This is a genomic window from Bacillus sp. 166amftsu (assembly GCF_900107445.1).
GTDB lineage: Bacteria > Bacillota > Bacilli > Bacillales > Bacillaceae_G > Bacillus_A > Bacillus_A arachidis.
In genome coordinates, this window is sequence record NZ_FNQA01000002.1 from 288,358 (window position 1) to 403,700 (window position 115,343).

Below are 115,343 nucleotides of genomic sequence, written 5' to 3' on the forward strand. Positions count from 1 at the left end.
AACCGTCTTTTACCTGAATATGAGTTAGTCCTTGTTAAGTTGAAAGATGAAGGGAAAGAATCTCTCCTCTCTTCTTTTCCACAATTAGAAGGCATTATTTCCAATATAGATGAAATTGGTAAGGAGATTTCAAAATGGACATCTGCATTAACATTGAAGAATGTGTAAATGAAAACACTATTAAGTTTGGGATTGGCGAATTGGAGGGAATTGGTAGTTTAACAGTTCAAAAACAGTTAGTTAAGATAGAAGAATTTCTACAAGATTTCTGTATGAATCAAAAACGATTGAGCGAACAATTAAAACAATTTAGCAAGCTGTCTATATCGTCAGTTTCAGCAGGAGCAAAGGTTCCGAGGAGTCAGATAAATTTAAATACCAACACTTTAAAGCTTTACATAGAAAACCGAATTATAGAAATTGAAAAGAAAGATATCTTCAACATAAAAAAACACGAAAGGCTTAAAGGTGAAAAGCGTGAACTTGAAACACACCTAGACGGTTTACGACAACAAATAGTGGATTCTTTTGAATTGAAGTTACGTCTTGAAATGTTAGAGTCTGAAAATAAACGACTTATCCTTCAAATGGAATCACGGCAAAAGGATGTTCAGAAACTTGAAGAAAAAAACAGCAAGCTACGCAAGGCTTTAAACGAACAGAACAAGAAAAAAATTGTGCCATTCAATTAAATCAATTGAAAAGGATTTGTTTTGAAAAAAGATACCCTATAAGAGACTATTTAAAAATGTCTACTTTATAGGGTATCTTTTTAGCAAGAAAGAAAGCTTAACTCTTTTTTCCTTATCTAGCTTGAAAGAATAATTTAATTAAGCCTGTGTAGCTTTATATAATTTGTTTACTTCATCCCAGTTAATGAGATTAAAGAAAGCAGAAATATAATCAGGACGTTTGTTTTGGTATTTTAGGTAATAAGCATGTTCCCAAACATCAAGACCAAGAATTGGTTTTTTACCTTCCATAAGAGGGCTATCTTGGTTAGGAGTGCTAGTAATAGCAAGTTGACCATTGTCAACAACTAGCCAAGCCCAACCTGAACCGAAGCGGCCAGTTGCGGCTTTTGTAAACTGATCTTTAAACTGATCATAGCTTCCAAAAGCTTTATTTATTGCCTCAGCTACTAGACCAGTAGGAGTACCACCACCGTTTGGAGAAAGGATTGCCCAGAATAAGCTATGATTAGCATGACCACCTCCATTATTACGCACAGCCGTACGGATATTTTCAGGAACAGAATCTAGTTTTGCAATTAATTCTTCAACACTTTTGGTAGAAAGATCATCATGACCTTCTAATGCAGCATTTAGATTATTCACATATGTAGCATGGTGACGATCATGATGAATCATCATTGTCTGTTCGTCAAAATGTGGTTCAAGAGCATCGAAAGTATATGACAAAGCTGGTAGTTCATATTTAGACATTTAAAATCCCACCTAATTATATTTTTTAAAATCTATGATAAGTTTAAAACACTTTTTATACTTTTTCAACCAATAAGTATAAAATGTTTTAAATTTTTTTTGTTTAATTAAAAATTCAACATCATAATGTTATTTTCAGTCATTTATAGAATCCTAAAATCCTTCCTATACAATACCTATTTTTTGAACCTCCTCTATAAATATAAATCTTGCTTATTTTTATTCCAATCAATGTGATAAATTGACAGTAGAACAGTTTACAAGCTACTTATTATTGTAAAAAACTTCAGGGATTTTCCCGATATTCCTTTGATGATATAACAAAGGTTCTTTATTTTCATATTGAATATCCATCACTTCACCAATTAAAATCGTATGGTCACCTGCTTCAATTGTCTTTGCGGTTTTACATTGCAAAACTCCCGCAGTTCCTGAAATAATTGGCAGATTTTGTTCTGATAGAGTCCATTCACAATTTTTAAATCGGTCAGTTCCTTTACTTGCAAATAAATTACAGATATCACCCTGATCACTAGATAATACATGTACTGCAAATTTATCAGTTTTAATAAAAGACTTATAAGAGGAAACCCTTTTATCAATAGACCATAAGATAATTATAGGATCTATTGATACTGATGCAAATGAGTTAACTGTAAGTCCTAGAGGAACTTGATGTTCATCGACTGTTGTTACGACTGTTACACCAGTGGGGTAATTTCCCATGACTTTTTTGAAAAGAGAGACATTCGTGCTGTTTTCCATATTAAAACACACCTTTCTAAAAATATAAAAATAGCTAATCTTCACCAACAATATTAACTTCTGTTTCCATATAATCAGTTGCTTACTGTCAGCATCATTTCACTAACAGAGTTGGACCATCTCTATATCAAAATTCATAATCGGTTTTCATATACTAGAGGGACCAAATGGAATGAGATTAAACACTAAAGTACTTTTTTGCCTTTTCAAGGAAATTTAGATCTTCGTCCAGCAATTCATCCTCATGATAAATTGCCTCAACTGGACAAGCTGTTTCACAGGCTCCACAATCAATACATAAAGCCGGATTAATAAAGTATTGATCACTGCCTAATTCAATACAATCTGCTGGACAAACATCAATACAATCTGCTGCTTTTTCCGAAATACAAGGTGATGTAATAACAAATGCCATTTTGATTCACTCCATTTATCTAAATTATTCATTAAAAACAAAATTAACTTCATAAAATGACTAAACTAGTTTACAAAATTAGGGGAATTCAAACGGTAAGTTGGCTTTTCAATTCTGTAATAGATCGATTCCAAAAACCTTCATCATGATTTATTAAAAAATGTCTTAGCAGATTTTTCGATTTTTCATCTATATGTGATAAAACAAACTTACCTTTTAACGCTTTATCCAAGTTATTAACATGCTCTGGCATAGACTTATATCCAAGTTTAATACGTCGTTCTTCTCTGGATACTAATACCTTACATGCAGCACAACCTGAGTAATATGGGCCAGCTTTTGTAGAATTGAGACTTACCCAAACAATCCAATATAGTTTTGGTTTATCTCCAGCATGAGTCTTATCTGGTCGAAACCTTACCTTTTTTTCCACAACACTTCGGCCATGTAAAGCTTCCATATCTACAAAAATTTTGTTTTCCTCTGGATCAATAATAATTGGTGTAACGTTATTTAAATCTATCGTACCAATACCATATCCACCATCTCCATCAGTAGAATCACTGCTTAGAATATTGAAAACGGCTTTTGTTTTTGCAATTCGTTCTTTCAAATGGGTTGCCTTCCTTTCTCGACACATTAAAATACAAAGAACTATTTATATTTTTTATACCTAAAAGTATAAATAGTTCTTTTAAAGAATATAACAAAATTTATCTAACTGCAATTTATTTCTAATCTGTTTGATTCTTTTTGGTAATTTCTTTCTAATATAATTAATACAAAATTCTTCAATGCCAAAAAAGTTTTAGAATTTTATACTATATAGTATAATTAGTTAATTAAATATGAAATACTGATAGTGTATAACGTATAAGCTCTGCTTTTTATTCTTGATACAGTTTTGCACTTAATTGAAAGTGAGGTGCTAGTGTTATGGATGTTACAAGAAAATCTACTAAAGATAGGATACTTGATTTTTTGAAAAAAGAAGTTTCATTAAAAGTCAATGACTTAACTGACCGGTTAGATATTACACATATGGCTGTGAGGAAACATCTTACTATATTAGAAAAAGATGGTTTGATTAAAAGTGATGAAATCAAGCAGTCCATGGGAAGACCCTTACAAGTCTATTCTTTAACAGAAAAAGGTGAAAGATTATTCCCTAAAAATTATGAGGGAATCAGTGTTGAATTCCTTCACGATATCAAAGATTTGCATGGAGAGGAATCGATCCATTATTTATTTAAGAAACGAGAGCAAAGGCTAACAAAGGAGTATTCATTAAGAACTGCTCACAAATCTACACATGAAAAGATGAATGAACTTGTTAAAATTCAAAACGAAAAAGGTTATATGGCAAATCTATCTCAAATAGACGAAAACACATATGAATTAGTTGAGTATAACTGTCCAATTCTAGCGGTGGCGAATGAATTCAAAACAGCTTGCAGCTGCGAAACACAAATGTTTAAAAATGTACTAGAAACAAACAAGGTAGATAGAATTTGTTGCAAAACTGAAGGGAATGCCTTTTGTAAATTTTTAGTTGAATTTTAATACTGGTACATGAACACCACCTGCTATAAATGAAATAACCATTGTTTTTTGTTATGAGGTAAATGAAAAAGTATGAATATTGAAATGTGGCTATTAAAGATTTTCTAGTTTATATTCGAGTGTATAACTCAACTACAAATTCATCTTTTTTTCTCCGCTCTTTTTTCCGTAAATAAGTCACTTTCTCAAACACCGATTTGAGAAAGTGATTTTTAATTCTGGGAACAGCAAGGGGGATATGATGAAAGAGGTTCAGTTTGATAATACAAAAGCTATTATTCACTCACTACTTGCATTAATGGAAAAAGAAGAACAAAAAGAATGGTTTCAACAAGAATGAGAAAAGAGAAATCCAGTATTAAAGTCGATAGTTGAAGCAGTAGTAAGTTTCCAAGAAGAGGAAAAGTAAAAAGAGCATTCTCTTTTCTTAAGAGATATGCTCTTCTTTTTTGGTCAAATCAATATCGTGGAGCAGTTATTAAAAAACGAATTTGCCCAATTATTGGATTAAGGTCTTACGGACTGCTAAATAAATTATTGCGGGGGAGAGGCTATGCATATGATCAAAAAAGGACAGACTCTCCCAAGGGAGAAGTCTGTCCAAAATCAAAAAGAATTCATTTATAAATTGTTAGCTTCATAAGCTAACAATTTAAAGGAAATTCAAAATCTATGTTTTTATCGAGTATTTTTTGCACCGGAATTAGATTTAATGTACTTATAATCTAGGAAATCTTCCTGCTCATCATACTCAACATGTAAATCATGTCCGTCGAAAAACCAAAGATCGCTTTCTTCCACAAAGAATTCAATTCCATCCACTTCGGTACTAACCACTTTATCAATTGGGTTATCTTTGGAAAAGGCAAGAGAATACATATTCTGAACAGGACTAGATCCGTAGAATTGAGCGTAGAATCTTATCTCATCGCCTTCCTTTACACCAATCTCATCCTTAAACCAATGTACAACTTGTTTACTAATCTTTAATTCCATGTTCTATTACCTCCCATATGATATCTTTTTTTAATACATCATTACCTTGCAAAGCTATTCACTAGTTTGTTCAATAAATTCAACCTTTGTCTCCATTTCAACTTCATACTTTAGCTTTATAGTTTCCTAAATGTGACGAATTAATTCTAAATAATCTGTGGATGTCGCACTGCTGGCATTGATGATGAAACCAGCATTCGTTGTTTACACCTCAGCTTCATCAGTCCTAGTAAAAGTATGGTTGGATAAAGATTCGAACTCCAGAATGGCATCTTCATTGACCAACTGTTTTAGATCACGAACTACCTTTTTTATATCAAATACAACAGTAAGTCCATTTTACTTTTTAAACTGTTAAGTATAAAAAGTGGTCAAAAAAAAGCAAATGCTTTGATTCGATCAAAGTATATTCCTTTTATCATACAAATTCAACTAATTATTTTATAGAAGACACTGTACACTTTCATTGAACTGAGTTTCTTCTCCAGTCTATTATTGGGTTACGAACTTTATAATTACTTTATTTCCATTATCATCTTTGCCTTTTATAAATTAAGTTTTAAATACGTAAATTAAGGCTGGGAAGATTTGTTGGAATATAAATTTTAACCATCGTAGCCTTATTAGAGTCAATTAAAACATTGGTTGTTCAAGGGTATCGGAATCCAAAATAAGGTGTTTAGTTAAAAAGTATGTACTAAATACCGCAGGAATTGATACGTCCTACGGTTTCAATTTGTTTATTGAATCATTTTTCAACTTTTTAAACTTAAAAGTTGAAAAAGTTGAAAGTGAGTATTATTATATAGTCAAGGAATGATTGTTGTGATCTTATTCTCACTTTTACTCTCCATGTATAAAAAGAACCAGTTTCCGTGGATCATTATCAATCATTCCAAAATATTAAAGTAGTATAAACGAATGGTACAATAGGTATATTAAGTATAAAAAATAGTTGAGGTGTGATTATTGAGATACTATTTAGAAGACTTTTGTGGATTTTCTATACATCGTACAGATTTAGGATTGAAAAATTATTATAAGGAGATATTAGCTCCTTTTGATATTACTCCAGATCAGTGGACAATTATGATGATTCTTTGGGAGAAAGATGGAATAACACAAAAAGAAATAGCGGAAAAGGCATATAGAGATGAAACAACCGTTGGCCGCATGATATACAATCTAGAGAAAAAAGGTTTTATTCAGCGCTTGCAAGATAAAAAAGATCGTCGATTTTTGCGTGTTTATGTAACAGAGAAAGGAATAGACATTAAATCTGAAGTATATTCAGTCAGTATAGAATCTGAAAAAAAGGTTACGCAAGGGTTATCAGAGGAAGAGATGATTTTTTTGAATGAAATTCTTTATAAAATTTTTAAAAATAGCATGTAACTTCAATAATAGATGCTACAGCATCTATTGTGGCTGTTGCTCAATAAATGAGTATTGGTAAGTAATACCTACTATCTCAGCTATACACTTACCTAAATACCTGCTATAGCAGGTATTTAATGCTTGAATAGAGGAATTAACAATGAATAAACACGTATTGCCTATTTTACCGTATGGATTTAATGGATTAACATCATTTATTGATGAAGAAACGATAATAGACGTCTTGAATGTATATCAAACTTCTTTAATGTAATTAATTGGAATGTTGTTTCAGAAAAGTATAATGAGGCGATTAAATAAAGTGAAATTTTAATCAGTGGGAAGTTCTTCATCCCTCACTGACTATTAGCCCTCACCAATCGGGATTTTACGGGCAATTTATTTTCCGCCTAACTTCTTTGTTTCTGCTGAATATTAAGGTGGGGGTATTACTGCCCGTTAATGCAAGATAAATAGATAAATAAGTTATAAAAGAGGTGTAACATCTATGGAAAAACAAGTATTTGATATTACAATTATTGGTGGTGGCCCCACTGGTTTATTTGCTACATTTTATGCAGGCATGCGGAATATGAAAGTGAAAATCATTGATAGTTTAAATCAATTAGGTGGACAACTGAGTGAGTTATATCCAGATAAATATATTTATGATGTAGGCGGTTTTCCTAAAGTATTAGCTAAAGATTTAGTTAAGAATTTAGTTAGTCAAGCAGAGTATGCTTCTCCAGAAATATGTTTAGAGGAGACCGTTTTAGAAATTAAACAAGATGAGGGATATTTTGTATTAATTACAAATAAAGGGGTTCACTACTCTAAAACTATCCTTATAACGTCCGGTATTGGTGCTTTTGAACCTAGAAAATTAAATACTAATAACGCAAAAGAGTATGAAGGTAAAAATTTATACTATCAGGTGAAAGATATAAATCATTTTAAAGATTCCAAAGTTCTTGTATGTGGCGGGGGCGATTCAGCAGTTGATTGGTCTTTAATGTTAAAGGATATTGCTACAGAAGTTACACTTTGTCACAGACGTTCAGATTTTAGAGCACATGAAAGTAGTGTTGATGCACTTTTCAACTCAAATGTAAAGATAAAAACACCTTACGCAATTAAAGAGCTGATAGGGGATAGAGAAAGCATTCATAAAGTAATAATTTTAGATAAAAATGGTATGGAAGAAGAGATTGAGGTAAATCATGTTATTGTGAATTATGGAAATGTATCTTCGCTGGGACCAATTAAAAATTGGAATTTAAATATGGACAAAAATTCTATAATTGTAAATACAAAAATGGAAACAAATATAAAGGGAATTTATGCAGCAGGTGATATTTGTACTTATGAAGGTAAAGTGAAACTGATTGCGGTTGGACTCGGCGAAGCACCTATTGCGGTTAATAATGCAAAATCATTTATTGATCCGTCATCACGTGTACAGCCTTTGCATAGTACGAGTGTGTTTAGATAGGGGGATAAGAATAGATAATCTAGTAAGTGAATTATTGTTCAGATAAAATAAATTAAAGGTGTAACAGTTAAGGAGAGGGAGAAAAATGATTCACAGGCTTCCTGAACTTTCATATGATTTCCATGAGTTAGCCGCCTTTATATCTCTAAAAGAATTTCAACTGAATTATTTTGAAATTCATAAATGGTATGTAGAGAATTTGAATAAGGCATTGAGTAAATATATCAATTATCAACAATATAGTGTGACAGAACTTATGATGAAGCTAAAATATTTGCCACAAGACTTAAGGCATGATGTGAAGAAGTATGGTGGGATGCATTTTAATTATTCTTTGTTTTGGAAAATATTAACCCCTAATAGTAGAGGACCTATAGGTACATTAAAAAATGCTATTAGAGATACTTATCATGATTTTGGGGTTTTTAAAAAAGAATTTACAAATATAGCATTAGATTTAAATGCTTCTGATGCTTGGTGTTGGTTACTTGTACAGAAGGGGAGCCTAAAAATAATAAAAACATATGGACATGATTGTCCAATTTCGAAAGATACTTATCCAGTTCTTTGTTTGAAATTGTGGCGGGTCAGTTCCTTATTTGTAAAACAAAAACAAAACTTGAAATATATTAATGATTTTTGGAACTTTATTAATTGGGAAGAAGCAGAAAATAGATATTTAGAAGCTATGTCTATGTATTAATTTTTGTATTTCCTTAAAAGATCATGATATTAGAAATAGAATTAATTGATTTAAAAATTATCACGTTGAATTTGTAGAAATAGAGAAAATAAAATCCTTTTAGGGTATGAAAGGGAATTCAGCCATTTATGTAGAAATTGTGCTTGTATTGAATTTCCTTAAAGGGAGATAGAAAAATGACAATAATTGAAAATGAGAATAAAAAGGCTTTTCATTGTACCCAAAGTGAACAAAAAACCTATCATTTTTTGGCTGAAAAAATAACAGTGATAGTATCAGGAGAACAAACAAACGGAGAATATTCCTTGGCACATGTTACTGAAGCACCAAAATTAGGACCACCACTTCATATTCACCATGAAGATGATGAATCATTTTATATCCTAAAAGGGCAGGTCACCTTCTATATAGGAGATGAGATTATTGAAGCATCAACTGGAGACTATGTATTTGCACCTAAAGGTATTCCTCATAGGTTAGTATCAGGTCCAGAGCAAGCAGAATTTCTTGTTACGTCAACCCCAGCAAAATTTGATGCATTTGTAAAAGAATTAGGTACTCCTGTGTTTAAAGATGCAGACCTTCCTGAAGTAAAAACGCCTTCTCCAGAAGAGCTTCAACACCTTGTAAAAGTTGCAGAAGCTTTTAATATGACAATCCTAGGTTAAGGATATAAATTAGTTCCGGTTTCTCTAGAAAAGACCCACTTATTTCATGGGATAAGTGGGTCTTTTTTATAGCTGTAAGTGTTATATCAAAAGAAGCACGTTGATGTAGCAATTAAAAGAGAAACTTCTAAATAAACGTTGCTCTTATTAGCAAAAATCGTTACAAAAATTATTTATAGTTGCATAATAGTTAGTGACAAATTCCTCATCTCATTTGATGTTAAGAAACTTTGTAATAGAACCACATCAATTGTTGATGAAAGAGCATATGAAAAAAGGAAAGAAATTGTTTCAACTACTATAATTAATCCAGAATATAAAGAAGGTCTAATTGGATTAGAAGAATATTCGCATGTCACGGTACTCTTTTTTTATGGATCAATTTAAAGAAGAAAAAATCAATATTGGATTAGAAAACCAAGAGGAATTGAAGCTTTAGTTGAGAAGGTTTGCTTTGTATGAAGAACAGAGTATCGTCCTAATCCTATTGGGATTTCCACAGTTGAGATATTATCAATTAATAATAACGTAATTACTGTAAAAGGATTAGATGCTATTAATAAGACACCAGTATTAGATATTAAACCTTTATATACCAAAGTTCAAGAAAAGATACTTGAGTCCCTGTATGGATGAAAGTATTAATGAGAAATTATTTCTAATTTCTTTATTTGATATCAATTATCATAAAAAGCTAGCTTTTTTACTGCTGATAAGTGGGGGTATGGTAACTGATAGGGTGCCCGCTTGTAGCAAAGTATCAAATGTTTTACTCAATAACTCCTGAATGTTCAATATTCACAATGTATTTCACTTTTATTGGTACTGTTTTATATATTTTTTCCCATTCTTTTAACTTAAATAATTTATATTGTTGTTTGAATTTGGAGCCTAAACCAAGTGGATCTGCATTTAGATTTTGTATTTTTTTTATTAGTTTTTTACTTTCTGCATTCAATTGTTTTTCTATGCTCTTTGTTACTGTCTCGAGATTGTTTTTACTTCCTACATTTATCATTTTTGATACATCTTGCAGACGAGCATCCATTTTAACTTGAATATAAAAAGATGGTTTTCCATTTTTAATTTGAACATGATAGGAAGGAATGGAACGGATATTGTTAATTAATACATAACCACCATGGGTTTTGAATTCTTTGGAATTTAATCTATGTTTTTCAAGTAATCCGCTAAAAATAAAAAAATCTTTTTGTTCCAATTTCCCTACATATTTGTCTTGCTTGAAAAGAGCCATGCTTGTAATTTCAATTTTGTCTTTTTGTTTTTTTAATATCGGCATAAAAGTATCTCTTCCTACTTCGTAGTAGCGATAAGAGTTAAGATGTAAATTATCATGTGGTAATGAACCCGTTTCCATGTTGTGTTCCAACAATTTTTTTATATAAATTGCAACATTATAGTTATTTTTGTATTTTCCAGAGAATAGCTCATTTCCATCACCTTCTAGTATTCCTACATATACTGTATGTCCTATGCTACTATCTCGTAGAATCTGATCATATGCTATTGATACATCTTTTTTCGCTAATTTTTCTGTGATATGAACCATAAGTTTGCCGGAACGGCAAGCTTATGGTTCTTTTTGTTTGCGGCAAACTTATGCTTCCAAAAATAAAAGATTTTAAACCGTATCTTTATTATTGTCTACTTGACAGGGAGATGACCACCTTACGTGTATATGATATTCATTGAATTTCCACAATTTAAAAGTACAATTTGTACCATTGATAAAATTACTAGATTTATACTAAAAACACGCATTTTGATTAAGTTTTTTCAAAATGCGTGTTTCATTTATTTTTATATTTTACAATGATGCAAACAAACCTTCTTAAATTATTTTTACCTATATTTGTTAATTGTGTTTTTGAAGAAAGGCTTTTACTTTTTCAAAAGCAAATTGCGTATTCAAGCTACCTGATTTTACATCAAAAACGTGATCAGCTCCTGGAAGAAGATAGAATTCATGTGAAACGCTATTTTCTCTCAGCTTCCTGTCTAAAATTTCACCTTGTTCATCTGGGACAACTCGGTCACTTGTTCCATAAAATGAAATAGTAGGAGGTGTATTTTCATTAATGTAACTGATTGGAGAGAGTATTTTGTAACGATCAGGGAATTGTGCAGGTGTACCCTTTATATACTTTTTCAATACATCTTCCGCGTAGTCAGGACTTCGTTTATTCTTGTAAAACTCTGTCATATCAGACGGACCGTATATATTAATCACAGAGTTAATAGGTACCGGTGAAACGCTAGTAGAAGGTGGTAACTGTTCATCCCCCATACTATAGGCGGCTAGCATAGCTAGATTCCCCCCTGCTGATTGCCCCATTACATTTATTTTTTTAGGATCAATTTTGTAAGTATCCGCATGTTCTACTACCCATCCTATTGCTGATTTTACATCACCTACTTCATCTTTCCATCCCGCATGAGGTGGCATACGATATTGTACATCAAAAACAGTATATCCTAATTCACTAAGTCTTTGATACCAATGAGGTGAACCACCTTTATCACCCTCAACCCAGCCGCCTCCATGTAACATGATAACAGCGGGGTGAAGTGATTTTTTTGAGTCTCCATGAGCTGGCCACACATCAAGCTTTAATTCCACACCATCAGAGGTTGTACCGTATACAACGTCCTGTGTGACTTTTGATGTTATCTCTGTCTTACCAAAAAAATGAGAACTAAGCGAAACGGAAACATTCTCGTTTTTAGCATAGTTTAACGTCTGAGTAATTGGCTCTATTATTAAAAATAATACTAGTAATAATTGAGGAATCAACAATGCTCGAGCGATTAAAGCTTTTTTCCATACAGCTAATAGTAATAGCACAATTATAAATAATGTTAGAATTACTAAAAACATTGGCATTTGCAATGCAAGCATTGCCAAAAGACTCATTATATTAGAAATTCTTAATGTGACATTAAAATCTGATGGATTCCAAATATAATATGCCAAACTACCAATAAAAGCTAATGCTAGTACTGTAAGAACTGTCAGAAACCATTGAATAAAACCTCTAGGACGCCAAGAGGTTGATTGTTTTTGTTGTTTCTTTTTCATTTTTTTATATTCCTCCATAACAAAAAAGCAATTTTAAAATGTTTAATATAAATTGTATCTGAATATCCCTCCCTATTTATAACTTGAAAAATGGCGGTAAATTTCCAATGGGAGACAAAGGAAATGGCACACATTGACAGCAATAATGTCCTTTTATATATTTACATAATTAGCGGAGGAAAATCTATACTTTCTCTAAAAAACCGCTTCTCTTTTATAGGGAAGCGGTTTTTTTATGAATACAACTATGAATTAAATTTAACGGTTCTGTTTATATATTTTTTCACTTTTGTTTTCTACGCGATGTATAATGCTTTCTCCTTCAACATCAATGTTAGGCAAAATTTTATCCAGCCATTTTGGCAAGTACCAGGCTGACTTACCCATGAGAATCATGACTGCAGGTACGATTGTCATTCTCACGATGAATGCGTCAAAGAAAACACCGAATGTAAGAGCCATGCCTATGGATTTAATGATGGTATCAGGCGCCAACATGAATCCAATAAATACAGACATCATAATTAATCCCGCTGCGACTACGACTCTCCCGCTCTCCCGCATTCCTTCTAAAATAGCTCTCTTCGGATCACCTGTATGCGTATATACTTCCCGCATTTTGCTCACTAGGAACACCTCATAGTCCATGGCGAGTCCGAACAAGATGCCAATCAGAATGACAGGCAAGAAGGCTAAAATCGGACCGACAGCCGGGAACCCAAATATATTTTGGAAATGTCCATCCTGCACGAAAAATACCACGGCTCCCAACGTAGCGCCAAGAGAAAGTAGAAACCCTAATACTGCTTTTAATGGAATGAGCAGAGATCTAAACACTAGAACTAAGAGTACATACGCAAGTCCCACAATAAGGGCAGCGAAAACTGGCAAGGCGTCACTCAGCTTTTGCACAATATCAATATTCATCGCTGCTGTGCCCGTTACCATTAGTTCAATTTCATTTTTTTTCTCGGTTTGGTTCGATTTGTCCCTGATTGCTTTTACCAAATCCTTCGTCTTTGTATCGTCAGGTCCAGTTTTTGGTGTGATAGAAATCATATAAATCTTTCCAGAAGGCCCCGGGATAGCTGGTGTCACACTTTTCACGTCAGGTAGGTTACCCAATTCTTTTGCGATGGTGTTCATAGCATTTTGCGTTTCAGCTGTTGCTTCTTCTGATTTTGCTACTACCATTAAAGAAGCATGAAATCCTTCCCCATACGCTTGCGTCAATAAATCATATGCTCTTCTTTCTGTCGTTTCTGTGGACTTTGTTGTTCCATCAGAAGGCAGGCCGAGGTTCATATGGAAAAACGGAATCGAAATCACTGCAAGTAGTCCGATTGCGAAAATCGTAACAATCAGAGGACGTCTTATGACAAATTCCCCCCATTTATTTGAGCCAGCATGGTTCTTACCTGCCCCAGTCATCTTTTGCAAGAATCGATTTTGTTTAGATGGGGCAATCTTATGGCCGACAAGCCCCAATATGGCTGGTAATATGACGAGGGACACCAACACTGCTGCGAGCACAGTAAAGGCAGCAGATACGCCCATCGCTATCAGGAATGGAATCTTTGTAACAGACAATCCCAAAAGACCAATAATAACAGTTAATCCTGCAAAAATTACGGCACTTCCCGCTGTACCAGTTGCGATGGCAACAGATTCTGGAACAGAATCTCCTTGTGCAAGCTGCTGTCTAAAACGATTGATAATGAAGAGCGCATAGTCAATGCCTACTGCGAGTCCCAGCATGGCAGCTAATGATAAGGAAACTGTTTGGATTTCCACATAATTGGTCCCAATCATGATTCCTAGCATTCCAATCGCTAATCCGATTATCGCAGTGAGAATCGGCAGTCCAGCTGCCAGAAAAGACACAAAGGTAAATGCCAGGACTACGAAGGCTACAAGTACTCCGACAATTTCAGTCATACCTGAAGTCTCTGAGTCGGAAAACTTGATATCGCCTCCTGATAACTCCGTTTGAATGCCGGCATCCCTTGTTGTTTTAATACTATCTAAAATCTTATTCTTAGAAGCTTCTGTGACCTTTTCCGCTTTCACTTTGTACGTAACGACTGCATATCCGATTGTCTTATCTTCACTGAGGTTCTGCAGTTGCATCGGTGCTGCCACAGAATCAACAGCTGAATCTTTTTTAATCTCATCTAGAACTTCTGCAATTTTCTGTTGTACTTCCGCTGACTCCAAGGTTTCGTTTTTTGGTGCTTGAAACACCACTTTTACTTGGGCACCTGCTGGTTGCATCGCTTTAAACTCTTTTTCAATTACTTTTCCTGCTTTATCTGCTGGTGTATTCGGAATGCTCAGCTCCTCCTTGAAAGAGGAACCCATGTTGACTGCAAAAAGCACTAATGCAATCAGAATTGCGAGTGCACTGAATACAACCTTTTTCCTATGATTTACTGCCCAATGTCCTAACTTATACAGATATTTTGCCAATTGAATCTCACCCTATTCTTGTCGAAAATTTGTTTTGTTCTTACGTTGTAATCTAGAAACGCACAAGCACTAAACCACATATTATTCATATAAAAAGATTTTAGAATTCGAATTATAAATTGTATCTGAATATCCCTCCCTATTTATAGCTTGCAGAATGACCGCAAATTGCCAATAGGAAACAAAGAAAATGGTACACATTGACAGCAATGATGTCCTCTTATACAATGGCGTTATCACTACGTTAACAATTGTGCTTACATGTGTAAGTATAACAGTGAATTTTCATCTTTCAAGCACTATGTGATGATTTGCACTTAAAACGAACAGAATGAAGGGATGTGTTAGCTTTGAGGAAGTCAAGAGAAGACAGTATACACTCTCAGAGATATATTATGGAGGCATTGAGCGCACTGTTGCATGAACATAAACTGCAAGATATAACCGTAACAGCTATTTGCAAAAAGGCTGGAGTTGCCAGAGTCACATTCTACAAATACTACCGCAACGTTTACGACGTCGTACAAGCATCTGTGGATGAAATTGTTCAACATTTCTTGAAAGAGGTTGATAGTTTGGATCCATATGAAAGTATGCAGCTAATTATTGAATATATCATAGAGGGATTTGTGTCTGCACAGAAACCGTCAGGAAAGTTAATTGATGCAAATATATCTAGTATGATGCTTGATTATTTGAATTACACAATGGAAAAGGTCTTTCAAGCGGATATTACGCGCAATCATGGCATGAGCAGAATGCAAATCCTGTTTTTAGCAGGCGGTATCTATAATATTGTTAACGATTGGATTAAAAGAGGGGCAAGGGAATCTCCCAAGGCACTTGCTGCAAAAATATATGAGATTCTTCCATATGGGACAACAGATACAAGGAATTTGGCAAATTCATGATGCAACTGTTCTACCTTTGATTACATCTAAAAAATGGGCATCACATAAATAGCTGTGTAAACGACCGTTTTTGGTTAAAAGAACAAAACTTTCTTTCATATAAAACTTTCTTAACGTTGTTGAAAGCGAAGGAATCGTCAGGAAAATGGACTTAGCGTTGTAAATCCGCATTTTCCTGACGGTACCCCTAAAAGCAATTATGCTTAGAAAGCAAAGGATATCATTACAAACACTTTTATCATTAAGCCTATATACTAAAACTCCGTTGTTAAAGTTATTGAACTTGTCGTATAAAAGCTCTAATGAATAAAATAGTAAGATTAAATGCCTGATACTGATAAAAGGTATTTTTATTTGTCCTGTTGTAACATTCACGGCAAGCTTATGGGTTAATAATTAATCCACGGCAAAGATATGCTTCCTTTTTCCTCGAACAATCAACTATATCTCCTCAAAAACATGTGATTTCCGGCAAAGATATGCTTCCTTTAGCGGCAATTTTATGGGTAAAGTCACATTTGTGTATGATATGAACCATAAGTTTGCCAAACGGCAAGCTTATGGTTCTTTTTATTTGCGGCAAAGTTATGCTTTCAGGATGTTTTTAATGTCGCTTTTAAATCAACGCATGGTATTTTAAAAAAACGCTAGGTTGATCCTTGTTTATAAATATTAAAGACTTAATAAATAATCTTGATAATTAAAACCCAATTCCTTATTAAGTTCATTCTGAATCTTGTTGAGATTTTCCACCATTTTTTTATAGTTAGGATTTAATCCTTTTAAAATTGTACTAAATTCAGAATCCATTGTTAAATCCGGTAAGCCTTTAGACATTTGATTTTGTTTTGAAATCATCTCTCTCAAATTCTCATCGTTTTTAATAGTATTTATTTGAGTTTTTATTTTTTCTTTATAATCATTAACGATACGCATGTCTTTTTGGATGATTCCATCATAAAATAATTGAGTACTTTCTTTAAATACTTCTATATCGTTTAAATTATTATTTAGGACTTGCTGAATTAAAGGGTGATCATTGGGAATTGAAGGGACATTATCTAATAGATTAATTAATTTCTTAATGTTATTTATCTCTTCAACAGTTTTAATTTTTATATCTAAAAATGGATGCATGGAAATTCCTATGAATTCTCCAAAGGGACCAGGAAAAATTTTTCGGAGAATTACATGTAATTGATCGATATATTGATGAGAAGAATCGATTAGTTTAGAAATATCTTTAAATGATTTTCCTAAATTCCAATTCTCCTTTACAACTTTAATCTGCTTTCTTTTTCGTTCAATAATCATGATATCATTATTTATTTTTTCTTCTTGAGTTTTTAATTCCTCTATAAAGTCTACATCACAATTCAAGATATTTTTGATTTGATTGATTGAAAAGTCTAATTCCCTTAAAAAAGCTATGGTGTGCAATTTCTCAACATCATTAACATCATAAATTCTGTATTGATTCTTTGGATCTTTATGTACTTCTATAAGCCCAATTTCCTCATAATATCTAACGGCTTTCTTTGTTAAACCTGTTTTTTCAGAAACTTCTTTGATGTTCACTATAATCATCTCCCTCTAAAATATTAAATGTATTTATAATTCTATTTTAAGGTTTCTTCTGAAGGTAAGACCAAGTAATATTTTAAAGGTTCCCCTAAGGGTAAGGTCAAATAATAAATTAAAGGTTACTCTTAGAGAAACCTTTAATTTTAATATATAGCCATATAAATTATTGCAGCGTGAAGAATCGCAAATAAATATATTGCATAGAAAGCTTGAATTGAAATTTTACTCAAGTAATAGGCAATAAGCATAAATACTGGAAAAATAAAAAGTCCGATATATTTTTTTACGATTAAATTAGGCTCATTCCATTCATTAAGGTGTACCGGAATTTCGTTATAACTAAACGGATAAGCTAAGATAGAAATTAAAAATGTTGATAAGATAATTGCTAAAAGAACTTTATTGTTGAATAACCAATGCATAGCTACCTCCTCCTTTTCTGAAAAATAAGATTGTTTTCGTTTTCCTTGCCACTTTAAAAATCGGAAAATTTGTTTACAATTATATGTTGTCATTAGCTTATTTGTAAAATATAAATCTATATTTTAGAGAGTAGAGCTCAAAAACAAAGAAAGGAGTAACAAAAATGTACCAAGATATTAATCACAAATCCGTAGCAATTTTTAGTATTATCATCATAATAATCGGGATTGTATTTATATTTTTAACTGTAATATCAGTCCTAAATGTCTCATGCTGATAATAGGTATTTTTATTTGTCTTGTTGTAAAATCCACGGCAAGTTTATGGGTTAATAAATAATTCACGGCAAAATTATGCTTCCTTTTCCCTCAAACAATCAACTAAATCTCCTCAAAAACATGTGATTTCCGGCAAAGTTATGCTTCCTTTAGCGGCAATTTTATGGGTAAAGTCACATTTTCTGTAAAAAGAGCAACACGTAATTGTCCAGTGGCAAACAGTTGTGCAGATTTGAAAGAGGCTTTTTCTCTTCCTTGTGTTACTGTGCCTGCAATGTTTTCAAATACTAAGACTTGATGCCCTTTTTTTTGAATAGGACAGACAATTGTTGTTTTTATTTTATCCTTTGTTGTATCGAATACAATTCCTTGAATTAAGTGAACATCATCAATAACATACTTTTGTAAGCACCCTGTCATAAATACTAATGAAATACAAAATAGTATAATTTTTTTCATATTTTCTCCATTCAGTAAAAAACAAAATTGAAAAATAACTCACTCTAAGTTAGATTTCATATCGCATCAATTGTTGCATTTTGGATTTTAATCATTTGTTGTATTTTTCCAATATGATCATCATCATATACATGTTTTTATTAAAGGTTCTGTCGCAAAAATGTTAGTTAGAAACGTAGAGTAGCAATTCGGTTCTACTGCAAAGTTTTTTAACAAATAGAAAGTTTGGGTACAGCTGAATTTTATGCAATTGTGAGTAATTACTGTAATTCATTGTACGTTGAAAAAACGAAGTAAATATAGATGGTAAACCATTTCGTATTGTTAAAATGCCTGTTCCAGAGTTAATTTATTTAACAATACGTGCAGGCGATTTTGTTTATGATATGTGGCAAGAGAGTAAAGATGATTTAAAAGGGGAGTTATTTGATGGTAGTCCTTTTCCTGAAGAAGAAATGGTAGTACTACCAGCGCTAAGTTATTGCAATTTTTTAATTACAAATAATATAGTAATTGCACAAAAGTATTATTCAGAAGGGCTACCACTAGAAGTTAAAAAGAAGGATGAAGAAGCATTAAATATCTTAAAAAGTGTATTTCCTGACAGAAAAGTAGTAGCAATTAATGCACTCGCTTTGAATTTATATGGTGGTGGTATTCATTGCAATACAAGAAATATTCCAGCAAAATCATTGTTGTAATAAATTGCTTGGATATAGTTTCTTAAAATATGAGCCGTAGTCTTAATAAAAAAATAGGAATTCTCTTTGCAAGGGGTCAGGAAGATGATGATCGGAAAGAGGTTCCGTTGTAAAGTTTCTTAACACATAAAAAGGTGTTTTCAAGTATGGAAAGCACCTTTTTAGTCTACAACTATTTTTTAATGTAGTGTAGTGCCATCCTAAGGAAAAATAAAAAATTCCTCTTAGTAATAGCACTATTTTTATACTGTAAACAGTTGTTTTCTATCTTTTAAAACACTTACAGGAAATTAGTATTTTTTTATGTCTTAGTGTAGCTTTGAAATAATACTATTAATATTGATAAATCAACTAAAGAAAAGAGCTTGTTTTGAGCGTATTTTTTCATTAAGAGAATGAATGTATCGTAGCAAAACTAGATAGAACCAAAGAAGATAAAAATAGATTTTTCAGATTTAAGTTTTAATGGATAACGTCAAGAATTGAAAAATATACGGGTAGTGTAATCCCTTCTTTTAATGGTGTTAAGAAGGGATTTTTCATGGAGTAATCATCAAGTAAATTCGGTATACAAATGTATACATATAAAAGATCTTGATAATTTGAGGTATATGCAAGTTGAATGATGTTTATAATTCATTTTTAAGGTCAAATTCAATAATAAGTTCGTTTATTATAAAGTCTAAACATTGAGCTTGGCCTAAGAGACTCTCTCTTATACAAGAGAATTCATTTTGTGTCATTTGACTTGAGATTATCTCTTTACGGGAAATAAGGCGTTTAGTATGTTCGATTATTTTGCCTCTTCTAAATGTTTCTGCCATCTATACCACTCCGTTTATTGCATACATTTGTATACAAAATCAAGGTTGAAAAATAAGGTTTTTAAGGAACCTTTTGTAAGAAGAATTCCCTAAAACTATTTTAAATATGTAAAAAAGGTAAAAAGTAAAATAGAAAATATTTTCCTTCGAAGACATGTATTCAAAGGAAAAAGCGCAATATAAAGATGTTTTTCTTATGCTACTTTTGATAAGACCCACGTTTTATGTAAGAAGATGTTTAGCTTTTTAATTGATGATATGTTGAACTGATTGCTCATACAACAAAGCTTAAACTAATGCACACATAATTAGAATACGATTCATTTTAGGTGAAGGATCCAAATTAATAATTGCAATGATAGAAACAAGTAATATGTAATATGGTCTATTGTCTGCGAATAATAAAGTTGTTTAATACGTAATAAAGTCCTATATAAAACAAAATAGTTGTTAAAAAAGTGGTGTGAAATTGGGGTTTTATACCACTTTTTATTTTTTCTTTGTATAATATAAATAATAGACTCCTCTGTACAAAGCAGAAAGAGCCATTTATCAAAATGATTATCGAAAAAGTTAAGGACAAACAATAGTTATAAATCATCATTAAAGGGAGCTTAATTTCAATGTATATTTCAAATATCAATATAATTAATTATAAAAACTTCCGTACCAACTCTATAGATTTTAATAATGGTATAAACGTTATTTTAGGACATAATAATGCTGGTAAATCAAATTTATTACGAGCATTAGCATTAATTTTTAATTCTAATAGTAAAAAGCATTTATCAATTGATGATTTTAATAAAAACATACCAATAGAAGAATTAAAAGAATATCCACCTAGTATTAAAATAACTGTTACATTAAAACAAGACGACTGTGAAGAATTAATGAGTGATGACTTAGTGACTGTAAGTAACTGGCTAACTAGGTTAGAAGAACCTTATGAAGCTAAACTGCAATATGAATTTTATCTCCCAACTAAGTTTCATGAAAAGTATCAGAGCGTAATAAATGAAGCGAAAAATATATTTGAAGTATGGCAAGTTATTCAAGATGAATTTCTGAGACTGTATACATATAAAATTTGGGGTGGAGAATCTACTAATCAAATAACTGCTGATAGTGAATCATTAAATAAATTTGATTTTCAATTTTTAGATGCAATAAGAGATGTCGAAAGAGATATGTTTAGCGGAAAAAACACGCTATTAAAAAATGTGTTAGATTTCTTCATGGACTATAACATAAAATCTGATAATTCTTTAGAAAAGGAACAAAAAGAAGCTGCTATTAAAGAGAAAAAGAAAGAATTCGGAGATTTTGCGGGGAATTTAATTACACTATTGAATGAGCGAATGACAGAAGGTAAAAAACACATTTTATCATATGCAAATGATATAGGTGCTTCATTTGACAAGTCTACTCCTAACTTTGACGGTAGTATAACAGATATCGAACTTTATTCTGCTTTAAAATTAATTGTTGAATATGAAACAGGTATTAAGATGCCTATTATTAATAATGGACTTGGCTACAATAATTTAATATTTATGTCGCTCTTACTTTCAAAAATGCAGGTTGATGCAAATGAAGAATATTTAGGTAGTAATGCTAAAGTATATCCGATGTTAATAATTGAAGAGCCTGAAGCACATTTACATCCTACAATGCAAAGGCAATTACTAAATTTTCTTAAAAAAAATTTAAAGAACAAAAAAGTGAGACAAATTTTCGTTACTACACATTCTACTCATATAACAGGTGCTGTGAATTTGGATGAAATAATTTGTATCTATAAAAATGGCAGCGAAACTTTAATTGGTTATCCAGGAAAGTCTTTCGGTGAAAATGAAGAGAGTAAAAAATATGTTCAAAGATTTTTAGATGCTACTAAATCAAATATGCTATTTGCTGAAAAAATCATCTTAGTAGAAGGGTTAGCAGAACAGTTATTAATGTCGATATTCGCTGAATATCTGGATACTTCTTTAGAAGATTGTCATATTGCTGTGATTAACGTAGGAGGTAAATATTTCAATCATTTTTTAAACCTATTTAATGCTTCTAATCCATACTCTATTAAAAGAAAAGTAGTATGTATTACAGATAGAGATCCTGAGCGAAAACAGTTAACTTCTAGCGATAAGACTGCAAAAAAATCATTTAAAAAATGTTATCCATTTGAAATGTATATAGAGGAAACTGGGTATGAGTATAAAAGAAATGAAGAGATAAATAGTTATCCTGATAATATTAGATTCCTTCTGCAAGATAAAAAATATGGAAAAACTTTAGAGTACGATTTAATTCGTTTTAATCCAAACTTTAAGGGGTTGGTTACAGAGTCTACAGCCAATAAAGACGAGATTTTTAAACTAATGGATCAATATAGTAATGGTGAATCATTGGATTTAATGCTTAAAAATTTAAATACTTCAAAAGAAAATGAACGAATTGGACAAGCATTAATAGACGAACGGTTAAAATGGGCAGACGAAGATAAGAAAATAGCATTAATCGCTGCAAGATATTTAAATTCAGTAGGAAAAGGGGTTAACGCATTAGAGTTAGCTTATGTACTAGAGGAAAACTTATTGAAAAAGAAAATTGCTGAAGAAAAAGAAAGCACTGAATTTAAAGAGTTTATCGTACCAGATTATATTAAAGAAGCAATAGAATGGATGTGTGAAGAATGATTCTTATTTCTTCTGAAGATACAATAGATATTGAGCAACATTTTAAAGTTACTGCGGGGCCAGGCGCCGGTAAAACTCACTGGCTAATAAATCATATTAAAAACACATTGAAAAATTCAGGGAGACTAGAGAAGACACGGAAAATAGCATGTATAACATATACCAATGTAGCTGTAGAAACCATTTTGAACAGGCTAGGAACGCAATCCGTCAATCAAGTAGAAGTTTCAACTATTCATAGTTTTTTATATAGTCATGTTGTTAAACCATACCTTATTCATATAGCAGAATTATTTGACATAGCATTTCAAAAAATAAAGGGTCATGATAACATCGAACCTAAATATAATAAAGTTCAATTTTGGTTAGAAAATCATCCTATGACTGAAAAGTTAAGGCATCCTTATACAATAAATCAATTGCTAAAACTACCAGAAAACAAAGATGCGCTATTCAATTGGTTATCTAGTGTTAAATATTGTTTTAATAGTGAACTAACATTATATTTAAGGGGTGAGGAAAGTAAGGCTAAACAGTTACGTAAGGTAGTTAAAATCTTAGAAACAGACTTATTTAGTTATAAAAAATTATATTGGCAGGATGGTAAAATTGATCATGACGATGTGTTGTATTTTAGTTATGAATTGATTACAAGATATCCATTTATTTTAAATGTTTTACGTGCTAAATTTCCCTATTTTTTTATAGATGAATTTCAAGATACTAATCCGATTCAAGCTAAGATAGTATCCTTATTAGCAGAAGAAGAAACTATTGTAGGGGTAATTGGAGATCCTGCACAATCAATATATTCATTTCAAGGTGCTAGTATAGAAGATTATCTTGAATTCAAAATTGATAATCTAAGTGAATATACTATTACTGAAAATAGACGAAGTTCTAATCAAATAATTGATTTATTAAATGAAATTAGAACAGATATTGATCAAACTAAATTTAGAAATGTAGACCATGATAGACCTATCTTATTTGTAGGGAATAGTATAGAGGCATATAATGAAATCCAAGAGATATATGGTAATGATATGTTCATTCAAACCTTAGCTAGAGATAATCCAACCGCAAATGCAATGAAATTTGAGGTAGACAATAGTAAGTTAAATACTAAACTGTTGGCTGAATTAGCTTCAAAAGATAATCCAAAACGATATAGTATTATAAAAAGTTCAATGGAAGCTCTAGAGTTCGCTAAACATAGTGATTATAAAAATGCTATTAAAATAATGAGTACTTACTTATGCTGATCATTTAGAACATAAATGTAAATTTTATATCAGGGTAAAATCACCAGATATATATTATTTTTTATTAATTCCTTCCTATACGACATCCAATTTCTTGTTAAGCATATCTTTAATATCAGTTTCCTTCGGATGTAATAACGATTGAGACATGAGTGTATAAAAATAGACACTCATAATTGTGGAAGTAATGGTACTTGTATTCCAGTTGCTTTTTAGTTTCTCCGTCTGCTTTGCTTGCTCGATAATAGAATGCAAACTTTCTTGTAGTTTTTGAATACTTTTCAGTTCATTTACTGTAGGTCAAAAGATATTGGTTCAAAAAGTCTACTGAAACGTGTCCCAGTATTGTTCGAGTGTTCAGTTGTTGGAATTACAGGTCGTATTCATACGAGTAATTATGAGAATGAACAGGGAAAGAGAGTGTATAACACAGAAGTTGTGATTGAAAGAATTAAGTTTTTGAAGAGGAAGAGCGCCCTACAGTAAATCTGGTTTTGTGTACCAAAAAGAAAAAATATTTTATCCTGTTATTTGTAGAGATTTCAGTTTGTGGGAATAAAAAATGTTACTAATAAGAGTTTTTATTTTATTAAAAATAGGCGAGAGCACTCCATCTTCAAGGAATCTTAGTAGAATAGAGTGTTCTCATCTTCAGATAAGGAAAGTCTTAGTTGCCGTTTTGAATGTCTGACTGTTTCAGAGACTATATAGTCTCTGAAAGTAAATTAACATAGGGCTGAACGATAAGAGATATATCACTAAATGGTTTTTCGTTTCTTATAACTAAAATTTTGCTGTTTAAAGCCAGTTTTTTTGCTTATTAATAAAATAGAACTTGTAATTAGAGCTTTGAATTGAAGAAGTATGGCCACAGACATGACTTATACAGAATTAAGTATTACAGGCATAATCAATAATTCTTATATATATATCAATTTGAAAAATAATAGATTTTATATAGTTTGGAAACTGTTTTTATTAATTTTAAAATGAGGAAATAGTTATTCTTCTTATTTATCTAGAATTAATAGTATAATTTTCATCATTAGATATTGCAAGATCACTTTCTGTTTCTGCAGGTTTTTTACTGAGTACAATGACGACTACAATAATACATATTGCTCCAATTATTTGGAAAAATAAGAAAGGAATATGCAAAATTATTACAGATGAAAGAATAGAGGCAAGAGGTTCTGTACATCCCAGTAAAGTAGTTTCCTTAGGAGAAATGTATCTTATACTATCTAAAAATAGATAGAACGAGATTAATGTTCCGAATATTACTACAAATGCGATTAACAACAATGTATAAACATCTAAATTTGGGATGTTTGCTAAAAAAACTACCTCTCTTTTTGTAGCAAACTGTAATATAGTTACTCCCAATCCCCCAATAATCATCCCCCAACCGACTAATACTGCAGAGGACCAATTTTCCAATAGCCCCTTTGAATAAAGGGTATAGAATGCTAAAGATAGCCCAGATAATACACCCCATATAATAGCTGGGATAGATACAGTTAAGTTATTAATTGATCCATTGGTTAGTAATAAAAAAGTACCAAGGATAGCTAAAGTTATGGCTAAGACCTCGCCTTTAGTAGGCAACGATTTATACTTCATAATGAGATAGATAGTAATAAAAAGAGGTGCTAAATACTGCAAAATGGTTGCTACAGCAGCATTCCCTTCATTTATAGATGCAAAGTATGTGTATTGTACACCTAACATGCCTATTGTTCCAAAAATCACCAGTTTTATTGCTTCAGTTTTGTTTTTCCAAATACCTAGAATTTCTTTTTTATTTTGACCAAATATTGAAATGGTTATAAGGGTTATTCCTGATAGCAGAAGACGAATTGTAACCAACCATTCAGTTGAAATTCCTTCTTTTTGAAAAAGTTGTTGTGCAACAGTTCCTGATAGCCCCCATAGACTAGCACCAATCACAACCATAATCATCCCTTTAATTCGATTCTTTTTATTAATGTTCAAACGAAGCACCTCACATTATTTTTAGAATATTACTGTCATTGGAATATATTATGCAATATATCACGAATGACAAAAAAGTTGAATTGAAATATTTTGAATTTTTTATATAAAGGGTACTAAGATTAACTACTAAAATAACCTCATATTATTTATGGTGATGTTATTTTAGTAGTTTTAATTAATATGTATAATGCTAGTATTTTTAGATATAAAATTTTTTTTGTAGCATCATAGTTGAAAAGGATTTTACAAATGTGTATTTCTGAAAAATCACACTTAGATTAAAATGTTTAATAAACTTTAAATCACATAACAGAAAGAATTCTTTGGATATCCCTCATTGGTCTTAACCAATTTATTGACATAGCGTGTTCTAGTAACATAGGATCACCACTTTCTAATGCCGTAATAATGTCTATATGCTCATTAATGGAATGTTCAGCAGGAACAAAGTTTTGGAAGAAAAGGTATTCAAGGCGTAATGCATGGAGGTGTAAATTGTCTAATAAAGGCTCTATATATTTATTATTAGCTAGCGAAACTATCATATTGTGAAATTCAAAATCTAAGCTCATTGCCTTTTCTGAATCTTTCATAGTAATTGCGTGTTTAAAGTTTTCATTTATTCGTTTAAGTCGTTTTATGTCTTTTTGTTTAATATTGTTAATTGCTTGTTTACCTACAATGACGTGCATACCGGCTATTGTTTCATAAATTACAGGTACATCTTCCAATTTCACAGGAGAAATTTTTGTTTTCTGTCCCCTAACCATTTCTACAAGACCAGAAAGTTCAAGAACTTGAAGTGCTTCTCTTACTGGAGTTCTACTAACACCTAAAGCATCGGCAAGATCATTATCATTAATTTTTTCATCAGGCTTCAAAACACCTTTAATAATCCAATCTTGCAACTGATTAAGAACAATTGTTTTTGCAGAAAATCGTTCTTGTTTAGTATAGTTTTCAGGAATTGGCATGATTTAATACTCCCTTTCATTCACTTTTCTATAGGTAATATATTATATACAGAATAACAAAGCTATAACGATAAAGTAAAGAAGATTTTTAAAATTTAAATTTATCACAAAAAACGACCGTTCGTTCTGTAATCGGCGCATAGTTTTTCGAAAATTTAAAAAACTATTTCTAAAGTGATATTAATTTCAAAGTATTGTAAAAAATTGAAGTATCCGTTAGCATCTAGGCATGGAGGTGAATGGAGAAAAAAGATTTTTTTGGTAATTCATATTTTTGAGGAGTTGAAAAATAAAAGTATTAAATTTTATTACTTATTTCTTTTTTATTTTAGAATAGTATCCGCTCTATAAATGTTGCTGGAGGTATCAAAAAAAGGATGAACATTAATTATTCATTTTTATAATAAATTATAATAGTTATATTAAAATTTATTTATATATTAGTATATTTTTGTTAAAGAAGCTTACTCTTATTAATTCGAATTTGAGAAATCCCCAAAAGTGTTTAGTGTTATTACTAAAAATGCTTTCCTGTATTCAAGATGAAAGTGATGGCAGATTTTTGTGCCTTATTTAGATCGACAGGTGGGAGAAAACATTAGGTGGCTTATGAAACATAACGGGGATTTTTTATTGCTAATTATTTTTTCTATGTAATCCGATGAAAAAAAGATAAAAAATAAGGGTATTTATCGTATATATTTTGGAAATATTTCATTTCTTAATTTCAGTTATCTTTATGTGCTCGAATAAAAAATAAATATTTTTTAAAGTATGGAAGATGTATTTAGAACGATCGTTTAAAGTTCCAAATATAAGTATCATTCTCTTGAATGTGTATTTTATTTTTAAAAATATGTAGGTATTAATATGTGTTGCATTCAGAATATAATGTTATGCAAAATATAAAACTTATGTTATTCAAATTTTAGGGAGGAAGACGCATGTTATCTGAATTAAGAGTGGTGCCAACAGATCAAGTATTTTTACACGAAGAATATGAAATAGAAAGGTTATACAAGCTAAGTCATAAAATTAAGAGTGAACAAAAATTAAAAAACCCTCCTATTGCTTTGCAACTTGATAACAATAAATATTTAATTCTGGATGGTGCTCATCGTACTTTATCTTTACAAAAATTGAACTGTAAAAGAATGGTGGTTCAGGTGGTTACGGCAGAGTATTTATCAATTAATGCTTGGGCACATCACATTCTAAATGGAAAAAAACTAATAGAAGAATTGAAAGTTAACCAGAAGATATGCTTGAGTGATGAGCGACAAAATGATATACCAATGGCAACATTATATTATGAGGGAAAGGAGCAATATTTATATATTGTACCGGAGCATCAACTAACTTTAGAAAACAAAGTTAATGTTTGGAAGGAAGTTGTTAATTCCTATACAAACAAATATGAATTTAATAGAATTATGAGCAATCAAACAATACAAGATGCTGGATTAGTGTTTAACTATACAACTCTAGATTTATATCAAATAAAACAAATAGTAGATTCAAATTTATTACTTCCAGCGGGTGTGACGAAATTCACCTTGAATTGTGGCCGCATATTAAATTTAAATATTCCATTGAGTTTTCTAATTAGAGAGGATTTTGTGCAAGAAGATTGGGAAGAATTATTAGAATTATGGGAATCTTCAATTAGACTATATACTGATCCAGTCCTATTATGCGAAATATAGTGTTTGAGGAGACAATAGCTACTTATTAAAAAATGAACTTACTAATGAGTAATGTGCACCTTTCTTATATTACGGTTTCACAATTAAATTGCTAGTACTAGTATATTAACTCTAATTGAAAAGGAGAAAGACTATGATACATGATAGCGTTCTTTCACTAATAGGTAATACCCCAGTAGTTAAAATTAATAATTTAGTACAAAATGATGATGCTGAACTATATGTGAAATTAGAAGGTTTCAATCCTGGTGGAAGTTCAAAAGATAGAGTAGCAAAACGAGTGATAGAATATGCTGAAAAACATGGGAAATTAAAACCAGGGGGAACAATTGTAGAATCATCTTCTGGAAATCTTGCTATAGGTCTTTCAATTGTAGCGCAAATGAAGGGATACAAGATGATCTGTGTAGTAGATCCTAAAATAAGTAAGGTAAATTTAAACATTATTAAAGCATTTGGTGCACAGATTCATATGGTAGATGATGCTGATGAATATGGAAATTATTTAAAAACAAGGTTAGCTACAGCACAAAACTTAGCAAAATCTATTAAAGGTGCCTACTGGCCGAATCAGTATAATAATCCTGAAAATCCTGAGGCTTACATCCGGTCTTTAGTTCGTGAAATTTATGAGGATTTTGGTGATGCCTTAGATTGGATTGTATGCCCAGTCGGAACAGCAGGTCTGATAACAGGAGTCGCAAAAGAAATGAAAATATTAAATCCAGCTGTGAAAATTATGGCTGTTGATGCTGTAGGTTCCGTTATATTTGGAGGAACACCAGGGACTCGCAGACTACTTGGAATCGGAAATGCAATTGTTCCAGGAAATTTAAATACTAGTTTATATGATGATTTGAGCTATGTAAATGATGCAGATGGATTTTTTATAACGAGACAGCTTGCTTTAAAAGAAGGGCTCTTAGTAGGAGGCTCTTCTGGGGCAACAGTTTGTGCAGCTTTAAGATTATTAGAAAAATTACCAAAAGACAAAAAAGTATTAGCTGTATTACCAGATAGAGGCGATCGATATTATAGTACAATTTTTTCGGACGATTGGCTGAATCAGAATGAAATTCAGTTGCCTGAGGGTAATAATGAATCTGTTTTAATTTAATTAAAAATTAACTTTCAATTAAAAGGAGTGCTATTTATGTTATTAGAAACTAAACCAGAATTAATTTACCTTAGCAAACAGGATATTATTAACCTAGGTGGTTATGAATCAGAAATCTATGTGAAAGCTATAAAACAAGCTTTGACTATACATTCTAAAAAGAATTTTAGTCAACCTTTAAAACCATATTTAAAGACAAATAAAGAAGGAGAGCATATTGCTGATAGAATTATTGCTATGCCAGCATACTTGGGTGAACCTAATATTTCTGGGATTAAATGGATAGGCAGTAAGTTTGATAATCCTATAAAAAAGAATATGGAAAGAGCAAGTGCATTAATTATTTTAAACGATCCTGAAACTAATTTTCCAATTGCTATTTTAGAAGGTAGTGTTATTAGTTCAATGAGAACTGCGGCGGTGACAGTAGTAGCAACTGAATATCTAGCTAAGAATGGATTTGAAAGAGTTTCTATCATGGGTTGTGGATTGATTTCTAGAATGCATATAAATTCTTTATTAGAACAGTTTAATAGTATCAAACAAATTAATTTGTTTGATTTAGATAATGAAAAAGCACAAGTATTGGCTCAGGATATGAAGAAACGTTTTAATAATGTAGAGTTTCAAATTCATAGTTCAGCTCAAAGAGCAGTGGAAGTAGCTGAAGTACTTGTAACATGCACGGTAGCAGATAAACCTTATATTAAGTCAGAATGGATTCAAAAGGGAACTTTTGTAAGTAACATCTCAATTATGGATATAGAAAAAGATGCATTTTTAAAAGCAGATAAAGTGATTGTTGATGATTGGGATCAAGCAAACAGAGAAAAGAAAATAATAAATCAACTCGTATTAGAAGGGAAATTTTCAAAAGATATGCTACATGCAGAACTGGGAGATATTATTACTGGTAAGTGTGCAGGAAGAACAACAGATGAAGAAATTATAATATTAAATCCTATGGGAATGGCAATAGAGGATATCTCATGTGCACATGAAATATATGAGAAAGCCCGAGAGAATGGAGCTGGAACGGTATTAAGTTTATATTAATGAATAATTGATTTAAACAAAGAAACTGTATAATTTACAGTTTCTTTGTTTAAAAAAGGACATTCTTATTAAAATATTTAAAAATATCCTTTTTTATTTAATGAAATAGTAGAAAAGATTTTAATAATTGATTTGCATACTGTAATGTATTTGACTGGTATTTACACTTATCATTAACTATACTTCTTGAAGGGAAATGGATAAATTATAAAAAGTTATTTGTGAAGTTAAAAGAGAAGGAATACAGATATGATAGAGAATGTCCAATTGATTCCCTTTAATCAAGTGATTTTTTATGAACAATATGATAAAGAAAGAGTAACTATGATTGAAAATAGTATTGCAGATGAGAAAATTCTTATAGATTTACCAGCTGCACTGAAAATCAGTTCAAATCAATATCTTATATTGGATGGTACACATCGTACTTTAGCTTTAAGGAATGAATATTCCAACTCAAATAGTGGATGAAAATAGCCTGCAGGTTAGTTCTTGGAGCCATCAAATTTCTAAGAGTGGGGATTTACTAAAGAGAATTTTCGATAATTCTCATATTTACTGTTCAGAAAAAATCTTAGACGGAAACAGGTATGTAACTAATATGTGTATGGATGATAAAATGTATTATTTATATAGCAGTAATACGTGTAATAACCCAATAGAATATGTTACTAATATGTTAAATTCGATCATAACAATGTATACAAATAATTCTAGCTTTAAAAGGTTAAAAAAAGAAGAATATAACCCAACTTTTTCTAGTATTACATTTGAGTTTCCGATATTTTCAATACAAGAAATATTAAAGATTATTAGTAATAAAGATTTATTTCTACAAAATGTAGTAAGATTTGTTATTGCATGTGGAAAGTTAAGGGATTTGAAGATTCCAATCAATATTATACGAAGCCCTGAAGTATTTGAATTTGATTGGAAAGAGCTTCTAAAAATAAACTAAAAATCTTATTCTAGCAAGAGTATAGGATAAGATTGGAGGATACGGATTTTTGAAGTAATCTAACGTATATGTGATCATTTCAAATGATTAATGGTTAAAATTCACTTAAGTTAAGACAGCTTATTCTGTTAAAAAAGCTGTTTTTTTATGGTATGCGAGGATTATATCTCGGTAATAACGTGATTTATTTAAGGAGGAGCTAAATTGAGTGATACTACATATGCAACATGGGCAGAAATACATTTAGATTCACTGGCGCATAATTATCAATGGTTTCGTAAAAATATTTCGCCTAACACAAAAATTTTTGCGGTGGTAAAAGCAAATGCATATGGACATGGTCTAGTTCCTATTGCAAATTGCTTAATGAAAGAGGGAGTTGATGGTTTTACTGTTGTTTTCCCATATGAAGGAATTGAATTAAGAAGAAAGGGAATTGATTTGCCTATTATTATTTTGTCACCTTTTTTTTCGGAGCAAGCCAAAGAAATTGTAAGGTGGAATTTAACACCTAGTATAACACATAAAAAACAATTGCTTGATTTAGCTAAGTGGACAAAACTATTTAACGTAAATATTAAAGTCCATATAAAAGTAGATACAGGTCTTGCACGTAGTGGATCTCGTAATCGAAATGAACTTTTAGAATTGTTAAAAATGGCGAATGAATTACCGGGTATAGAGATAGAGGGAGTATTCACTCATTTTGCATCAGCAGATCATCCCAATGCTTTATATTTAAAAGAAGAAAATGAGCGGTTTCTAAAAATGATACACAATATTACAGATCATTACGATATCCCATTAGTTCATGCTGCAGCTACAGCAGCGACAATCAGATCTATAGATACGCATTTTGATATGGTTAGGATAGGGCTAGGGTTGTATGGATATGACCCATTGCCGGATTATTTAGAACGAGATTGCCCACTTAGGCCAGTAATGACCCTGAATACCAGGATTGCATATCTAAAATGGATTGAGGAGGGTGAAAGTATTGGATACAATCGGAAATATACAGCAGATAAACCTATGCATATTGCAACTGTTCCAATTGGATATGCAGATGGAATGAATCGAAGAATAGCTAATCGTTATTCTTTTCATGTAGATGACCAGTGTTGTAAAATACGTGGGAATTTATGTATGGATCAAATTATGATTGATGTTACCAAAGTCGAAAATGTTGGTATAGGACAAAAAGTTACCGTTATGGGAAGGGATCAACTTACAGCTAGATCATTGGCAGAATGTTTAGGTACAGCAATTGATGAGGTTTTATGTTCAATATCTACAAGAGTTCCTCGTTTATACCTAAAACAAGAGGAATTCTTATTAACACTATAAAAAAGGAAAAACGTCGTTTTTTATGCTTGTCTAATTTTAAGATGTCATTTTGAAAGAGTAAAATAAATAAGGTTTCTTATGTGATAGTGAGAGAATAGGAACTGTAAAGAAAGTGTTTTAATAGAGTTAATATGGTGAAGATGATGAACTTGAAATATTGGAGAAACAATAAAGTGAAAATTCCATCAATGATTCTTCATCCCCACTGATGGAAAGCCCTCACCAACCAGGCTTTTACTGCATGCGAATAGCTGGATAAAAAACATAATAGTGTAAGGTTTAAAAAGGAGTTTTTAAAAAGCAGAAAAAATATAATTTAAGAAAATTCTATATTAAGCATATCAGCAATGAATAGTAATTTACATCTTTTAAGGGGGACATAGAATACAATTGAGATTTATAAAAGCAAGCGTCTCAGTAGGAGTATAGCGATAGAACATGTTACAATACAGCTAAGAACAAGCAATAAAGGAGAGTTTATTTACGTGAAGATTAAAGCAATAGAACCGACGCCAAGTCCGAATACGATGAAAGTCATTTTAAATGAAGTGTTACCATCAGGAGCACGTAATAATTACACAAATGAGAATGTAGAACAAGCACCAGAGCAAGTACAGCAAATTTTAAAAATTGAAGGTATTAAAGGTGTATACCATGTTGCTGACTTTTTAGCAGTAGAGAGAAATGCGAAGTATGACTGGAAAGTACTTTTACAACAAGTTCGTGCTATGTTTGGAGAAGAAGTAACTGAAGAAGATGAGAGGGAGCAACTTTCGCATTTTGGCGAAGTGAAAGTATTCATTCAAATGTTCTTTACAATTCCGATGCAAGTGAAATTAACAGATGGAACAACGGAAGAACGAGTGGGTTTACCAGATCGTTTTAAAGAAGCGATTATGAAAGTACAAATGTCTGCACCTAATGTTGTCAAAGAGCGTAAATGGGTGGAACAAAGTACACGTTATGGCAATTTTGAAGAAATCGGAAAGGAAGTTGTGGAAGAAATTATAGCTGCTTATCCAGAGGGGCGCGTTGAAAAAACTGTAAAAGAATTATTAGATCAAGCAGGTGCTAAAGAAGTAACGATTGCAAAGCGTGAACCATATAAAGTAACAGAGGAAATGATGGCGGATCTTGATTGGAAAAGTCGTTATGCAGCGCTTGAACAAATGGATCCTACAGAAGAAGATATTCCTGTATTGAAGAAAGCACTAGAAGATGAGAAAGTATCTATCCGCCGCCTAGCAACAGCGTACTTAGGTATGGTAAAAGGTGATGAAGTCTTGCCATTATTGTATAAGGCTTTACTAGATCGCTCTGTAAGTGTACGCCGTACTGCGGGCGATTGCTTATCAGATGTAGGAGATCCAGCAGCGATGTTTGTTATGATTAAAGCACTTAAAGATCCAAGTAAATTGGTGCGCTGGCGCGCGGCAATGTTCTTATTTGAACTTGGTGATGAAAGTGCAATTCCAGCGCTACGTATAGCGCAAGATGATCCAGAGTTCGAAGTAGCAATGCAAGCTCGTTTAGCATTAGAACGTATTGAAGGCGGAGAAGAAGCGAAAGGATCGGTTTGGAAACAAATGACGGAGTCTCGCAAAGGAGAATAATCATATGCTCGTTTTCTACGATAGTTGGTGTCCGATGTGCAGGGCAGTGGCAGAGCGTACGAAGAAGCTTGATAAAATAGGCGCAGTGAAGTTTGTTTCTTTTCGTGATAAAGATGTAGTGGAACAGTATCAGCTTTCTTTAGCATTACAAAGTAAGATGGGACAAAGACTTTACATTTTAAAAAATAATAAATGGTATGACGGTATTGGTAGTGTATATGTATTAGCCAAGGCTGTGCCATCATACTGGTTTGCAGTACCATTTATTAAGTTATCTATTTTACTTGGATTTGGAAATAAAGTGTATGATTATATTGCCAATAATAGAAAGCTTGTTCCAATTGGCCATTGCCGCGTGGGGGCTTGTGAAATTCCCTCAAAAAAATGAAAGCATTACTATCTTTCTTTTGCACCTATTATAAGAGCGTGATATGATGAATTTGGAATGAAAGTTGAAGGAGAGATTACAAGATGTCAAATGCATACGAAGAATACATGCGTCAAATGGTAATTCCGATGCGCCAAGAGTTAGTGCGTGCGGGATTCGAAGAATTAACTACTGAAGAAACTGTAAAAGAATATATGGAAAATGCGACAGGTACAACATTAGTTGTCGTAAACTCTGTTTGTGGATGTGCAGCTGGTTTAGCTCGTCCATCAGCTGGGCAAGCGGTTGTACGTTCTGAAAAACAACCAGACCACCTTGTAACTGTATTTGCAGGGCAAGATAAAGACGCAACAGCTACAATGCGTGAATACTTCGGAGATATTCCACCGTCTTCACCATCTATGGCGTTATTAAAAGGAAAAGAAGTTGTTCACTTCATTCATCGTCATGAAATTGAAGGAGCAACAATGGAAGAAATCATTAATAATTTAGAACAGGCTTTTGAAAAGCATTGCTAAAAAGGGGGAGAATGATTCTCCCTTTTTTCTTTATATATGAGGTGAAAAGATGATTGTAACAACAGCAGGACGAACGAATAAGGAAATGACAACTTATGCAAAAGAGGTAGCGGAAGAATTACAAAGCTCTTTTGTCATGCGGAATGATATATCTGTATCCAAGCTACATGAGCAGTTTAAGCAAGATATACTCGTTGTAGGAAAAAATCGATTAGCGATTTATCCAAAAGGTACCGAAGAATCGTTCTTTTTCCATCCTAACTCTGCAATGTTTCGTGTGAAAAGATTAATGCGGGGAGAACATGATCCATTTGTACAGGCTGCAAAATTAGAAAAAGGAATGACGGTGTTAGATTGTACGCTCGGTATGGCATCAGATAGTATTGTTGCAAGCTATGTTGTAGGAGAAGAAGGGGCTATAACGGGACTTGAGGGGAATCGTTACATGGCTTATATAATGAATAAAGGTTTAAAGCAGTGGTGTGCAGGTATTTCAGAAATCGATAAAGCAATGCGTAGAATTAGAGTGAAGAAAAACGAGCATTTTGATTTCTTAAAGCGCTGCGAAGACAACAGTTATGATGTTGTTTATCTGGATCCAATGTTTGAAGAAACTGTAATTGAATCAGATGGGATTCGTGGCTTAAAACACTTTGCTTTGTATAACGATGTCACAGATGAAACTATTGCAGAGGCAAAGCGTGTTGCTAGGAAACGTGTTGTCTTAAAAGATCATTTCCGTAGTACACGATTTGAGAGACATAACTTTTTAGTATATAAGCGGAAAAGCGCGAAATTTCATTTTGGTGTAATTGAACCTTGCTAATTATTTGAAAAGATGTATAATAAGCAATAATCAATTATTATATTATGTCGTAGATGAAGAGAGTAGTCTGGTTCAGAAGTAAAGCGAGCTAGGGATGGTGAGAGCCTAGTACGGAGAAACGGATGAAGCGCACTTCGGAGACGCTGCTTGAAATGAATAGTAGAGTAAGCCGGGGCCCCCTGTCCTCGTTATAAACGGGAAAGTGGTTCGTAGTGGACAACAAGGGTGGTACCACGGGTGATAACTCGTCTCTTTTTTAGAGACGAGTTTTTTGTGTTTAAAAAATAAGGAGGGAGCAACATGGAATATAAAATTAAATTTGCAAAAAGTTTATTTGAAGTAATTGAATCAGAATTATCATTGGAACAGATTACAGATCTAATTGAAACGCCGAAGCAAGATGAATTCGGAGACGCAGCATTCCCTTGCTTCATGCTCGCCAAACGATATAAAAAAGCACCAGCAATTATCGCGAAAGAAATCGCTGAGAACTTAAATGATTCATTTTTTACAAAAGTGGAGGCAGTTGGACCATATGTGAACGTGTTTTTCAACCGTCATATAGTAAGTGGTGATGTATTAAAAACGATTTTAGTTGAAAAAGAAGAATATGGACAGGGGTATTTTGGGCGAGAAAAAACAGTAGTAATCGATTACTCTTCACCAAATATCGCGAAACCGTTCTCCATGGGACATTTACGTTCAACGATGATCGGGAATTCTTTAAAACATATCGCTGAAAAGTGTGGATATGAGGTTGTAGGAATTAATTATATTGGCGATTGGGGAACACAGTTCGGGAAATTAATTACCGCATATAAAAAATGGGGAAGTGAAGAACTTGTAAAAGAAGATCCAATTCGTGAATTATTCAAATTATATGTTCAATTCCACGAAGAAGTCAAAGAGAAGCCAGAGCTAGAAGAAGAAGGGCGTGCATGGTTTAAGAAATTAGAAGATGGTGATGAAGAAGCAGTCTTTCTATGGAACTGGTTCCGTCATGAATCTTTAAAAGAGTTCTCCCGTATTTATGAATTGCTTGGTGTTGAATTTACGAACTTCCAAGGAGAAGCTTTTTATAATGATAAAATGGATGATTTTGTTGAGATTTTAGAAGAAAAAGGGCTATTAGAAGAATCCGATGGTGCGCAAGTTGTCAATTTAGAAAAAGAAAATATGCCACCATGTTTAATTAAAAAATCAGATGGAGCGACACTTTATGCAACGCGCGATTTAACAGCAGCACTATATCGTCAAAACACATATGCATTTGATAAAGCACTGTATGTAGTAGGAGCAGAACAAAGTTTGCACTTTACACAATTTTTCACGGTATTAAAGAAATTAGATTATAACTGGGTAGATGGGATGGCTCATGTACCATTTGGACTCATTTTAAAAGATGGTAAAAAGATGTCCACACGTAAGGGGAAAGTAGTATTACTAGAGGAAGTATTAGAAGAAGCGATTACGCTTGCAGAGCAAAATATTGAAGAGAAAAATCCAAACCTAAAGCAAAAAGAGGAGGTTGCTAAGCAAGTTGGTGTCGGAGCAGTCATTTTCCATGATTTGAAAAATGAACGTATGCACAATATTGAGTTCTCCTTAGAAAAAATGCTGAAATTCGAAGGAGAAACAGGACCGTATGTTCAATATACACATGCACGTGCTTGCTCTATTTTAAGAAAAGAAAATGCTGAATTTGAAATAGAGTCGTTTGAGTTAAGCGATGATTATAGTTGGAGTACGATAAAATTATTAAATAGATTTCCTGAGGTCATTGAAACAGCTTTTTCTAAAAATGAACCTTCGCATATTGCGAAATATTTGTTAGATGTAGCGCAGGCATTTAATAAATACTATGGAAATGTTCGAATTTTAGAAGATAATGAAGAGAAAGAAAGTAGACTTGCACTTGCTTATACTGTAACGATTGTATTAAAAGAAGGATTACGTTTACTTGGCATGGGCGCTCCAGAAGAGATGTAGGTAAAGCAATTTTATGATTCAAAATATCTCCGCACATTAATACAATATAAGTATTGAATTTTTATTAGGGAAATACTGTGGAGCTGCCTGTAAGCACAGGCAGCTTTTTTATATATAAGTAAGCGTTAAATATTTCCCACCTACTATTTGTAAATAACTCATGAGAGAATCTCCTTACATACTACATGTGGAGGTTTTTTGTAAAAAACTGGATGATCTCAAATGCACCGCGAAGTACTAGAGAAAGTGCCATCATGTATAGTGTGGTTGAAACTGCAAAAGAGAACAATTTAAGTCTTTATCATCATCTTCGTTATTTGTTTGAAACGCACCCCATACCAATTTAAACAACAAAGGGGAAATTGATATAGTCTTGCCGTGGTCAATTGATTTACAGTCTAGTTGCAGAGTGCCGAAAAAAAAGCGAAGGAAACAAAAAATAACTCCAAAATCAACTTGTATTGTATATTTTAGAGTTACTTTAGTTTAGAACATGTTAAAATAACCATGTATGCAAACTATAAAAAGAGAATAAGGGAGTCATGAGTTTGAAGAAGGCAGTGAAAGGTTTATTATGGGGTACAGGCTCGATATTTGGTGCTGTCGCGGCATTTATTACGTATGTGGTAATTACGGATGTGAAGCATAAGGATATTGAGAAGTTGAAGGTGGCAAATAATAACGAGCGTGTTCTTAAAGTCGGGGAAGAGTTTAAGGCGACAACGTTTAATATTGGCTACGGCGGTTTAGATAAGGATCAAGATTTCTTCTTAGACGGAGGAACGGGTTCGCGCTCTAGTAGTAAAGAGCAAACAAAAAAGAATGTCAGCAATATGCTGTCTTTCTTACAAAATGAAGATTCTGATTTTATTTTAGTGCAAGAGATGGATGAGAAGTCACTTCGTTCATTTGATGTGAATCAGTATAAGGCGTTTCAAGATGGATTGAAAGATCATGCGTCTACGTTTGGTTATAACTTTAATGCGCAGTGGGTGCCGGTGCCAATTAAGAAGCCGCACGGATATACGAACAGTGGCCTTGGTTCGTTCTCAAAATATAAAGTAGAAGAAGTGACGAGATATCAGCTTCCTGGAAGAGAAATGTGGCTTCGTCAATTATTCGAATTAGATCGAGCGATTGTTGAGCATAAGGTTCCAGTTGATAACGGGAAATATTTACGAATGGTGAACGTTCATTTATCTGCATATGACAAGGGCGGAAACATTCGAAAGCAACAAGTTGAGTTTTTGAAAGAGTATATGAATAAGCATTACAAAAATGGCGATTATATTGTGCTTGGCGGAGACTGGAATCAGCTATTATCTGATGTGCAGTTAAAAGATCCGAAGTTTAAAGAAGAATGGCCAGAGTGGTTAGTACAGCTGCCAGAAGATTTCACTGATGGTGGGTTCCAGTGGGCTGTTGATGATACTGTTTGGACAGTTCGTGATAATGCGAAGAGCTATGTCGAAGATGAGAACTTCGTTACGATTATCGATGGATTTTTAGTGTCTCCAAATGTGGAGATTGTGAGCGTACAAGGGCATGATTTGAAGTTTGAAAACAGTGATCATAACCCGGTAAGCGCAGTGTTGAAGTTAAAATAGTAGGGGAATTGCTCTATTGAAACGTTTGATACTTCAAGCAGTTAGAGGGAATTTTAAGAAAGTAAAAGTGAAATGCTACCCTTTAAAAAAGGTAGCATTTTTTTTATTTTTGACTTTTAAAGTTCCGTTCCATCTTTTCTAGTATGTTGCTAGAAATGTACTCGACTATTTTTCACAGGTTCATACGTCTTATCTAGTAGTAAATTATAAGTAAGTCCAAGTAATACTAAAAAACCACCAATAACTTTACCAATAGACACATCTCCCGAGTTGAAAAAATCAATCAAAACTCCCATAAACAATTGCCCTACAAAAATCAATAACGTTAAATAGAAAGAAGATATCTTAGGAGTAATATAGTTTGATAATACAATTACAATAACACCTACTAACCCACCTAAATACACTACAAATGGTATAGATTGCAATATTGGAGTTGATACGTGAAGAGATTCATTGCTAAAGATTAAAAATAAAAATGAAAAAAACAGTCCCGTAATATAATTAACAAATGTCCCTTGGAAAATTCCAATTTTTGTTGCTAAGTTAGCATTAATAATTCTTGCAACTACAATGGAAATTCCAGCTAAAATGGCAATACAGACATATAACATGGTTCCACCCTCCATTAAAAAATAGTCATTACAACGATTCCCGAAGAAATAAGTAGTAATCCAAACATTTTTTTCTTTTCAAATTTCACAACCCTCATACCCAATAAGCCGAAATGATCGATAATAATAGATGAAACAGATTGCCCAAGTAGACTTAAAGCGATAGTAATAGAGACACCAAGTGCTGAGAAGCTAATATTACTAAACAATACAGTAAATACACCGATAGCTCCCGCGCTATAGAGGTAAAGCGGTATCCCTTTTTGCATGTGAAATTTGGACTTGCTAACAAGCAAAACAATGACAATGGCAACTAATCCAACGATATGAATTATCACACTAGACGTATAGTTACCTGTCATTTCAGATAAGATTCCATTTAAAGGAATCATAATGGCGATGAAAGCACCTATAATAATTGAGAGTAAATTATACAATGATGTTCCCCCTTTATAAATTTACATGTAATGTATCACGATTAAATCGTGAGCTACTATGACATATGTCATAGTGAAAGAAAGAAATTTTCTTTATAATTATAATGAATTACAAAGGTGGGGGATGTATGAAGAAAATATGTAATTCTCATAAGTTAGACGATTATGTGAAAAAGAATAAAATTGCATCATTTTTCAGTAATGACATGAAATCATATATGGAACTATTACTCTTTAAAAAGAATGAGTATATTTGTAAGGAGAATGAAGATATTCACTATCTGTATTTCTTTGTTGAAGGAAAAGCAAAGGCCTATAACACATTAAGTAATGGTAAATCTGTATTATTATGTTTTTATGATACCTTACAAATGTTAGGGGATGTTGAATTAATCCACTCTCAAAAAATTACTTCTAATGTACAAGTGATAGCTGATTCATATTGTATTGGTCTACCTTTAGAAAAAGTTAGAGAACAATTGCTGAGTGATGCAACTTTTTTAAGGTGTATCTGCGGTTCTTTAGCTCATAAGTTAAATAGACTTTCAAAAAATAGTACAATTAATTTACTGTATCCTCTTGAAAATAGATTAGCGAGTTACATTCTTGCGACAGGAGAATGTACTACACATACTAAACAAAGAATTATATTTAATGGAAATTTAACGGAAACATCGGAATTATTAGGAACAAGCTATAGGCACTTACTACGAACATTGAATACTCTCTGCGATAAAAGTGTAATAAGAAAGAATAATGGATACTTTGAAGTGATAAACATAGGTCTTTTAAAACAGCTCGCGGCAGATGTTTATAAATAAACAGAGTCTAAGTGTAGACATTTATAGAGTTTCGAAAGATTAGAATTTTGGAATGGCAGGTGCCCTTATGAAACAAAAAACAGCTATTATTTCAGATATTCATGGAAATAGTTTTGCGCTAGAAGCGGTGTTAAAAGATATCTCACATCGTAATGTGGATTTGATTTTTAATTTAGGAGATAGTATATACGGTCCTTTAGATCCTGTAGGAACAATCAAGATTTTAAAGGAGCATAAGATGAATCACGTTAGAGGTAACTGTGATCGAATGTTGTGGGAGCCTGTGCAAGATTCATCATCCACTCTAAATGAAGTGAAAAGGTTATTAACAAATGAGCATTTAAATTGGCTAAAGGAGCATCCTTCTCAATATATTATGGAAGATATCTTTTTCTGTCATGGAACACCAGATTCGGATGAAATATATTTACTAGAAAAAATGACAGAAGATGGCGGGGTATTGAAGACTACAGATGAAATTATGAAACACCTTCAAAACATAAAGCAACAAATAATTGTATGTGGACATACTCATATTCCTAGAGTTGTATATTTGCCAGATGGGAAAATCGTTGTAAATCCAGGGAGTATAGGTCTTCCAGCGTACAAAGATGACTTGCCGATTTCTCATAAAATGGAATCAGGATCACCGCTCGCTAATTATGCAGTACTGGAAAAGGAATCAACACGGTGGATTATCGAACAAATTTCAGTACCGTATGATTGGGAGAAAGCTGCAGAGAGTGCAGAGAAGAACGGGCGAGAGGATTGGGCGGTGGCATTACGAACTGGTCGCGTGGAAATATAGTGCTGGAAATCTTTATAGTCCATAGGTTCAGAAAGTAAAGTGAGTTTCTAAGTGTGGAAAGGAATTTGGGCGACATGGTTGAGAAGAAGTGGATAACAATCATAAGATTAAAACAAACCGAAGATCAGGAGTAGTGTCAGTGTTTTCTAACATAAAGTTTGTGGATGTTGTAGCATAGACTGCTTATCTTTTAAATTTCAAAAGCGCCATCTTAGTGATAAGAAACTTTTCCTTATCACTAAGTTAGTGCTTTTTTATGTTTACTTTAAAACTCCATCTACTAAAAAGAATAGGATTGAAAAAAGTGTGATTACGACTGTGAAAATAAAAATTCTGGAAATTCATCTGAATTTCTAGCATGTTTTTGTATAGAACCAACTGCTTTAAGAAAATAGTAATCTGCGCTTTCAACTTTAGCTGGTTCTAGCTCCACAGATCTTTTTTCTAGTTTATTAAATTGAATTTTTCCTGATTTTTCTTCCTCTTCACAAGGAAAAAAACGATAAACAACGATAAACAACTTCCTCTTCATTTTCATATTCTTTAAACAAATCTACACATAATCCCATATTTATTACTTCCTTTCTAAATAAGGAATGTTACCTTGATTTTACATGTATATCAACTTGAAAGTCTTCAAAATGCAAAAAAGAAAGATGTGTTATTAGACAAAGAAGCGCTGAAAAATATGAATGCTGTAATTACATTAAAATATAAAAGTGGGGATAAACAAGATTTCTTTGTACGGTTAGAAGGAAACAATAGGCAGATTATGCTTGTAGAGAGTACCAGTGAACAGCACGGAGTGGGTTATGAAGTAAACGCCAAAAATATCATTAAGTTGTTTAAATAAAGGCCGAATTTTGATATCGGAGGAATCAAGAAAGTGGCACAAATATTTAGTAATCCGATGTTCTTAGTTTTGATTCTTTTTTCAGCTCTTACGATTATGTTAGGTGCAATTGTTTATTTGAAACTCAAAAAATTATGAGTTATACCAATAATCGTTTGCATACTCTTCTTATTACTTGTGTTGAAATATGCAAATGAGACTTTTCTTTCTTGGGTTTTATATATACAATAGTATCTCTATTAGTTGGACTTTTCATTAAATCCATTTTGTCTAAATGAGTTTACCAGATTTCTAGATACATTAAATACTTATGGATATGCAAAAATGTTTATATATCTATAAAATATTTTACCATCTGCTCAAAGAAGCAAATGGAATCAATGCTTTCAATATAAATAAAAGGGGATGACTAAATTGAAAGAGTATGAATGGGATAATCAGTTAGAATATTTGAGAAATACAAGAGATCTATATTACAACGATGATTATATAAGTTTTTTGGTAAATGCAGTTTGGAAAATTTCTAAACCAGTTCATATAGTTGACTACGGTTGTGGATATGGATATTTAGGGCTGACCCTATTGCCTCTGTTACCAATAGGGTCTAGATATACAGGAGTTGATAAGGGTAAGAAACTAATTAATGAAGCAAGAGAGTTATTCCGAAGTCTTCCATATGAAGTAGAGTTTATTGAAGCAGATGCTACTGAAATCGAATTAGAAAGAAATTATGATATAGCAGTTTGTCATGCTTTTTTACTACATATGAACGATTCGAAGACAATGTTACAAAAGATGGTAGATTCGGTTGTTAATGGAGGCAGTATCATATGTTTTGAACCACACTGGATTTCTAATATGTCTTCGTATTACCTGAATAATCTGGAGCAATCTGAAATAATTCAGCTTGGTGTTCTGCAAAAATTGTTTGAAAAAGATGCAAAGCGAAATGGCGCGGATGGTAACATTGGAATGAAATTACCGATATATTTAAGTGAACTAGGTGTAGAAAAGATTGAGTGCAGGGTTAGCGATAAGGTGAATTTTCTTAATACGAATGAGATGCAAAGAGAGAAACAACAATTGTATCACGCACTTAAGGAAGAGGGAATCGGTAATACACCTGCTGAAAAGGATGGTTTTATTGAACGTTTAATAAGCCGAGGACTGACGTATAATGAAGCGATAGCACAGTACCAGGCAGAATTAAACTTCTCTAAAGAATTTACTTTAGAATCTTCTTTCGTCTATGCCCCAAGTATGAAAATCACTTTTGGAATCGTGAAGAATAAGTAAATATGTCGAAATAGTGTACGAATTTGGATAGAATCGATATTAATTTTGAAAACTTTGCTCAAATCATCCATATCCTATAGAAAAACAGAGATAGTCTTGTTATGATAACAAACATAGTCCTTTTCATAACTCAAATAGATAGAATAGTGAGATAAGTTTCAGGAAAGGATGTATACAAGGGAGGAACAGCATGAAGCGAGTTGCTTGGTTTACTGATAGTACAACTGCAAGCTGTACAACAAGTGAAGATAATTTTGTTATACCAATTGAAATTGTTATTAATGGAACTGCCTATAAAGACTGTGAAGAAGGTGTTCGTGAACGTGTCTACGATGCGTTAAAAGAAGGTGTAACCGTAACTACATCACAACCGAATTTAGGCGAGATGGTTGCTCTTTTCTCGAAGTGTAAAGAGGAATATGAAGAAGGATTTGCTTTCACAATTAGCGGGAAGGTAAGTGGTACCTATCAAAATATGATACTCGCAGCAGAAATGGCAGGATTTCCTCTAATCGTAATAGATAGTGAAACAGCAAGTTATCCAATGGATGAACTTTTAACAAAAGCACAAACGTTATACCGTGAAGGTATGACTTTACAAGATATACAAAAAACAATACAACACATTGAACGTAGTCCTTATTATGTATTTCCGAAAGATCTAAAAGGTTTATATGCAAGTGGACGTGTGAAGGGAGTGCAGTTTATACTAGGTAGCCTACTAAGCGTGAATCCAATTTTAGAAGTACAAAACGGAGAAGTTGTGATGACAAAAAAAGTTCGTAAAATACAAAAGTGTAAAGAGTATATGCAAACTGAACTTGAAAAAGACACTCCGAAAGTGGTACATGTTTTTCACGCTAATGATGAAGCAGGGGCGAAAGAATGGATTGCCGATTTTAGAGAAGTATTTCCTGAAATGAAGTTTCAAATTTACCCACTTCCTATATCTTTTGCTGTTCATGCAGGCGCTGGAACAATTGCGATTAGCTTTTCGAAAGGGGAAAACCGTGAATAATTCACGGTTTTTTTATGTTTTTGTTCTCAGTTTTATGTAAATGGAAATAATTCGGAAATTTAGTAATAAGTATAGGACAAGTTTGTATTCATATAACGAAAAATACGCTATTCTTTTTATAATTAATTTTTTAAAAGAAACAGTATTTTTGACGGGAAAATATAAGGGGAATGAAAAAGCCTAGGAATTTTGTTTCTGGGTTTTTTAACATGTTTGTTTATTAAGGCGTTGTACCTTTTCATGGCTATAATCTAATTTTGTTTTTCCACAAAAACAAGAAAAGATAACATAAAAGAAGAACACTAAATATGTAGAGAAAGCATTTGTTAATCTGAATTTTATTTCGATTCTTCAGATTTGTTAGTTCGATACAACAGAACATGCTATTTAGCTGTTTTAAATCGAAACGAAGAGGCAAAGGCAGAACTTGAAACAGTTCTTCATGAAGATAAAACTGGATTTTTTGCAGAACTTGGAGAAGAAGATGAAGATTTAGAGGAAGTATGGGCACGATAAAGTAATAGAAACTTTTCACGATGTATAAAATACGAAATTAGGATGAAAATGAAAATATATTTTTGAATTGATTGACAATTATCTGTTTCATGGAATAAAATAACTTTTAATAAAAGTATACAAATCTGAAGACGAGAAAGAGTAAAATATCGTACTGTTCCCCAGAGAGCCGGCGTTATGCTGAAAGCCGGTGTACAGACTTTATTTGAAAATCATCTCCGAGGAGCCGTGGCTGAATAGAGTAAGCTCGGACGGATGTCTACCGTTACAAAGAACGCGTATGCTAGTACGTTGCTAAGTGCTATTGGTTAAAATACTAATAGAATTAGGGTGGTAACGCGGGTAAACCCGTCCCTACTTATAGGGACGGGTTTTTTGTGTGCTTTTACAAAATTTCAAAGGAGTGATTGTAAATGGAGAAGGTAGATGTAAAAGAATTAGCTGTAGGAAGAGAAACACGAATTCGTAAGCAGTGGAACAAGCAGAATATCTTTGAGCAATCCATTCGGAATCGTGAAGGCGCACAATCTTTCGTTTTTTATGAAGGACCACCAACTGCAAATGGATTACCGCACGTTGGACATGCGCTTGGGCGGACGATTAAAGATGTAGTAGCAAGATATAAAACAATGACTGGATACAAAGTACTTCGAAAAGCTGGCTGGGATACACATGGATTACCGGTAGAACTAGGAGTGGAAAAGCAACTTGGTATTTCTGGTAAACATGAAATTGAAGAATACGGAATTGAACCATTTATCCAAAAGTGTAAAGAAAGTGTATTTACGTATGAAAAGCAGTGGCGTGAATTTACTGAGAGCATCGGATATTGGGTTGATATGGATGATCCGTATGTAACTTTGCAGAACCCTTATATTGAGAGTGTATGGCATATTCTTGGAACAATTCATGAAAAAGGGCTGCTATATAAAGGGCATCGAGTTTCACCGTACTGTCCAAGTTGTCAAACACCACTTAGTTCGCATGAAGTAGCGCAAGGTTATAAAACAGTAAAAGATTTAAGTGCGACTGTGAAATTTAAAGTATTGAATAGTGAAAATGAATATTTTCTTGGGTGGACGACAACCCCGTGGACGTTGCCTGCCAATGTAGCTCTTGCTGTACATCTGGATATGGAATATGTGAAAGCAGAGAAAGATGGAACCGTTTATATTGTTGCAAAAGAGCGTGCAAATGATGTGTTAAAAGAAGGCTATCAAGTATTATCTACTCATAAAGGAGCAGAATTAGTAGGTATTTCATATACAGCACCATTTCCTATGGACGAAGTTACGAATGGATACCGTGTTATTTCAGCAGACTTTGTTACGGGAGATAGCGGGACGGGACTTGTTCATATCGCACCAGCTTATGGAGAAGATGATTATAAAGTGGTGCAACATGAAGGATTATCGTTCCTTCATGTTGTGGATGAGCAAGGTAAATATACAGAAGTTGTTCCGTTTTTAAAAGGGAAGTTTGTGAAAGAGTGTGATGTGGATATTGTTCGTTATTTAGTTGGGGAAGGATTGCTCTATCATAAAGAGAAATATGAACATAGTTATCCGCATTGCTGGCGCTGTGATTCACCACTTCTCTATTATGCTGGAGAGAGCTGGTTTATTCGGACAACTGAAATTAAAGAGACGTTCTTACAGAATAATGATGCAGTTACATGGTATCCAGACCATATGAAGCATGGGCGATTTGGAAAGTTTTTAGAGAATATGGTGGACTGGAATATTAGCCGAAAACGCTACTGGGGAACATCGTTAAATGTATGGGAATGTGAAAACTGTGATCATCAATTTGCGCCGAAGAGCATCGAGGGATTAAGAAAGCATAGCAGAGGGCAGGTAGAAGAAAATTTAGAACTGCATAAACCGTATGTAGATGAAGTGAAGGTATGCTGTGAAAAATGCGGTGGCTTAATGAATCGTACGCCAGAAGTAATTGATGTTTGGTTTGATAGTGGTTCGATGCCATTTGCACAGTATCATTATCCATTTGAAAATAAAGAGCTTTTTGAGGAACAATTCCCAGCGGATGTAATCGCTGAAGGTGTCGATCAAACGCGCGGTTGGTTTTATAGCTTATTAGCAGTAGCGGCTTTATACACTGGAAAAGTACCATACAAACGTGTATTATCTCTCGGGCATGTGCTAGATGAACAAGGACAGAAAATGTCTAAAAGTAAAGGAAATGCATTAGATCCAGTAGACTTAATTGAAAAATTTGGTGCAGACGCATTAAGATGGGCTCTTCTTGTTGATAGTGCATCTTGGAATGCAAAACGATTTTCTGAAAGAACTGTCCAAGAGGCGAAGTCGAAACTTGTAGATACACTTGTAAATGTATATAGTTTTTATGTTTTATATGCAAACTTAGATGAATATGATTCAAAAGAGAAGTATGAGGTAAAGCGAACGAAATTAGATGAGTGGGTATTATCACGTCTTCATAGTACAACGAAAAAAGTAAGAAGTGCATTAGATGAGTATCAATTTACAAATGCAGCTCGTGAAATTGCGACTCTTGTAGATGAGGTAAGTAACTGGTATGTAAGACGTTCACGCAGTCGTTTTTGGGAGTCTGGCATGAATCCTGAAAAGACCGCGGCGTATGAAACACTTCATGAGGTACTTGTTACACTTAGCAAGTTACTTGCTCCATTTACTCCTTTTGTAGCAGAAGATATTCATCTTAACTTGGAAGGAAGTAGTGTTCATTTGACGGATTATCCAGTAGCAGATGAAACACTTATTCAATCAAAGCTAGAACAAGAAATGGATGCTGTTTTACAAGTTGTAGAACTCGGACGTAGCAATCGAAATCAATATGCATTAAAAGTGAAACAGCCATTAGCAGAGCTTGTATTACTAGAGCATCATGAGCAGAAAGTAGACTGGAAATCCTACCGTGATATTGTTATGGAGGAATTGAACGTAAAAGCATTTCATGTAGAATTAGATGAAACAAAGTATACATCGTATCAATTAAAGCTGAATTTTAAGACGGCAGGACCGAAATTCGGGAAGAACGTCAATGTTGTAAATCAATGGTTAAAACAATTACCGCAAGAAGAAGTACAAAAATTTGTTGTAGAGGAAAAGGCAATGTTTAAGCTTATCTCAGGAGAAGAAATTACAGTATCAGTTGAAGATGTATTGGTAGAACAAGTGCCAAAAGCAGGATTTTCTAATACGACAAACGGACAATATACGGTAATGTTAGATACAAATGTTACAGAGGAATTGTTACAAGAAGGAGTGGCACGTGAATTTATTCGCGCTGTTCAAGAGTATCGAAAACAGTTAAATTTACCCGTTAACTTGCGAGTAGATGTAATCCTTGATACAGAAGATGAATTACAGAGAACATTAACGAAACATCAAGGTTTATTAGAAGAAAACTTGTTAGTAAAGCAATTTACATTCCAAACGTTAACACAAGAGGAAGATGAAATTTCTTTAGGTGAGAAAACGGTTCGAATCAAGTTGAGTCCAGCTAGCTAAATCACAAAAAGTAGTATGTAATCGAAGACACAGTTACAAAATCCTGTATGAATCATGCAGGATTTTGTTTTTATTCTGCGAAAGAGACAGGGATTATTAGCTGTTTGTAGTTGAAAATGCTAGAACAACATAAGTGATATCAAAACATCAGTATTCTTTTTGTTTAGAATAAATGTAGGAGTAGTAATTATGAACGATCTGGTGCAGGACATGATTGAATAAATTGAAGATCATCTTAAAAATCTTTTTCAAGTTTGGTTAATCTCTATAGCGAATAATATCTTTCGAAAGTATTTATTACTTTGATACACAAATATTGAGAAAATATTACTTTATATTTAATGAGAAAAAGAGAAAGGTAATATAATTGTTTTTATAGAATTACTCGTACATTCAAAATTTATGAAGAGAGTGGAGAGTGGTTCTAATGTTCAAAAAAAGAGTAGTGGCAATTGCTACAGCAATACCGTTAGTGCTCGGTACAGTATCTACTGCTTCAGCGGTAGAAGAGAAACAAGTAAAGATAGACAGATATTCTCCTCAGGAAAAAGCAGCCGAATATTTAAAAGCGAATGCTTCGCAATATGTATTAAAGTCAGATTTATCAGACCTACAGTATATTTCAACAACAGATACACAGGTAGCTTCATATGTTAGATTTCAACAAGTAGTAAATGGTGCACCTGTATTTTCAAGACAAATAACGGTGACCCTTAATGGAAAAGGTCAAGGGTTACTTGCAGTTTCTGATTATCAGCCTGTGCAGAGTGTGAAAGACATAAAGCAAAAGATTAGTGAAAAAGAGGCAGAACAAAAATCAAAGGCATATGTTGGAGGAGAAAGTGAACAAAATTTATGGGCTCCAACAATGAAAGAATTTGGGTATGTCATTGAAGAAGGTGTTGCTATTCCAGTATACCGAGTTGTAGTCCACTCCAATCAACCATTTGGTGCGTGGGAAACAGTCATTGATGCTGAGAGTGGAAAGTTAATTAAAAAGGTTGATATAAACCGGAAGGCGGAAGGGACAGGGAAAGTGTTTATGCCTAATCCTGTCGTATCAAGTGGCAGCTTAACTGGTTTAAAGGATAATAATGATGCAGATTCCACAGCATTAAATAATCAATTAAAAACAGTTACTTTAAAAGGTTTAAATGGGACGGGATTTTTAGTTGGAGATTACGTCACTATTTCTTCAAAGGCAAAAACAAAATCTTCAACCCTTCAATTTAATTACACACGTTCAAATGATAGTTTTGAAGATGTAATGGCGTATTATCATATCGATACTTTACAACGTTACATCCAACAAATAGGTTTTAATAATATTAATAATCGTTCTATTAAAGTAAATGTGAACGGAACGAGAGATGATAATTCTTTCTACTCTCCGTCAACAAAAGCTTTAACATTCGGAACTGGTGGGGTAGATGATGCAGAGGATGCAGGAATTATTGCACATGAGTATGGGCATTCGATTCAAGATAATCAAGTTCCAGGGTTCGGAAATTCTGCAGAAGGCGGGGCAATGGGAGAAGGATTTGGAGATTTCTTAGGTGCAACTTATGAGAATGCTACATCAACTACAGGATATGGAAAAGCATGTGTAGGAGAATGGGATGGGACTTCTTATTCCAGCTCTAATCCAACATGTTTACGACGGTTAGACAATAATAAAGTGTATCCAAGGGATATTGAGAACGAAGTACATGCGGATGGAGAAATTTGGGCACAAGGTGAATATGAAATGGCGCAAGCTTTTGGTCGTGATGTAACAACAAAAATCATTTTGCAGTCCCATTGGTCACTTACTCCAAATGCGACATTCCGTGATGGTGCCAAAGCAATAAAGCAAGCAGATGCACTACTTTACGGAGGACAACATGCAGCGGAAATTGATCGGATTTGGGCAGCGCGAGGAATTAGTACGAATTAATAGTGATAATAAGAAAAGAGCCGCGATTCTTCATTTAATCGCGGCTCTTTTCTTAAGAATACATAGTTATTTTGTAGATTCCTTAAAAACAAAATGCTCTTTAAACTTTCTCCCTTCCACTTTCTGGCCACTTCGCATTGCACGGAAAGGATGCTCTTGCCATGTAATCATGACATCTACTTTATCTGCTTTTACGGAAACAGGAAAATTCGCATGTTCAAATCCTGTTTTCCCACTTGCTAATCGAGCTTCTTTTAAAGAAAACAGTTCATATTTTGTCTCTGTTTTTGGTTCATTTCGAAATACTTCTACTCGAACGTTATAAACTTCAGTTTTTCCGATGTTTTGTACGGAGAAGTGATAGGTGTGAAAAACACCTTTTTTAGATTGTAACATGCCTTTGTCGGTTTTCTTTACTTCATCAATATTGACTTTCCATTGTTTTGAATTCTGTGAGCTGGGTAGTGATTGTGGGGAATAGGCGTACACTTGATTTGTAGTAATCATGCATAATAGCAAGAGTAAGGAACTGACTGTTTTTTTCATGTATAGACCTCCAGGAGAAATTTACTAATAATATGTGTGAAAAACAAATTGTTATGTAGTGAAATAAGAGTTTTTTGAGAAGAATGGGATTCATGATCTAAAAAAATTACAAGAATTTGAATGAATGTATCCAAAAGATCAAGTACGGATATTTTTTCATAAAAGGGAATATAGTAAAAGGATCACGGGGAATGAATTTAGAATTAAATTCAGAAAATAATAAAAAAACACCTTGCATTTTCTCTTTTAAAGGAATAGAATACTCTGTAAATATAAAAAGCGATGAACAGGAAAAGTACATGATGCAAGGGTCTCCAGAGAGCAATCGATTGCTGGGAAGATTGCGATACCGCATGATGGAAAGACATCTGTGAGCGTTGTTTTGAACGTGATGATTAGTAAAAACAAACGGTACCTACCGTTATCAGGTTTAAGATGGTCAGTATGACAATTTGGGTGGTACCGCGGAAAAATCCGTCCCTATTTATAGGGGCGGATTTTTGTGTTTTTTGAAAGGAGGTGAGTGGCTGTGGATGATGACGATGACAACAATAATGTAAATAAATATGAGAATATAGGAGGGGAAAGTAATGGGTCAAACAATGAAGCGGTCACTCGTTCGTGAATGCAAAATATGTAGTAAAAAGGTAGTTTTACTACAAGGTTGGGTGAAAAAAATTCGTCATTTAGGGAATATCAGTTTTTTATTGTTACGTGATCGAACAGGTGTTATTCAATGTGTATTAGAAAAAGACTTGGCCGGATATAAAGTAGATGTAGAAAGTGTTGTTCAAATTATTGGCGAACTTGTGGAAACTACAAAAACAGAATTAGGTGTCGAATTGCTTGTAGAAGAAGTAACGGTGTTAAATACTTCTGAACCACTTCCTTTTGAAGTGAATAAAAGAAAACTGCAAGTTGGTTTAGATCAAATGTTGAATGAGCGCGTTATATCGCTTCGGCATGAACGGATACAGGCTATTTTTACGATTCAATCTACGCTCGTACAGGCATTTAGTGAATTTTTACTAGAGAACGATTTCACACGTATATTTACGCCGAAAATCGTTTCACAAGGAGCGGAAGGGGGAGCGAATGTTTTTAAACTCCCTTATTTTCAAAAAGAAGCGTATTTAGCTCAATCTCCACAGTTTTATAAACAAATGATGGTAGCAGGTGGTTTGGAACGTGTTTTTGAAATCGCTCCTGTTTATCGAGCAGAGCATCACAACTCTTCCCGTCATTTGAATGAATATATTTCTTTAGACGTAGAACTTGGGTTTATTCATGATTTTCATGAGGTAATGGCATTAGAGGCAGATGTTTTACGCTATATGTTTGAACAAGTAGGCCGGAAATGTGAAAAGGAATTATCGCTCTTACAAGTTACGGTTCCAATCATTACAGAGATTCCAAAGATTACACTTACAGAAGCGCGGCGTATGTTAAAAACAAAGTATCGAAAAGACTCACCAGCAGCTGATTTAGATACAGAAGGGGAAAAACTACTTGGAAAATATGTGAAAGAAAGGTACGGAAGTGATTTTGTCTTTATTACACAGTATCCGAAAGAAGCGAGACCGATGTACACGATGCCGAATAAAGAAAATCAGGCTGTTACGGATTCTTTTGACTTATTGTATAAAGGATTAGAAATTACATCAGGTGCGCAGCGAATTCATGAGTATGATATGTTACTTGCTTCATTTAAAGAAAAAGGATTACATCATGAAAAATTCCAGTCATATATCGATACATTCCGGTATGGCTGTCCGCCGCATGGTGGATTTGGAATTGGATTAGAAAGGCTTGTATATAAACTTTTAGAATTATCGAATGTGCGAGAAGCGAGTGCATTTCCGAGAGATTGTACGCGTCTTGTGCCATAACTATAATAAAAACTCTTCATATAATGGAGAGTTTTTATTGTATTTGAGAAAGAAGTTGAGAATGAAAAATAACATTTGTCCGTGGAAGATGTATTCTTTTAATCATAAATTATTATATTGATAAATAATAGGAAAAAAATTCTATTATGCATTGAGAAATAGAAAATTCATACGTTATAATAAACTATGAATATAGAGAATACTTGTACAATTTTTGTGAGAAAGGGTATGGAAAATGTTATATCAAACACAAGCAACACAGCAAACACCAGCGTATATTATTTACCTACTTGATGTGAGTGCATCAATGAATCAGATGATGGATGCAGGAGGAGAGGAGAAGCGACGTATTGATATTGTGACAGATGCTCTTTCTTTAGCAATTCGCCAAATGGTGTTTCGTTCTACGAAAGGTAGTCGATTGTTGCCGAGATATCGTCTATCTATTTTAGCGTATAGCGATCATGTCTTTGATTTATTAGGAGGCGTAAAAACAATTGATGAAGTCGCGAGATTACGTCCGTTAGAAAAAATCCAAACACATCGTTTAACAGATACAGCAAAAGCTTTTTCAGTAGTAGAAAAATTATTGCAAAATGAATTGCCAAACTTGCAAGAGGGGCCAGCTCCCGTTGTTTGTCATATGACAGATGGAGCATCAACAGGTGAAGATCCAGAATCAATCGTACAACGTATTATGAATATGTCAGTACCAGATGGGAAGGTACTCGTTGAAAATATATTTATTTCAGATGAAATGATACAAGAGCCGATTTCAAATATTAAACAATGGAAAGGCATTATGCCAGATACAAACATTTCGGACGAATATGGTGCAAAGCTCCAGCGTCTTTCCTCACCTATTCCTGAAAGTTATCGTGAAATGATGATTGAACATGGATTTCATATTGCGGATGGAGCACTTATGATGCTGCCTGGTACGAATGCTGATTTAGTATCACTTGGCTTTCAAATGTCCGCTGCTACGCCAGTTCGATAGGAGGTGGAAGGGAAGGTGATACATACTTTGCCGCAAGTGAAAGAAACGCTGTTGCAGAAGCAGAGCACGGAATATTTTACATATCGTTATAGCTATTTTAGAGCGAAGGAAACACAAGAATTAAATGAAACCGGACAGGATTTTTTAGCGTTCCAAGTAAGTGGAAATCGTTTTATATTTGTACTATGTGACGGTGTTGGAATGTCTTTTCATGGAGAAATCGCAGCCGAATTTCTTGGGACAAGATTATTAGAGTTATTTGAAACTTGTTTGGATAAGAAACAAGATTTTTCCACTATTTTGGACAAGAGTTTACAAGAGTGGGAGAAAGAAGCGATAGAAAAAGTGGAAGCGTTTCAGTTGCCACAAGATACCCCTTGGTTACTCCGGGATGTATTGGAAGAAAAACGAAACCACGGCAGTGAATCCATGTTTATTGGTGGAACAATTGAAGTAATTCCAAATCGAAATGAAGTGAATATCATGGTAGTTGCGCATGGGGATTCATTCTTGCAGTTATTTCAAGAGGATAAGAAGTGTCTTGATTTGATAGAGTATGAGAGAAATACAGAAAATAGATGGTCTACTCATCGCGGAATACTTGGTGGGGAGTTGAAAGTTATTTCGAAAACCTTAGCCAGAAAAGAAGCAAATCGGCTTGTCATACATTCAGATGGTTTGATGCCACTCCTTCATTATGATTTTGAAGAAGTAACAGAGGAAATCAAACGGGCACAGAGCTCTCCGACAAGCGATGATATTTCATTCCTTGATATTTCTTGGTAAGAACATGAGGAAAAAGGTGAATAAAGTTGGAAGAAATTATTGTGACGTACATAAAGCAGTCAAATGAAGAAATAGATATTGCGATTCCCAATGATGTAAAGGCGGAACAAATTATTGAAGCGATTTTACATCATGAAAAGATAGATGAAACATTAAGTGGAATCTATGAAATTCGAGCAGCAAAGGATAAAGAAGAGTGGCATTCTATTCGTAATGATGAGACTTTGCGAGATAATGATGTCTGGGATGGTCAATATATTATGTTGCATAAAAAAGGAGCAATCATTCCTTCTTTTGAGATGTTACCAGCAAAAGAGCAACATAACGAATCTGTCATACCTGATGTGCCTTCTGATGAAGGTGAAGGTTATGTATGGAAAATGATTGAATAGAATGTTTTGTGAAAGAGGAAGGAGAAATGTTTTGTGCAGAAATCACCATATTTTCAGCGCTCTCCGCGTATGAAAGTAGATATACCAACTGGAAATATCGTCATTCATGATCCGCCAAATATACCGGAAGAACCGAAGTTTTCAATTGAAACAATCATATTGCCAGCGGCGATGACACTTTTAACATTTATATTATACTTTGTGATGATGAAAGTGATGAAAATGAATTCAAGCTACTTGCCGCTTATGTTGGTTTCTAGTATCCCGATGTTAGGGTCCTATATATTTACAGGAATGGGGTATATACGCAATAGGAAAGAACATCGTCAAATGGTTGAACAATTGAAAACAAGATACTTAGAACAAATTCAAAAACACCGAGTAGAGTTAGATACATTAAAGGTTGAACAAGCGAAGTATTTGATTACTCAAAATCCAAGCCCGTTAAAAAGTGTGCAACGAATTGAAAATCGAGAAAGTAATTTATGGGAAAGAACCCCGGAAAGTCCTGACTTTTTAGATATTCGTATTGGAACAGGATCAAGACCATTTTTAGTTGAATTAAAAGTTCCCGAACAAAGGGGTTATGAAGAAAATACATTAGTTACAGAAGCTCAAAATGTGAAAAGGGACTTTACAACAATTCCCAATGGGCATATTTCAATCTCTCTGAAGAAAAATGATGTAATTGGTGTAGTTGGGAATAAAGAAGATAGATTGAACTTTATTCGAACTGTAACAACACAAATTATGACGCATCATGCTCCAAATGAAGTGAAAATAGCAGCTTTTTATCATGAGAGAGAGAAAAAACAATGGGATTGGATGAGGTGGCTTCCGCATGTATGGGACGAGCAACGAAGCATGCGTTTTTTAGCGGAAAATGAACAGAATGCTCAAAAGTTAGCAGAATCGTTGTTTACACCGCTTAATATGCGTCGAATCTATAATTCTTCAGCACAAGCAGATGAGAAAGTACCATTAATTCCAATGTATATTTTCTTCTTATCTGCAAGAGAATTTTTAGAAGATGATCCTCTTATTCCTATGTTGCTCAGAGAAGGAGAAAGTGTGGGCGCTTCTACATTCATATTTGCAGAACAAAAAGAACGATTGCCAATGGAATGTGATATTGTTATTAGCTTAAATGGAGAAAACGGTGAATTAGTTGAAACATTTTCGAACTCGGCTGAAAATAGTGGAACGACACGTGCTAGTTTTAAAGTGGATCGTCTTTCGTTTGAACGTTGTGAATTAGGCGCTCGTAGTATTGCACCGATTCGAATGAAAAGCTCTACAGCAGCCAACATACCGAAAGTATTAACGTTTTTAGATTTATTCCAAGTGAAAAAAATGGAAGAATTACAAGTTTTAGATCGATGGAATGAAAATCGCTATCCAACTTCATTGCCGGTACCAATTGGAGTAAGGGAAGGAAGTAAACCTGTATTTTTAAATATCCATGACAAAATTGAGAAAAAAGGACACGGACCACATGGACTAATGGCTGGTACGACAGGATCAGGGAAAAGTGAAGTTATTCAGTCTATCATCGCAGCCTTAGCTGTTACTTATCACCCTCATGAAATGGCATTTATGCTAATTGACTATAAAGGTGGAGGAATGTCCAATACATTTTCGGGGTTACCGCATATCATTGCATCGATTACAAACTTAGAAGATCCAAATTTAATAGAGCGTGCAAGGATTTCATTGAAAGCGGAGTTAGAAAGAAGACAAAAACTGTTCATTCAAGCTGGAAATGTCCAACATCTTGACGAATACTATGAAACAACTTGGCGTGAGAAAGAGCCATTGCCGCATTTATTTATTGTTATTGATGAGTTTGCCCAAATGAAAAAGGAACAACCAGAATTTATGGATGAACTGATTAGTGTCGCTGCAATTGGTAGAACGTTAGGGGTACATTTATTACTGGCAACGCAGAAACCATCTGGAGTTGTCAACGATAAAATTTGGAGTAACTCTCGTTTTCGTATTTGTTTGCGCGTACAAGATGACGCAGATAGTCGTGAAATGCTAAAAATTCCAGATGCATCTAAAATTAATGTTCCTGGACGTGGATATTTACAAGTTGGTAGTAATGAGATACTAGAACTCTTCCAATCAGCTTGGAGTGGAGCACCATATAGTCCAGATGAAGAGAAGGTTGTAGAGATCGTTGATTTCACAGAAGTAAAGCTTTCGGGTAAACGAATAAAAGTGAAAAAGCGACCGAAACCTATGACGAATAGTCCAAAGCAATTACAAGCATTTATTCGATATATACAAACAATATCTGAGAAAGAAAATATTAAACCATTGCCAGGACCTTGGTTAGCGCCTTTACCAGAGAAATTATTATTAAATCGATTCTATGAAATAGAGAATTGGAACATGGATTTATGGAAACAAAGAGAAGAAGATTTGCAGGTAACGGTAGGATTGATTGATGATGTCGCAAATCAAGCGCAATATCCTTTGAAATTGGATTTACAAGAGGGCCATTTAAATATTTATGGCATGCCAGGAACAGGGAAAACCACTCTATTACAAACAATTATTATGTCTCTAGCGTTGTCTCATACACCAGAGGAAGTAAACTTCTATGTGGTTGATTTTGGTCGCATGTTTTTAGACTTTAGAGATTTACCACATGTGGGTGGAATTGTACAAGAAGACGAAATTGAAAAAATGAAACGGTTGTTCAGCTTTTTGAGGAAGGAAGTCACATATCGAAAAGAATGTTTTTCTGATATGGGAGCAAAATCTTTCGCGATGTATAACCGGATGGTAGAAACAAAGATTCCAGCTATTGTCGTCATGATAGATGGTTATATTAGATTACGAAGTGAGTATGAGAAGGAAAATGAAATTTTAGAGCAATTATTACGTGAATCAAGTACGTATGGTATTTATTTTTATTTTTCGCTCAACCAAACAACCGACATGTTTGACCGTGTTCGTAACAACATTCCGATGGCAATTTCGTTTGAATTACAAGATAGAACAGAATATTATAGCTTAATTGGAAGACCGAACTTCCCATTAATTGATGTGCCATCTGGTCGTGGTTTAACAAAAGGACAACCGCCAGAATTATTCCAAGCAGCATTACCTTTCATTGGGGAGAATGAATTAGAATATTCTCAGCAGTTAAAAACAATTATTCAAAAAATGGATAGAGCTTGGAATGGAGAGAAAGCAAAGGCAATTCCAATGGTTCCAAAAGAGTTGTTCGTTGAAGAAGTGCTAGAGCAATCAGAACCTTCACAAATTTGTGCTGGTATTGAAACAGAAGATATTCGTTTACAAAGCTTTTCATTAGAAGAAATGACAAATATTTTTATTGGTGGAAGAATTGAAGGTGGTAAGACATCATTATTACAAACACTGATTTTTTCTCTTACCTATCAATATGCACCTGAAGAAATTGAATTAATAATGATTGATTTAAGCGAAAGAACAACAGGTATTTTGGCTTTAGGAGAATTACCTCATGTTAAAAAGCGCATAACTGATGACATGCAATTAAAAGAACTGTTAGATGAGTTACTTGAAATAATAAATAGCAGAGAAGTCGTAACACCACCTTTGAATCCAAATGAAAAAATAGAACTTCCATACTCGAGGATTATGATTGTTATTGATGATATTGATCAAATATTGGCGTTATTATCTGCTGATTTTGATGCGAAAAATAAAATGGAGCAAATTGTCCAAAATGGAAGAAATAAAGGAATTCATTTTATTACAGCTGCTACGACTTCAAGTGTAAATAGTTACTCTCATGAAAAATGGTTTGCAGAAATTAGAAAACGAAGCTTTAGCTACTTATTAGGTACTACGCAAAATAACGACTTGTATTTCTTTAATATAAAACTACCACATGTAGAAATGGACCGAGAGCTAAGTAGCGGTGAAGGGTATTTTGTACGCAGGAAGCAGATTAAAATAAAATGTGCTTTTACGCCTTTACATTTGCTTCAAGATTTAAAGCAAAAGATTGCTAGAAAATGGATAGAATCGACAAGAAGGGTGTAAAACTGGGGTAATTTACAAAAAAATAGTATTTTTTTGTAAATTACCCCTTTAAATATTGTGTGAATATAGTTTATAATCTAATTGTTACAATATTAATTGATTGAAAGGGGAAATACAGGATGGAAATTAAAATTACGCCTGAAGAACTTGATCGAATTGCTGGTAACTTTATAAAAGCAGCAGGTGAAGCACAACAACAAATCAATAACCTTGGAAATGACATTGGTAATTTAAATGGTCAATGGTCAGGGTCAACACAAGCAAAATTCAATGCGAATTTTAATGAAGCTAAACAAGAAATGAACAAATACATTCCAATTCTACAACACATTTCTGATGAATTGAAAAAGATTGCTACTAACTTCCGTAACGTGGATAACTCATATTAATAGTAGAACAATTGCAAAAGGCCAGGAGCTATTGTTCCTGGTCTTTTCTTTAAAAATCGTCATATGAGAGTAAGGGGATAAAATGGGATTTCGACCAGAAGTAGGAGAAAAAATATCTTTTCATACAGATGTTTATAGCTTTACAAAACATCCAGCAGTTATTGGTATTGAAATGCCATATGGACAAGAAGGTAGACAAGGGATTGTATACCAGCTTCAGCATGAAAATAGTCCAGAAAGAATTGCATTAAAAGTTTTTAAAGAACGCTATCGTGATGAAAAACATCAGCTGGCATTTTTAAAGCCGCTTTCTCATCTAGTAGGGCTTAAAGTATGTTCACGTTACATTGTTACGAAAGAGGAACACACAGCAGCTATTGAGAAGTCAGAAGAACTTGCTAATAGTATTGTGATGCCGTGGATCGAAGGACCAACCTGGGCAGATATTTTACAAGAACAAAAATTCTTATCAAAGCAACAATGTTTTTCGATTGCCGAGGCGTTTCTTACAACGTTAAAAACAATGGAAGAGAATGAAATTGCACATAATGATTTATCATCTAGTAACATATTAATTCCTTATTTAAGTGAGAATCCAATTGAAGGTCAACATCATATTGAACTTGTTGACGTTGAGCAAATGTATGGCCCAAAAAGCAAAAGGCCTTCTCTGTTACCAGCAGGTTCAGCAGGCTATGCGCCACAATTTTTAAAGGGTGGTGTATGGCAAAAAGAAGCAGATCGCTTTGCTGGAGCCGTTTTACTAAGTGAAATATTAGGTTGGTGTAGTGAAGAGGTACGAAATAAGAAATGGACAGATGCTAGCTATTTTAAAACGGAAGAAATGCAGACAGAATGTGAACGATATACATTGATTAAACAGGTATTACGTAATCAATGGAATGAGCAACTTGCGCAGTTATTTGATCAAGCATGGAATAGTAAGAATTTCATAGGATGTCCGAGTTTTGCACAATGGTACGATGCATTTAATAGTGTTAGAGATATGATTAAAATTGATGCGGAGAGAAAACTAGAAGAAGAGCAGTCTCTTTTTGTATCGAAATGTTTGGAAATTGCAAGATTACTAGAAGAGAAAGGCTTTAAACAAGCAGCGTTATTTGAGTATAAAACGATTTTCAATTCATCACATCCATCAACTGCTCTAAAACAAGAACTAGCTTATATCATTCGGACGATAGAGAGTCAAGAACCTGAAATGAATCACAAACGGGTGCTACATGGTTATTTGGAATTAGCTACTGAATTGGAGAGAGAAAACAATGCACATTTTGCTTGTTTCGTCTATTCACGAATCGTACAATTTCCAAACATTGATCAAGCGCTAAAACAGGAAATTGAGAGTATCATTGAAGAGATAACAGAACAACAAGAGGCAAATGTAACTGAAGAAGTAGCTGCTACAACAGTTCCAAATAGCATTTTGCAAAACCGTAAACAGACAAAGAAACAAGTTGAATATGATATAGATGATGAAATTTTAAATGCCAAAGCATCGAATCAACCGCTCACATTAACACATGAACAAAGAGAACCATCTGCATTCTCAAAATGGTGGGGTAAAAATAAAAAGCGTATACTCATTGTTGGGTCCATTGTAATTGTAGTTGTTGGGGGGACATTGTCGTATTATTTCTACACAAAGAACTCAAAATACCAACAATTTATGGAACAAGCACAGCAAGCGTATCACGATAAAAAATATAAATTAGCAGAAGAAGCTGTAACTCATGCTATCGCAGTAAAAGGGAAAGATGAAGCACATCTTCAATTAGCGACAGTTTATGTTGCGGAAGGAAAAAATAAAATCGCTATCGACTATCTTACTAAATTAATAAAAGATAGGGAAATTGATAAAGACAATAAAGAAGCAGCATATTTATTAGCCACAGCAAACTTTCGGATTGGAAAATACCAAGAAGCAGTACCGAATTTTGAGCAGGCACTTGCAAACAATGCAAAAGGAATTGAAATGTATAAAAAAGATGCGATGCGTGACTTAGCCGTTAGTCACATGAAAATGAAAGAGTTTGAAAAGGCGGAAAATGTAATCGTTAAAATGAGTACAAATACAGATGAAGATAAGGCAATCGTTTCTTATTTAAAAGGACAGTTAGCAACTGTAACCGTCCAATTAGATAAAGCTGAAGCATTCTTTAAAGAAGCTATTAAGCAAGACGATAAAAATACTACATATGTAGTTGAACTTTCCAATCTATATGTACTTTGGAATAAGACGAATTTAATTGATAGTGCAAAAAAAGAAGGCAACTACCAGCAAGCATCACAAGTATTGCAAAATGCAATCCAAAAGAATCCCCAAAATATTGAGTTATTAAATCAATTAGGAATCGTTTACTACGAGGCGGGGCAGTTTTATGAAACACGTGATGGTGGCAAGAGTAATGCTGCATATCAGGAGGCCTTAAAGGCATATAACGGGGTTGTAACTAGCGGTATGCGCGATATAAATACACTTGTTAATATAGGGATTTTATACGACAAAATAGGACAAGGAAATGAAGCAGAACGTTTTTTCTCTGAAGCATATTCGCAAAATGATGAAGACCCACATGTGAATTTTGCGTACGGAATGTTTAAAATTAAGCAAAAGAAATATGAAGAAGCAAGTCGATTCTTAAGAAAAACTGTACAAGCTAATGAAAACCAAGCTGAAGTACAAACGGCACAAGAAAAGTTAGCAGAAATGAAAACAAATGGCTGGATCCAATAAAGATGGGGAATGGGGAGAAAAGCGATATGGAAGAAAATAATAATTTAGGTAAGAAAGTAGCAATATCTATTATGTCAGCAGCTTTATTAGGTACATCCGGATATCTTATTTATGATAAAGGTTTCAATAAAGCTGACAAAGAAGCAGTAAAATTAGCAAGTAATACAGAAGAGAAAAAGGATGATCGTATTACCGGTGGAAACGGTTTACAATCTATGTTTCCTAATTTAATTAGTGACCCAGCAAAAAAAGATGAAAAGCCAGGAGAAAAACCAAACTTTAACTTAGCAGACCTAATTGGAAATAATAAATCACCGATTACACCAGTAACCTATAATCCAAACGAAGTGGCAGTTGATAAGAAAGAGCCGGAATTTAAATTATCTGATGCACCAGCACCACCAAAGGTTGACTTACCAACTAATATGGGGGGGCCGGTGGTAGATCCGAATAAGCCAGTAGATCTGAGTAAGCCAGTAGATCCCGGTACACCAGTGGATCCGGGTAAGCCAGTGGATCCGGGTAAGCCAGTAGATCCACCAGTGGTACCAGATCCACCAGTGGTACCAGATCCGCCAGTGGTACCAGATCCACCAGTGGTACCACCAAAGCCGCCAGAGCCGCCAGTGGTACCACCAAAGCCGCCAGAGCCGCCAGTGCCGGATCCTACACGCCCAACGATAACAGTATCGCCAAAAACGGGTGATATTTTAGTGGAATGGTATACGACAAATGGAGATAAATATAGTACTGTGTTCTTTGGCGAGTTTTATAAAGCACAAGGTCATATAAAATTAGTTGATGGCATGACGAATACAGATGATCGTGATCAACTACAACTTCTTTCTCAAGTTGGTGCCTTACCAAATGATGCAAAAAAAGCATCTTTACTATTGGGTATTTCAGATTCCGCTCAACTTGAGAAGGCGGGAAGTTCAAATAATGAAAAGTTATTCTATATAAGAAACCAACTTGCCTTATTACAAGATCCTGCTTTTAAAGATCAAGAATTTGACCGTTTTAAAGAAAATAAGAAATATGTAATAGAAAAGTTGTCTAAAGATATTTACGACGTAGCGATTCAGGAAGAAAAGGAAGATTTAAATGCAGCTTTGAGTAAATATTATTTATTAACCTCTGTATTGCAAGGAGTAAACGAAGACTTGCAAAGAGATGCTTACAATAGAGTTCAAGTTATTTTTAATCAGATGCTTGAAGATGAATTAAAGAACATGGTGCAAGATAAAGTTGATATTCCAACTGTACCAGATTTAAACCAAGATCAAGAACAAAAAACAGTATCTGAAAATGAAAAGAAACAAGAAGAAAAGTCAGGTAGTCAAGAAGGTAAGAAACAAGAAGAAAATCCAGATAGTCAAGAAGGTAAGAAACAAGAAAAAAATCCAGGTAGTCAAGAAGGTAAGAAACAAGAAGAAAATCCAGGTGGTCAAGAAGACAAGAAGCAAGAAGATAAACAAACTCCTGGACAATGGGCTATTGAACAAGTTGCACAGTATATCAATGAAGGAAAATGGAAAGAAGCAATTACACTAGCAGATTATTATATTGATCAAACAAAAGAAGCAGAGAAAAAATTATTACAAGATCAGCAGAAGGATGCAGTAGAGAAATTGTTAGCGCAATCTAATTCTGAAGAAACTTCCCCAGAAATAGCGATACAAAACTATCATTTTATCTTAAATGTGAAAAATGTAGTTGCTGAGCAAAAAGAGCAAGCAAAACAACTTTCATTACCTGCGATGTTAGAAGTAAAAGCTGATGAAGCATTAGTAAAGAAAAATTATTATGATGCAGTATCATATATGGCAAATTCTATTCGTAACGGAAATAAATATGTTCGTGCATTTGAGAAGTTACAAAATAGTACGAATTTACTTTGGGACCAAGCAAATGGAGAATGGACACGTTTAAAAGGAAAGACAGGTTGGCAAAGTGAAGCGAAAAAATCTGTTCAACCATCTTTAGAATTGATATCGTATTTGAAAGACATTTCTCCAGCAATTGTTGAGGATGGAAGAGTCAATGAAGTTATTAAAAATGCAAATCGAAAACTAGAAGGAATTCAGCTCCTAAGCTTAGCGGTTTACGAGGACAGTAAGAATGATGAAGCAAGTCAATTAAATGCTTTATACTATTATGGACAAGCTTATGAACGTGGTACTGCTGATGCGGGAGATATGAGTAATATTTTAAATAAATTGATTAATAAGGTACGGAATATTGAAATATCAGATCCAACAAAAGCTACTAAATTATACCAAATTATCTATACAACTCCTGGAGCAAAAGATCTTGGTTTCCAAGATGCAATCCGAACTGCTATTAATTATTTGAGTGACTTCAATGTTGCTAATCAGTCTTTCAAAAATTATGCTAAATCGTCAAATGTTAAAGATATAGCAACAGCTGTTTTTTATGCAAATGAGGCTATAAAAAATGGTTATTCAAATGATCAAAGTAAAGAGACAATGAGAATAATTGCTCAGACAATGATTAAGGCGGGGCAACATGCACTAACAGGAAATGACTTAAACACTGCATATATGTACTTTGAGTTTTTAACACGTACAGAGTATGAGTTCATTCCTCAGGATATTCGTAATCAAGCGGATGAAGGAATAAAAGCTATAAAAAGTGCTACAAAATAATAAGGAAATAGAGTTCGCCATCTTATCTCAAGTAAGATGGCGAATCTATTCTCATTAAGGGGTGAAAGAGGATGAGTTTACTAGAAATTTGTCCGTTAGATGAGGTGCTAGTAGAAGCATTGCAGAATGAAGAAAAAAGAGGGCATTTTTACGATGTTTTACAAAAATCAAATCTATACGTTGTCGCTTCTGTAGAAGGGGATACAAATACAGATGAAGACGGCAATTTGATTTCTACAGATAATACACAATTACAAATTCATTATTTTGAAACGGAAGAAGGATTAATGTTACCGCTTTATTCAGATTTAAAGCATTTAGAAACAGTGATTCCAGAAGAATGTCCGTATGTTTGTATGAATGCTGTTGAATTATTACAGACAGTAGATTTAGAGGCGAATGTGATTTTAAATCTAGGGACACCATTTCAAAAGTTATTTGTAAAGGAAGAAATCGAAGCCATTTGTGATGGTAGTATCTTTGATATTTTTTCTAAAGAAGTATAAGTAATAATGGATGCAGTTCCTGCTCTTTTTGGTATAAAATAGAGGAAGGTGGGAGAAGGTTTGGAGATTAAAGTCAAACCCGAACAACTCGAACAAATTGCCAAAAATATCTCAGAAATGCGGAGACACAGCCAGAATGTACAACAAGATCTTAATCAAGCGATGTTCAGTATTCAAATGCAGTGGCAAGGAGCAACGAGTCAGCGTTTTTACGGGGAGTATGTGCGATCGACGAAACTAATGGAAAGGTATATACATAACTTACAAGAAACAGAAAAAGATTTACGGCGCATTGCCCAAAAGTTTCGTCAAGCAGATGAAGAATATAAAAAGAAACAAGCAGAAAAGGTAAAAGAAACACCGAAAAAGAAAAAGAAAGAAGAAAAATCGTGGTGGGAAAAAGGATTAGATGAAGCAGCAGAATTTTTTGGTGTAAACGATGCGATTAGAGCAGTTACAGGAAAAGACCCTATCACTGGTAAAGAGCTATCTACAAAAGAAAGACTCATTGCGGCAGGCTGGACGATTTTGAACGTTATTCCGGTTGGAAAAGTCCTTAGTATTGCTGGAAAAGGAATTAAGTATGGCGGGAAAATAGTTGTAGAGGCAATAGAAAAAGGCGGAAAAGCCCTTCTTGATGTAGCGAAGAAAGTACCAAGTAAAGTAAAAGAAGGCGTATCTTTCGTTGCTTCTAAAACGAAAAGTCTGGTTGATAAAGTAGGAGACCTATGGAATAAAGGAAAAACGAAAGTTAAAAACGATTTTCTAGAAGCTGGTAAGGCATTCCGTTATGGGCTGAAAAAAATGGGAGAATATGTGCCGAAATTTGGTGGAGGCCCTATCCCTGTAATGGAAGGTGCAGGCAAGATTCCTAGTGGAGGAAAGAACCTGCTGAAAGATGCTTATCAGTATGTGAAAGAGACTGGTGAGAAGGTTTTTGGTAGTGGTGAGAAGGATGTTGTTAAGGGAGCTAACGGTTTAAAAATTCCTCAGGGATTAACAGAAGAACAGTTTTCCAATATGAGTAACTTATTAAAGAGCGAATTAGGAAACATAAGTGATGATATTTTTGTACAAGGTAGTAGAGCGGGAGGAACTGCAAAATTAACATCAGATATTGATATAGGTGTCCGTGTAAGTGAAGAGCAATTTGAAGGACTTGTAAAAAAATATTTTGGAACTCCAAATCCAGGATCCGCAAAAGAAAGAACTATGCTTCATGCTTTAGAGACTGGAAAAATTCAAGCGGGTGAAGCTAAATTGAGAGGACTCCGAAAAGAAATAGAAAATTTATTAGGGATAGAGGCTGATGTCTCTATAATTTTAGAGCGTGGAAAATTTGATAACCCACCATATATACCTATTAAATAAGGAGGAGTATAGGTTGGAAGATTTATATTGTAAAGTTTTTATAAATACTATTCAATCAATTGAAGAGTTAACTGAAAAAATTTCTGTTTGTTTACATTTGGAACATGATAAATTTTTTTCTATAGAAGGTGATTATTTCAGTGTTGATGTTATAAAAAATAAAGAATTTGATGAAGAAAAATCGAAAGAGTTTCCAGATGGCTTTCTTTACTTTCCATATTTTTTAGATATTGATACATCTGATTATAATAAAAGCAGCGATTATAAAAAAGAAATCAAAAAATTGCTTGTGTTTTTGTGGGAAGAGGGTTATCAAGTAGTTGCCTCATGTGATTTTGAAAATGAGCTACCGTATAAAGGTGGATATAACCAAAGAATAAATTATTGAAATTTATAATTGGAATTGCTAATTTTGCTAGAGTCTGAGGAAATAGAAATGTAGAGATGATTTAAATCTTTTTATAGTGTTATTTATAGGAGAATTTATCTATACGATTTGAACTGGAGGATGTGAATAATCTTCCAGTTTTTTTATTGAAGTGGAAAAAATCTAATTAATAGAAAGAGATTTAAGCCATCTATGACAACTAAGAAACATTGTTAAAAGCTTCTATTAAGCAGCGGGATTTATCAGTGTAAATGATGATATCAGAGCAGTTACAGGTACATATCCATGTACAGGTAAAGAGCTATCCACAAAAGAAAGACTCATTGCGGCAGGCTGGACGCTACTAAACTTTGTACCAATTGGAAAAGCCGCAAGCCTTGCTGGAAAAGGAATTAAGTATGGCGGAAAAATGGCCATAGGAGCAATAGAAAAAGGCGGAAAAGCCCTTCTTGATGTAGCGAAGAAAGTACCAAGTAAAGTAAAAGAAGGCGTATCTTTCGTTGCTTCTAAAACGAAAAGTCTGGTTGATAAAGTAGGAGACCTGTGGAATAAAGGAAAAACGAAAGTTAAAAACGATTTTATAGAAGCTGGTAAGGCATTCCGTTATGCGATGAAAAAAATGGGAGAATATGTGCCGAAATTTGGTGAAGGCCCTATTCCTGTAATGGAAGGTGCAGGCAAGATTCCTAGTGGAGGAAAGAACCTGCTGAAAGATGTGTATCAGTATGTGAAAGATACTGGGGAGAAGGTTTTTTGTAGTGGTGAGAAGGATGGTGTTAAGGAAGCTAACGTACCTAGAATAAAAAATACTATACCCGAAACTACAATTAAACATGCCGATTTAGGAGATTTTAACTCAAATAATAGATTAATTAATGGGGGACATGGTCAAAGAAATATAGAATATTTAAATAAAAATAATATAGAGTATCATATTGTAAGAGAATACCCTAATGGTGTTAGAATTGGTAACATTCCTAGTCATAAGAATAAATTTAAAAAGAGTGGTACTGGGCAAGCTTGGTTTCCAGAAAGTTGGAGTGAATCTAAAATCATAGAAGCTGGAAATCATGTAAGTAGGCTACATGAAAATAAAAGTCTACCAGATGGGAAATGGGCGTTTGCTGAATATGATGGAGTTCGTGTAGGCATTATAAAAAATGACGGGAAAGTGGCTACTATCATTCCCGATAATTCAAAACAACCATAAAATTAGAAGGATAGTGATACTAATGATTGATAATAAAAAAGTAAAAAAAATAATTTCGGAAAGAAAAAAATTACACCCAGATGATCCAGCGGTAGAAAAAAAATGGAGTGAGTTAACAGACATATTCAAGGAAAATGAAAAAGAAACTATTAAATATTTAGAGAATTGTGAGGGGGAGGAACTGGAATGGATAAGTGAAATATTTGAGGACATATCTGAAAAACTACAAAGTAAGAAATTTATTGATACTTTGGAATTACTAGAAAAAAAATATCCTGAATTAGATTTGAAAATGGATGTTGAGTTTGCCAAAAAGGCTATAAATTAATTATTTAAAGGTTTTAAGGGTAAAATACTGAATACTTGAATAATATACAGATGATTAAAGACACTTTTACAAAGGATTTAGATATCATTAAAGATAAAAAATAATATTTGAATTGTTATTTTTCTATATATTGGAAACTAAGAAAGGATTTATAAAAAACAAGATTGAATGTTTAAGGGAACGGTGGGCATGTTAAACTGAAAAGTGTTCGAGGAATTAGCTATTTTGTGAGTTCCTCGGGCACAGACAAAGCTACATGTCTAATAAAAGAAGTCAACAGCAACGTTAGGAGAACGTAGTGGTCTGTTGACTTCTTTTATATTGTTATTATGCTAAAAATGTACAAGTCTATTTGTTTAAAGAATTCATTTAATTATATTTTTCCATTAACTTTTGAGCAGAGTAATATTTATATAGCTCTATCAATTCATCAATAGAAGAAAAATATAAAAAACCAGAAAAAATAACGAAATATCGTTCAAAAGATTCATCAAACAGCTGAATTTTTAGTATGGATGCTAGAGAAAAATCTTTGTACAGGCAAAGAGCTATCCACAAAAGAAAGACCCATTGCGGCAGGCTGGATACTACTAAACTTTGTACCAATTAGAAAAGCCCGAGCCTTGCTGGAAAAGCAATTAAGTATGGCGGAAAAATGGTCGTAGGGGCAATAGAGAAAAGCGACAAAGCCCTTCTTGATGGAGCGAAGAAAGTATCAAGTAAGCTAAAAGAAGGCGTATCCGTCGTTGCTTCTAAAACTAAAAGTCTGGTTGATAAAGTAAGAGACTTGTGGAATAAAGGAAAAACAGCCGTTAAAAATGCCTTTGTTCAAGCAGATAAAAAAATCCAACATGTAATTAAAACATTGTTGGAGTATGAATGGATTCCTGGAGAAGGCGCTTCCATTTCGCTAGCAAGTGGAAGGAAAGGCCGAGGTGTCCATCGAGGTTCATATTATGGATATTCAACAGGCCCAACTGGAAAAGTTAAAGTTATAAAAAGTACAGATGGATATATTGCTACAACAAATGATAAAGCAACAGTAATACAAATTGATTAGAGAGGAAAGTATTATGCAAACAATACCTATAGGAAAGTCCTTTGAATTGATCTTAGATACACTATCTCAATGTGGGAGTGATATTCTGAAATTATCAGATGAAATGATTGGGTACTATGTTTTAGAAGAGTGTATTATTGGAGCAACTTCATTTTTTAATAAATTTACTTTAGAAAGGTTAGAAAGTGCAGGGATTATTGATTCAGAGATATCAGAAAAAACCACATCGTTGCAAAGAAAATTAATGAATTTGGACAATAGTGATTTATGGAATGTACAGTCGATAAAAAACAATCCTAAATGGAAAGAAATAATGGATTTATCTGATGAAATAAAAGAGCTTATTTATAGAAAATGGAATGATGAAGAGATTGTTTATTTAGTCGCATTGTAATTGCTTTTATTGTTAGATTTCGAAGTTAAAGAGAAATATGTCAAAAGAACTAACCAGCTAGAAATGATTATAGTTTGAAAACGTAGTCTCATTGAAAAGCGAGTCTCTTTTTAGTATATTTTTGTTAGTTTAATAGGTTGGAGGTTCGTTCAATTAGAAGACGGCTTTTATAGTCAGATGAAAGGAAAAACAGAATATAATTTAAAATAATTATGAAAAAGCTCCAGTAATCTTATGAATCATCACTGGGATCTTTTTTTATCCAAATATCTATATTCAGAGCGCTACCTTCAATAATATCCAACTCATTCCTAGCCAAATCATTAATATATTGTCTTATAGCATTGTTTGTAATTTTATCAATCTGTTTAGTTTATTGGGATGAATGACGCCATAAGAAACAAGAAAAGATTCTCGTACAGGGAAAAGGACGAAATTCTTTGAAAGATGCGTATCAGTGTATGAAGGAGACTGGGGAGAAGGTTTTTGGTAGTGGTGAGAAGAATGTTGGTAGAGAAGTAAGAATAGTGTAAGAAAAACTGGCATAGGTAAAACCGGTGAAGGGATACCTTTAGAAGAGGTAAAGCCAGATGTACTTAAACAGATACATGCTGATGATAAGGGAGTATATGGATATTTACCAAATGGAGGTACTGCATACCATAAACCGGAATATGATTTTACAAATGTTGAATGGACAAAAGAAATGCAAAATATAAGAAAAGATTATCTTGATGCATCTAAGCAATTAGAAAGTAATATAGAAAGAATGATATCTGAAGGGTTTTCTAAAGAAGATATAGCTAGACATGTTGTAGAATCACGTAATCAGCAAAAAATTGCAGCAAGGGGAGATATGACCGCTACGGAGAGAGTTGGTTTAGGGGAAAGAAATATTAAAAAATACGGTAAGGTAATCCAATAGGACCAACAGCTGAGAGTATGTTTAATAAGATAAAAGATTCATACATTGATAAAGGGATTTATGAGCCAGATGAACAAGTGTGGGGAATTATTATTCAAAAATCTATGCAAAAAGATGATGTAATAAATACACTATTAGGATTAGTACATTAGGAGGGGGAACTTATGATAATACTGAATAATTATTCTAAGGCTGGGACATATATTATATTAGAGCATAGCGGATATTCAATAGTTGAAAAAAATAAAATACAGTTATTAAGACAAGGTGTAGGAGGATTTAGTGAAGATGGACAATTGTTAGGCATTTATGTTGATTCAGATAAATTCTTTTTTATACATAATGAGAAGAAATATGAGGCAATTCCTGATGAGGTAATCTGTATAAATGAGAGAATAGATGATGGAAAACGTAACTTTAAAGTTAAAATAATGAATAAGATTGTATGTAATATTACATATAAATCTTATATAAGTCCATTTGTTTTAACTTTTGGCGATGATGAGGATGAATTTGATTTTTTACTATACCTAAGCAATTTGATGTTAAGTAAAGATTCCATTTTAAGCTTTATTAAAGGAATGAGGAAATTAAAAAAATCTTAAGAAGTTATAACATAAGGAGTATAATTTTACCGTAAAACTACAAATTATCTGAATTTATAAATTAAAACGGAAAATAATTAAATCACAACATAAAGAAGATTATTTACTCTATTATATTAATAATGCAGTATGGAGTAACCAAAAGGAATAGAAGAAACTAATTTTGTTTTTAGTAATTTATATTAGGTGGATTTTGGTAATTCGACGTTAAAAAATATAGATTTTGATTCTACAATTATAAGATATTTGTAGTAGTGACTTGTATTATTAGTTTGCTAGATTATGAGAGTAAACTAGCAAGATAAGATGTAAAGGCAAACGGTAGCAAGGTTAATCTAGAAAATGGCTGAGAATTTAAACTGGAAGATGTAGATAATCTTCCAGTTTTTTTATTTAAATGAAAAAATAGATATAATTAAAAGAAGGGAATATAAGAAAAATGAGAAAAACTATGAAAAATTGTTTAAAAGTTTTAACTAGTAACTGAATTTTTCAATGTAAACGACAGTATGAGGGTATTTACAGGTAAAAAGATCCCGTCACTGGAAAAGAACGATCCACAAAAGAAAGACTCATTGCGGCAGGGTGGACGCTACTAAACTTTGTACCAATTGGAAAAGCCGCGAGCCTTGCTGGAAAAGCAATTAAGTATGGTGGAAAAATGGTCATAGGAGCAATAGAAAAAGGAGGAAAAGCTCTTCTTGATGGGGCGAAAAAAGTATCAAGTAAGCTACATGAAGGCGTATCTTTCTTGGCATCAAAAGCAAAAGGGCTAAGTAATAAAATAGGGGATCTGTGGAATAAAGGAAAAACGAAAGTTAAAAACGATTTTATAGAAGCAGATAAGGCATTCCGTTATGGGCTGAAAAAATTGGGAGAGTATGTGCCGAAATTTGGTGGAGCCCTATTCCTGTAATGGAAGGTGCAGGCAAGATTCCTAGTGGAGGAAAGAACCTGCTGAAAGATGCTTATCAGTATGTGAAAGATACTGGGGAGAGGTTTTTTGGTTCTGGTGGAAGTAAAAAAACAAATGTGGATGACTTTAATGCGGAAACAGCTACAGCTAAACAAAAAGGTAATTTTGGTGAAATAAAATCAGGTGATAATTTATTAAACAATCAAAGTATAAAAGATGCTGGATATGACTTAAAGGTAATAGGCAGGGATTTACCATCAACCATAGATGATAAAATAGTAAAAGGGATTGATGGATTATACGAAAATACAAGTGCAGAATCAAAGATCAAATATGTTATTGATGAATCTAAGTTTGGTAGTTCACAATTAGGAAAAACTAAAGATGGATTACAAATGTCAAATGATTGGTTGAGAGGTACGAAAACTAAAAAAAGTAGAATATTGAAAGCTGTTGATGGAGATAAGCGATTAGCAGATAAGATTACGAAAGCGTTGGAAAAAGATCAAGTAGAAAGAGTACTATCAAAAGTCGATAGTAGTGGAAATGTGAAAACATATAGAATAGATGCAGATGGTAATATAATTGGAGAATGGCCTTGATTTAGAAGCTAGGAGGAATCAGATGTAATGAGAGATCATTTATGTATAGAAGAGAAATGTAGGGAAGGAATTGAATATAATAAAGAATTTATTGAAGAAAATAGAGAGGATATTAAAAGTTTAGAAGAAGATACTGAAAATGGAATTCAAAGATATTCTAAAGATAATAAAAGTATTATAGAAGGAAGATATCTATCAAATTTTATTTATGAGTTGGAGGATATTAATGCAAAATACTCTTTAGGGGAAGCTATCAATACAATGGAAGTAGATTTTGAGAATGCCGTTATTGATTTAGAGCATATAGGGAAAAGAGAAGTTGGATATATAAATCTGATTTGGATGATATCTTTAGGAATTTTATTAGAAACGGATAAAAAGAATATTGTAAGTTTAGCCAAGATAGTTGAGAAGGAAAATATTAATGATTCAGTGATTGATTTTTTATTATGTGCTAGTGATATCGGATACACAAAAATCACCAATGTTTATTTTAAAGAAAATCCATATGCAAAAACAAGAGAGATTATAGAACTTGCGCAATCAGATAAGAAAGAAGCATCTAAAAGATTGAAAACGTATATGGAAAAAGAATGGTTTAAGGGACATTATGATTATGAATGGAAAAATGCACATAAAGAACCTGGATATGTAGGGTTTTGGAGCTTCGAGACAGCAGCACTAGCAAAGATATTAGAACTTGACGATACAAGCCTAGTAAATAATAATCACTATCCATATGAATTGGCGCATTACAAGAATTCAATGAAATTCAAACACATCTCCTTAAGTGAATATAACAATGAGGATGAGATGGAAGAGATAGATGAAATAATAGAAGGAATTGAAAATAATCCTTTATTGGAAAAAATTATTCCTTCAAGATGGCATTCGTTTGTCAATGAATTGATACATGATTATGAGATTCTAGATGATAGTGAGTTTTATGAAAAATACAAAAAACTGATAGGACTAGATCAAATTTGGTTTTTATTACAAGAGTATAAAAAAGAAAATGAGCAAAAAAATCTCTTAGGAAGTTTAATTGTTTTTGCAATGACCGAAAAAGGATATATATTGCAATTGGATTATAAAGAAGATGTCGAAGAATATGATTCAAGTATGAAAAATGACTGGAATGATTCAAAAACAAAGTTAGTTCAATTTATATTAAATAATGATCAGAATTATTATGCATTGGTACCGATAGATGGAAATATTGGGAATATGTATGAGGTTATTGTTAAAGATGTAAAGTAAATGTATTTAAAAATCAGTAAAAAATCTATTTTGTTGGTTTTAATGAGTAACTTTTCAATCAATCGAGTACTGTTAAGGGATATATTAATAAATGTGTGTAAACTAAGTTAAATTGAATGAATGATAAAATGGAGGTAGTTGGAAAATCCGACTGCCACTATTTTTTTAGTGGGCTTGACTTTATAATTTAGGGTACGGGTAACCTTATTGGAAAAGTTTTAGAAGATAGGTCTAGAGTCGTAAGAACTAAACTATCTGATTTATATGCCAATAAAATAAATTAACAGTAGTGTTAGAACAGTGAAGTGACTGTTAGCAGTTTTATTGTGTTACTCGTTGGTTTATCTTTATAATTTGAACCGGAAGATTGGTTATATCTTCCGGTTTTTTATTTGAATGAAAAGATAGATATAATTAATAGAAGAAAAATATAAAAAGCTAGAAAAAATAACGAAATATCGTTTAAAAGCTACATCAAACAGCTGAATCTTTAGTGTGGATGATGAAATCAGAGGAATTATGGGGAAAATCCTTGTACAGGTAAAGAGCTATCCATAAAAGAAATGCTCATTGCGACAGGCTAGACGCTTTTGAACGTTATTCTGGTTAGAAAAGGCCTTCTTGATAGAGCGAAGAAAGTATCAAGTAAGCTACATGAAGGCGTATCTTTCTTGGCATCAAAAGCAAAAGGACTAAATAATAAAATAGGGGATCTGTGGAATAAAGGAAAAACAAAAGTTAAAAACGATTTTATAGAAGCAGGTAAGGCATTCCGTTATGCGATGAAAAAAATGGGAGAGTATGTGCCGAAATTTGGTGGAGGCCCTATTCCTGTAATGGAAGGTGCAGGCAAGATTCCTAGTGGAGGAAAGAACCTGCTGAAAGATGCTTATCAGTATGTGAAAGATACTGGGGAGAGTCTCTTGGGTAGTGGTGCTAAGATTACAAGTAATTCGATTGAAACTTTAACAAGGGACCAAGCCAGACAAGTGGCAGAAAATTTATTGGAGAGGGGAGAAATTAGTCTATCTGATTTAAAATCAATGATTCCTTCAGGCATTCCAGACTCAATTGTACCCACAGGTACAATTGTAGATGGAGCGAAGTATCAGTTTACACTTGCCGATGGACAAAAGGCAATAATACGATGGCATGCACCAGACCCTGTAGCTGCCAGTAAGTATCCAGGATCAGCATCAGGTACTCGCTGGACAGCGCAAGTAAAAATAGGTAACAAACAATTAAAAATAGATGGGACTTGGACGAAAAATCAATCTTTAAATGAAGTTCATATTCCAATAAGGGGGGAAATGATAATGAATCTAGAAGAGTACGAAAATTTACCTGATGTATTACCAGTTGAAACATTAGTGTCAATGTTTCAAGGGGTATTGAATGATTTTGAACAAAAGAAAATAGATACAAAAAACTTTTTGCTCATTCTTAGTGAATTGATGGATAGGCAAGTTATGACCTATGAGCTATTAGAAAGTGAAGTAAGAAACCATATAGACATGGTTCTTAGTGAATTATGGAATACAGATTCTTATGATGATGTGGATATAATTCTTTCACTTGTTGTAAATCTAGGATTGAAGAATTGTTTTCAAAAAATTAAGGATTGTATAAATCAAGATAAAAATATAGATAATCTAATATTAAAAGAAATATTAGAAACGATTGATGAGGTTGGAGATAATATATCGAATCCATATTATAATCTAGAAAGGTATAAATAAAGATCTCAAAGGATTTTGTATAAAATTAGGCGATAAGATATAAGTTATAGATCTTTACAAGTAGAGTTCTTGTATGATTTTTGTAAGATTATTTTATGGTATAATTTGAAAAACAATCCTTCCCTAGGAAACTAGCAGAATTATTTTACACAGAACGTTTTCCTACGAGTTAGGCTTTTGAGAGTTTTAGAGGTTGAATGGTTGCTCAATTTGAAGATGTATTTTGTATTTAGATAAAAAAGAGGAAAATAAAATCAGTTGGAAGGCTTATTTAGTCTTCTTTTTTTATTGACATGAAAAAAGAATAGCAGGAGATTTAAATCTGTTAGGAAAGCTATGAAATATTATCAAAAGCCTTATCAAATAGTTGGAGTTTTAGTGTATATGGTAGTGTCAGAGCAGTTACAGGAAAAGACCCTAGCACTGGAAAAGAGCTATCGACAAAAGAAAGACTCATTGCGGCAGGTTGTACGCTTTTGGACATTATTCCGGTTGGAAAAGCCCTTCTTGATGGAGCGAAGAAAGTATTAAGTAAAGCTACATGAAGGCATATCTTTCTTGGCATCAAAAGCAAAAGGGCTAAGTAATAAAATAGGGGACCTGTGGAATAAAGGAAAAACAAAAGTTAAAAACGATTTTATAGAAGCAGATAAGGCATTCCGTTATGCGATGAAAAAATGGGAAAGTATGTGCCGAAATTTAGTGGAGGCCCTATCCTGTAATGGAAGGTGCAGGCAAGATTCCTAATGGAGGAAAGAACCTGTTGAAAGATGCTTATCAGTATATGAAGGATACTGGTGAGAAGATTTTTGGTAGTGGTGAGAAGGATGTTGTTAAGGGAGCTAGCGGACTTAATAGTATTGTTAAGAATGTTAATCCTTCAGAAATTAGATGCAGTCAAACTTCTGTAAATGGTTCAGAAGAGATTATCGCTAGTATGAAAGTTAATGGCTGGAAAGGAGACCCGATTGATGTTGTTAGAATGACAGATGGAAATCTTACGACTATTGATAATACTAGGGTTGCTGCGGCTAGAGAAGCTGGAATAGAAGTTCAAGCAACGATTAGAAATTATAATGATCCACTTCCAGCAAACATGGTTGATAGACTTACAACCCAAAAAGGTGTTCCTAAAACATGGGGAGAAGCATTAGATTTAAGAATTCAAAAACAAAAGTCAAGTTTTAGAAATAACAATCCAATGGGATCATATGACTTAGAAAAAATGAAATAGAAAGAAGTGATGACTACCATGAAAACTTTTTATATTGATGAATCTATTTATAAATATCCTGAATCTTATGAAAAGTTAATTGAGTTAAACTTAGTTGACTTTGATGTATGGTATTTAATTGAATCAGGACAAGCTACTAGAAGATACTATGATTTGAAGGAAAGATATCCTAATCGAAGTTTGATTCCTTTCGCTAGAAGAGATGATAGTGATGATATTGCTTGTTTTGAAATTGGTAAAGGAAGCAAGGTTCAACTTATTCACGATTTTACTTCTGAAGGTTTTGAACAAAGAAAAGAATTTAGTGATTTTTGGGAGTGGGTTGAAGTTGCTATGAAAGAAATGATTGATTATAATCGGAGTGAAGAAATTGAATGAAGAAAAATTCTATACAAATTTGAGCAAAGAAATTTCATACGCTCTACGTCATGCACCATGGGAATATGAATTAGAGTTAGACGAAAATGGTTGGGTATCTGTAGACCAGTTACTACATGCACTGCATCAATCAATTAAATGGAAAGGTGTAAGTGTAGAGGATTTAAAGACGATGATAGATAAATCAGAGAAAAAAAGACATAAGATAGAAGGAAATAAAATCTGTGCGATGTATGGACATTCTATTCCTATGAAAATAGTAAAAGAAGAAGCTATACCGCCTAGATTTCTTTATCATGGAACTTCTTCTCAATTTATAAATTCTATTGAATTGAATGGGTTATCTCCCATGTCTCGGCAGTATGTTCATCTTTCCGAGGATGTTGAAACTGCAAACTTGGTAGGAAAAAGGAAAGATAATCATCCTGTTATTCTGGTAGTAGATACTGAAAAAGCTAGAGAGAAAGATATTAAGTTTTACTTAGGAAATGAAAAAGTTTGGTTAGCAGACAGAATTCCTAGTGAATTTATCAAAATTTACAAGAATTGATTTAGCCTATTTTGCTAGATTCTGGGGATGAAGAAAGTAATTTTTAGAAGAGTAAGATAAATCGTTAAAGCAAACGGTGAACATGTTAAGCTGAAAGTGTTTGAGGAACCAGCCAAGGTGTGAGCTATTTGGTGAGTTTCTCAATCACCGGTAAGAAAACATATCCACTTTATAACGTTATTTAATGAAGCTTTTGTCTATACGATCTGAACTGGAAGATGTAACTGGTCTTCCAGTTTTTTATTGAACTAAAAAAATAGATATAATTAAAAAGAAATATAAGATAGTTAGAAAAATGATGAAAATTTGTTTAGAAGTTTTAAATAGCAAATAATTTTTCACATGTAAACACCAATATCAGGGGATATACAGGTAAAAGAACCCGCCACCAAAGAAAGACTCATTGCGGCAGGCTGTAGGCTTTTGGACATTATTCCGGTTGGAAAAGCCCTTCTTGATGTAGCGAAGAAAGTACCAAGTAAAGTAAAAGAAGGTGTATCTTTCGTTGCTTCTAAAACGAAAAGTCTTGCTGATAAAGTAGGAGACCTGTGGAATAAAGGAAAAACGAAAGTTAAAAACGATTTTCTAGAAGCAGATAAAGCATTCCGTTATGTTATGAAAAAATTGGGAGAGTATGTGCCGAAATTTGGTGGAGGCCCTACTCCTGTAATGGAAGGTGCAGGCAAGATTCCTAGTGGAGGAAAGAACCTGCTGAAAGATGCGTATCAGTATGTGAAGGAGACTAGGGAGAAGGTTTTTGGTAAGGGTACGGGTAAACTTTCAAAAACGGATTTTGATAGGGAAGTAGATAAAGCAATGGAAGGGGCTGGACGAAATCAACCAGAGTATAATAGAAAGCCCATCCAACCAAGAGACTATAAAAAATGGAAATTAATGAAGATGGAACGACAACTTATACCGTAGTTTCTAAAAGTAACGGTAAAGAATACAAAGTTACGTATGACAAAAATGGACATCCGATATTTAATGCTCAATTCGATACAACGTTTCCTGAATCAAAATATTTATCCAGTGATTCAGAACAATTTACTTTCTGTAATAAAGACCTGTTCGATAAGGCGATGAAGGATCCTAAGTTAAAATCAAAATTTACAGAGGAAGAGTTAGAGTGATTCAAGGAAGGTAAAAAAGCCAAGTAACTTATACATGGCATCATCAAGATATAGGTAAAATGCAATTAGCGACTACTTTGAGCATGAAGCAGCGAAACATACTGTAGGTAGAGCATATTGGGGTGGAGGAAAGAATGGAAGAAGCGGTAAAATAAAGAGAGACATAGCAAATCGAATTAGGGAGTTGTTTTCATGAGAAGAATAAAATGGGAGCGTACACATGACCCTATTACTGAGCAGATAATTTCAGAAGTTGAAGAGAAGTTTAATGTGATTTTTCCTCAAGATTACAAAAATTGTGTAATGAAATATAACGGTAGTCATCCAGTACCGAATATATTCTTCTTTGAAGATGGAGGAGAAGGAGTTTTTGATTGCCTACTAAGTTACACGAATGAATATATTAGCATAACAGTTACTTATGATATTATCTCGCCATACATCCCAAAGGGAATAATACCCTTTGCTACGGATCCATTCGGTAATAAAATATGTTTTGATTTTAGAAATGATAAACACTCACCAACAATAGTTTTTTATGATAGCGATGAGTGTGATGAACAAGCAATTGAATATATTTGCAGTACTTTTACAAATTTAATAGATTCGTTGCATTTTAGTGAAAACGAATGAGTCGGAGGTCGATGAATTATGAATCTTAATTTTGAATATACTTTCAAACAAATTAAAGCCGAAGATATAGAAATCTTTGAAAGACTTAATGGATTAGAACTACCAGAGGGCTATAAGAGTTTCTTATTAAGAGATAATGGTGGTAAATCTAATAGAAGAAGATTTACTACGAAAGATGATGTAGTTACGTCATCAATTATGATGTTCTTTCCACTATCAGAGGAAACAGAAAATAATCTACAAAATTATTTGAATTATTATATTAAGGGAAATAAATTGCCTTCTAGACTTATTCCAATAGGAAAAGATCCAGCTGATAACATTATATGTATGTCAATCCAAGGTAGCGATATAGGTAGTGTTTATCACTGTCATACCTATCAGATAAAAAATGAAGAGGAATTAGAAGCAAAGTTTATTAGGGAAATAGCTTCTAGCTTTACGGAATTTATTAATAAACTTTCTGAGAAATAGAATTGTATTGTCAGAGGGCGAATTTCTAAAATACCGACATTAGGTACCCTTGGTTGAGTAGGTAGAAAAAGAACAGTGACGGATTGTACAATCCATTATTTGAATCAAAGTTAAACAACATTATTGGTATCGAATGAACCCATCACTCAACCAATAACACATATAACCTCTTTGTAAAGTACAGAAAAAATAGACCGGATTTACATCATGACAACAAGAACATACAATCAGCAAATCAAACTCTTTATAATTTGATAAATACGCTTGCTAAGCTTTCAAAGGCTTATTCCAACTGAACGATGAGGAGGAATGAGCTTTTTTTCATGGCTAAAAACAAAGGAGGAAAATTTGACTGTTACAATGGAATACAACAAAATGACCAATCATGGGAAACAACTAAGTATGGCATATGACATGAACTTATGAATAGCGGAAAAAACCCACAAGTTCACGTGGATTCCAACAGGTTACAAGGGGGATAATAGGAAATGAAAAACATTGAAAGAGAACTATAGTTTTATAAGTGCGCTCAGTGTTGAATTGTTATTACTGTTTTAATAGATTGTAATGGTGATAGTAGAGAAACAATTGTAAAAAAGAGCAGAATAACAACAAACCTCGGATTATTAGTAAAAAGATGAGATAGAGAAACTATTTTTCATTCAAGTTTAGTATAATCATTGCGAGACAGCAAAAATATTATGCTCGACTGTATGAGACTAGCAAGCCTAAAAGTAGAAAAATACGGAAATGAAAAAATGTATCAGCTCGGCGGAAAAATGGCCGAGGGTGCAGATGACGTAATAGCTACCTTCAAAGGTGTTGAAGTAGCTGGAGACGGTACAGTGATAGGGAAGCAAGTTGGCCCAGGGAAAATTACTGAGTGGGTTAATAAGCATCATGCAGGTAGCAGTAACAAAATCAATGATGAGATTCAGGGGATTGAGGCTTCGCTTGCTAAGGGTACGGGTAATAGAGATGCTGATATTCCACCTGTAGCAAAAGCGCAAATTGAGATTGAATACATGTTAGCAAGACCGGTAAGAACGGAACAAAAGCTAGAACTATTAATTTTAAACAAGCAGATCAAAAGTTGGCTGAACAACTTAACAATTCACCAGAGTTGGTAAGCAAGTTTGGAATGACTTCTGGGAAAATTAAAGCAGGAGACATTGCAGATTATCGAGAAGAATACAGGTTTACGTGGCATGAATTAAATGATGTGAAGACTATCCAACTTGTACCATCAGAAATAAATGGCAAATTTGGGCATCTTGGCGGCGTAGGAGAGATAAATGCAGGAGCGTTTAAGTTAGGAGGATTTGTCAATAAATAGAAAGGGGGAAATTCAAAATGAAAATAAATGATACAGTTTTTGGTGAGCTTGAATATGATTATGTCTGGAGTAGAGATACTACCCTTGAGTTTTGTGGAAAAGAAGCCGATATTGCTTTGATGATAGATGGTGAAGAAGATGGAGAATTTAGTGAAAAACAGTATGCTTCGTATAATTCTTTAATACAAAATTGGGGACATCTTCAACAAAGTATTTTGCAACCAATTCTATATTATTACAAACAAAAACGACATGAGCTTGGGTATGATGTTTCATATAATGAAAATTATCCTTTAATTGAAACGATTGATCAACTTCTTGAAAAGATCAGGCTTGTGGGGATTTATGTCCTATCTGCTAGACGCTTTGAAGGCAGATATATTGGACTAACATTTGACTGTACATGGGACATGGAAAATGGGGTAGGCATTCGTCTAATAAATGAAGAAGTAGCTAGGGTAGGATACCAAGACGCTGCAATTTAAATATCACTATTACACATAAAAGATTAGTTCGTTTTGGAAGTTAACGGAAAAAAACAGTAGAGATAAATACTAGAAATCTCTGCTATTTTTTTATATGCAAACGGAAAAATTAATCTTGAAGGTTATTTCTATCGTACATACTATTTAATTGATTTAAAAATGCAATTTGTTTCAATATATGGAAAATACAAGATATATCAGCTTGGCGGAAAAATGGCCGAGGGTGGGAGCCGTGTATTACCTTCCTTTAAGGGGTATGAACCAGCTGGAAACGATATATTAGTAGTGGTTCAGCGTAGGTCAGTAAGCATCATACATAAAAGAACTGTTCATCTAAATTATTTAGAAGAATTTTAATGGAAAGGAGAATAATAGATGAGTAAAATAGCAATTAAAATAAGCCCTAATGGTCCATCTAATAAATATGCAGTATCCTTAAGGAAGTATACTGGTTTAGGAGTTACAGAAATAAAAAATAAAATTGAAAACAAAGATTTTTTTGCCGAAACGGATGCGAATGATATTGATGATATGGAGAATTTAAAAGGGTTAGTTGATAATTTGTTGAAGTTAGGTGCAGAGTAAAAATATTTGCCAGTGATGAATATGGCGAAGGGATTTTTAATTATCAAGAAATTTCTTACGACGAATTTATTAATAATATTGACCGATTAAAAGAAATTATGGGAGAATTACAGGATTATGATGATGCTTTGTCTAACGAAGTTTAATTTAAAAAAATTAAATGCTATGAATTGGGTTTAATAATTATTATTGTGAAAATATATGTTAGGAGCTTGTGTTAGTAAAGTAACATAAGCGGGTGATAAAGCTCATGGTTCTAAAACTGAAAATACAAAAGCACATAAGACAAATGAATGAAAAAGAATGTATTTTTGAGGTGGAAAGAAAAAGAAGTAGTTTAATAAGGTTTTACATGGTTTGCTTTTTTATTGTGAGGGTTTAAGATTACAACATAGGGTACGAGTAAAGGTGGCCCTGGCAGTAATATTTCAGACAGTATCTCAAAAGAAATTAAAAAGTTAGATAAAGAAATAAATAGATTGAAAAAAGAGGAAAATGACAAAGAAGTCAAAAGATTAACGAGAGAAAGAAATAAATTGGACAACAAGTTGGATACGAAAGATGTTATTAGTCATCATTATGACTTGGAGGTTGCAAAGGAGTATGAAGGAAAATCTATAATTCTAAATATTTCTCTTATGATAAAGGTGATTTTGGGGAAGAAGTGACAAAAATCTTAGCTAAACAAAATAATTTAGGTAAAGACGTTTCCGATCTATTCCAGGTGGGGAGAAACGGCATAGATGCAGCGTTTCTATCGGAAGGGCCGCCGCCAAAGTTAACGATTATTGAATCGAAGGCATCAGATTCCGCTAGTTTTAGTTACTCGGATAAACAGAAAGAGGGCGGAGATACGTACTTCCAAAGCATGGTTAACAGCGATGATCCTAGGTATGCCAGTTTTAAAGGCAACTTAGAGGAACTGATGGAGGAGAATCCTGGTCTACAATTCGATTTTATTAGAGTTGAAACAGATATCAAGATCACTGATATTGGATTCGGTGTTGATGAGTTACAGGTAAAGGAATGGAAGGAAATAGATTAATTCATAGGGAGGATACAATGATAAACCAAAAAAAGTTAGAAATGGCTTTTAAAAGATATAGCAAAAATTTTGTGGATGGAATCAAATTTGAAGATGTGAAAGATAAATATAATGTCAGTAGAAGAAAGATTGAGAAAATCGTTGAGCAAAATGAAACAGAGAAAGATCACATACTATTAATAAATCTAAGCAAAATTTCCTCATATCACTTGTCATTATGGAAAAACGATGTATTGATCAGCGGTGGAAACAATGCAGAAGGATTAAAGAACATGCAGAAGGTCTTATTTTACCAGTGCATGGGACAGGATCTCTATACAAGCAGGTATCCAGGGATGATCTTGGGATATACGTTTAGAGAAGTCGTCCTCACATTAGTTCATTTTGCAATGTATGGATGGGAGAAAGAAGAAAATATATTATATGATTTTATGACTCATCACTTCGGTGAACATTTAATAGATGCCAATGAAAAGGATAGACATATTTGGTTTTTGCTAGAGCTGTACTTGCAGTATAGAAATAAAACCATCATGGGAACGAATAAAAAATTGCATCTAGCCGTGATAAATAAGTTTAAGGAAGCTGAACTGCGATGCGGCTCAATCCCTGAAGACCTGAACATTTATGATGAAGTGCTGGGACGTTGGTCGACTGGTGATTTAGAAGAAATAGAACATCTAATTTCAATAATGTCACAGTATCATTCTGCATTAGCTTCTGAAATCGGACAGTTCGGTGAATTTGGTGATTTCAGATACGGATTTTATCCTTTTGAAATCTTATTCTTGATCCATGTAAGGAAACAACTAGGGTTGCCAGTACCTACTCAATTCGATAATTTTCTGATGAATACTCCAGAAGCGAAAATGGTATTTGGAGAACGTGAGCCATACCCTGAGTGGGATCCCGTACTTCAGATGATCGATCAATTTTATCGTAAAAACTACCCAGAATATATTCCTAACAAGCATGGAGAATTATTTCAATAAAAGGGAGGAAGCTAACATGCCTGATCAAGGGATAGCGCAGATTATATTTCCTGATAGCAAGGATTTAGAAACGTTTTTGAAAGAGCAAGGAAGTTATGACTTACATGAAGACCTATTAAAATATGGATTGACGACGAAACAGTTTTTATACGTTGACTATAAAGGTGAGCAATACCAAGAAATTGTCAATTTTATTCTTGATTACGAATTTGCCCACCAAATTGAATTAGCAACACAAGAAGAACTCGAGAAACTAGAAGCATTTAATTATGAATTTTTACCTGAAAAGATCAAGGAGGCCAACAAAATACTGTCACCAAAGGGGTATGGACTATTTTCATATCCAAATTCGGGCGACTTCTTCGCACTATTCATTGTAAAAATAGAGAATATAACAAAATTGCTGCAAGAAGAAGTGCTGCTCGATGATAGAATCCCTTTTCAAGAAAGGTGTATCAAGTATTATAGATAGACCTAAGATTGTACGTCTTTAACCTTGACTCCGGTCAAGGTTTCCTTATAAGTTATTATCAAGATTGCATAGCTATCTAGAATGTGCTATTTTTGGCCATGTACAATTGTAAAAAACCAATGTGTTACGGTGATCGTTCATGTTCTTGCAAATTTATTTAAAACTTTTCGCATGAACATTAGTCAAAATAATAAAGATGTTTTGAATTTGGAAGGCTTGATACTAGAAATAGAAAAATAAGTTGAGAAATGTGCCTATTTTGTGGGTTACCTAAACACTGGCAAAGGTATATGCTCAATAAAGGAAGTCAATAGCGACGTTAGGAGAACGTAGTGGCTATTGACTTTTTTATTTTTACAACTGGGCTAGAAAGAAAAGTGTGAGAATTAGGCGAGATGATATTTTATTGAAAAGACATGGAATGGACTTAAAACCAATGAATTCGTACAAGCTTGTAAGTTTTAACGTAGTAGTTGTCATGGCATAAAGGTGTCATACTGTTACAATAAAACTTACAAATTTAATGCTACTTAAAAACAGATGAACTTAAAGCACTTCATTATCTATTAGATAACGAGTGCTTTTTTGCGTTTAAGCATAGCATTTAAAGGGTTCATTACAATTTTATAAATGCACCAAGTGTTAAATTTTTATAGTAATTTTTATGGCTTGTAACAGCTATGTACAGTGTATGACGGCCGTAGAGCAGAATTGTAAACAGGATTAAAATAATAATTAACCTAGGAGTATAAGCAAAAAGATGAAGTGAAGAAACTACTTTTCATTTAAATATAGTACAATCATTGCGAGACGGCAAAAATATTACCTTTGACTGCGTGAAACTAGCAGGCCTAAAAGTGGAGAAATACGGAAATGACAAAATGTATCAGTACGGCGGAAAAATGGCCGAGGGTGCAGATGACGTAACAGCTACCTTCAAAGGTGTTCAAGTAGCTAGAAACGGTGCATTGGCAACAAAGCAAGGCAAGGGTTACTGAGTGGATTAATACGCGCCATGCAGAGAGTACTAAGTTTATGGATGGTAAGATTCATGGGTTTGAGGCTTCGCTTGCTAAGGGTACCGGTAAAGTATATCCTGCAAGATAAATTGATCCAGTAGCAGAAGCGCATATAATAGATAGAGTGAAAGAGCTAAGAGGGAAATTAACTAGTGGATATAAAAAGTCTGGGAACTTTTCTTTAGCAGAAGTAGATGTAAGGGGGTAGCCGATAAGAATGGAATTGAGTACCCAAGAGATTCAGATACTGAGTATAAAATTCTAAATGATATAGCTAACAGACTTGGAAACAATACTGAGGCAAAAGGAAAAATAAAGTTATTTACAGAATTAGGTACTTGCGATAGTTGTAGTAGGGTGGTGGGGTTTTCTGGAAAATATAAAAATATAGAATTAGAGGTTATCCATAATAACGGAAACAGACTAAAACGTCTATAAGAGGGGTATAAATGGAAGATTGGGAATATAATGAATTGATTGAGGCTGTTAAAGAAGTGTATGATAATATGTTAAATGAAGATAGAGGATATAAATATGCTACTGCAAGAACATTTTATGAATTTGAAACCGTTTGCAATGAGGGTGAAACAGAAAATTTACTAGTACACTTAGCCATTGGAGAGATAATAGTGACGCATCCAAAAGTTTTTGTGGGTGTGGTTGATACAATAAAAAAAGAGCTAGGAAGCATTGATAGGAAGGAATTAGAGAAGGAATTGGTATCTGAAGAGGTTGAGGATCTTTTGACCAGAATAAGTAATGTCAATCATAAACTTAAAAACGTAATACAGGACTATGATTCTAATGCTGATAATTATTAATAAATAGAGTTAGTATTATTAATAGAATGTTGAAAGGGAATATGTAAAGAGAGAAATGCATTCATGTAGTTTCAATCGTGTTTAATAAAATGATTTCCTTTTATGTATAAATATCATAATTAAGCACATGTTATATACAAATATAATGGAGGTGTAATTATGAATATTCAAAGGCATGATAATAACTATAATGAAATTCTAATTTCTGGTGCTACAAGTGCAATCGAGCAGATGAAATATGAAATTGCTCATGAATTAGGAGTTACACTGGGTCCAGAGACATCTGCACGTGCTAATGGTTCCGTTGGTGGGGAAATTACAAAGCGTCTTGTTCGAATGGGTGAAGAACAATTAATGGGACAATATAGATTACATTAAAATGGTACATATCCAATTAAAAAGAGTATCCTTTACTTCGTTAATGGATACTTTTTTCTTTATTTTTACATTAAATTCAAAAATATAACATCCAGTCCGGAAATTGAATGCGTAGATTTATTTGTGTGGAACTTTAAATCTACGAATAATACCATAGGTATCTAAATGATTAAAATTCATCTATGAGAAAAATGAGCGGTTTGGTGTGCTGTTATTCGTGTGTAGGTTTAATTTAGAGCCAAAAGGTAAATTTGTCATAAAATTTTTCATTTATCTATTTATCAATTAAGAAAGAATATAGTGAATTTGAAAATATTTCAATTTTATCTACAATAATTATAAGGGTGATCGGATTAGTTGATGGATTGTGAAATTTATTTGTGTGACTTTAGCTCAAAATCAAATTTATGAACTGTAACGCAACGATTATCTTCAGATAAAAGATTAATTACCAAGTGCGAATAAACACAATATGAAACTATTTCTATTTATATAGATTAAAGCCTAATAAAAAGATAATAAAAGTGCATCATCTTTTTGCAGGAGTAGTAGACTAGGAGTCTTGCGCAGAATTAATAAACTATAGTAATAGTAACTTGTATGATTTCTTTTACTTCATTTAAAAATGTTTTTTATAGAAGCAGATAAGAAAATCCGACATGCAATTTAAACATTGCTAGAATATAAGTGGATTCCTAGAGGGCATGCCTTTTCGGCAGCAGGTGTAGGTAAAATCGGAGGATCACATTCTCTGAAAGATGCGTATCAATATACGAAAGAGAATGTGGAGAGTTTTTTTGTAACAGTAAGAAGAATGTTGGTAGGGAAGTAAGTGGTGCTGGTGATAGTGTAAGAAAAACTAGTTTTGTTTTTAGTAATTTATATAAGGTGGATCTTTTTTACCCAATATATTTTTCAGAAGGGTTAACGGTAACATAGAGGTAGCATGGAATAATGAATCGACGTATTCTACGGAAGGAATCACTTATATTCATCCTATTGGAATTGAATATATCAATTGAAATGTTTAATCATACTGTTAATTGTTTTATTGAGAATTTCCTGGATAATCTTCTACTTAATTTTAGACACAAAAATGATGCCGAATTCGTTTGCAAAAAAGTAAAGAACATAATTAAATAGTTGTTTTAAAACTTTGAATTCGCTTAAATATGGATGGAACTTTTAAAGGGTTTATTGACCAAATTAGATAAGAGGTGATCAGCAATGGAGATACGTTGATAGCTTTGCAACACTTAGCACGTTTTTACAGAAAGCAACTGTCTGTTGATGTAATTGGTGTTACAGGAAGTAACGGAAAGACAACAACAAAAGATTTAATTAACTCTGTACTCGGTACAACTTACAAGGTTCATAAAACACAAGGAAATTTGAATAGCCAAATCGGTTTACCGTTAACAATTCTAGAGATTGAAGAGGATTGTGAAATAGTAGTATTAGAAATGGGGATGAGTGAACATGGGCAAATTCAACGTTTGTCAGAAATTGCTGAGCCAAATTTAGCTGTTATCACAATGATTGGACAATCGCACATACAAACATTAGGTTTAAGAGAAGCAATTGCAGATGCAAAGCTGGAAATAGTAATGAACTTAAAGGAACAAGGGCTACTTATCTACAATGGGGATGAACCACTTTTAAAAGAAAGAATTCACACATTGCCTAATGCTAATCACATTGAATTTATTAGATTTGGTGAATCTTCTTCAAATGACATTTATCCTGTGTCCATGAAAGAACATTCAACAGGGATTGATTTTACATTAAACGATGAAGTAATTTATTTCATACCTCTCCATGGAAAACATAATGTTTACAACGCTATAATTGCTATAAAAGTCGGTCAGCAATTCAATTTAGATCAACAAAGCATTAAAAAGGGGTTAAAACAAGTAGAAATAACAGAAATGCGTTTTCAAATGTTAAAAGGAAAATCAGGAACTACGATTATTAATGACGCTTGGAATGCTAGTCCTTCTTCCGTTAAGGCAGCAATAGAAACATTTGAACAACTTGTAGGATATAAGAAGAAAATTATTGTGTTAGGTGACATGTTGGAGTTAGGTCAAGAAGAAGAAAAGTATCACCGGGATATTGGTCAAATACTAAATCCAAATACAATAGATTATATTTTTACAATTGGGGAACGCGCAAAAATGATTGTACAAGAAGCAAAATTTAGATATACAAAAGGAAAAGTAAAAGCATTTCTTACAAAAGAAGAAGCTATTACAGAAATTCTCTCTGTATGTAATCCGGAAGATGCAGTCCTAGTAAAAGGCTCAAGAGGAATGGCATTAGAAGAAGTAGTCCAAGAATTAATATGACATTTCAATCTCAATAAATTATCTCCGTTAACTGTTGGTTTTGAATAAAGTTTGATTCAAAGTATGCAAAAATGTTGTTTTTATTAAAGAAGAACTCTTCATATTTTGAAAAAAGATTGGTCAAAAATAGATTCATTGTTGTGAATTAGTGTACAAATATTATAAAAAAGGTTGACCAATTTTTTTATAAAACTTACTACAACAATATATGAATATCTTTGACTGTTTTTGTAATTTATTGTAAAATAATATACATGGAAGGTATTTTAGGGGAAATATGGAAAGAGTATGCCTTTCAGCTTTTAAAGGGCTAAAGCATATCCTTTTTGTTATTTAAAGGGGGAGAAAGAAAAAAGTATGAAGGATTTAAAAAGAAAAAGTATTTATGTTTTATTAATAGTTATAGCAATTATGGGGTTAAGTGCTTGTGGTAAAGATCCATCAGACGATTTGCAATCTAAAAAGTGGAATGTCGTTGCTACCAATGGCGAATCATATACAGCAGAATTCGCTAAAAATACGGTTTCTTTCAAGATAGGAGCTTTCACAAGAGGGTTTACATATAAAATTAACAAAGATGAAATTAGTTTAGAAGAAGATGGGAAAGAGCCAATTGTATTTGAAGTTAAAAAAGATGGTGATGAATATAAATTTAAGGCAACAACTCCAGCTATTAAAAAGAAATTTGGAGATGTGACGTTATCACCAAGTAAATAGTAAATGAAAAGTCGAGAAAAAACTCTGTAATAATTTTACAGAGTTTTTTGTTTGGAATTATTTAAGTAATTTTTACGGTGATACATATTAGTAATATTGTTGGTTGGAAATAAAGTTTGATTAAAAATATTTACTCCCACCCTTACTCTACGGAATATAAAAAGAATCTAATTTGAAAAAAGATTAATCAAAATAGATTCTTTTCCAGTAGATTTAAGATTGGTTTTTATAAAAATGTTTGATTAAAATTACACATATTAACCTCACCATATATTTTATTTCTTTTCTTAATAAAAATATCCCCATAGATAAGTAAATCCAAAGGAATAAAACGGTGCATCTTTTTTATAAACAGTTAATCTTTTTTCAAAACGGTTAAACTTTGAAATAAACGATTAAACTTTATTTTAAATCCACATTAACGGAAGGAAAAAGAACAAGAGGTGTTTTCTTTTATGAAAACACCTCCGTAGTCTAATACTTTTTTCTATAGTCTAAAACATTTGTTCAATCAAATAGTAAGTGTTTTAAAAGATAAAAAACAACTGTTTACGGTATAAAAATAGTGCTATTACCAAGAGGGATTTTTTAATCCCCCTTAGGATAGCACTACACTACATTTGATATGACCATTCAGCAACATAATATTTCCGTTGACCCTATTCGTTGTATAAGATTTTCTATCCTTTTTACTTTTGAACGTTGGGAAGTCATTTTGACCACGAAAGAAATTTTATAAGCAGTTTGCAAGTTTAATTGAGCATTTGCTAATGCTAATGAATCCACTTCCTTCAACCATTCAAACCCTTCTTTGTACTTTGCAGGAGTAGGGAATTTTTGCTTTCTTAGTTCTTCCTTATTCCCTTTGTGTTTCTCATACACTTCTTTTCGTTCAGCTAACATCTTATTATATACAAATCGCACACACCCAAAAGTTTTACGAATAAGATGCGCTTGTTGTTCTGTTGGATACAAACGAAATTTATATGCTTTATTATGTGTTGTCATATCATTTCACCTCACTTTTCCCCTTGCTTTTCGATATACTTTTTTACTATTTCTATTGGTGAACCACTAGTAGTGAGTAAGCAAAAACTTCTTGACCAAAACATCTCTTTCCGAAGTTTCTTTTTCACTTGTGGAAAGTCTCTCTTGATGAGTCGAGAACTAGCACTTTTATACGCATTGATGAACTTTGTTATTTCTGTATTAGGATGTGCTTTGAATAAAATATGGACATGGTCATTGTCATGATTCCACTCAACTAAAGTTATGTTATAGCTTTCTGAGAGCCTTATAAACATATCTTTTGCATAGTTAGACATATTATCATCAAATACATTTCTTCTATATTTCACAACTAATATAAGATGATAATAAAGCGAGAATACTGAATGATTATTACTATCTAAATCCATTGATATACCAGCCTTTATACTTTATAAGACTGATTATATCGGAGTAAAAATAAAAAGAATAGCAAATACTTTTTGGCTATCGCCCTGCACACGCTTGAGGAAGGAGAATTCTTTCGGATAAAGCGTTAAATTTAATAAAAGAGATCACTTTAGATATACTGCCAAATTATTTTACTTATACTAATATTTGGGGTAGAGTTATTCAACAAACGGGGAGAATAAATGGGAGGGCATTATGGAATTATTTGAATATGAAGAACGATTTAAAAAACAAGTAGAAAGCTATGAATTATCTGAGGAACAGTTACAATTTACAGGTACACCAAAAAAATGTGTAGAATTATCAAAAGCTGATACTGACAGACATTCTATATTATTTGTTGCAAATAATGAGCTTGTAACATTTTTCGTGCTTCATGAAAATGCAGGTGTAAATCCTTACTCTAAAAATCCAAAAGCTATGTTATTACGAGCGTTTTCAACGGATTATTATTATCAAGGAAAGGGATATGCCAAACAATCATTATTGTTACTACCTGACTTTGTACGCAAAGAATATCCATATATTAATGAAATTGTATTAGCGGTAAATGTGAAAAACATTACTGCACAGTTATTATATAAAAAATGTGGTTTTATTGATGAAGGTGTACGAAAAATAGGGAAAAAAGGCGAACTTATTATTATGAGATATTATTTATAAGAGAGATATTGTGAAAGATTCGACAACCGAATTAAACAGTGTAGTTTAGTGTTTTCTAAATAAACTACACTTATTATAAAATATTTATAGACTAAAAGGTGCTTTTTGTGTAAGAGTCGAGTAACTCCCAAATATACAATAAAAGTTGATTTTGGAGTTACTTGACGTTTACTTTATTACTCACAAAATGAAAGAATAGATTTTGAGCTTCAAACATATAACCTAGATTCCATTTTATTCCTGGCATATGTAGAGTCTACTCTTTCTGCAGAAGCAGGTTATCCATCAATTGCTTTACCAGCAGGATATATGGAAAACGAGCGTCTATTTGGTATTACTTTTGCTGGGACGGCATTTAGTGAGAGAACTTTAATGAAGATTGGTTATGCCTTTGAGCAAACAATAAAATTTCGGAAACCTCCTAGTTTAATATAGAAAGTATAGTTGTTTTTGATGTAAGAAAAGCAGAACTGATGAATAAAAAATATGTATGGGTAGTGGTAAAGTGAAGATTGGTAAATTTGGAGAGGTCAATAAATTAAGTATTAATACAATTAGGCATTATATGGACTTAGGATTGATTGTACCTGAAAAGAAGGGAGGGCATTATTTTTTTGATGAGAGTTGTCAAAACGATTTAGAGATTATTTTGGAATTTAAAGGGATGGGATTTAGTTTAAACGAAATTAAACAATTTTTTCTATATAAAAATTTTGGTAAATTCACGGATTATGAAAATGATACGTACTATCAATCTTTGTTTATGGATAAATATAAGCAGGTTGAGCAGGAAATAAATAATTTAGTAGAAATAAAGGACAATTTAAAGGCGAAATTAGATGAAATATTAGCGGAATCTAAAGGTCCAAGCTTAATGATGGGAATTGATTTAAAAGTACTTGATTTGCTGAAATGTTTAAGGTGTAGCGAAAAACTTATTCTTCAAGATGGGATCATTCATAGAAATCAGATTATGGAAGGAAAGTTAATTTGCGATTGTGGTGAAGAATATCTTGTTGAATCAGGTATTTTAAAAATTGGTAATGCATTTCAAGCAACTTCTGGCCCCCATCTTGAAGAATTTGTTCTTGAATATATACATGAAACTGATCCAGCTTATTTGGAAAATATGAAAAAAGTTGGAGAATGGTCAATGAGGAAACTAGGTCAATTAGACTCAAATAATAAAGTATTGCTTGAGTTAGGATCCGGAGTTGGTTTTTTTCTGCGAAATGTTTTTCGGGAATTACCGGAAAATTGCTTGTATATTGCTGTTGATCGCAACTTAGAGCGGCATCGATTTTTAAAAGGTGTATTAGAGAGAACAGGTTTAAATAGAAACATGCTCTTTATTTGCGCTGATTTTTTACATATACCTATACAGGATCAATCTGTCGATGTCGTGATTGATCATTCAGGTACTAGTAATTACAGCTTCGAACATGAGGAGTTTTTGCTTCGCGAAGTGGATTTTCTATTTAAGCCTAATTGTTACATATTGGGATCATATATTGCTTTTAAAAATTTTAGCACCAAAAGCAAAATCGAAGCTAGATTTAGAGATAACTTTATAGCTAGAAAAATTAGGGGAAACATCACTGATTTAAAGTATATTCCTCTTGAGGAAAGGACTTCTGAATATATTGATCGAGGTGGAAAGTACGAAAATTTCTTTGTGCAGGGGGAAGAAATTTATTCATATTCATTTTTGGGAAAAAGATAGGGTTAACCCTATCTTTTTTCATTTTTTCCTAAAAATTTATGGATTACACCTATTGATATTGGGTTCACCCGGCAGCTTAACATTTGTTGTATAAAAAGTTAAGTGAGGTGGAGGATTAATGGAAGCACTACAAATGAGTGTAAGTAATGAAAAGAACAAAAAAGAAATGAAAAACCTATTTCTCTATTCTACAGGAAAAACTATCTCGATATTTGGTACGGCTATTTATAACTTTGCGCTAGGATTATACGTTTTAAAGCAGACGGGCTCGGCGTTAAGCTTTGCAGTTACTCTTATACTAGGAATTATTCCGATGGTTATCATCAATCCGTTTGCTGGGGTGATTGCGGATAAGATCAATAAAAAGACATTAGTTATTTGTATGGATCTTCTTAGCGGAATCTTGTTGGTTTCCGTTTATATATTATGTATGAAATATGAATTGAATTTACTTATCATTTACGTCACTACGTTCCTGTTGACGGTGTTTACTACTTTCTTTGGAATAGGTTTAGAAGCTGCGAAGCCAAACATTGTATCTGAAAAAATGTTGATGAATATTAATTCCATTAGTAAAATAATCGACTCAATCTCTTTAATTATGGGACCTATGTTAGGCGGAATTGTTTTTGCAATCTTTGATATGAGAACTTTTATTATCATAAATGGAGTTTCTTTTCTCTTTTCTGGATTATCGATGATGTTTATTCATTTCAAGCTTTTCAATCATCAATTAAATGAAGATCATTTAATTGGGAAAATTCATTTGATTAGAGATATGAAGGATGGATTTAACTATATATTTGAAAGAAAGAGTATTAAAAGCATGTTTATGCTCTTAATATTAATTAATTTTTTTCTCGGCTTTGCTGTGACTGTTCCACTACCGTATATGATTAATACAGTTCTAAAGTTTGGAGCAAAGGAGTTTGGTATGATCCAAGGAGCCTTTCCACTGGGGATAATTATAGGAGCTTTATTAGTAAAGAAAATCACAGAAAGAATTTCCTATTCCATTCTTTTAAAATATATAAGCATCGCTTTATCGATTCTTATGATTTTATTAGGAGTTCCAGTTATGCTGAAAAGCTTACAACTGAACTCCATCGTTTTTACCTGTTATTTCATTGCTGTCTTGTTCTTGTTTGGGTTATTCATAGCGCTAATTGATATCCCTCTCGCTTATTTTATGCAAAAAGAGATTCCAGATGAATATAGAGGTAGAGTCCTAAGCATTGGCATTAGTATCGCGAAAATCATGCTTCCTATAGCGATGATTTCATCAGGAGCTCTATTAAATATCGTCCCTTCTTATGTCATGCCTATTGCAGGAGGAGTGTTATTCCTTCTATTAAATATGCGTTTAGCGAATAAGGTAAACTTTGAACTAACTTCAAAAAATATAAGTATTTAATTTGCTATAACGCCGGATTATTGTGTAATAAAAGTAGTGTTATAGTTGAAAAAATCCCCTTCCAGTATACTTAATAAAGAAATTTATCTTAAAGATAAAAGTGTATTTGATCATTTATAGATCAAATTTTTGGAACGTATGAAAGAATGAAAAAGGAAAAGGAAAAAGTGTTAGAAATGAAAACGTATATTGTAATTGGGGCTGGAATTCTCGGGGCATCTACTGCTTATCATCTTGCAAAAGCAGGAGTTCGAGTTACATTGGTTGATCGTCAAGATTTAGGGCAAGCAACGAATGCTGCAGCGGGGATTATCTGTCCTTGGCTATCACTGATGTACAAAAATTAGAACAAGTTGCTGAGACATTAGAAAATCAAAAATTCTATTCTACAATTAGGAACAATGGGAATACATCTTTTATTGAAGTGATAAACAAAGGAAAAACAACAGTTAAAAATGCCTTTGTACAAGCATATAAACAGATAAAACATACGATTAAAGCCTTACTGGATTATAAGTGGATTCCTGGAGGATAACCTTCTCTTTCACTAACAGGCGGAGGATCACACTTTCTGAAAGATACTTATCAGTATACGAAAGAGACTGCGGAGAGGGTTTTTGGTAGTGGAGCTCTTAGATATGGAGATAGAAGAATATCGGATGAGCTGTACGACGAATTACGTAAGTAAACACCAACAGTGGAGTTAAGAGAATTAGTTAATAAAGATATTAATGATATGAAGGGAGAACCTGATTCTGCACTAGGAGAAATTATAACCAAGAAATTAGAAGCAAACCACATTGTATCGGTGGATAAAATTGCTAGTATGGAAGGCTTTGAGAAACTAACTAAAGAGCAATAATTGCTGATTTTAAATAACCCAGATAATTTTATTGGAGGATAATTATGAGGAGTAATGCCGAAGCTTTTATAGATAGATTAGAAGAGCTGTTTGGAGAAGTAGATGCAATAAAAAAGATTAATACTAAAAATGGAGATATACCAATTCATGTGTTTTTTTATCGTGATTTACCTGAGGAAGGTATGATGACATCTATTACTTATGGACTATCAGAAGCAAACCATCCAAATTGGAAAAACGGAAAACCAGAAATTATTCTAACACTGGAGACTCAAGATGAAAGTTGGGGATTAGCAACAGCGTATTTTGCGTCACAATTTAAAGGAGAAAAAAGTTTCTCTTACGGTTCACTGTTTACTTTAGATACTCCCATTTCAAAAGAATCTGAAATGGTTGGGTTCTTTGTCTTTGCTCCTTCAATTCTAAGTAAAGAATACTCGGAAATCAAAACACCTGAGGGATCAATACATTTAGTTGGTATGTATCCAATCTATAGTGAAGAGATTAAATTATATCAAACGATAGGGTTGGAGCCGTTTTGGCAAAGGGAAGGTTTTGATTTATATAATGTAAAGAGAAAAAAATTAGTATAAATATGTTTTCTGTGATCATTATGAAGAAATTCAATACACACCTGAAGAATTTAGAAAAATGGATTAACAAATATGCACTGTAGCTATATTGCATATGTATATGTGAAAGAGAACATTAAAAATTAAATAACCAAAGACGATTCAAACTAAGAATCGTCTTTGGTTGCTATTTCAAGGAAAGTATTACTTTGTTATATTTATCAAAAAGTTATTTTGAAGCTATCATATAACTACTTTTTAAGATAATAATTTGGATTTTTATTCATTTTTCTTAAAAAATCTCCAAGAGAATTCGCTATTAAATCTCCCTCATAGTAAATCGGACAACAACCATCTGCATCTTCTGCATCTAAATTCATTACTAAACAAGAAAGTTCTGATACTTCATAAAATACTAATTCATTTTCATCTGTATAATGATCTAATCGAATATCATCCATATAAATGTCTTCACCATTAATAAAATCAAGTACACTACCAGGTCCCATTATTCTATTAAAACGTGATTCAATAGATTTACATACAAAACCATAACCTATCTCATTATAAAATTGCTTAAGCTCTCTTGGGAATTTTTCCCCCCATTCATTTTCGATTGATTTTATTTCGTCTGTTCCAGTTGGATAAAATACATGTTTATCATCAGAAGATATTTCTGTTCCAGGTAAAATCACATATTGTTTTAGAAAATGAAAATTACTCATATTTTTTCTCCCTTTTTTAATCTATCTTCCTAGAGGAATTTCTCTAGCCGGGCTATCCGACCTATGAATAATATTTTAAAATTATATAGGAAAGAGAAGAGGTGGTGAATATGAAAATACTAATTATGTTTTAGAGAGATAGCGTTTTAACAAATGAGGTGCACTTCAAGGAACCGGTTTATATATTTGTTCATTTAATTATGCTTCATATGCCATGCTATCAGGAAAGTCTTCGTTTCTTTTGAGACATCGCACAATCCTAGTACATGCACAATTAAAATAATGTCCTCTCATTGTTTCTGAATCCACTGGAGCTTGCTCTAAGTCATAAAACATTCGTTCTTTTTTATTATAATACATTTTTCCTATTTTATCGGGGGATTCAGAAGGGTAGTATTGATAAACAACAATTTCTTCATCTTCCAATTCTTTAGTCATTAATAAACATACTGCCATATATAAAGACCTCCTTATTTATTCTTTATCTATTTTGGGCACATCCTATGGTCTACCAGATCTCACAGTGGCATCATGTGCTTCTCTATACGTTGTTTTAATTTAGTTACTTCCCACATATTGAAGCTAAGCTAAATAAAGTAATATAGTATTTAAGCAAATGAAATGTCATTTGGAAGATCAATATCTTTTAAATTTTTCATTCCACCATCATTTTCAATTTGTTTATGGATTTTAATGATACACTTATAGAACAATGAAATATGTTTTTTAGGTATGTCATCAAGTAAAACATAACCTTCTTCTACAGTAAGCTTATCTTTTAATAGCTTAAAACGCCATCTTTCATACATTTCTGGATACTCATTACACATTTCAATACTAGGACCAAAACTATAAATGGCATAATCACAATTATCTAGCTCTTTTGTTATTACAATCGCAGGATATCTTCCCATTCTAATACACTCCTTGATTAATCAAATGCTTTAGCTAAAGGAATTTTAAAATGTTCATCAAGCGGACTCATAGGTTCTGTATCAGGAGCGTTCCAAGGTCTCCCCGATAACATTATGAACCGAGAGGATAAATACGTAAATATATAAATAAAGTAAAAAATATATGTCTGTAAATTAAAATAAGCTTTAAAACATAAAAAAATGCTAACAAGCTTGCAAATGAACTTACTAACATCTATTTATATATCGATAAAAAATTGGGGGCTGTTTATGGTAAGCAAACTTTTATAGTTCAAACAGTTAAAAGTATGAACATATAAGGAGAAATCTGCTTTGTTCTCTATACGTTATAAAGTATTTTTTGATGAAATATATGATGATCATGAATTAAAAGGAGCAGACGGTTATTTTCAAATACAAGTGGACAATGGAAACTATGGATTATTTCTTTCAGAGGAACTAGATGTGTTTTCTGTATCGGTATATTGGTGGTTTTATTATTTTTTAGAAGCAACAGAACTACTAAAAAATGAAAAGCAAGTGTATATAAGTGATATAGAAACTCCACAAGTTTGGATTGAGCTAAAAAAACTAATAGTGATTATATTTCTATTAGCAAAGCTTATGCAAATAAACCAGAAGGAAGCCATGCAGTCGAATGTAGTAATATAGTTGGAATAACTTATCCTAGTTGGAATTCTAAACTTGTACCATTGGAAGACTTTAGAAATGAATTGTTAGAGAAATCTAAGATGTATGCACAAGACTTGCAGGAACTAAATAACGAGTCGCACCCATATATCTTAAAGTTAGAGTTTTTAATAAAAAAGGTTGAAAATTAATAGATATATTATGCTTATAAAGAATGTCACTGGGGAATTAATGTCTTTAAAGGTACTCATACGTAAAATTAGTCAGTTCCCTTGTGAAGTAGAATTACTATTAAATTCAGGAAAAGAAATGGTTATAAAGAGTGTAAGTATTGGTAGTATTAGAAAAATACATTTTGTTTTAGATTTATTAGGGTAGGTGACAGAAATGGTTGGTAGAAGAATGGTAGATAGATGGGAAGATGATAACAAGTCTTTTCTTAGTTTGAGTATTCAACAAAGAGTTTTACCCACAATATATGGAGGGATTATTGGGGATCTATTAGGTGTTCCAGTTGAATTTAGGAAAAGGGATACTTTTTACATAGACAATGTTAGTGGCTATGGAACCTATAATCAACCACCTGGAACATGGTCAGATGATACTTCATTGACTTTGTGCTTAATGGAAAATTTAATAAAAGAAGAAAGTATATTTTGTTTAATGAACAAATTTATTAAATATAAAGAGGAGGGGTATTGGACTCCTTTTGGAAAAATGTTCGATATTGGAAGAAGTACAGATGAGGCTATTATTCGTTTTGAGGAAGGGTATCCGTTAGAAAAATGTGGTGGCAAAGCTGAGTTTGATAATGGAAATGGCGCTATAATGAGGATAGCACCACTAGCCTTTGTACTATACAATGAGTTTGATTTTATCAAAAAGGTAGAAATGATAAAAAAATATACCGAGATTACTCATGCACATCCTCGTGCTATAGTAGGTTCTATTATTTATATTGAATGTTTGATAAGGCTTTATCATAATAATACTTCTCAAGAATCCTTAGAAGTAGTTAAGAGATTATTTGATAAAAATTTTGATAAAAGTCATAAATATCAAGAAGAACTAAAGCATTATTCAAGGCTTTTTGAAAATGATTTTTTTAGATTACCTAAAAATGAAATATTGTCGGATGGATATGTAGTACATACTTTAGAAGCTGCAATTTGGTGTTTTGGAAATTCAACAACCTTTAAAGAGGCTGTTTTAAAAGCGATAAATTTAGGGGAAGATACAGATACTATAGCTGCAATAACAGGAACTTTAGCAGGTATGTACTATAAAATGGATGAAATTCCAGAAGAATGGTTAGGGAAAATAGTAAGAAAACAAGATATTGATGAATTGATAAATAGATTCAATAAATATTGTGCAGACAAAGCGATTATTGAGGAATATGGCAGTCTCTGAAAGATGATGTGTATCAGTTTATGAAAGAGACTGGGGAGAAGGGGGTGGATAGAAGGACAGGTAAAGTATATCCTACAAAACAAATTGATCCAGTAGCAGAAGCACATATAATTGTTAGAGTGAAAGAGCTAAGAGGGAAATTAACTAATGGATATAAAAAGTTTGGGAACTTTGCTTTGGCAGAAGTAGATGTCATGGGGCTAAATAGGAAAGAATTTTATGCTCAAGTAGTATAAATGAATTAAGTGGTGTGTTAGAGGAAAGAGTGGCGGATATTATATTAAAGCCTAATAACACAATTTTTAAAGCATCAATAGCAGCAGATAAGAATGGAATTGAGTACCCAAGAGAGTCTGATACTGAGTATAAAATTCTAAATGATATAGCTAACAAATTTGGAAATAATACTGAGACAAGAGGTAAAATAAAGTTATTTAGTATCATATTGTAAGTATAAATTGGTTATATACAAACTAAAAAACACATGAATTTAAAGCACTTGTTTACCAAAGGCAACAAGTGCTTTTTTACGTATTAGGGTAGATATGAGTAGGCACGTTATAATAGTATAAGTGCACGAAGGGTTAAAATTTTATAGATTGTAACTTCTGTAACAATGTTATTTTGGAATTTCGAGAAAATCTCCTAATATTAAATTAAGTATATGCACAAAGTAGGTGAAAAGTATGGGAGGATTTGGTTGTGAAGAACTTAATGAATTAACAATTGAAGATTATAATGATTTTTTTAATGGGACACCAAATCAAATTCCAAAAAATAAGGTGGAAAATAATGCTGAATTTAAAAGATTTAAAAAAAGAGGATATTAACTATAATTGGAAAACAATATACATAGGTATAGAAGAGCGATTTTTTAATATCTCAGTTTTGACTGATTACGCAATTGAATTATTGGAAAAAGGAGAAGAAAGCCCCCTAATTAATGATTTAGCTTGGGATGTATCTGAAGACAACATATTTAATTTAATGTCAGAGATAAAAAAACAGTTTTTTCCTGATTTTGAAAAAGATAATCCAGAGTGGCAAAGAGAATATAGAAAATTAAGGTATGTCTATTTATCTAAAGTGAGAGGTAATACAAATGACAAACGTGAATTATTAAATAAAATAGCTAGTTTTTATGATTCTTTTGGGTATCCAGAAGATATGGTATCTCTCATAAATTATATGCCTCAAAAATTATTTTCTACTCAAGAGAGTTTATTAGAAAACTTTAATACTTTTCTTGAAGAAGAAAGGATTTATCTGAAAAATTAATTTAACTATTTGGTTAGATTCTGAAGGTACATGTTAAGTTAGAAGCAGTTCAGAGATATACAAAGTCATTGACCTTTTGTGAGTTCCTTGTGCACTGACAAAAAATCATACCAAATAAATTAACAGTGATGTTAGAAAAATGAAGAGACTGTTGACTTATTTTATCGTGTTATATGTCGGAGAACTTATCTAAACAAGTTGAACTGGAAGATATAATAAATCTTCCAGTTTTTTTGTATCATCAATTTTATATCAACACAGTCTATTTGGGTACGTCTATCTGTTATTTTATTGAATAATATTTGTCCGTAATGTGAATGGGTTATAATTATCATTTTGATATATTAGGTAAATATTAGAGAGTATGCTGTGTATATCTTGTTTGGTTTAAATGAAAAAATAGATATAATTAAAAGGAAAAATATAGAAAGAGAAATTACGACGCATTGTTTAAATTTTTTATCAAGTAACTGCATTTTTCCATGTAAACGTTAAAGCCTCCGTCACTGAAAAAGAATTATCCAAAAAAGAAAGACTCATTGCGGCAGGCTGGACGCTTTTAAACTTTGTACCAATTGGAAAAGCCGCAAACCTTGCTGGAAAAGCAATTAAGTATGGCGGAAAAATTGTCATACGAGCAATAGAAAAAGGCGGGAAAGTTCTTCTTGATGGAGCGAAGAAAGTATCAAGAAAGCTACATGAAGGCGTATCTTTCTTGGCATCAAAGACAAAAGGGCTAAGTAATAAAATAGGGGATCTATGAAATAAAGGGAAGACAAAGGTTAAAAATGATTTTATAGAAGTTGGTAAGGAATTTCGTTATGCTATGAAAAAATTGGGAGAGTATGTGCCGGAATTTGGTGGAGGCCTTGCCTTTGAGACACAAGGTGCAGGCAAGATTCCTAGTGGAGGAAAGAACCTGCTGAAAGATGCGTATCAGAATGTGAAAGATACTGGTGAGAAGGATGTTGGTAATGGAGCTAACGGTTTAAAAATTCCTCAGGGATTAACAGAAGATCAGTTTTCCAATATGAGTAACTTATTAAAGAGGGAATCAGGAAACATAAGTGATGACATTTTTTGTACAAGGTAGTAGAGCAGGAGGAACTGCAAAATTAACATCAGATATTGATATAGGTGTCCGTGTAAGTAAAGAGCAATTTGAAGGACTTGTAAAAAAATATTTTGGAACTCCAAATCCAGGTTCTGTAAAAGAAAGAACTATGCTTCATGCTTTAGAGAGTGGAAAAATTCAAGCGGGTGAAGCTAAATTGAGAGGACTCTGAAAAGAAATAGAAAATCTATTAGGGATAGAAGCTGATGTATCTATAATTTTAGAGCGTGGAAAATTTGATAACCCACCATATATACCTATTAAATAAGGAGAAGTATAGGTTGGAAGATTTATATTGTAAAGCTTTTATAAATACTATTCAATCAATTGAAGAGTTAACTGAAAAAATTTCTGTTTGTTTACATTTGGAACATGATAAATTTTTTTCTATAGAAGGTGATTATTTCAGTGTTGATGTTATAAAAGATAAAGAATTTGATGAAGAAAAATCGAAAGAATTTCCAGATGGCTTTCTTTACTTTCCATATTTTTTAGATATTGATACATCTGATTGTAATAAAAGCAGCGATTATAAAAAAGAAATCAGAAAATTACTTGTGTTTTTGTGGAAAGAGGGTTATCAAGTAGTTGCCTCATGTGATTTTGAAAATGAGCTACCGTATAAAGGTGGATATAACCAAAGAATAAATTATTGAAATTTATAATTGGAATTGCTAATTTTGCTAGATTCTGAGGGGATAGAAATGTAGATGAAAAATTAACTAAGTCGGAGTTGAATACTATGTTTGAAAGTATTGATTTTAGACCAGGTGAAGTAGCTTATGATGGTTTTGACCGAAGGATTTTAGAAGGATTTGATGAAGAAAGTGATTTATTGACAGATGATATGCTTTTAGTGAAGTATCCATTTAATTATGCAATTGACATAGGTTGGCACGGAGGTTTGAAAACATTTTTATTATATGTTACACAAAATTCCGATTGGGATGACCCTGTTGAAAAAAGGATATGTAGCGATTTATATTCATTAAAAATAAATTTAATGGAGTGTATAAATAATATTAGAAGATTAGTTGATGAAGAAAAAACACTTCAAGATAGATAGTTCGATAATGCAGTTTGAATAGTATTAGAAAGCAGTCTTTCTCTGCAGCAGGTATATAGATATAGTTGTGGAGGGAAAGGGTTTAGAGAGCTTCGTGAAACTCCAAAGAGTAACTATGAATCCAAGTTAAAATTTGATTCGAAAAATGGATGATTTCCTGATGCAACTAAACAATCATAGGAGGAAAAAATGCTTAAAGATAAAATGAAATCAATATTGAAAGAAAGAAAAATCAAGGCATTAAATGATGATTATGGAATTCAAGAATGCTGGAAAAAAATAACTGATGCTTTGTCTGAAAATGAAAGTGAAACTATTCAATATTTAAAACAGTGTGATAAAGAGGACTTGTATTGGATTAGCGAAGTATTTGAGGATATATCTGAAATTTTACAGAGTCCTCAATTTATTACTTGTTTGAGGACTCTAGATAAAACGTTTCCGGAATTAGATTTGACTCATGATATTGATATAGCTGAAAGCTATTTAGTAAAAGAATAGTTTATTTTGAAACATTTAATGATCCCTTTGACAGTGAGTATGGTAGAAAGTATAGGAGAGTTTATATGGAATCCCAATTAAATAAATGTTTTTCGTTAGAATGAATCATATTTTGTTAATTAAAGATTACTATAGTGTAGCATTAGAACAAATTAAAAGATTAAAAGCTAAATGCATGTAACATGAATGTTTTCAAGACTCAATATTTATTCATAGTTAATTAAGCTATATTTGATTAAATTAGGAAAACAATGAAAGATCATCAATTAAAGAAAGGGAATGAGGCATATCATGAGAGAAATCAAGTGGTTATTTTCAGAAGAAATAGTAGATGAACAAATAATAAATAAAGTAGAGAAATCGTTTGGAGTAAACTTTCCAAGCGATTATAAAGAATGTGTTAAAAAATATAATGGCGGATATCCAGAGCCAAATACTTTTGAATTTGTAACTGGGGGAGAAGGTGTAATAAATGATTTATTAAGTTTTACAAGTGAAGAAATGAATATAGGGATGTTTTACGATCCTATACAGCCTGAGATAGAGGGGATTATTCCTTTTGCGAAAGATCCTTTTGGAAATCTAATATGTTTTGACTATCGTGCGGATAAATTATCACCAACAATTGTATTTTGGGATCATGAGGAAGAAGGAGAAGCAGCTATAGAGCTTATTTGTCATACATTTTCAGAGCTATTAGATGGATTACATGATGATTAAAAATCTAATAAAGTAATAGAAAAAGTAAAGGGAATACATATGAATTTAGAATATACATGTATCTTCTAAAAAAGAACCTTCGTGGTAATATCGAAGGTTCTTTTTGCTAGAATAGTTATGATTCTTTCGCGGTGAATATTTGTTTGAAACGGTGCGGATTTCCCTTTTCTTCTCGATTTTTGTCTTTTGAAAAAACACTTAAGAGTAGTGGGGTTGCAGAATAATTATTGTCTTTTTCTAATAGGTGTTTCATACCTGACACCATCATATACAGATCTAAAATAACAATGGTAAATAATAAAACAGGACCAAAAACTATCCCAAAAGGTTAACTTAGATAGTTTTAAACAATGTTAAATCCATACAACTAATACTTGTAAATATTTGTTGATTTGGCCAAACATAAGATTTGGGAAGTAGATAGGGCTTTACGTGCAGTTTACCTATAAAAAAATCTCTTTTTCGACAAAAAAATAATTATCTTGCTTGACAGTCGTAAATATAACCGATATAATTCGTAGTAATTTCAAAAGAACTTATATTCAGAATATTGGATTGCGTTGAATAGGAGTAGTAAGGTCATGTGTTTGTACAGAGAGCTATGGGTTGGTGTGACATAGTCAAATAACATCCTGAACTCGCCTAGGAGCAGTAAGGTGGAACAGAAGTCTAATTCTTAGTAAATCTTAACGGTTAACCTTCGATAACAGGTTTGTAATCAAACGATTACTGCTAAGGTGGATTCATAATGGAATCAATGAGAGTGGTACCGCGTTAAGTAAATGGCTTGGCGTCTCTTTATATAAAGAGATGCTGGGCCATTTTTTATTATATATAGGAAGAAATGGAGGTTTTATTTGGATTGGTCAATTATATTTATTTATTAATATAAAAAGATTTAATTGGGAGGAAAATAAGATGAAACAGACGGAGCAATGGACTTCGAAATTAGGTTTTATAATGGCCGCAGCAGGATCTGCAATTGGACTTGGAGCAATATGGAAATTTCCTTATATTGCTGGGAAGAGCGGTGGAGGAGCATTCTTTTTAATCTTTATATTGTTTACGGTATTAATAGGTCTTCCGTTATTGATAGCTGAATTTATGATAGGGCGCAGTACACAAAAACAAGCAGTTGGAGCATTTAAAAGTATCGCACCCAATACAGGTTGGCACTGGATTGGACGCCTTGGCGTTGGAACATGTTTTATTTTGTTATCGTTTTATAGTGTTGTTGGTGGCTGGGTATTAATCTATTTATTCAGAGGGATAACGGGACAATTGATTACACCGCAGCAAAATTACAGTTCTTTATTTACAGAAACAATTGGGGATCCTGTTTGGGCAATCGCTGGACATTTTGCCTTTATGTTTATTACGATTTGGGTTGTATCAAAAGGTGTACAAAATGGAATTGAAAAAGCGAGTAAATATATGTTACCAGCATTGTTCGTTCTGTTTGTAGCTCTTATTGTTCGCTCTTTAACACTTGATGATGCGATGAAAGGGGTCAAATTCTTCTTACAGCCTGATTTCTCAAAAATCACATCAGAAAGTATTTTATTTGCAATGGGACAATCATTTTTTGCAATTAGTATAGGAATTTCAATCATGGTCACGTATAGTTCTTACTTAAATAAAAAAGAAAGTTTACCACGTTCAGCGGTAACGATTGTTGGACTGAACCTGTTTGTTTCTCTATTTGCAGGGCTTGCTATTTTTCCAGCAGTATTTTCACTAGGAATGGAGCCAACAGAAGGACCAGGATTGTTATTTATTGTATTACCATCTGTATTTAGTCAAATTCCATTTGGAAATATCTTTTTAACAGTATTTCTCGCGCTATTTACATTTGCAACGCTAACATCTGCATTTTCTCTACTTGAAACAGTCGTTTCAGCACTAGCGAATGGACAGCAAGAAAGAAGAAAGAAATTGTCATGGATCATTGGATTTTTAATTTTCTTAATAGGTATCCCATCTGCACTTTCATTTGGTGTATGGAATGATATAACAATCTTCGGCAAAAATATTTTTGACGCGGTAGACTTTTTATCTAGTAATATATTAATGCCACTTGGAGCTTTATTCATTAGTATTTTCGTCTCATTTAAAATGGAGAAAAAGGTACTGGAAGCAGAATTTTTTATTGGCGGGAATTACAGGAAATCAGTATTTATTTGCTGGGTGTTTTTACTTCGATATGTTGCGCCAATTGCGATTGTCATTGTCTTTTTGAATGTGATTGGGATTATTTAAATAAAAATAATTGAATATTAAGAAAAAATTTAGTGTATTTAAGGAAAAAAACCAACCGAATTATTAAAAAATGCGGTTGGTTTTTAGCCTGTATAAGTAAATCAATTTTATTTATTAAAAGTTATTTTCCCTTTAACATGATTTACTTTTATTTTATCGCTTTTTGCACCTAAGATGGTAACATGCTTTTCAATATTATTGATATCAGCTGAACCATCTCCAATTTTCGCTCTTATAGATCCTTTTATATCCGTAATAACAACTTTGCCGTTATTATTATCAAGATTAATGTCAGACTTTGTATGCGCAATATCTACATCTCCATCTCTATTTGTTACACTTACAGTTCCATTAACGTTGGAAATGTTAATATTACCGTTGACATTAAGTATATTAATATCTGATTCGAGGTTAGAGACTTTGATATCGCCGTCTCTATGATTTTCGTTAAATTCTACTTTTATGTTCTTAGGTAATGATAGTTTGACATCAACCCAAGTTTCACTATTGCTAAAAAATTGTCCATCAAAAGAAGTGTTTAAAGTTGCAATTCCATTTTTGGCTGAAAGATCTAGTTTTAATTTATCCATGCTAATACCCCTAGCTTTTGCAGTTATAGAAGCTTCTATTTTGTCTGATTTAGGATTTGTGGAAATATCAATATTACCATTTCGGTTATCTAGTTTTAACGTTTTAACATCAGTAGCAGGTAGCTCAAGTTGTTGTTCCTTTGTTTCAGTTTCGGAACTTGAACAACCAGTAAGAATTAAAGTTATTAACATACAGAAATAAATCAATCCTTTTTTCAATGTATTTCCTCCAGTCTTCAAAAAAAGTTTAAGCGACATCTTTTTTTACGAATATAGGGTATGCAATGCCATGCATGATGAATATATGAATTAAGATAAACAGTATAGAAAAAACGAAAGTCATACCTTCTACAGGAGGATTATCATATACGAAACTTGATAAATCCGTATGAGAGAAGATGAAATATTTTGTCCAACTGAAACCTTTTAATGAGATACTCATGACAAAACCCGAAATTGCTACTAAAAGAGAAAATACGATAGAGAATGTAGAACTTTTAAACGCCGCTGAAATCATAAATGCTAAAGTTGCAACAATAATTAAGTAAGGAATCTTAAATAATAAGCTGCCAATTAGTGCCTGAAGGATGCTTGTTTTTTGAACGACATGATCTTTGACAAATAAGTATTCACCATTTATTCCATCAAAGCCTAAAAGAATGCCACTAAATAGAATGGAAAGAAGAAACGTTATCATGATTAAGAAAAATCCAAATAATAACGTAGAAATATATTTAGAAAAATATATTTGTGTGCGAGTCGCGGTTCGTGTTAATAAAAATTTAATTGTACCGGATTGAAATTCACTTGCAACAATTTCACCAGCTATTATGAGTGTAAGAATGGAGATAGCTATTAAAAAGTTCGTACTTTGTCCAATTGTGAAGAACCATGCATTGTTTGTTGGTTTTATATTACTGTCGATGTAATAATTATTTAGTAGAAGTTTTTTTTCATTCTCCATTTTTTCAATAGGTAATTTTAGAGATTCTTTTTCAACTTGAAGCAATGCATTTTCTTCAATAAGGGATGTCTTCCAGTCATCCCCATAATTAACTTGACTGGAAAGCTTTACGTTTAGGAATTGAATGAAAATAAATACAACCATAACACCTACCATAATCCAAGTTCTTTTTCGTTTGAAAATTTTCATGTTTTCATTTTTTATTAGATTAATCATTGTGCACGCCATCTCCAGTCATTTCAATGAATTTGTCTTCTAAAGTTGTTTTCATGGTTTTAATGCCATAAACATTCACTCCATTTTTGGCTAATGTATCGCAAATTTCAGGTATATGTTCTTTACTTATTTTGATCGTAATGCCATTGTGACTTGTTATGATTTCTTCACCTATTACTAATTTTTGTAAGAGTGGGATTGCTAAATCTGTTCGGTCTACTTCAAATTGCACAGCTTGTATCTGTTCTTTTGTAATATCCTTTATATCATGTATACCAACTAGATTTCCTTTGTCTATAATAACGATGCGATCACACATCATTTCCATTTCGGCCATTAGATGACTTGAAACAACAATTGCTACCTGTTCTTCTGTAGCTAGTTGTTTTAAATGAAACCTTAAATCTCTAATTCCTTGAGGGTCCAGTCCATTTGTAGGTTCATCTAAAATGAGAAGGGCAGGTTTGTGTACAAAAGCAATTGCAAGAGCAAGCCGCTGTTTCATTCCTAAAGAATAAGTGGAAACTTTATTATGAATACTTTTTTCTAACCCAACTAAAGAAACAACTACATCCAAACGTTCTTTTGGAATATTAGGTGTCATTCTAGAAAAGTGAAGGAGGTTATCATAGCCAGATAAAAATTTGTATAAATCAGGATTCTCAACAATCACCCCAACATCTTTCATAGCTTCTTTGAAGTCTTTGCTTGTGTCTTTTTTATTAATTGTGACTGTTCCACTTGTTTTAGAGATTAAGCCAACAATCATTTTAATTGTGGTTGTTTTTCCAGCACCATTGGGGCCTAGAAGACCAAGAATTTCTCCTTTTTGAGCATCAAATGATATTCGATTAACGAGTGTCCGCCTTCCAATTTTCTTAGTTAAGTTTTGTACATTTAAAATACACATATTTTGTTCACTCCCTTAATATTAGTGATGTGTTTCGATTACAAACATAGCAAAAAGAATGTAATATAAGGCAGTGACAAAGTGTCATAACCTTGCTATGATGAAAATGGAAAAATAGGAAATATAGGGAAAAGGTATAATGTTCATTTGGATAGGAGGCATATGAAAGTTGAATGACATAAAAAATAAGTTAATTTGGCAGGAATGGGTAATGATACTCGTTCGGATTACTTGGATTGTTGCAATTGTTACTTTGACATATCAAGATAACCCAAACTTTCCACTTGAGATTGTTTTTATAAGTACAGTTTTGTCTTATGTCATACCTGTCATGTTATATAAATTACGAAGTGAATTATATGTAGTAACAGAAATTATCTTAGTGGGGGGACTTTCACTTTATTTTGCTTATACGTATCATTTGGCTCAATTTTTATCCCCTGCAATTTTAACGCTTGCATTTTTTTGCCGTGGAAAACTAAATTTTTATACATTACCTGCAATGATAATTATCTGTGTATTGGGAGTTTTCTTTAATTTTGGGTTTGATCGTAATAAGCTGCTTCTAAGTATATTTGATGTTCTCTTTATATATGGCATAGGTCATTTGCTACAAAGAGTTGTTTATTCTATGGATGCCATAAAGCAAAAATTAAATTTGATTAAGGATAAGAATGCAATTTTAGAACAATATTCTTCCCAGGTAGAAAGAATAACTTTGCTTGAGGAAAGGGATAGAATGGCAAGAGAATTACATGATACGATAGGCTATAAATTTACTTCGGTTATATTGAGTATGGAAACGTTACGACCACATCTAGCAACCAAGGAGGGAGAGGGGAAATTACAAGAAATATTAGATATATCACGATCTGCATTAGATAATATTCGAAGACAGGTTCACGAAATGGATCCACAAGAAGAATCAAATTTAGATGTGTCTTTATTGAACTTAATAGAGGAGTTTAAAAGTAATACAAATGTTCATGTTGTTTTCCGTACGGTTGGAGAATATTATCCAATGGCTAAAAAACTAAAGAGAACTTTCTGTCGGTGTTTACAAGAGGCAATGACAAATGCAACAAGACATGGGGGAGCTGAAAAGATACAAGTTCTTTTACAATATCATAAAAATTATGTGATGCTTCAAATACAAGATAACGGTATAGGCATGGAAGTTATGCAGGAGGGTTTTGGTTTATCGGGAATGAGAGAACGCCTAAGTGAATATCATGGGAATTTGAGTATTGATTCGACTAAGGATACAGGGACAATTGTGACTTGTTTGATTCCGACCTTACATAAAGAAGAATCATCTGCCCAAGATAAGATTCATATATTAATAGTAGATGATCAGCCTATTATTTCAGATAGTTTAGAACTTTTATTGGATAAATACGGTTTTCGCGTATCGGTTGCGAATAGTGGGGTACAAGCCTTAAAACAATGTGAAGAAAGGCAGCCAAATATTGTTCTTATGGATATACAAATGCCTGAGATGAATGGGATTACAACAATGAAGAAAATCAAGCATAGGTGGCCAGGTACTAAAATAATTATGATCACAACTTTTGAGGATACTTCTAGTGTTTCTGAAGCGATTGAAGCGGGAGCAGAGGGGTATGTACTTAAATCTGTTCAACCAGAAGAGTTAGTAGCGGCTATTCGATTAGTACATTCAGGTGGGACAATGCTATCTCAGGATGTGGCAACTCGCTTTTTTAAAGAATATAGTCCAATACCGAAAAAGCCTCCTTATGAATTGACTCCACGTGAAATGGATGTATTAGGATGTCTTAAAGAAGGACTTCGTTATAAAGAGATTGCAGCAAAGTTGTTTTTATCTGAAGGTACTGTAAGAAATTATGCTTCTTCTATTTATATGAAACTTCAAGTCTCAGGAAGAGGAGAGGCGGTGAAAAAAGCGGTGGATGAAGCATTTTTATAAAACGTAAAATCCAATTGGTACTATTTAAATTGAATGTAGCGTTTTTAAACGGAGGATAGAAAGGTGTATTGTTATATTACAGATACATAACGTGTACGAATTCGTGGCCCTCCTAATCGTATATGAGATCAAAGATGAAAAATTGGAGGACAAAGAGATGAAACAAGAAAAGGAAGTATTATTACAAGGCGAAATGATGAAAGTACGTGGGAAAAAGCTATATGTGGAGACGTATGGATCAGGAGAAAATTATTCTGTATTGTATCTTCATGGAGGTCCTGGTGAGATGTGTTTTGATTTCACCTACCATCAAGCACATAGATTACAAGATACTTTTCGGCTTGTTGCCATTGATCAACGTGGGGTAGGACGTTCGGATGAAATTGGGAAGCAAGAGCAGTTTGGATTGCAGGATCTTATCGAAGATTGCGAAGAGTTAAGGAAGATGTTACGAATTGAAAGATGGTCTGTTATTGGGCATTCCTTTGGTGGTTTTCTAGCGTTGTTATATGCAACAATGTATCCACAATCTATTCAAAAGATTATCTTTGAAGGTCCTACTTTTGATTTTGCATTAACAAGTAGAGCTTTATTGAAAAGGACAGGAGCTTTACTAAAGAAGTATGGAAAAGAAAAGCAAGGAAATGAATGTATGGCTATTGCAGAAAGTAATGCTAGTTCAGTAGAATTACTAGAAGCTTATTCGAAATTAAGCGATGAATTAGAGGATAAAAGAATGGAAATCTATAATTATGTCGAGGATGAAACGGATTATAGCTTATATAGTGAAGAAGAATGGGAAGAGTTTTATGATCGTTCCGAAATTCATTTTACAAGATTGAAAGGGGAAGGGGAAATTTATCAATCGATATTATCAAAATTAAAAGATGTGGAGAACCCGATGTTGCTCATCATAGGAAAACACGATGTGGTAACGTGTGAAGAACAAATTAAAAC

General features: G+C 33.0%; 119 protein-coding genes, 11 pseudogenes and 4 other annotated features (2 of these 134 only partly in view). Of the genes and pseudogenes, 100 read left to right on the forward strand and 30 right to left on the reverse strand.

The window, feature by feature from the left end; translation table 11 throughout:
• Together BLV40_RS08210 and BLV40_RS08215 are read left to right on the forward strand one after the other, a co-directional pair.
• Positions 1 to 168: the 3' end of a tyrosine-type recombinase/integrase gene (locus tag BLV40_RS08210; RefSeq protein WP_090688847.1), read on the forward strand. 1,725 nt of this gene lie to the left of the window's left edge; only the last 168 of its 1,893 coding nucleotides appear in the window; its start codon lies off the left edge, out of view; its stop codon occupies positions 166 to 168.
• Positions 135 to 692: a hypothetical protein gene (locus tag BLV40_RS08215; protein WP_090688850.1), complete on the forward strand. Its 558-nt coding sequence runs from the start codon at positions 135 to 137 to the stop codon at positions 690 to 692. The genes BLV40_RS08210 and BLV40_RS08215 overlap by 34 nt, the downstream gene beginning before the upstream one ends.
• A 138-nt stretch (positions 693 to 830) precedes the next feature.
• Here BLV40_RS08215 and BLV40_RS08220 read toward each other — a convergent pair whose 3' ends face one another.
• The 4 genes from BLV40_RS08220 to BLV40_RS08235 all read right to left on the reverse strand — a co-directional run bounded on the left by BLV40_RS08220 (position 831) and on the right by BLV40_RS08235 (position 3,265).
• Positions 831 to 1,445, reverse strand: coding sequence for a superoxide dismutase (locus tag BLV40_RS08220; RefSeq protein ID WP_090688854.1), 615 nt, complete (start codon positions 1,443 to 1,445; stop codon positions 831 to 833).
• Between the two features lie 264 nt (positions 1,446 to 1,709).
• Positions 1,710 to 2,210 carry a flavin reductase family protein gene (locus BLV40_RS08225; RefSeq protein ID WP_244525352.1) on the reverse strand — a complete coding sequence of 167 codons (501 nt, stop codon included), beginning with the start codon at positions 2,208 to 2,210 and terminating at the stop codon, positions 1,710 to 1,712.
• A gap of 178 nt (positions 2,211 to 2,388) precedes the next feature.
• Positions 2,389 to 2,625 (reverse strand): indolepyruvate ferredoxin oxidoreductase subunit alpha, encoded by a 237-nt coding sequence (locus BLV40_RS08230; RefSeq protein WP_090688857.1) that lies wholly within the window; start codon positions 2,623 to 2,625, stop codon positions 2,389 to 2,391.
• Between the two features lie 88 nt (positions 2,626 to 2,713).
• Positions 2,714 to 3,265 carry a YwhD family protein gene (locus BLV40_RS08235; protein ID WP_090688861.1) on the reverse strand — a complete coding sequence of 184 codons (552 nt, stop codon included), beginning with the start codon at positions 3,263 to 3,265 and terminating at the stop codon, positions 2,714 to 2,716.
• A 296-nt stretch (positions 3,266 to 3,561) separates the two neighbouring features.
• Between BLV40_RS08235 and BLV40_RS08240 the strand changes: the two genes are divergently transcribed.
• Both BLV40_RS08240 and BLV40_RS29120 read left to right on the forward strand, forming a co-directional pair.
• On the forward strand, positions 3,562 to 4,188 hold the full coding sequence (locus BLV40_RS08240; RefSeq protein ID WP_090688864.1) for a helix-turn-helix transcriptional regulator: 627 nt from the start codon (positions 3,562 to 3,564) through the stop codon (positions 4,186 to 4,188).
• A gap of 544 nt (positions 4,189 to 4,732) precedes the next feature.
• Positions 4,733 to 4,831: pseudogene (locus BLV40_RS29120) on the forward strand (IS6 family transposase); the annotation flags it as partial.
• A 35-nt stretch (positions 4,832 to 4,866) separates the two neighbouring features.
• On the opposite strand, the gene BLV40_RS08245 reads toward BLV40_RS29120, so the two are convergent.
• Positions 4,867 to 5,184 (reverse strand): HesB/YadR/YfhF family protein, encoded by a 318-nt coding sequence (locus tag BLV40_RS08245; protein WP_090688866.1) that lies wholly within the window; start codon positions 5,182 to 5,184, stop codon positions 4,867 to 4,869.
• Between the two features lie 969 nt (positions 5,185 to 6,153).
• On the opposite strand from BLV40_RS08245, the gene BLV40_RS08250 reads away from it, so the two are divergent.
• The 5 genes from BLV40_RS08250 to BLV40_RS29125 all read left to right on the forward strand — a co-directional run bounded on the left by BLV40_RS08250 (position 6,154) and on the right by BLV40_RS29125 (position 10,060).
• Complete coding sequence (locus BLV40_RS08250; RefSeq protein ID WP_090688867.1) at positions 6,154 to 6,579, forward strand: MarR family winged helix-turn-helix transcriptional regulator; 426 nt, start codon at positions 6,154 to 6,156, stop codon at positions 6,577 to 6,579.
• Between the two features lie 490 nt (positions 6,580 to 7,069).
• Entirely contained in the window at positions 7,070 to 8,053 is a 984-nt protein-coding gene (locus tag BLV40_RS08255; RefSeq protein WP_090688870.1) for an NAD(P)/FAD-dependent oxidoreductase, read from the forward strand.
• 85 nt (positions 8,054 to 8,138) lie between these two features.
• Positions 8,139 to 8,756: a superoxide dismutase gene (locus BLV40_RS08260; protein WP_090688873.1), complete on the forward strand. Its 618-nt coding sequence runs from the start codon at positions 8,139 to 8,141 to the stop codon at positions 8,754 to 8,756.
• Positions 8,757 to 8,932: 176 nt separating this feature from the next.
• A complete protein-coding gene (locus tag BLV40_RS08265; protein ID WP_090688875.1) occupies positions 8,933 to 9,424 on the forward strand; it encodes a cupin domain-containing protein in 492 nt (163 codons plus the stop codon).
• A 516-nt stretch (positions 9,425 to 9,940) separates the two neighbouring features.
• A complete protein-coding gene (locus tag BLV40_RS29125; protein WP_348519727.1) occupies positions 9,941 to 10,060 on the forward strand; it encodes a TrmO family methyltransferase domain-containing protein in 120 nt (39 codons plus the stop codon).
• 133 nt (positions 10,061 to 10,193) lie between these two features.
• Here BLV40_RS29125 and BLV40_RS08275 read toward each other — a convergent pair.
• The 3 genes and pseudogenes from BLV40_RS08275 to BLV40_RS08285 form a co-directional block, all read right to left on the reverse strand.
• Positions 10,194 to 11,024 (reverse strand): annotated as a pseudogene (locus tag BLV40_RS08275) (Ger(x)C family spore germination protein); the annotation flags it as partial.
• A 276-nt stretch (positions 11,025 to 11,300) separates the two neighbouring features.
• Complete coding sequence (locus tag BLV40_RS08280; RefSeq protein WP_090688879.1) at positions 11,301 to 12,524, reverse strand: alpha/beta hydrolase; 1,224 nt, start codon at positions 12,522 to 12,524, stop codon at positions 11,301 to 11,303.
• A gap of 258 nt (positions 12,525 to 12,782) precedes the next feature.
• Positions 12,783 to 14,993, reverse strand: coding sequence for an MMPL family transporter (locus BLV40_RS08285; RefSeq protein ID WP_170833623.1), 2,211 nt, complete (start codon positions 14,991 to 14,993; stop codon positions 12,783 to 12,785).
• 395 nt (positions 14,994 to 15,388) lie between these two features.
• Between BLV40_RS08285 and BLV40_RS08290 the strand changes: the two genes are divergently transcribed.
• A complete protein-coding gene (locus tag BLV40_RS08290; protein ID WP_048371795.1) occupies positions 15,389 to 15,904 on the forward strand; it encodes a TetR/AcrR family transcriptional regulator in 516 nt (171 codons plus the stop codon).
• Positions 15,905 to 16,576: 672 nt separating this feature from the next.
• Here the strand turns inward: BLV40_RS08290 and BLV40_RS08295 are convergent.
• From BLV40_RS08295 to BLV40_RS08305, 3 genes and pseudogenes are all read right to left on the reverse strand, one after another.
• On the reverse strand, positions 16,577 to 17,482 hold the full coding sequence (locus BLV40_RS08295; RefSeq protein WP_170833624.1) for a MerR family transcriptional regulator: 906 nt from the start codon (positions 17,480 to 17,482) through the stop codon (positions 16,577 to 16,579).
• Between the two features lie 149 nt (positions 17,483 to 17,631).
• A complete protein-coding gene (locus BLV40_RS08300; RefSeq protein WP_170833625.1) occupies positions 17,632 to 17,910 on the reverse strand; it encodes a DUF1648 domain-containing protein in 279 nt (92 codons plus the stop codon).
• A 462-nt stretch (positions 17,911 to 18,372) separates the two neighbouring features.
• A pseudogene (locus BLV40_RS08305) lies at positions 18,373 to 18,648 on the reverse strand (Ger(x)C family spore germination protein); the annotation flags it as partial.
• A gap of 299 nt (positions 18,649 to 18,947) precedes the next feature.
• Here BLV40_RS08305 and BLV40_RS08310 point away from each other — a divergent pair.
• Entirely contained in the window at positions 18,948 to 19,349 is a 402-nt protein-coding gene (locus tag BLV40_RS08310) for an agmatine deiminase family protein (RefSeq protein ID WP_280138895.1), read from the forward strand.
• A 629-nt stretch (positions 19,350 to 19,978) separates the two neighbouring features.
• Here the strand turns inward: BLV40_RS08310 and BLV40_RS08315 are convergent.
• Positions 19,979 to 20,173: a hypothetical protein gene (locus BLV40_RS08315; RefSeq protein WP_090688886.1), complete on the reverse strand. Its 195-nt coding sequence runs from the start codon at positions 20,171 to 20,173 to the stop codon at positions 19,979 to 19,981.
• Positions 20,174 to 20,796: 623 nt separating this feature from the next.
• On the opposite strand from BLV40_RS08315, the gene BLV40_RS08320 reads away from it, so the two are divergent.
• Both BLV40_RS08320 and BLV40_RS08325 read left to right on the forward strand, forming a co-directional pair.
• Complete coding sequence (locus BLV40_RS08320) at positions 20,797 to 22,875, forward strand: ATP-dependent nuclease (protein WP_090688889.1); 2,079 nt, start codon at positions 20,797 to 20,799, stop codon at positions 22,873 to 22,875.
• Positions 22,872 to 24,140 (forward strand): ATP-dependent helicase, encoded by a 1,269-nt coding sequence (locus tag BLV40_RS08325; protein WP_244525354.1) that lies wholly within the window; start codon positions 22,872 to 22,874, stop codon positions 24,138 to 24,140. The genes BLV40_RS08320 and BLV40_RS08325 overlap by 4 nt, the downstream gene beginning before the upstream one ends.
• Positions 24,141 to 24,215: 75 nt before the next feature.
• Here BLV40_RS08325 and BLV40_RS28825 read toward each other — a convergent pair.
• Positions 24,216 to 24,431 (reverse strand): annotated as a pseudogene (locus BLV40_RS28825) (TetR/AcrR family transcriptional regulator); the annotation flags it as partial.
• 60 nt (positions 24,432 to 24,491) lie between these two features.
• On the opposite strand from BLV40_RS28825, the pseudogene BLV40_RS08335 reads away from it, so the two are divergent.
• Positions 24,492 to 24,626, forward strand: a pseudogene (locus BLV40_RS08335) (single-stranded DNA-binding protein); the annotation flags it as partial.
• Between the two features lie 528 nt (positions 24,627 to 25,154).
• Here BLV40_RS08335 and BLV40_RS08340 read toward each other — a convergent pair.
• A complete protein-coding gene (locus BLV40_RS08340) occupies positions 25,155 to 26,129 on the reverse strand; it encodes a DMT family transporter (protein ID WP_170833636.1) in 975 nt (324 codons plus the stop codon).
• 311 nt (positions 26,130 to 26,440) lie between these two features.
• Complete coding sequence (locus BLV40_RS08345) at positions 26,441 to 27,112, reverse strand: GntR family transcriptional regulator (RefSeq protein ID WP_018767289.1); 672 nt, start codon at positions 27,110 to 27,112, stop codon at positions 26,441 to 26,443.
• 944 nt (positions 27,113 to 28,056) lie between these two features.
• Here BLV40_RS08345 and BLV40_RS08350 point away from each other — a divergent pair.
• The 12 genes from BLV40_RS08350 to BLV40_RS08410 all read left to right on the forward strand — a co-directional run bounded on the left by BLV40_RS08350 (position 28,057) and on the right by BLV40_RS08410 (position 40,237).
• Positions 28,057 to 28,818 carry a ParB N-terminal domain-containing protein gene (locus BLV40_RS08350; RefSeq protein WP_026592365.1) on the forward strand — a complete coding sequence of 254 codons (762 nt, stop codon included), beginning with the start codon at positions 28,057 to 28,059 and terminating at the stop codon, positions 28,816 to 28,818.
• A 133-nt stretch (positions 28,819 to 28,951) separates the two neighbouring features.
• A complete protein-coding gene (gene sbnA / locus BLV40_RS08355) occupies positions 28,952 to 29,935 on the forward strand; it encodes a 2,3-diaminopropionate biosynthesis protein SbnA (RefSeq protein WP_090688895.1) in 984 nt (327 codons plus the stop codon).
• 36 nt (positions 29,936 to 29,971) lie between these two features.
• Positions 29,972 to 30,991, forward strand: a complete 1,020-nt coding sequence (gene sbnB, locus BLV40_RS08360) for a 2,3-diaminopropionate biosynthesis protein SbnB (RefSeq protein ID WP_090688897.1) — start codon at positions 29,972 to 29,974, stop codon at positions 30,989 to 30,991.
• A gap of 249 nt (positions 30,992 to 31,240) precedes the next feature.
• Positions 31,241 to 31,462, forward strand: coding sequence for a ParB N-terminal domain-containing protein (locus BLV40_RS08365; protein ID WP_090688901.1), 222 nt, complete (start codon positions 31,241 to 31,243; stop codon positions 31,460 to 31,462).
• A complete protein-coding gene (locus BLV40_RS28830; RefSeq protein ID WP_090688904.1) occupies positions 31,434 to 31,949 on the forward strand; it encodes a hypothetical protein in 516 nt (171 codons plus the stop codon). The genes BLV40_RS08365 and BLV40_RS28830 overlap by 29 nt, the downstream gene beginning before the upstream one ends.
• 204 nt (positions 31,950 to 32,153) lie before the next feature.
• On the forward strand, positions 32,154 to 33,296 hold the full coding sequence (gene alr, locus BLV40_RS08375) for an alanine racemase (protein ID WP_090688907.1): 1,143 nt from the start codon (positions 32,154 to 32,156) through the stop codon (positions 33,294 to 33,296).
• A gap of 485 nt (positions 33,297 to 33,781) precedes the next feature.
• Positions 33,782 to 34,909 (forward strand): conserved virulence factor C family protein, encoded by a 1,128-nt coding sequence (locus tag BLV40_RS08380; RefSeq protein WP_026592362.1) that lies wholly within the window; start codon positions 33,782 to 33,784, stop codon positions 34,907 to 34,909.
• A gap of 4 nt (positions 34,910 to 34,913) precedes the next feature.
• Positions 34,914 to 35,297, forward strand: a complete 384-nt coding sequence (locus BLV40_RS08385) for a thiol-disulfide oxidoreductase DCC family protein (RefSeq protein ID WP_090688911.1) — start codon at positions 34,914 to 34,916, stop codon at positions 35,295 to 35,297.
• Between the two features lie 83 nt (positions 35,298 to 35,380).
• Positions 35,381 to 35,815 carry a BrxA/BrxB family bacilliredoxin gene (locus BLV40_RS08390; protein ID WP_090688914.1) on the forward strand — a complete coding sequence of 145 codons (435 nt, stop codon included), beginning with the start codon at positions 35,381 to 35,383 and terminating at the stop codon, positions 35,813 to 35,815.
• Positions 35,816 to 35,864: 49 nt separating this feature from the next.
• A complete protein-coding gene (locus BLV40_RS08395) occupies positions 35,865 to 36,641 on the forward strand; it encodes a class I SAM-dependent methyltransferase (RefSeq protein WP_090688918.1) in 777 nt (258 codons plus the stop codon).
• A 41-nt stretch (positions 36,642 to 36,682) separates the two neighbouring features.
• Positions 36,683 to 36,897 (forward strand) — a binding site (T-box leader).
• A gap of 44 nt (positions 36,898 to 36,941) precedes the next feature.
• Positions 36,942 to 38,630: an arginine--tRNA ligase gene (gene argS / locus BLV40_RS08400; RefSeq protein ID WP_026592358.1), complete on the forward strand. Its 1,689-nt coding sequence runs from the start codon at positions 36,942 to 36,944 to the stop codon at positions 38,628 to 38,630.
• A gap of 548 nt (positions 38,631 to 39,178) precedes the next feature.
• Entirely contained in the window at positions 39,179 to 40,237 is a 1,059-nt protein-coding gene (locus BLV40_RS08410; protein WP_090688921.1) for an endonuclease/exonuclease/phosphatase family protein, read from the forward strand.
• Positions 40,238 to 40,386: 149 nt separating this feature from the next.
• Here BLV40_RS08410 and BLV40_RS08415 read toward each other — a convergent pair whose 3' ends face one another.
• The gene (locus tag BLV40_RS08415; RefSeq protein WP_090688924.1) at positions 40,387 to 40,851 is read right to left on the reverse strand and encodes a DMT family transporter; all 465 of its coding nucleotides are present in this window, start codon (positions 40,849 to 40,851) and stop codon (positions 40,387 to 40,389) included.
• Between the two features lie 14 nt (positions 40,852 to 40,865).
• Positions 40,866 to 41,288 (reverse strand): DMT family transporter, encoded by a 423-nt coding sequence (locus tag BLV40_RS08420; RefSeq protein ID WP_090688928.1) that lies wholly within the window; start codon positions 41,286 to 41,288, stop codon positions 40,866 to 40,868.
• Positions 41,289 to 41,416: 128 nt separating this feature from the next.
• Between BLV40_RS08420 and yeiL the strand changes: the two genes are divergently transcribed.
• Both yeiL and BLV40_RS08430 read left to right on the forward strand, forming a co-directional pair.
• The gene (gene yeiL / locus BLV40_RS08425) at positions 41,417 to 42,109 is read left to right on the forward strand and encodes a transcriptional regulator YeiL (RefSeq protein WP_026592354.1); all 693 of its coding nucleotides are present in this window, start codon (positions 41,417 to 41,419) and stop codon (positions 42,107 to 42,109) included.
• Between the two features lie 67 nt (positions 42,110 to 42,176).
• Positions 42,177 to 42,917 carry a metallophosphoesterase family protein gene (locus BLV40_RS08430; RefSeq protein WP_090688931.1) on the forward strand — a complete coding sequence of 247 codons (741 nt, stop codon included), beginning with the start codon at positions 42,177 to 42,179 and terminating at the stop codon, positions 42,915 to 42,917.
• Between the two features lie 310 nt (positions 42,918 to 43,227).
• Here the strand turns inward: BLV40_RS08430 and BLV40_RS08435 are convergent, their stop codons facing one another.
• Entirely contained in the window at positions 43,228 to 43,455 is a 228-nt protein-coding gene (locus BLV40_RS08435; RefSeq protein WP_244525355.1) for a hypothetical protein, read from the reverse strand.
• A gap of 66 nt (positions 43,456 to 43,521) precedes the next feature.
• On the opposite strand from BLV40_RS08435, the gene BLV40_RS08440 reads away from it, so the two are divergent.
• From BLV40_RS08440 to BLV40_RS08460, 6 genes are all read left to right on the forward strand, one after another.
• Positions 43,522 to 43,770 (forward strand): hypothetical protein, encoded by a 249-nt coding sequence (locus BLV40_RS08440; protein WP_090688932.1) that lies wholly within the window; start codon positions 43,522 to 43,524, stop codon positions 43,768 to 43,770.
• A gap of 414 nt (positions 43,771 to 44,184) precedes the next feature.
• A complete protein-coding gene (locus tag BLV40_RS08445) occupies positions 44,185 to 45,066 on the forward strand; it encodes a methyltransferase domain-containing protein (protein ID WP_026593091.1) in 882 nt (293 codons plus the stop codon).
• A gap of 190 nt (positions 45,067 to 45,256) precedes the next feature.
• Positions 45,257 to 46,084 carry a DegV family protein gene (locus tag BLV40_RS08450; protein ID WP_090688933.1) on the forward strand — a complete coding sequence of 276 codons (828 nt, stop codon included), beginning with the start codon at positions 45,257 to 45,259 and terminating at the stop codon, positions 46,082 to 46,084.
• Positions 46,085 to 46,441: 357 nt separating this feature from the next.
• The gene (locus BLV40_RS28475; protein WP_170833626.1) at positions 46,442 to 46,600 is read left to right on the forward strand and encodes a hypothetical protein; all 159 of its coding nucleotides are present in this window, start codon (positions 46,442 to 46,444) and stop codon (positions 46,598 to 46,600) included.
• Positions 46,601 to 46,719: 119 nt separating this feature from the next.
• Positions 46,720 to 46,959 (forward strand) — a binding site (T-box leader).
• A 54-nt stretch (positions 46,960 to 47,013) separates the two neighbouring features.
• On the forward strand, positions 47,014 to 50,115 hold the full coding sequence (gene ileS, locus BLV40_RS08455; protein ID WP_090688937.1) for an isoleucine--tRNA ligase: 3,102 nt from the start codon (positions 47,014 to 47,016) through the stop codon (positions 50,113 to 50,115).
• Between the two features lie 427 nt (positions 50,116 to 50,542).
• Complete coding sequence (locus tag BLV40_RS08460; protein ID WP_090688940.1) at positions 50,543 to 52,051, forward strand: M36 family metallopeptidase; 1,509 nt, start codon at positions 50,543 to 50,545, stop codon at positions 52,049 to 52,051.
• Between the two features lie 66 nt (positions 52,052 to 52,117).
• Here the strand turns inward: BLV40_RS08460 and BLV40_RS08465 are convergent, their stop codons facing one another.
• On the reverse strand, positions 52,118 to 52,597 hold the full coding sequence (locus BLV40_RS08465; protein WP_090688944.1) for a hypothetical protein: 480 nt from the start codon (positions 52,595 to 52,597) through the stop codon (positions 52,118 to 52,120).
• Between the two features lie 273 nt (positions 52,598 to 52,870).
• Positions 52,871 to 53,082, forward strand: a binding site (T-box leader).
• A gap of 105 nt (positions 53,083 to 53,187) precedes the next feature.
• On the opposite strand from BLV40_RS08465, the gene aspS reads away from it, so the two are divergent.
• From aspS to BLV40_RS08525, 11 genes are all read left to right on the forward strand, one after another.
• Complete coding sequence (gene aspS, locus BLV40_RS08475) at positions 53,188 to 54,486, forward strand: aspartate--tRNA(Asn) ligase (protein ID WP_090688947.1); 1,299 nt, start codon at positions 53,188 to 53,190, stop codon at positions 54,484 to 54,486.
• A gap of 235 nt (positions 54,487 to 54,721) precedes the next feature.
• Positions 54,722 to 55,486 carry a vWA domain-containing protein gene (locus BLV40_RS08480; protein WP_026593082.1) on the forward strand — a complete coding sequence of 255 codons (765 nt, stop codon included), beginning with the start codon at positions 54,722 to 54,724 and terminating at the stop codon, positions 55,484 to 55,486.
• 15 nt (positions 55,487 to 55,501) lie between these two features.
• Positions 55,502 to 56,272 carry a protein phosphatase 2C domain-containing protein gene (locus tag BLV40_RS08485; protein WP_090688950.1) on the forward strand — a complete coding sequence of 257 codons (771 nt, stop codon included), beginning with the start codon at positions 55,502 to 55,504 and terminating at the stop codon, positions 56,270 to 56,272.
• A gap of 26 nt (positions 56,273 to 56,298) precedes the next feature.
• Positions 56,299 to 56,664 carry an EsaB/YukD family protein gene (locus BLV40_RS08490; protein ID WP_090688955.1) on the forward strand — a complete coding sequence of 122 codons (366 nt, stop codon included), beginning with the start codon at positions 56,299 to 56,301 and terminating at the stop codon, positions 56,662 to 56,664.
• 33 nt (positions 56,665 to 56,697) lie between these two features.
• The gene (essC, locus tag BLV40_RS08495) at positions 56,698 to 60,708 is read left to right on the forward strand and encodes a type VII secretion protein EssC (RefSeq protein ID WP_090688960.1); all 4,011 of its coding nucleotides are present in this window, start codon (positions 56,698 to 56,700) and stop codon (positions 60,706 to 60,708) included.
• A gap of 119 nt (positions 60,709 to 60,827) precedes the next feature.
• Positions 60,828 to 61,097, forward strand: a complete 270-nt coding sequence (locus BLV40_RS08500; protein ID WP_026593078.1) for a WXG100 family type VII secretion target — start codon at positions 60,828 to 60,830, stop codon at positions 61,095 to 61,097.
• An 82-nt stretch (positions 61,098 to 61,179) separates the two neighbouring features.
• On the forward strand, positions 61,180 to 63,852 hold the full coding sequence (locus BLV40_RS08505) for a tetratricopeptide repeat protein (protein WP_026593077.1): 2,673 nt from the start codon (positions 61,180 to 61,182) through the stop codon (positions 63,850 to 63,852).
• A gap of 26 nt (positions 63,853 to 63,878) precedes the next feature.
• Entirely contained in the window at positions 63,879 to 66,521 is a 2,643-nt protein-coding gene (locus tag BLV40_RS08510; protein WP_139265505.1) for a hypothetical protein, read from the forward strand.
• A 71-nt stretch (positions 66,522 to 66,592) separates the two neighbouring features.
• Positions 66,593 to 67,027 (forward strand): SseB family protein, encoded by a 435-nt coding sequence (locus BLV40_RS08515; RefSeq protein ID WP_090688963.1) that lies wholly within the window; start codon positions 66,593 to 66,595, stop codon positions 67,025 to 67,027.
• Between the two features lie 60 nt (positions 67,028 to 67,087).
• Positions 67,088 to 68,398: a WXG100 family type VII secretion target gene (locus tag BLV40_RS08520; protein ID WP_090688968.1), complete on the forward strand. Its 1,311-nt coding sequence runs from the start codon at positions 67,088 to 67,090 to the stop codon at positions 68,396 to 68,398.
• 13 nt (positions 68,399 to 68,411) lie between these two features.
• Positions 68,412 to 68,786, forward strand: coding sequence for a hypothetical protein (locus tag BLV40_RS08525; protein WP_090688970.1), 375 nt, complete (start codon positions 68,412 to 68,414; stop codon positions 68,784 to 68,786).
• 225 nt (positions 68,787 to 69,011) lie between these two features.
• Here the strand turns inward: BLV40_RS08525 and BLV40_RS29130 are convergent, their stop codons facing one another.
• Entirely contained in the window at positions 69,012 to 69,203 is a 192-nt protein-coding gene (locus BLV40_RS29130; RefSeq protein WP_244525356.1) for a hypothetical protein, read from the reverse strand.
• On the opposite strand from BLV40_RS29130, the gene BLV40_RS29135 reads away from it, so the two are divergent.
• From BLV40_RS29135 to BLV40_RS08560, 7 genes are all read left to right on the forward strand, one after another.
• Entirely contained in the window at positions 69,196 to 69,996 is an 801-nt protein-coding gene (locus BLV40_RS29135; protein ID WP_244525357.1) for an EndoU domain-containing protein, read from the forward strand. The genes BLV40_RS29130 and BLV40_RS29135 overlap by 8 nt on opposite strands.
• Before the next feature lie 22 nt (positions 69,997 to 70,018).
• The gene (locus BLV40_RS08540; RefSeq protein ID WP_090688974.1) at positions 70,019 to 70,324 is read left to right on the forward strand and encodes a hypothetical protein; all 306 of its coding nucleotides are present in this window, start codon (positions 70,019 to 70,021) and stop codon (positions 70,322 to 70,324) included.
• Between the two features lie 655 nt (positions 70,325 to 70,979).
• The gene (locus BLV40_RS28480; RefSeq protein WP_090688978.1) at positions 70,980 to 71,384 is read left to right on the forward strand and encodes a hypothetical protein; all 405 of its coding nucleotides are present in this window, start codon (positions 70,980 to 70,982) and stop codon (positions 71,382 to 71,384) included.
• Between the two features lie 13 nt (positions 71,385 to 71,397).
• Positions 71,398 to 71,778 (forward strand): hypothetical protein, encoded by a 381-nt coding sequence (locus BLV40_RS08550; RefSeq protein WP_090688982.1) that lies wholly within the window; start codon positions 71,398 to 71,400, stop codon positions 71,776 to 71,778.
• Positions 71,779 to 72,484: 706 nt separating this feature from the next.
• A complete protein-coding gene (locus BLV40_RS29140; RefSeq protein ID WP_244525358.1) occupies positions 72,485 to 72,703 on the forward strand; it encodes a hypothetical protein in 219 nt (72 codons plus the stop codon).
• A gap of 17 nt (positions 72,704 to 72,720) precedes the next feature.
• A complete protein-coding gene (locus tag BLV40_RS29610; protein ID WP_280138894.1) occupies positions 72,721 to 72,855 on the forward strand; it encodes a hypothetical protein in 135 nt (44 codons plus the stop codon).
• 12 nt (positions 72,856 to 72,867) lie between these two features.
• The gene (locus BLV40_RS08560) at positions 72,868 to 73,308 is read left to right on the forward strand and encodes a hypothetical protein (RefSeq protein WP_090688985.1); all 441 of its coding nucleotides are present in this window, start codon (positions 72,868 to 72,870) and stop codon (positions 73,306 to 73,308) included.
• Between the two features lie 519 nt (positions 73,309 to 73,827).
• On the opposite strand, the gene BLV40_RS29145 is transcribed toward BLV40_RS08560, so the two are convergent.
• Positions 73,828 to 73,977 (reverse strand): hypothetical protein, encoded by a 150-nt coding sequence (locus BLV40_RS29145; protein ID WP_244525359.1) that lies wholly within the window; start codon positions 73,975 to 73,977, stop codon positions 73,828 to 73,830.
• On the opposite strand from BLV40_RS29145, the gene BLV40_RS08565 reads away from it, so the two are divergent.
• The 25 genes and pseudogenes from BLV40_RS08565 to BLV40_RS08690 all read left to right on the forward strand — a co-directional run bounded on the left by BLV40_RS08565 (position 73,970) and on the right by BLV40_RS08690 (position 92,425).
• Positions 73,970 to 74,224, forward strand: a complete 255-nt coding sequence (locus tag BLV40_RS08565) for a hypothetical protein (RefSeq protein WP_244525360.1) — start codon at positions 73,970 to 73,972, stop codon at positions 74,222 to 74,224. The two genes, BLV40_RS29145 and BLV40_RS08565, sit on opposite strands and share 8 nt — an antisense overlap.
• The gene (locus tag BLV40_RS08570) at positions 74,224 to 74,826 is read left to right on the forward strand and encodes a hypothetical protein (RefSeq protein ID WP_244525361.1); all 603 of its coding nucleotides are present in this window, start codon (positions 74,224 to 74,226) and stop codon (positions 74,824 to 74,826) included. Before BLV40_RS08565 ends, BLV40_RS08570 begins: the two co-directional genes overlap by 1 nt.
• Before the next feature lie 27 nt (positions 74,827 to 74,853).
• The gene (locus tag BLV40_RS08575) at positions 74,854 to 76,086 is read left to right on the forward strand and encodes a PoNi-like cognate immunity protein (RefSeq protein WP_090688988.1); all 1,233 of its coding nucleotides are present in this window, start codon (positions 74,854 to 74,856) and stop codon (positions 76,084 to 76,086) included.
• A gap of 590 nt (positions 76,087 to 76,676) precedes the next feature.
• Positions 76,677 to 77,825 (forward strand): hypothetical protein, encoded by a 1,149-nt coding sequence (locus tag BLV40_RS29150; protein ID WP_244525362.1) that lies wholly within the window; start codon positions 76,677 to 76,679, stop codon positions 77,823 to 77,825.
• A 721-nt stretch (positions 77,826 to 78,546) separates the two neighbouring features.
• Positions 78,547 to 79,059: a hypothetical protein gene (locus BLV40_RS29155; RefSeq protein WP_244525363.1), complete on the forward strand. Its 513-nt coding sequence runs from the start codon at positions 78,547 to 78,549 to the stop codon at positions 79,057 to 79,059.
• A gap of 18 nt (positions 79,060 to 79,077) precedes the next feature.
• Positions 79,078 to 79,437 carry a hypothetical protein gene (locus BLV40_RS08605; RefSeq protein WP_090688993.1) on the forward strand — a complete coding sequence of 120 codons (360 nt, stop codon included), beginning with the start codon at positions 79,078 to 79,080 and terminating at the stop codon, positions 79,435 to 79,437.
• Positions 79,430 to 79,987: an RNA 2'-phosphotransferase gene (locus tag BLV40_RS08610; protein ID WP_090688996.1), complete on the forward strand. Its 558-nt coding sequence runs from the start codon at positions 79,430 to 79,432 to the stop codon at positions 79,985 to 79,987. The genes BLV40_RS08605 and BLV40_RS08610 overlap by 8 nt, the downstream gene beginning before the upstream one ends.
• Positions 79,988 to 80,410: 423 nt before the next feature.
• Positions 80,411 to 80,911 carry a hypothetical protein gene (locus tag BLV40_RS29160; RefSeq protein WP_244525364.1) on the forward strand — a complete coding sequence of 167 codons (501 nt, stop codon included), beginning with the start codon at positions 80,411 to 80,413 and terminating at the stop codon, positions 80,909 to 80,911.
• Complete coding sequence (locus BLV40_RS29165; protein ID WP_244525365.1) at positions 80,872 to 81,120, forward strand: HNH endonuclease; 249 nt, start codon at positions 80,872 to 80,874, stop codon at positions 81,118 to 81,120. Before BLV40_RS29160 ends, BLV40_RS29165 begins: the two co-directional genes overlap by 40 nt.
• Before the next feature lie 192 nt (positions 81,121 to 81,312).
• Positions 81,313 to 81,753, forward strand: a complete 441-nt coding sequence (locus BLV40_RS08620) for an SMI1/KNR4 family protein (protein ID WP_090688999.1) — start codon at positions 81,313 to 81,315, stop codon at positions 81,751 to 81,753.
• A gap of 18 nt (positions 81,754 to 81,771) precedes the next feature.
• Positions 81,772 to 82,227 carry an SMI1/KNR4 family protein gene (locus tag BLV40_RS08625; protein WP_090689001.1) on the forward strand — a complete coding sequence of 152 codons (456 nt, stop codon included), beginning with the start codon at positions 81,772 to 81,774 and terminating at the stop codon, positions 82,225 to 82,227.
• Between the two features lie 758 nt (positions 82,228 to 82,985).
• Positions 82,986 to 83,563, forward strand: a pseudogene (locus BLV40_RS08630) (HNH endonuclease).
• Positions 83,564 to 83,580: 17 nt separating this feature from the next.
• Complete coding sequence (locus tag BLV40_RS08635) at positions 83,581 to 84,048, forward strand: DUF6985 domain-containing protein (protein ID WP_090689005.1); 468 nt, start codon at positions 83,581 to 83,583, stop codon at positions 84,046 to 84,048.
• A gap of 213 nt (positions 84,049 to 84,261) precedes the next feature.
• The gene (locus tag BLV40_RS28835; protein WP_211482107.1) at positions 84,262 to 84,405 is read left to right on the forward strand and encodes a hypothetical protein; all 144 of its coding nucleotides are present in this window, start codon (positions 84,262 to 84,264) and stop codon (positions 84,403 to 84,405) included.
• Positions 84,406 to 84,423: 18 nt separating this feature from the next.
• A pseudogene (locus BLV40_RS29735) lies at positions 84,424 to 84,779 on the forward strand (hypothetical protein).
• 333 nt (positions 84,780 to 85,112) lie between these two features.
• Entirely contained in the window at positions 85,113 to 85,301 is a 189-nt protein-coding gene (locus BLV40_RS29175; protein WP_090689008.1) for a hypothetical protein, read from the forward strand.
• A 56-nt stretch (positions 85,302 to 85,357) separates the two neighbouring features.
• Positions 85,358 to 85,678: a hypothetical protein gene (locus BLV40_RS29180; protein WP_244525367.1), complete on the forward strand. Its 321-nt coding sequence runs from the start codon at positions 85,358 to 85,360 to the stop codon at positions 85,676 to 85,678.
• Between the two features lie 17 nt (positions 85,679 to 85,695).
• Positions 85,696 to 86,670, forward strand: a complete 975-nt coding sequence (locus tag BLV40_RS08655; RefSeq protein WP_090689013.1) for a hypothetical protein — start codon at positions 85,696 to 85,698, stop codon at positions 86,668 to 86,670.
• A gap of 16 nt (positions 86,671 to 86,686) precedes the next feature.
• Complete coding sequence (locus tag BLV40_RS08660) at positions 86,687 to 87,142, forward strand: DUF6630 family protein (protein WP_026593067.1); 456 nt, start codon at positions 86,687 to 86,689, stop codon at positions 87,140 to 87,142.
• Between the two features lie 788 nt (positions 87,143 to 87,930).
• Positions 87,931 to 88,599 (forward strand): annotated as a pseudogene (locus BLV40_RS29185) (deaminase domain-containing protein); the annotation flags it as partial.
• 11 nt (positions 88,600 to 88,610) lie between these two features.
• The gene (locus tag BLV40_RS08670) at positions 88,611 to 88,982 is read left to right on the forward strand and encodes an Imm3 family immunity protein (protein ID WP_090689016.1); all 372 of its coding nucleotides are present in this window, start codon (positions 88,611 to 88,613) and stop codon (positions 88,980 to 88,982) included.
• A 159-nt stretch (positions 88,983 to 89,141) separates the two neighbouring features.
• Entirely contained in the window at positions 89,142 to 89,360 is a 219-nt protein-coding gene (locus tag BLV40_RS08675) for an alpha/beta-type small acid-soluble spore protein (RefSeq protein ID WP_090689019.1), read from the forward strand.
• 673 nt (positions 89,361 to 90,033) lie between these two features.
• The gene (locus BLV40_RS28840) at positions 90,034 to 90,192 is read left to right on the forward strand and encodes a hypothetical protein (protein WP_176527722.1); all 159 of its coding nucleotides are present in this window, start codon (positions 90,034 to 90,036) and stop codon (positions 90,190 to 90,192) included.
• A gap of 385 nt (positions 90,193 to 90,577) precedes the next feature.
• Positions 90,578 to 91,708, forward strand: a complete 1,131-nt coding sequence (gene murF / locus BLV40_RS08685) for a UDP-N-acetylmuramoyl-tripeptide--D-alanyl-D-alanine ligase (RefSeq protein WP_090689025.1) — start codon at positions 90,578 to 90,580, stop codon at positions 91,706 to 91,708.
• A gap of 357 nt (positions 91,709 to 92,065) precedes the next feature.
• Positions 92,066 to 92,425: a hypothetical protein gene (locus BLV40_RS08690; protein WP_090689028.1), complete on the forward strand. Its 360-nt coding sequence runs from the start codon at positions 92,066 to 92,068 to the stop codon at positions 92,423 to 92,425.
• Positions 92,426 to 93,047: 622 nt separating this feature from the next.
• Here the strand turns inward: BLV40_RS08690 and BLV40_RS08695 are convergent.
• Positions 93,048 to 93,433, reverse strand: a pseudogene (locus BLV40_RS08695) (transposase); the annotation flags it as partial.
• An 11-nt stretch (positions 93,434 to 93,444) separates the two neighbouring features.
• Positions 93,445 to 93,843: an IS200/IS605 family transposase gene (tnpA, locus tag BLV40_RS08700; protein WP_026593063.1), complete on the reverse strand. Its 399-nt coding sequence runs from the start codon at positions 93,841 to 93,843 to the stop codon at positions 93,445 to 93,447.
• A gap of 235 nt (positions 93,844 to 94,078) precedes the next feature.
• On the opposite strand from tnpA, the gene BLV40_RS08705 reads away from it, so the two are divergent.
• The 8 genes and pseudogenes from BLV40_RS08705 to BLV40_RS08730 all read left to right on the forward strand — a co-directional run bounded on the left by BLV40_RS08705 (position 94,079) and on the right by BLV40_RS08730 (position 99,138).
• On the forward strand, positions 94,079 to 94,546 hold the full coding sequence (locus BLV40_RS08705) for a GNAT family N-acetyltransferase (RefSeq protein WP_090689031.1): 468 nt from the start codon (positions 94,079 to 94,081) through the stop codon (positions 94,544 to 94,546).
• 165 nt (positions 94,547 to 94,711) lie between these two features.
• Positions 94,712 to 94,981, forward strand: a pseudogene (locus BLV40_RS29190) (amidase); the annotation flags it as partial.
• A 70-nt stretch (positions 94,982 to 95,051) separates the two neighbouring features.
• Positions 95,052 to 96,269, forward strand: coding sequence for a MerR family transcriptional regulator (locus tag BLV40_RS08710; RefSeq protein ID WP_090689035.1), 1,218 nt, complete (start codon positions 95,052 to 95,054; stop codon positions 96,267 to 96,269).
• Positions 96,270 to 96,387: 118 nt separating this feature from the next.
• Positions 96,388 to 97,683 carry an MFS transporter gene (locus BLV40_RS08715; RefSeq protein ID WP_090689039.1) on the forward strand — a complete coding sequence of 432 codons (1,296 nt, stop codon included), beginning with the start codon at positions 96,388 to 96,390 and terminating at the stop codon, positions 97,681 to 97,683.
• A gap of 176 nt (positions 97,684 to 97,859) precedes the next feature.
• Positions 97,860 to 98,012, forward strand: a pseudogene (locus tag BLV40_RS08720) (FAD-dependent oxidoreductase); the annotation flags it as partial.
• Positions 98,003 to 98,218, forward strand: coding sequence for a hypothetical protein (locus tag BLV40_RS27920; protein WP_139265507.1), 216 nt, complete (start codon positions 98,003 to 98,005; stop codon positions 98,216 to 98,218). The pseudogene BLV40_RS08720 and the gene BLV40_RS27920, both read left to right, overlap by 10 nt.
• A 162-nt stretch (positions 98,219 to 98,380) precedes the next feature.
• Positions 98,381 to 98,545, forward strand: coding sequence for a hypothetical protein (locus BLV40_RS28845; protein ID WP_211482109.1), 165 nt, complete (start codon positions 98,381 to 98,383; stop codon positions 98,543 to 98,545).
• A gap of 44 nt (positions 98,546 to 98,589) precedes the next feature.
• Positions 98,590 to 99,138, forward strand: a complete 549-nt coding sequence (locus BLV40_RS08730; RefSeq protein WP_090689041.1) for a suppressor of fused domain protein — start codon at positions 98,590 to 98,592, stop codon at positions 99,136 to 99,138.
• 230 nt (positions 99,139 to 99,368) lie between these two features.
• Here the strand turns inward: BLV40_RS08730 and BLV40_RS08735 are convergent, their stop codons facing one another.
• The 3 genes from BLV40_RS08735 to BLV40_RS08745 form a co-directional block, all read right to left on the reverse strand.
• The gene (locus BLV40_RS08735) at positions 99,369 to 99,842 is read right to left on the reverse strand and encodes an SMI1/KNR4 family protein (protein ID WP_090689044.1); all 474 of its coding nucleotides are present in this window, start codon (positions 99,840 to 99,842) and stop codon (positions 99,369 to 99,371) included.
• 198 nt (positions 99,843 to 100,040) lie between these two features.
• Complete coding sequence (locus tag BLV40_RS08740) at positions 100,041 to 100,298, reverse strand: hypothetical protein (RefSeq protein ID WP_090689047.1); 258 nt, start codon at positions 100,296 to 100,298, stop codon at positions 100,041 to 100,043.
• Between the two features lie 152 nt (positions 100,299 to 100,450).
• Entirely contained in the window at positions 100,451 to 100,756 is a 306-nt protein-coding gene (locus BLV40_RS08745) for a hypothetical protein (protein WP_090689051.1), read from the reverse strand.
• Between the two features lie 333 nt (positions 100,757 to 101,089).
• Here BLV40_RS08745 and BLV40_RS08750 point away from each other — a divergent pair, with 333 nt between their 5' ends.
• The 6 genes from BLV40_RS08750 (at position 101,090) to BLV40_RS08765 (ending at position 104,098) form a co-directional block, all read left to right on the forward strand.
• Positions 101,090 to 101,428, forward strand: a complete 339-nt coding sequence (locus BLV40_RS08750) for a hypothetical protein (protein ID WP_090689055.1) — start codon at positions 101,090 to 101,092, stop codon at positions 101,426 to 101,428.
• Positions 101,429 to 101,794: 366 nt separating this feature from the next.
• Positions 101,795 to 102,820 (forward strand): ADP-ribosylglycohydrolase family protein, encoded by a 1,026-nt coding sequence (locus BLV40_RS08755; RefSeq protein WP_090689059.1) that lies wholly within the window; start codon positions 101,795 to 101,797, stop codon positions 102,818 to 102,820.
• 44 nt (positions 102,821 to 102,864) lie between these two features.
• Positions 102,865 to 103,056, forward strand: a complete 192-nt coding sequence (locus BLV40_RS29195; RefSeq protein WP_244525368.1) for a hypothetical protein — start codon at positions 102,865 to 102,867, stop codon at positions 103,054 to 103,056.
• A gap of 14 nt (positions 103,057 to 103,070) precedes the next feature.
• Positions 103,071 to 103,271 carry a deaminase domain-containing protein gene (locus BLV40_RS29200; protein ID WP_244525369.1) on the forward strand — a complete coding sequence of 67 codons (201 nt, stop codon included), beginning with the start codon at positions 103,071 to 103,073 and terminating at the stop codon, positions 103,269 to 103,271.
• 235 nt (positions 103,272 to 103,506) lie between these two features.
• The gene (locus BLV40_RS28490) at positions 103,507 to 103,650 is read left to right on the forward strand and encodes a hypothetical protein (RefSeq protein WP_170833628.1); all 144 of its coding nucleotides are present in this window, start codon (positions 103,507 to 103,509) and stop codon (positions 103,648 to 103,650) included.
• Positions 103,613 to 104,098: a DUF2247 family protein gene (locus tag BLV40_RS08765; RefSeq protein ID WP_211482110.1), complete on the forward strand. Its 486-nt coding sequence runs from the start codon at positions 103,613 to 103,615 to the stop codon at positions 104,096 to 104,098. Before BLV40_RS28490 ends, BLV40_RS08765 begins: the two co-directional genes overlap by 38 nt.
• Before the next feature lie 462 nt (positions 104,099 to 104,560).
• On the opposite strand, the gene BLV40_RS28850 is transcribed toward BLV40_RS08765, so the two are convergent.
• A complete protein-coding gene (locus tag BLV40_RS28850) occupies positions 104,561 to 104,731 on the reverse strand; it encodes a hypothetical protein (RefSeq protein WP_211482111.1) in 171 nt (56 codons plus the stop codon).
• A 193-nt stretch (positions 104,732 to 104,924) separates the two neighbouring features.
• Here BLV40_RS28850 and BLV40_RS08770 point away from each other — a divergent pair, with 193 nt between their 5' ends.
• The 7 genes from BLV40_RS08770 to BLV40_RS08800 all read left to right on the forward strand — a co-directional run bounded on the left by BLV40_RS08770 (position 104,925) and on the right by BLV40_RS08800 (position 109,758).
• Positions 104,925 to 105,191, forward strand: a complete 267-nt coding sequence (locus BLV40_RS08770) for a hypothetical protein (RefSeq protein ID WP_026593051.1) — start codon at positions 104,925 to 104,927, stop codon at positions 105,189 to 105,191.
• Entirely contained in the window at positions 105,169 to 105,384 is a 216-nt protein-coding gene (locus BLV40_RS08775) for a nucleotidyltransferase domain-containing protein (RefSeq protein ID WP_090689061.1), read from the forward strand. The genes BLV40_RS08770 and BLV40_RS08775 overlap by 23 nt, the downstream gene beginning before the upstream one ends.
• Positions 105,385 to 105,493: 109 nt before the next feature.
• On the forward strand, positions 105,494 to 105,868 hold the full coding sequence (locus BLV40_RS08780) for a hypothetical protein (RefSeq protein ID WP_090689064.1): 375 nt from the start codon (positions 105,494 to 105,496) through the stop codon (positions 105,866 to 105,868).
• An 86-nt stretch (positions 105,869 to 105,954) separates the two neighbouring features.
• A complete protein-coding gene (locus BLV40_RS08785; RefSeq protein ID WP_090689067.1) occupies positions 105,955 to 106,278 on the forward strand; it encodes a hypothetical protein in 324 nt (107 codons plus the stop codon).
• Between the two features lie 189 nt (positions 106,279 to 106,467).
• Positions 106,468 to 106,779: a hypothetical protein gene (locus tag BLV40_RS08790; protein WP_090689069.1), complete on the forward strand. Its 312-nt coding sequence runs from the start codon at positions 106,468 to 106,470 to the stop codon at positions 106,777 to 106,779.
• Between the two features lie 291 nt (positions 106,780 to 107,070).
• Positions 107,071 to 107,499 (forward strand): SMI1/KNR4 family protein, encoded by a 429-nt coding sequence (locus tag BLV40_RS08795; RefSeq protein WP_090689071.1) that lies wholly within the window; start codon positions 107,071 to 107,073, stop codon positions 107,497 to 107,499.
• Positions 107,500 to 108,050: 551 nt separating this feature from the next.
• Positions 108,051 to 108,300 (forward strand) — a binding site (T-box leader).
• A gap of 117 nt (positions 108,301 to 108,417) precedes the next feature.
• Entirely contained in the window at positions 108,418 to 109,758 is a 1,341-nt protein-coding gene (locus BLV40_RS08800) for a sodium-dependent transporter (protein WP_090689073.1), read from the forward strand.
• A gap of 107 nt (positions 109,759 to 109,865) precedes the next feature.
• Here BLV40_RS08800 and BLV40_RS08805 read toward each other — a convergent pair whose 3' ends face one another.
• From BLV40_RS08805 to BLV40_RS08815, 3 genes are read right to left on the reverse strand one after another with little or no spacing between them, the layout of a single operon-like run.
• Positions 109,866 to 110,567 (reverse strand): DUF4097 family beta strand repeat-containing protein, encoded by a 702-nt coding sequence (locus tag BLV40_RS08805; RefSeq protein ID WP_090689076.1) that lies wholly within the window; start codon positions 110,565 to 110,567, stop codon positions 109,866 to 109,868.
• Between the two features lie 28 nt (positions 110,568 to 110,595).
• Positions 110,596 to 111,528 (reverse strand): ABC transporter permease, encoded by a 933-nt coding sequence (locus tag BLV40_RS08810; protein ID WP_026594270.1) that lies wholly within the window; start codon positions 111,526 to 111,528, stop codon positions 110,596 to 110,598.
• The gene (locus tag BLV40_RS08815; RefSeq protein ID WP_090689079.1) at positions 111,521 to 112,438 is read right to left on the reverse strand and encodes an ABC transporter ATP-binding protein; all 918 of its coding nucleotides are present in this window, start codon (positions 112,436 to 112,438) and stop codon (positions 111,521 to 111,523) included. The genes BLV40_RS08810 and BLV40_RS08815 overlap by 8 nt, the downstream gene beginning before the upstream one ends.
• A gap of 169 nt (positions 112,439 to 112,607) precedes the next feature.
• Between BLV40_RS08815 and BLV40_RS08820 the strand changes: the two genes are divergently transcribed.
• Both BLV40_RS08820 and BLV40_RS08825 read left to right on the forward strand, forming a co-directional pair.
• Entirely contained in the window at positions 112,608 to 114,386 is a 1,779-nt protein-coding gene (locus BLV40_RS08820; protein WP_090689081.1) for a helix-turn-helix transcriptional regulator, read from the forward strand.
• A 157-nt stretch (positions 114,387 to 114,543) separates the two neighbouring features.
• A protein-coding gene (locus tag BLV40_RS08825) for an alpha/beta fold hydrolase (protein ID WP_090689082.1) crosses the window boundary here: on the forward strand, positions 114,544 to 115,343 show its 5' portion. Its footprint extends 115 nt past the window's final position; only the first 800 of its 915 coding nucleotides appear in the window; the start codon lies at positions 114,544 to 114,546; the stop codon falls past the right edge of the window.

Coding starts and splice junctions, on each gene's coding strand:
- BLV40_RS08215 (WP_090688850.1), top strand. CDS start 135: ATGGACATCTGCATTAACATTGAAGAATGTGTAAATGAAAACACTATT.
- BLV40_RS08220 (WP_090688854.1), bottom strand. CDS start 1,445: ATGTCTAAATATGAACTACCAGCTTTGTCATATACTTTCGATGCTCTT.
- BLV40_RS08225 (WP_244525352.1), bottom strand. CDS start 2,210: ATGGAAAACAGCACGAATGTCTCTCTTTTCAAAAAAGTCATGGGAAAT.
- BLV40_RS08230 (WP_090688857.1), bottom strand. CDS start 2,625: ATGGCATTTGTTATTACATCACCTTGTATTTCGGAAAAAGCAGCAGAT.
- BLV40_RS08235 (WP_090688861.1), bottom strand. CDS start 3,265: ATGTGTCGAGAAAGGAAGGCAACCCATTTGAAAGAACGAATTGCAAAA.
- BLV40_RS08240 (WP_090688864.1), top strand. CDS start 3,562: ATGGATGTTACAAGAAAATCTACTAAAGATAGGATACTTGATTTTTTG.
- BLV40_RS08245 (WP_090688866.1), bottom strand. CDS start 5,184: ATGGAATTAAAGATTAGTAAACAAGTTGTACATTGGTTTAAGGATGAG.
- BLV40_RS08255 (WP_090688870.1), top strand. CDS start 7,070: ATGGAAAAACAAGTATTTGATATTACAATTATTGGTGGTGGCCCCACT.
- BLV40_RS08260 (WP_090688873.1), top strand. CDS start 8,139: ATGATTCACAGGCTTCCTGAACTTTCATATGATTTCCATGAGTTAGCC.
- BLV40_RS08265 (WP_090688875.1), top strand. CDS start 8,933: ATGACAATAATTGAAAATGAGAATAAAAAGGCTTTTCATTGTACCCAA.
- BLV40_RS08280 (WP_090688879.1), bottom strand. CDS start 12,524: ATGAAAAAGAAACAACAAAAACAATCAACCTCTTGGCGTCCTAGAGGT.
- BLV40_RS08290 (WP_048371795.1), top strand. CDS start 15,389: ATGGAGGCATTGAGCGCACTGTTGCATGAACATAAACTGCAAGATATA.
- BLV40_RS08300 (WP_170833625.1), bottom strand. CDS start 17,910: ATGCATTGGTTATTCAACAATAAAGTTCTTTTAGCAATTATCTTATCA.
- BLV40_RS08315 (WP_090688886.1), bottom strand. CDS start 20,173: ATGGCAGAAACATTTAGAAGAGGCAAAATAATCGAACATACTAAACGC.
- BLV40_RS08320 (WP_090688889.1), top strand. CDS start 20,797: ATGTATATTTCAAATATCAATATAATTAATTATAAAAACTTCCGTACC.
- BLV40_RS08325 (WP_244525354.1), top strand. CDS start 22,872: ATGATTCTTATTTCTTCTGAAGATACAATAGATATTGAGCAACATTTT.
- BLV40_RS08345 (WP_018767289.1), bottom strand. CDS start 27,112: ATGCCAATTCCTGAAAACTATACTAAACAAGAACGATTTTCTGCAAAA.
- BLV40_RS08350 (WP_026592365.1), top strand. CDS start 28,057: ATGTTATCTGAATTAAGAGTGGTGCCAACAGATCAAGTATTTTTACAC.
- sbnA (WP_090688895.1), top strand. CDS start 28,952: ATGATACATGATAGCGTTCTTTCACTAATAGGTAATACCCCAGTAGTT.
- sbnB (WP_090688897.1), top strand. CDS start 29,972: ATGTTATTAGAAACTAAACCAGAATTAATTTACCTTAGCAAACAGGAT.
- BLV40_RS08365 (WP_090688901.1), top strand. CDS start 31,241: ATGATAGAGAATGTCCAATTGATTCCCTTTAATCAAGTGATTTTTTAT.
- BLV40_RS28830 (WP_090688904.1), top strand. CDS start 31,434: ATGAATATTCCAACTCAAATAGTGGATGAAAATAGCCTGCAGGTTAGT.
- BLV40_RS08385 (WP_090688911.1), top strand. CDS start 34,914: ATGCTCGTTTTCTACGATAGTTGGTGTCCGATGTGCAGGGCAGTGGCA.
- BLV40_RS08390 (WP_090688914.1), top strand. CDS start 35,381: ATGTCAAATGCATACGAAGAATACATGCGTCAAATGGTAATTCCGATG.
- BLV40_RS08395 (WP_090688918.1), top strand. CDS start 35,865: ATGATTGTAACAACAGCAGGACGAACGAATAAGGAAATGACAACTTAT.
- argS (WP_026592358.1), top strand. CDS start 36,942: ATGGAATATAAAATTAAATTTGCAAAAAGTTTATTTGAAGTAATTGAA.
- BLV40_RS08415 (WP_090688924.1), bottom strand. CDS start 40,851: ATGTTATATGTCTGTATTGCCATTTTAGCTGGAATTTCCATTGTAGTT.
- yeiL (WP_026592354.1), top strand. CDS start 41,417: ATGAAGAAAATATGTAATTCTCATAAGTTAGACGATTATGTGAAAAAG.
- BLV40_RS08430 (WP_090688931.1), top strand. CDS start 42,177: ATGAAACAAAAAACAGCTATTATTTCAGATATTCATGGAAATAGTTTT.
- BLV40_RS08435 (WP_244525355.1), bottom strand. CDS start 43,455: ATGAAAATGAAGAGGAAGTTGTTTATCGTTGTTTATCGTTTTTTTCCT.
- BLV40_RS08450 (WP_090688933.1), top strand. CDS start 45,257: ATGAAGCGAGTTGCTTGGTTTACTGATAGTACAACTGCAAGCTGTACA.
- ileS (WP_090688937.1), top strand. CDS start 47,014: ATGGAGAAGGTAGATGTAAAAGAATTAGCTGTAGGAAGAGAAACACGA.
- BLV40_RS08460 (WP_090688940.1), top strand. CDS start 50,543: ATGTTCAAAAAAAGAGTAGTGGCAATTGCTACAGCAATACCGTTAGTG.
- BLV40_RS08465 (WP_090688944.1), bottom strand. CDS start 52,597: ATGAAAAAAACAGTCAGTTCCTTACTCTTGCTATTATGCATGATTACT.
- aspS (WP_090688947.1), top strand. CDS start 53,188: ATGGGTCAAACAATGAAGCGGTCACTCGTTCGTGAATGCAAAATATGT.
- BLV40_RS08480 (WP_026593082.1), top strand. CDS start 54,722: ATGTTATATCAAACACAAGCAACACAGCAAACACCAGCGTATATTATT.
- BLV40_RS08500 (WP_026593078.1), top strand. CDS start 60,828: ATGGAAATTAAAATTACGCCTGAAGAACTTGATCGAATTGCTGGTAAC.
- BLV40_RS08505 (WP_026593077.1), top strand. CDS start 61,180: ATGGGATTTCGACCAGAAGTAGGAGAAAAAATATCTTTTCATACAGAT.
- BLV40_RS08510 (WP_139265505.1), top strand. CDS start 63,879: ATGGAAGAAAATAATAATTTAGGTAAGAAAGTAGCAATATCTATTATG.
- BLV40_RS08515 (WP_090688963.1), top strand. CDS start 66,593: ATGAGTTTACTAGAAATTTGTCCGTTAGATGAGGTGCTAGTAGAAGCA.
- BLV40_RS29135 (WP_244525357.1), top strand. CDS start 69,196: ATGGCCATAGGAGCAATAGAAAAAGGCGGAAAAGCCCTTCTTGATGTA.
- BLV40_RS29130 (WP_244525356.1), bottom strand. CDS start 69,203: ATGGCCATTTTTCCGCCATACTTAATTCCTTTTCCAGCAAGGCTTGCG.
- BLV40_RS08540 (WP_090688974.1), top strand. CDS start 70,019: ATGATTGATAATAAAAAAGTAAAAAAAATAATTTCGGAAAGAAAAAAA.
- BLV40_RS28480 (WP_090688978.1), top strand. CDS start 70,980: ATGGTCGTAGGGGCAATAGAGAAAAGCGACAAAGCCCTTCTTGATGGA.
- BLV40_RS08550 (WP_090688982.1), top strand. CDS start 71,398: ATGCAAACAATACCTATAGGAAAGTCCTTTGAATTGATCTTAGATACA.
- BLV40_RS29140 (WP_244525358.1), top strand. CDS start 72,485: ATGCAAAATATAAGAAAAGATTATCTTGATGCATCTAAGCAATTAGAA.
- BLV40_RS29610 (WP_280138894.1), top strand. CDS start 72,721: ATGTTTAATAAGATAAAAGATTCATACATTGATAAAGGGATTTATGAG.
- BLV40_RS08560 (WP_090688985.1), top strand. CDS start 72,868: ATGATAATACTGAATAATTATTCTAAGGCTGGGACATATATTATATTA.
- BLV40_RS08565 (WP_244525360.1), top strand. CDS start 73,970: ATGGTCATAGGAGCAATAGAAAAAGGAGGAAAAGCTCTTCTTGATGGG.
- BLV40_RS29145 (WP_244525359.1), bottom strand. CDS start 73,977: ATGACCATTTTTCCACCATACTTAATTGCTTTTCCAGCAAGGCTCGCG.
- BLV40_RS08570 (WP_244525361.1), top strand. CDS start 74,224: ATGGAAGGTGCAGGCAAGATTCCTAGTGGAGGAAAGAACCTGCTGAAA.
- BLV40_RS08575 (WP_090688988.1), top strand. CDS start 74,854: ATGAGAGATCATTTATGTATAGAAGAGAAATGTAGGGAAGGAATTGAA.
- BLV40_RS29155 (WP_244525363.1), top strand. CDS start 78,547: ATGGAAGGTGCAGGCAAGATTCCTAATGGAGGAAAGAACCTGTTGAAA.
- BLV40_RS08605 (WP_090688993.1), top strand. CDS start 79,078: ATGAAAACTTTTTATATTGATGAATCTATTTATAAATATCCTGAATCT.
- BLV40_RS29165 (WP_244525365.1), top strand. CDS start 80,872: ATGGAAATTAATGAAGATGGAACGACAACTTATACCGTAGTTTCTAAA.
- BLV40_RS08620 (WP_090688999.1), top strand. CDS start 81,313: ATGAGAAGAATAAAATGGGAGCGTACACATGACCCTATTACTGAGCAG.
- BLV40_RS08625 (WP_090689001.1), top strand. CDS start 81,772: ATGAATCTTAATTTTGAATATACTTTCAAACAAATTAAAGCCGAAGAT.
- BLV40_RS08635 (WP_090689005.1), top strand. CDS start 83,581: ATGAAAATAAATGATACAGTTTTTGGTGAGCTTGAATATGATTATGTC.
- BLV40_RS28835 (WP_211482107.1), top strand. CDS start 84,262: ATGGCCGAGGGTGGGAGCCGTGTATTACCTTCCTTTAAGGGGTATGAA.
- BLV40_RS08655 (WP_090689013.1), top strand. CDS start 85,696: ATGATAAACCAAAAAAAGTTAGAAATGGCTTTTAAAAGATATAGCAAA.
- BLV40_RS08660 (WP_026593067.1), top strand. CDS start 86,687: ATGCCTGATCAAGGGATAGCGCAGATTATATTTCCTGATAGCAAGGAT.
- BLV40_RS08670 (WP_090689016.1), top strand. CDS start 88,611: ATGGAAGATTGGGAATATAATGAATTGATTGAGGCTGTTAAAGAAGTG.
- BLV40_RS08675 (WP_090689019.1), top strand. CDS start 89,142: ATGAATATTCAAAGGCATGATAATAACTATAATGAAATTCTAATTTCT.
- BLV40_RS08690 (WP_090689028.1), top strand. CDS start 92,066: ATGAAGGATTTAAAAAGAAAAAGTATTTATGTTTTATTAATAGTTATA.
- tnpA (WP_026593063.1), bottom strand. CDS start 93,843: ATGGATTTAGATAGTAATAATCATTCAGTATTCTCGCTTTATTATCAT.
- BLV40_RS08705 (WP_090689031.1), top strand. CDS start 94,079: ATGGAATTATTTGAATATGAAGAACGATTTAAAAAACAAGTAGAAAGC.
- BLV40_RS08715 (WP_090689039.1), top strand. CDS start 96,388: ATGGAAGCACTACAAATGAGTGTAAGTAATGAAAAGAACAAAAAAGAA.
- BLV40_RS08730 (WP_090689041.1), top strand. CDS start 98,590: ATGAGGAGTAATGCCGAAGCTTTTATAGATAGATTAGAAGAGCTGTTT.
- BLV40_RS08735 (WP_090689044.1), bottom strand. CDS start 99,842: ATGAGTAATTTTCATTTTCTAAAACAATATGTGATTTTACCTGGAACA.
- BLV40_RS08740 (WP_090689047.1), bottom strand. CDS start 100,298: ATGGCAGTATGTTTATTAATGACTAAAGAATTGGAAGATGAAGAAATT.
- BLV40_RS08745 (WP_090689051.1), bottom strand. CDS start 100,756: ATGGGAAGATATCCTGCGATTGTAATAACAAAAGAGCTAGATAATTGT.
- BLV40_RS08755 (WP_090689059.1), top strand. CDS start 101,795: ATGGTTGGTAGAAGAATGGTAGATAGATGGGAAGATGATAACAAGTCT.
- BLV40_RS28490 (WP_170833628.1), top strand. CDS start 103,507: ATGGGAGGATTTGGTTGTGAAGAACTTAATGAATTAACAATTGAAGAT.
- BLV40_RS08765 (WP_211482110.1), top strand. CDS start 103,613: ATGCTGAATTTAAAAGATTTAAAAAAAGAGGATATTAACTATAATTGG.
- BLV40_RS28850 (WP_211482111.1), bottom strand. CDS start 104,731: ATGACAATTTTTCCGCCATACTTAATTGCTTTTCCAGCAAGGTTTGCG.
- BLV40_RS08770 (WP_026593051.1), top strand. CDS start 104,925: ATGAAAAAATTGGGAGAGTATGTGCCGGAATTTGGTGGAGGCCTTGCC.
- BLV40_RS08775 (WP_090689061.1), top strand. CDS start 105,169: ATGACATTTTTTGTACAAGGTAGTAGAGCAGGAGGAACTGCAAAATTA.
- BLV40_RS08785 (WP_090689067.1), top strand. CDS start 105,955: ATGTTTGAAAGTATTGATTTTAGACCAGGTGAAGTAGCTTATGATGGT.
- BLV40_RS08790 (WP_090689069.1), top strand. CDS start 106,468: ATGCTTAAAGATAAAATGAAATCAATATTGAAAGAAAGAAAAATCAAG.
- BLV40_RS08795 (WP_090689071.1), top strand. CDS start 107,071: ATGAGAGAAATCAAGTGGTTATTTTCAGAAGAAATAGTAGATGAACAA.
- BLV40_RS08800 (WP_090689073.1), top strand. CDS start 108,418: ATGAAACAGACGGAGCAATGGACTTCGAAATTAGGTTTTATAATGGCC.
- BLV40_RS08810 (WP_026594270.1), bottom strand. CDS start 111,528: ATGATTAATCTAATAAAAAATGAAAACATGAAAATTTTCAAACGAAAA.
- BLV40_RS08815 (WP_090689079.1), bottom strand. CDS start 112,438: ATGTGTATTTTAAATGTACAAAACTTAACTAAGAAAATTGGAAGGCGG.